This is a genomic window from Streptomyces sp. NPDC028907 (assembly GCF_055564995.1).
Genome location: NZ_JBVHVE010000020.1, coordinates 1 through 115,343, shown reverse-complemented (window position 1 = coordinate 115,343; position 115,343 = coordinate 1). Strand labels below are relative to the sequence as shown.

Genomic DNA, 115,343 nt, shown 5'->3' with positions numbered 1-115,343 from the left:
CGCGGCAGCGGGCTCGGTCTGGCCATCGCCGAGCAGCTGGTGGCCGGCCGGGGCGGGCGCGTCGAATTCGAGGCGGCCGAGCCGCACGGGCTGCGGGTGCGGGTGGTGCTCCCGCGCGCCGAGCACGGGGCGTCCGGTCCGAAAGGGTCTGCGGCATGACCGGGCCCGCCCGCCGCACCGCGCTGCGCGCCACCCTCGGCACGGCCTGCACGGCCCTGCTCGCCGGTGCGGGGACGGCCGACGCCCGGCACACGGACCGTGGCCCCGAGGGCCGGCTGCGGATCGCGACCGGCGAGTCCGACGGCTTCTACGCGGCCTTCGGTCAGCTGCTCGCCGACCAGGTGACGCGGGCCTACCCGAGGCTGTCCTGCGAGGTGCTCCGCAGCGAAGGCAGCGTGGCCAACGTACGGCTGGTGCGGGAGCGTCGAGCCGACGTGGCGCTGGCGCTGGCCGACATCGCGTGGGCGGCGTACGCCGGTTCCGCGCCGTTCGGCCGACGCGTCCCGCTGCGTGCGATCGGCCGGGTCTACGAGAACTACGTCCAGCTGGCCGTCCGCGCCGACGCACCGATCCGTACGGTCGCCGACCTCGCGGGACGCACCGTCTCGCTGGGTGCGCCCGCGTCCGGCGGCGCCGTGCTCGGCGACCGTCTGCTGCGGGCGGCGGGGTTGACGCCGGGCACCGACGTCCGCGTCCGGCATCTGCTGATGCCGCAGGCGGCGCGTGCGGTGGCGGACGGCTCCGTCGACGCCCTGTTGGTCGCGGGCGGCGTACCGCTGCCGGTGCTGTCCGGCCTCGACGTCCGGCCCGGCATCCGTCTGCTGCCGCTGGCCGGGCTGCTGCCCCGGCTGCGAGCCGGCACGGAGCGGTCGGGATCGGGACTCGAGGCGGTGACGGTGCCGGCCGGGGCGTACCGCGGCATGCCCGAGGTGACCACCATCGGCGTCGCCAACCTGCTCCTGTGCCGTCCCGACCTGCCGGCGCCCGTCGCCGCCGCCCTCACCCACGTCCTGGTGCGCCGGGCCGCGCGGCTCGTCCCCACCACGGCCCTCGGCACCCAGTTCCTCGACGCCCGTAGCCTGATCTCCACGGGGGTGGTGCCTCTGCATTCGGGGGCGGTCGCCGCCTACCGCGAGCTGCACGGTTAGCGTCAGCGGCGCGAGGGGCGGGGCGCGGGAACGCTGTCGATGATCCAGACCTCGCGCCCCCGATCGGCCATGGCGACCGCGACCGCGAGGAGCAGCGCACCGGCCGCGCCGGCAACCGCCACCAGGAGCGCGCCGTACGTCCCATGAGCCTCCGCGAGGGCGCCGGACACGCCCTGGCCGGCCGCCACCCCGAGGGGGCCGCCGCCGCACAGGACGGTCATGGCGACCGCGGCCCGCTCGGGTGGGGCGAGCCGTTCGGTCAGCGCGTAGAGGCTGATCATGTACGGCGCGACGGTGCAGCCGGCCACGGCGACGGCGGCGGGCAGGGAGACCAGCCGTGCACCGACGAACAGCACGAGCGTGCCCACGAAGAGCAGCACGGCGAACGTGACGTAGCGGGCGCGCAGCGAGAACCGCGCCGGCAGCCGGACACAGGCGGCCGCGGCCAGGGCGCTGCCGATCCCGAACTCGGCGTACACGAGCCCGGATGCGCCGGGCTGCCCGATGCGGTCGGCGTACACCGTGACGGCGGTCTGGACCGCGCCGAAGACCACGCCCATCGCTGCCATGGCCAGGAACATGACGGCCAGGGGGCGCCCGGGCAGATGCGGCCTGCGGTGGTCCTGCGAGGGCCGCCGTGGACCGTCGTGGTCGGCGCAGAGCAGGGCGAAGGGCAGGGTGGCGGCCGCGATCAGGAGCATCGTCAGCACGGCGGGTGCGACCGGGTCGGCCGCGGCCAGCAGTCCTACGACGGCCGGCCCGGCGACGAAGCTGACCTCGTCGGCGGACGCCTCGTAGGCCAGGGCCGCGGACAGCAGATGCCGTTCGCCCCGCGCGCGGACGAGCCGGGACCAGTGCACGCGCACGAGCGGGCCTACCTGGGGCTGGGTGAGCCCCACCGCGGTGGCCGTGAGCAGCATGGTCGGCCGGGTTCCGTGGCTCGCCGCCAACAGGGCGGCCCAGGCGGTGAAGTTGGCGACTGCGGCGACGACGCCGACGGTCCGGTGTCCGTGGCGGTCGGCCAGGGCCCCGACCACGGGTCCGCCCACCGCGATGGCGATGCTCTGCGCCGCACTGGCGAGGCCGGCGAAGGCGTAGCTGTGAGTCGATGCCTGAAGCAGGATCAGCGTGGAAAGGGCGGAGGACGCATAAGGGAGTCGGGCCAGGAATCCCAGGGGGAAGAAGGCGGCGCCTGCTACGCGTAGCAGGGAGCGGTAGGACACTCGGTCTCCATCGGGCATGTCGAGGAGACACGCTACCCAGCCACCAGCGCGCTGACGGACCCGATTCCGGCCGCAAGGTAATACACAGGGCGGAACGCTGTACAGAGGCTCTCGTTCTCGCCCCCCGCCCCCGGGTCCCACAGCCTGTCCTACTCCAGATAACCACCACCCTCGACCACATCCCGCGCGAAGACCTGGGACCTGGCGAGCGCCTCGTCGACGGACTGGCGGCCCGCGATGGCCGCGGAGATCTCGGCGGAGACGCGGTTGCCGAGCCCCGCGTACTCCGGGATGCCGACGTAGGACATGCCGACCCAGGGCTGTTCGTGGAGGCCGGGGTGGGTCGGGTTCACGGCGTCGAGTGCGTCGAGGGCCGGTCGGACGAACGGCCGGGTGGCCTTCCGGTACTGGGGCAACTCGTAGGTGGACAGTCGGCCGCCGGGTGGCACCCGGACCCAGCCGAGTCTCTTCCCGTACAGCTTCTGGTAGCGCTTGGACGTCGCCCAGGAGACGAACTCCCATGCCGCGTGCGGATTCCTCGCGGTGACCGGGATCGCCAGGGACCAGGCCCACAGCCACCCTGAGTGCGCCGTGCTCATCACCGGCGCGGGTGCGTAGCCGAGTTTGCCGGCGACCTTGCTGTGGCGGGGGTCCTCGAGACTGCCGGCGAGGGCTGTGCTGTCGTACCACATGGCCGCCCTGCCCTGGCGCATGGTCGCCAGGCACTCGGCGGGCCCGGATTCGGCGGCGCGGGGCTGGCCGTGGCGGCGGATCAGGTCGACGTAGAAACGCACCGCCGCCTTCGTCTCGGGGGAGGTGAGCCGGGGGTTCCAGTGCTCGTCGTACCAGCGGCCTCCGAAGGTGAGGATCACCGTGTTCAACGGCATCAGGAGGTTGCCCCAGCCGGGGCCGCCGCGCAGGCAGATCCCGGCGACGCCGTGCCCGGGGTCGTGCAGTTTCGCCGCCAGGGCGGCGACCTGCGGCCAGGTCGGTTTCGTCGGCATGGTCAGGTCGGCCTTCGCCAAGAGGTCCTTGCGGTACATGAGGAAGGACGACTCGCCGTAGTACGGCACGGCGTACTGGCCGCCGTTGTACGACAGCGACTTGCGCACCGTGGGGATGAAGTCCCCCATGTCGTAGTCGCCTTGGGCGGCGTATCCGTCGAGGCGGGTCAGCCATCCTCGCGACGCCCAGATCGGGGCCTCGTACGGGCCGATGGCGACGACGTCGTAGTGGCCGGCCTCGGAGGCGATGTCCTTGGGCACCCGTTCCCGCAGGGTGTTCTCGGGCAGGAACACGAAGTCGACGTGTGTGTCGGGGTGTTGTCGCTCGAAGTCGTCGACGAGCTTGTCGACGTCGCGCATGAAGTCGACCGCCGCCACCGTGATCGTCGTGCGTTCCCGGTCCGGGGACGTGTTCGCGCAGGCGGTCGGGGCCAGGCTGAGGAGGATGATCAGGGCCGCCGTCACTGCGGTACGGGTCAGGCGTGTACGGCGTTCGCCCGGCATCGGTGCTCCCGGTTTCCTCACTCGGGGAGTTGCTCCGAGCTGGCGAACGAGACGTAGTCGGACACGTTCAGGAGGCAGCCCGGGACGCGGTCGGCCGTGGAGGCGCCGAAGTAGGTGCCGACCTGCTTCTCGCCGTCGGCGGGGACTCCCATTCCCTTGGTGAGGGCGACCGTCCAGGGTTTGGGTGGGATCGAGTTGCTGTCCTGGAGGGGGAAGTCCAGGGCGACGATCAGGGACAGGAAGACGCCGATGAAGAGCGACAGGAGGCCGGTGATGGCCAGGTGGTCGATCATTCTGACGCCGACGAGCGCCCAGGTCGCCGCGATGGTCACGGTCGCGCCGAGGAACAGGACGACGTAGAGAACGGGCAACAACCCGATCTCCACCTCTCCCTGTCGTTCACGGCGAAGGTTGTTGTAGTCGTTGAACGCTTCCAGCATGACGGACTGGGCGTTGGATTCCTGGGCATTTCGCGGCTCGTAGAACATGAGCGATTCGAACACCGCGTCCAGCCTGCCCTGGTCCTCCTCGATCTCGCCCTGCCTCTGCTTCGGCCAGACGTCGTCGATCACGTTCTCGGCGTAATTGCGCATCTGCGACTGGAGCCTGCATCGGCGGCTGTTGGGAAAGGACTGTGCGGCGCGATAGACGGTGGTGAGCTGTGACGCCTCCTGGTTCACCAGCCGTTTCACCTCCACGTAGTGGTCGTACGCGCCGACCGCGACCAGTCCGACCAGCAGCGCGTAGAAGACCCCCACGACCTCGACCAGGAAGGTGACACGGTCATTGTGTTCGGAATCGTCTTCGAATCTCCGGCGAATCCAGGGGCGTGCGAGCAGTCCGCTCGCCCCGAATGCGAGAAATCCTCCGGCCAAAGCCACGGCCTGGGCCCAGGTCGGTACATGCAAGAATCCCGATGCCACGACTCAGAGATGCCCTGGCTTCGTCGCGGCTACGCCGGGAAGGTCCATGTCGACCCGAACGGTGACGCGTACTGCTCAGCGGCGCGCTCGGGCGAGCAGGGCCATGTGGGGCAGCGCCAGTCGGCCGCTTTGGTCGGCGAACTCCGCGCTGAGAAGGTCGAAGTGGCGCTTGATCTCCGCACGCGTCCGGGGTGTCTGGCTCTGCACGATCCGGCCTCCGCAGGCCACGCCCGCCGCGGGACCGGTCCACCACTCGGCGGCGTCGGTGTGGTGGTCCCAGCGCAGGGTCTCGCAGGCCGCCTCGCGCAGTCCTGCCGCCGTCATCAGGCCGGTCAGGCCGCTCTCGTCGCGGGAGAAGTCGTCCTCGGGGGCCAGTCCCGCGGGCAGTTGCGGTGGACGTACCGCGCCCGCCGCCCGGATCGCGCGGCCGAGCAGCGTCTGGCCCGGTGCCGGCGGAGCCGCCCAGATCGTCAGGGCGATCCGGCCGTTCGGTGCGATGACGCGGCGCAGTTCGGCGAGGGCGACCTTGGGCCGCCCCACGTGGTTCAGCACGAAGTTGGCCACCACGGCATCGAACTCACCGTCGCTGAAAGGGAGTTCGGGGAGCACCGCCAGGCGGACGTCGGCCGTCGGTACGGCCCGTGCGGCCAGCTCGACCATGGTCGGCTCCGCGTCCACGGCGGTGACCTTGGCGCCGCGGGCACTTGCGGCGGCCGCGACCGTACCCGGTCCCGTGCCCACGTCCAGCACCCGCACGTCAGGCCCGACGCGAGCGGCGTCGAGCAGCCACGGTACCGGATGGGCACAGAGCCGGGCATAGCTGCGGGCGTAGGCGGCTGCTCGGCCGGCCCAGATCAGCCGCTCGCTCGCGTCGAAGTCCGTCATCGTCAGCGGGGCTTGTGGGCCGCGGCGAAGGCGTCGGCGGCGGCGAGGTCGAAGTCCCCGTGATCGCTGCCCAGGCCCTGGGCCACCAGGGCCGCCGCGGCGGAGCCGAGGACCGCCGAGTCGTACGGGGTGCGGCCCAGGCCCGTGCCGCGGACGAACCCGGCCGAGAACGCGTCGCCGCAGCCGGTGGTGTCCACGACGTCGATCGCGAAGGCGGGGACCTTCTCGGTGCCCTCCGGGGTGACCAGCAGGGCGCCGTCGCCGCCGCGGGTGACCGCGACGAGGCCGGCCCCGGCGGCGAGGAGCTTCTGCGCGCCCTTGACGAGGTCGTCCTCGCCGGTGAAGCCGAGGACCTGGTCCTCGTTGGGCAGCATGTGGTCGACGAAGGGCAGGAGGGACTCGATCTGCTCGAAGCTGCCGAGCGCGCCGGGCGCGAGAAGGTCCACCGAGGTGATCACGCCGTGTTCCTTGGCGTACGACAGGATGCGCGTGGCGGTGTCGGCGCCGATCAGTTCGGGGCCGCCGAGGTGGAGGTGGTCCGCTTCGGCGAGCGCGTCCCAGGGCACGTCGTCGGGGCCGTAGGTGATGTTGGCGCCGAGCAGGTGGAGTGAGGGCCGGTCGCCGTTGGGGCGGATCGGGAGGACGCTCGCGGAGGTGGGGGTGTCCGTGCGGCGGACCAGGAAGCGGGTGTCGATGCCGGCCGCGCCCAGGAGTTGGACCAGCATGTCGCCGGTGGGGTCGGATCCGATGGCGCCGGCGCTGCTGACCAAGGCGCCGAGTTTGGCGAGGGTGAGGGCAGTGCCGCCGGCCGTCCCGGCGGCGGTCATCCTGATGTCCTCGACCAGGGTGGCGCCCTGCCCCTCGGGTATGGCCTCGACCGGCCGCACCAGCACGTCCAGCACATGCACTCCCAGCGTGACGACCTTCATCGGTTTCCCTCCTGCACGGGTGGTACGGGGTGGGTGGTGCCGTAGTTCCGGGCGAGCGCCGCCTCGATCACCGCGAGTTGCTGTTGCTCGTCCAGGACCCGGGGCTCTCCGAGGGCGGCCGCGTGCTGGTACACCCCGCACGCCCACTCCAGGAGCAGCGCGTGCTCGACCGCCTTGTCCAGCGTGGGGGCGTGGGTGAGGGCTCCGTGGCTGGCCATGAGTGCGGCGCCGCGGCCCTCCAGCGCGGTCAGTACGGACTCGGCGAGTTCCGGGGTGCCGAAGGTGGCGTACGGGGCCACGCGCACCGAGCCGCCCAGGGTCAGCAACTGGTAGTGGATGCAGGGCAGTTCGTCGAGGACGCAGGAGAGTGCGGTCGCCAGCGGCGCGTGGGTGTGGACGACCGCGCCCGCGCCGTAACGGCGGTAGACGCCCAGGTGCAGGTCGAGTTCCGAGGTGGGTGCGAGCGTCCCGGCCACGACGTCTCCGTCGAGGTCCACGACGGTCACCTGGTCGGCCGTCAGTTCGGCGAGCACCGCGCCGGTCGCCGTGATCGCGACCCGGTCGTGGACCCGCATGCTGACGTTGCCGGCCGTGCCGATGAGCAGCCCCTCGGCCCCCAGTCGACGGCTCGCTTCGGCCACAGCGGCGCGCTCCTGACCCAGCGCCGAGCTTGAGTCGGTCATGTACGCGACGGTAACGTAAACCTGAAACAAAGTCACGTTCAGGTTTGGGAGGCGGCACATGGGCGATCCCGTCACGCAGCCGGGCGAGGGCGCCTGGCAGGTCGCCCTGCGCCGCACTCCGCAGCAGGCGCGCAGCAGGGCACGGCTGGCCCGCGTCCTGGAGGCCGCGGAGCGGGTCCTGGTCAGCGAGGGGGTCCAGGCCCTGACGACGACCCGTATCGCGGCGGAGGCGGAGGTCTCGGTCGGTTCGCTGTACCAGTACCTGCCCGACCGGGACGCGATCGTGGACGCCCTGGCGGCCGGCTACTTCGCCCGGCTGGAGAGCGCGATGGACGACCTGGTCCGGGCAGCGGAGGCCGAGCGGTGGGACGACCCGGTCGGTGTGCTCATCGACGCCTTCGCCGCGGTCTACCGGACCGAGCACGGCTTCAGGGCCCTGTGGTTCGGCAGCGGCCTGACCGAGCGGACCCGCGCCGCGGACCGTGCGCACAAACGCCGCATGGCGGACGGCGTCCGGCGCGTCCTGCTCGCTCTCGGCCTCGCCCGGGACGACGAGGCCCTCGCCCGTGCCTGCCATGCCGCGGTCCTCGCCGCCGACGCGCTCGCGCAGGAGGCGTTCCGTCGTGACCCCGTGGGCGACCCGGGCCTCCTCGACGAGGCCAAGTCGATGCTGCGCGGGTATCTGACCGGGGTCGCCGCCCGCTATCGGGGACTGCCATCCTGACCTGATGCCGAATCCCGCTCCCGTCACCCCGGACGCCCCCTCCGCGATAGGCTCGCCCCTGCTCACCCAGCAGTGGCTCGACCTCGCCTTCGTCCACTGGGCCGTCGAACCGGAGGACGTGGCGGGGCTGTTGCCGAGGGGGACCGTCCCGGACACGCATGACGGGGTCACGTACGTCGGGCTCGTCGCGTTCCGGATGCATCGGGTCGGCTGGCTGCGGCTGCCCGGGGTGCCGTATCTCGGGACGTTTCCCGAGACCAACGTGCGCCTGTACTCCGTGGACGCGCACGGACGGCGCGGCGTGGTGTTCCGGTCGATGGACGCCTCGCGGCTGATCCCGGTCGTGATGGGGCGCGTGGGCTTCCGGCTGCCGTACCTGTGGTCCCGGATGGCCGTCCGCAGGGCCGGCGACACCGTCACGTACACCAGCTCGCGCCGCTGGCCCGGTCCGCGCGGCGCTTCCAGTCGCATCACCGTACGGACCGGTGAACGCATCGAGGAACCCACCGGGTTGGAACACTTCCTCACCGCCCGCTGGGGCATGCACAACGCCTTCTTCGGCGGGCCCGAGCCGCTGGCGTACCTGCCCAACCACCACCCTCGCTGGCCGCTGTACCGCGCCGAGCTGATCACCTGCGAGGAGAACCTCGTGACGGCGGCCGGCCTGCCCGCCCCGAGCGGCGCCCCGGCCAGCGTCCTCTACTCCCCCGGCGTCCCGGTCCGCCTCGGTCGTCCGGCCCGCCCGGCGGGCATCCCCACGCCGTGATCCGCCGATCCGGGAACCTGCCGAAATCACCCCCCGACGGCGGCCTCGGCTGACGCCCCGGAAACCGAGAGGACCCGGACTGGAACGACCAGTCCGGGCCCCCAGGGGCACGTTTGGAGATCAGGTGCCGTCGTGGCGTCCGCTCACCGTCAGCCGGCGCGCCGCCTCGTGCGCATCAGCAGCAGGAAGCCGGCCATGAGGAGCACGGCTCCGGCCGCGGCCGGCCACAGCGTGGTGCCCGTCTCGGCGAGGTCACCGACCGCCTGCGGCTCCGTACCCGAACCGCCGCTGGACTGCTCGCCGCCCGCGGCGGGCTGCGTCTGCGCCGGAGTGCTGCCCGCGTCGGCACCGGCGCCGTCGTCCTTCGAGCCGTCCTGTGCCTGCGCGTCGGCGTCCGCGGTGGCCGACGGGGTGCCGTAGGCCTTGGGCGCCACCGTGCTCGACACGGTGGGCTTGTCGTCCTTCGCCGGGTCGGTCGCGGGCGTCTCGGCCTCGGGCTCGTCGGTCCTGGGCGCCTCGGGCGCGGGCGTCTGCGTGGCGGGCTGCTCGGTCGCCGGGGCGTCGGTCGGCTTGTCGCCCCCGTCGCCGGGCTCGGCGTCGTCGTCGGCCGGCGGGGTGGTGGGCGCCTCGGTCGGCGGCTGGGTCGGCTCCTCCTGGCCCGGGTCGCCGCCGTCGTCGGCGCCGACGCCGCACTCACGGCCCTCGTTGATGCAGTCGACCATCTCGCGCATCAGGTCCTCGTCGAAGACGTTGATGAAGTCGCCGTGGTCGGTGACCGGCTTGTGCAGCTGCTCGGGGAAGGAGTCCACCGCGAACAGCGGGGTGGTCCGGCCACCGTCCTTCAGGCTCGGCGCGTCGATGTCGTACACGATCCGCTGCACCAGCTGCGGGATGGGCTCGAAGCCGCTCGGGCAGCCGCCGTCGGCCGCCGCGAACGCCACGTGGGTGCGGTGGTTGGCGCTGTCGATGTTCTGACCGTCCCAGCAGCTCTGGAACTTGAAGGTGCGCACCACGTCGCTGCCCTGCGGACACAGCGGGTACTTGTCCTTCAGCTGCCGGTCCTCGAAGCCGGTGCAGCTCCAGGAGGCGTTGGCGTTGGCGGTGCCGTTGACGAACGCCTTGGCGTCGCCGGTGATGATGCGCAGCAGCCGCGGCATCTCGGTGACCTTCCCGCGCGGGTTGCCGACGAAGGTCAGCGTCACTTCCTTGGGGGTGACGATCTCGCCGGCGTTGCCCTCGATACCGCCGCCGGGCGAGTTGGCGTCCTGTTCCTGGGTGCCGTTCTGAAGGCGGATCACAGGCCAGTAGTACGTGGACTTGTCGCCCTGGTCGACGCAGGTCGTCTCGGCGTTCGCCAGGTCCTCGTCGCTGGCGAAGGCGTTGTTGGACTGGTTGCCGATGTAGTCGTGGAAGTGGTGGGCGCCGTTGGAGACGCCGGGCGCGGCGATGATGTTGTCGGAGTTGAACAGGCCGTTCTCGTTCACGCCGCAGCTGGTGGCGAAGGTGCCTCGGGAGGCGCCCTTCTGGAGGGCCGGGGCGGCCACGTTCGGCTGTACGGTCTTGATGTCCGCGAAGTCCGCGGCGACCGGGCCGTTGCCCGCCTGCCCGCCGTTGCCGGGCTGCTGCCCGCCCTGGTCCGCGCCGTCGCCCTCCTGGTTGTCGCCGCCGTTCTGGTCGTCGCCGTTCTGGTCGTCACCGGTGCCGTTGTCGGCGGCACGCAGGGTGCACGAGGCGAGGGCCTCCAGGCCCTGGGGCCGGTCCCCCGTGCGGTCGACGGCGATGGCGATCCGCTCGATCGTCGCGGCGCGCTTGTCCTTCAGCGGATCCATGATCGCGTTGTCGGCGAAGCCGGCGTCCTGCTGGATGGCCTGGGCCGACTTCTGCAACCGCTGGTAGGCGTCGGCGATCTGCTGGTCCAGGAGGGCGAGTTCCTTGGCGACGTCCTCCTTCGCCGTGTCGGGCACCGCCGTCAGTTCGCTGCCCACGTCCGGGCAGTCGATCGTGCCGGCCGGTGAGGACAGCGTCTTGACGGGGTCCGTGCCGCCGTCCTCGGTCGCGGAGGCATAGACGTTGGCCGCAACCAGGCCGCCGCCGCCCAACATCAGCGCGACCGCTGCAAAGGTCGCGCGCCGTGCGCCCGTGGGGCGTCTTCGCGTGCTGCGTCCCAAGGAAGTACTCCTACGCCTCGTGGTCGGTCAGGGCATGAAAATCCCCCGGTCCTATACGGAGACGGGCCGCGTGGTGTTCAAACGCCTCACGGATTCACAGAGATTTCTCACAGCGAGGGTAAACACGCTGGTGGGGACGGGGCGTTGCGTCCCAGGTCAGTCCATCAGGCCGGCGGCGAGCGTGGCTCCCAGCTCCCAGCACGCCTCGGTGTCGGTCTTGGCGGGTCCGCCCGTGACGGTCACCGGTTTCGCCGTGCGGCGCCAGCCGAGGCCCGTCGTGATCGACTCGATCGCGCGTACCGCCCCGGTGACGTCGCTGCCGCCGTGCACGTAGTAGCCGAAGGGCCGGCCCTGTGTGGCGTCCAGGCACGGGTAGTAGACCTGGTCGAAGAAATGCTTGAGGGCACCGGAGATGTAGCCGAGGTTCGCCGGGGTGCCGAGGAGGTAGCCGTCGGCGGCGAGCACGTCGGAGGCGGTGGCCGAAAGCGCCGGCCGCCTCACGACGTCGACGTTCTCGATCTCCGGCGCGGTCGCACCGGAGATGACGGCTTCGAGCAGGGCCTGGCAGTTGGGTGACGGTGTGTGATGCACGATCAGCAAGGTGGGCACATCCGAACCCTGCCGGTGCGCCGCCGCGCGACGCAACCCCGCCGTGCGGGGTGTCGCCTCACTCCTCGGGAGCCAGGGAGCCGACCCTGGCGACCGCGGCCGACAGATGTTCCTGCACCTCGTCGGGCAGGGCGTCGCCCTTGACCGCGGTGACGAGGTCGCCGGCGAGGGAGTGCAGTTTGGTGTTGGTGTTCTGGGAGGCCGTGACCAGGACCGTCCAGGCCTCGTCGGAGCTGAGGCTGAAGGAGGCCATGAGGATGCCGCGGGCCAGGTCGATGGTCGGCCGGGTCTGCATGGCCCTTCGCAGTTGGGCGACCTCGATCCGCAGATCCTGATGGTCGTCCTCGAAGGCTTCCTCGTCCGGGTCCCCGTCCTGGGCGGTGTCCCGGAACCGCACGGTTGTCGCCGCTTCCCCGTCCGGGGCCCCGCCGCCGAACAGCGGGCGCGTACCGGTCAGGGTGAGCAGGCGGTCGACCGCCGCACTGGAGGAGTGGACGACGACCGTCTTGGACCGCTCCAGGGCTCGGTGGCGCAGGTGGAGCAGGACGTTGAGGGTGGAGCAGTCGCAGAAGGAGACGTCCTCGAGATCCAGGTCGATGCCGCGGACCGAGCGGCTCAGGGCTTCGCGCAGGACGGCTCGGAAGCGCTCGCTGGCGTCGAGGTCGAGTTCCCCGGAGACCTTCACCAGCAGTCGGTCACCGTCCGGGCGGGAGGTGGTGACCAGCGCGTACAGCGGGCTCACCGCTGGTGTGCCCACGGTCGCACGATCGGCAGCACCCCCGTCCGGGGGTTGTGCAGAGGACGCGAGCTCCGGCATGACCGCCTCTCCCTCAGGTGCTGCTTCCCCGTCGTCCGTACCAGAGTGAACCCGAACGGCCGAACACGTCAACCGATACATGAAATGCAGTGCGTGTTTTTGTATACGTGAACACTCAGTCGTAGGGTTGGTCCATGGACGGAGTCCCTGAGCCGCACACTGGATGGACGTTCCTCACCAACCATGCCCGGGTGCTGGCGGCCATCGCCGACAATCCGAACGTGCGTATCCGGCACATCGCCGCGCACTGCCGCCTCACCGAGCGTGCCGTTCAGAAGATCATTTCTGATCTGGAGCGGGAGGGGTACCTGTCGCACACCCGCGAGGGGCGCACCAACACCTATCGGATCGAACCCACCAAGGTGCTGCGGCATCCCGCCGAGGCAGGACTGAAGGTGGCCGAGTTGCTCTCGCTCCTCGTCCAGGCCGAGGCCGATCGCGGCAACGTCACCTCGCAGCAGTTTCAGGCGGCGCGGCCGCGGATGCCGATGGACGGCAGTTGAGCGGCCGGGGCATGGCACATGACCCGGCCGCCGTCGAACGACCTGCGGGCCGGGGTCAGGACAGGACGCGCAGTGCTCCCGGCAGGACCCTGACCGTGACCGGGAGGGTCGCCTCGACCTCGCCGTCCGCTCCGTAGGGCACCGCGCGGTCGGCCGCGATACGGATCTCCTTGCCGCGCAGGATCCGGACCTGGGGGCGGTGCACGTGAGCGCCCGTCTTGAGGTCGTTCATCAGGGAGAAGAACAGCCGGCGCGGCGCCTCGCGGATCAGCACGATGTCGAGCAGACCGTCGTCCACGCGGGCGTCGGGGGCGATGTGGCGGCCGGAACCGTAGTAGCCGGAGTTGGCGGCCACGACCGTGTAGCCGGTGTGCAGGTGTTCCTGGCCGTCGACGGTGACCCGGTAGCGGGCTGCGCGCCAGGTGGTGACGGCGCGCAGACCGCCCGCGTAGTAGGAGGCGGCGCCGCGCAGCAGGGTGGCGTTGTTGGCGTGGCGGTTGGCCAGTGCGTCGACGCCGGCGTACACGCTGCCGAGGACCACCGTGCGGTGGTGGACGGCCGATTCGACCTCGATGGTGTCGACCCGCCGGGGCTCGTGGTGGAGCAGCACCTGCGCGAGGGCTTCCGGGTCGGTGGGCAGGTCCAGCGCCCGTGCGAAGTCGTTGCCGCGGCCGGCCGGGACGAGGCCGAGCAGGGCGTCCGTGCCGCTGAGGGCGCCACCGATGCCGCCGGCGATGCCGTCGCCGCCGACGGCGAGCACCACCCGGCCCCGCTCCCCGGCGTCCCGGGCGAGCTCCCGGGCGTGTTCGAGGCTGCGGCTGTACTCGGTCTCCAGGTCGGCCCCGGCCTCCCGCAGCGGCCGGGCCACCTCCAGCAGCGCGGCAGCTGAGGCGGATCCCCCCGCCGTGGGGTTGACGATGGCGGTGAACTGTCGCATCGATGTGCCTTTCGGGCCGACGGGAGGGCGCTGCCGGAGGCGGGCGGGTGGGCGGGTGGCTGAGCCGGTGGGGTGGGGTTCAGTCGAGGGGCAGCAGGACGCCGGGGTTGAGTACGCCCGCCGGGTCGAGCCGTCGTTTCACGGCACGCAGCGCCTCGACGCCCAGGGGGCCCGCCTCGCGGAGGTACCAGTCGCGGTGGTCGGTGCCCACGCCGTGGTGGTGGGTGATCGTGCCGCCCGCGCCGAGGATCGCCTCGTTGGCGGCGTGCTTGGCCCGCTCCCAGTGCGCCACCGGGTCGTCGCCCTGCGCCGATACGACGGTGAAGTACAGCGAGGCGCCGTTCTCGTAGACGTGGGAGATGTGGCACATGATCAGCGGCGGCGTGCCGGCCTCGGTGAGCGTGGCGGTGAGGGCGTCACGGACGGACGCGTACAGCTCGGGAACGCGTGACCAGAACGTCGCCGTCTCCAGTGTCTCCGCGAACGCCCCCGCGTCCAACAGGGCGTCCCTGAGGTAGGGGGCCGAGTAGCGGCCGTGCGCCCAGCGCTGTCCCGGTTCCGCACCCAGCGGGGTGCCGCCGCAGTCGCGCAGAACGGCCGCGGCAAGCTCCCTGCGGTGGGCGGTGTCCTCGTGCGTGCCTTCGTAGCCGGTGATCGCCATGCATCCGGCCGCGGACTCCGGGCCGGCGCCGATCGCGTCGGGCTGGGCGAGGCCGACGAGGGTCTCGGTCTCGTCGGACAGCCGCAGCACCGTGGGGCGCGGGCCGTCCTGGGCGAGGCGGCGCAGCGCGGCGGCACCTTCCTCGAAGGAGGCGAAGCGCCAGCCCTCGTACACACGTGTCTCGGGCACGGGACGGATCCGGACCGTGACGGACGTGATGACGCCGAACGCCCCTTCCGAACCGAGCAGGAGCTGGCGCAGGTCGGGGCCGGCCGCCGAGCGCGGGGCCCGGCCCGCGTCGATGGTGCCCTCGGGGGTGGCGAGGGTCAGGCCGAGGACCATCTCGTCGAAGCGGCCGTAGCCGGCGGAGGCCTGGCCGCTGGAGCGGGTGGCGGCGAATCCGCCGATGGTGGCCCACTCGTAGGACTGGGGGAAGTGGCCGAGGGTGAAGCCGTGTTCGGTCAGCAGTGCCTCGGCCTCGGGAGCGCGCAGGCCGGGCGCCAGGGTGGCGGTGCGCGAGACCGGGTCGAGGGCGAACAGCTGGTTCATGCGGCGCAGGTCCAGGGCGACGAAGGGGCCGCGGCGGCCGGGGGCGAGACCGCCGACGACGGACGTGCCGCCGCCGAACGGGACCACCGGCAGGTCGTGTTCGGCGCAGACGCGCAGAACGGCGAGCACCTCGTCGTGGTCGGCGGGGAGGACGACGGCCTCGGGAAGGTCGTCGACCTCGCCGTCGCGGATCCGCAGCAGGTCGGGGGTGGACTTGCCGCGCGTGTGCCGGATGCGGCTCTCGGCGTCGGTGCGGACGTGCTCCTCACCGCCGACCGCGGTGAACAGGGCCTGGCGTGCGGCGGGTTCGAGTCGCGGCTCGGGTACGGCGATGTCCTCGAGGGCGATCGGCGCGGCGGTGCGCGGCTTGACGCCGAGCAGATCGCGCAGCAGCCCGGTCACGGTCTCGGGCAGCGGCGCCGCCTTGGCCGGGTCGCCCCAGCCGCTCCACAGCATGTCCATGGCTGTCGTCCTCACCGGTCGATTCGAGCGATGCCGTGTCCCGGACGGCCTCGCAGGCGTTACACTGTGACACATGACGCCTATTCGTCACAACCACTCGGACGGCGACGCGGTGCTCGACGCGGTGCGCGACTGCGTCCTGGCCGTCGGAGTCCGCCGTACGACGCTGACCGACGTGGCCCGCCGCGCCGGGGTCTCCCGGATGACGCTGTACCGCCGGTGGCCCGATGTGCGTTCCCTGGTGGGCGACCTGATGACGCGGGAGTGGGTCGCGGTCGCCACCGGGGCCATGCCCGAGCGGCGGCCCGGGGCGGACGCGCGGGGTCTGATCGTGGACGGGCTGGTGGCCGGGGTGGGGGCCTTCCGCGCCCATCCGCTCTTCCGGAAGATCGTCGACGTCGATCCGGAACTGCTCCTCCCCTACGTCCTCGACCGCCGTGGCGCGAGCCAGGAGGCGCTCATCGCGCTGCTGGCCGACGCCGTGCGCGAAGGCCACGCCGACGGCTCGGTGCGCGCCGGTCATGTCGAACGGCAGGCGCGGGCCCTGCTGCTGATCGTCCAGTCCTTCACGCTGTCCCTGCGGACCATGACCGACGAGGACGACGCCGACCTGAGCAGTGAGGCCTTCCTGGCGGAGCTGCGCAGCATCCTGGAAAGGACCCTCACGCCATGAGCCCCGCCACTCCCCCGGTCCCCGGCTCCACTCCCACTGCGGCTCCCGGGTCGTCGCTGTCCGCCGCCCGGCGCTCGCGCGAACTCGCCGAGACCGTCGGCGGTCCCGCCGTGGACGTCCTGGTCGTCGGGCTGGGTGCGACCGGCGCCGGGGCCGCGCTGGACGCCGCGGCCCGCGGGCTGACGGTGGCCGCCGTCGACGCCCACGACCTGGCCTTCGGCACCTCACGGTTCAGCAGCAAGCTCATCCACGGCGGGCTGCGCTATCTCGCCTCCGCCCAGCTCGACGTGGCCCACGAGAGCGCGGTCGAGCGGGGCGTGCTGATGGAGCGCACGGCACCGCATCTGGTCCGCGCCCAGCCCTTCGTGCTCCCGCTGACGCCGCTGGTCTCGCGCGGTCAGTCGGCGCTGGCCTGGGCCGGGTTCCGGGCCGGTGACACGCTGCGCCTCGCGGCCCGCACGGCCCGTGCCACCCTGCCCGCCCCGCGCCGGCTCTCCTCGGTGGAGACCCGGCACCTCGCCCCCGCCCTGCGCACCCAAGGCCTGCGCGGCGGCCTGCTGTCCTGGGACGGCCGGCTCACCGACGACGCCCGTCTGGTGACCGCGATCGCCCGCACCGCGGCCGCCCATGGCGCGCGGATCCTGACGCGGGTCAGGGCGCTGGAGCTGACCGGGTCCGGCGCCCGGGTACGGGACGAACTCACCGGCGAGGAGGGCGAGATCAGGGCCCGGGCCGTGATCAACGCGTCCGGCGTCTGGGCCGGCGATCTGGTGGATGGCATCCGGATCCGCCCCTCGCGCGGCACCCACCTCGTCCTGCGCTCCGACCGCCTCGGCCCCCTGCCCGCGGGGCTGCACGTGCCGGTCCCCGGCGAGACCAACCGCTTCGTCCTGGTGCTGCCGCAGGGCGACGGCCGGGTCTACGTCGGGCTCACCGACGAGCCCGTCGAGGGCGACATCCCCGAGGTTCCCGAAGTACCCGAGACGGACATCGGTTTCCTCCTCGACGTCCTCGGCTCCGTCCTGGACGTGCCGGTCCAACGCGACGACGTCGTCGGTGCGTTCGCCGGACTGCGCCCCCTGCTCGACACCACCCCGCAGGCGCGCTCCGGCGCCTCGCCGCGCACCTCCGACATCTCCCGTCGCCACGCGGTCCTCACCTCGCCTGACGGTGTGATCACCGTGGTCGGCGGCAAGCTCACCACCTACCGGCGCATGGCCGAGGACGCCGTCGACGCCGCCGTCACCACCCGCCGCCTCACCGCCGGCTCCTCGCCCACCGCCGGGCTCCCGCTCGTCGGCGCCGCGTCCCCCGGCACGCTCGGCTCCCTCCGGGCGCCGCGCCGTCTCGTCCAGCGTTACGGCACGGAAGCACCGGCCGTCCACGCCCTCGCCGCACGCGATGCCCGGCTGGGCGAACCCGTGCTGCCCGGGCATCCCGTCACCGGCGCCGAACTGCTGTGGGCCGTACGCCACGAAGGTGCCCTGGACGAGGGCGATCTGCTGGACCGGCGGACCCGGATCGGGCTGGTGCCGGCCGATCGCGCGGCAGCGCTGGACGCCGTGCGCGACGTGCTGGGCGAGCTGTCGGCGCAGGTGGGTGAGGCGTAGGCGGCAGCGGCGTGCGTCAGGCGGCGCCGCCGCGCCGCAAGCGCCATACGTGGTTGTCCCGGAAGCCTTCCACGCCCTCGGGCGACACGCTCGCGCTGCGCACCGTGTCCAGTGTCTCCACGGTCCAGTCGCTCTCCGGCAGGACGAGGTCGTCGAGGACGCCGCGCAGTGTCGGGAACTCGGCCTCGAAGGGCGGTTCGGTCTGCCACGACGGCCAGTTGGCGTGCATGACGAGGAGCAGGGTGCCGCCCGCGGTGACGGCCCCGGCGGCCTGACGCAGGATCAGCCGCTGGTCGAGGGCTACCGGCGACTGGAGGAACTGGGCGTTGACCAGGTCGAAGGAGCCCTCCGGGAACGTCTCTCCCAGCTCGTGGCGCTCCCACGCGGTACGGTCGCTCACACCGGCCTCGGCGGCGTGCCCGGCGGCGCGCTCCAGCGCGGTGTGCGAGATGTCGACGCCGGTGACCTGCCAGCCGCGCGAGGCGAGCCACACCGCGTCGGCGCCCTCGCCGCAGCCGAGGTCGAGTGCGGTGCCCGGCACAAGGTGGGAGGCCTCGCGGACGAGGAGCGCGTTGGGGCGGCCGCTCCAGAGCCGGCCGCCGTCGCGGTAGCGGGTCTCCCAGAACTCGGCGGCCTTCAGGGCAGGGGTCTCGGTCATGACGTCTCCCGGTGCGCAGGTGTGGTTGCGTTCACGCTGAAGAAGCCTGCGGGACGCTCCGGGCGACGACAAACAGCCTTGCCGGTTCGGCAAATCCGCCGGGAGGCCGGGGACGTCCAGGGCCGCAGGCCTACGACCTTGGTGCCGGTACTGCTGAGCCCGCGGCCCGATCCGCCGGGGCCGTCGCCCCGCCTAGCGTCGAGCCATGCGTATAGGACTACTCGGCACCGGCAACGTCGCACGGGCACTCGCGCAGGGCTGGCGAGCCGCAGGACACGACACCCTGCTCGGATCCCGCGCGCCGAAGGAACGAACGGATCTCGGCCTGCCCGTCGCGGACTTGAGCGAGACGACGGCCCACGCGGAGGTGCTCGTGAACGCGACCCCGGGCAACGTGTCCGTTCAGCTGCTGCGCTCCATCGGGGCGTCGGCCCTGGCCGGCAAGGTGCTCATCGACGTCGGGGTCGGCCTCACGGATGACTACACCGAGCTCTCGCACCCGAACAGCAGCCTGGCGGAACAGATCCAGCAGGCCTTCCCGTTGACGCCCGTCGTCAAGACGCTCTGCACGATGGACTCGACCGCGATGATCGCCCCGGACAGCCTCGAAGGGCCGAGCACCGTCTTCCTCTCGGGCGACGACGCCGCGGCCAAGCAGCTCACCGGCCGGCTGCTCACCGACCTGGGCTGGCCCCCGTCGTCCCAGCTGGACATCGGGGGCGTCACCACCGCACGCGGACAGGAGCACTTCGCGCTGCTCTTCATGGGGATCGCCGACGGCCTGGGCGCCCACACGTTCAACATCAAGGTGGTCCCCCGCCTCGCCGACTAGCCAGGTCAGCCCTCCGGCGCCTCCAGCCAGAATCCGGCGCGGGTGCGCCAGAGGTCGAGAAGCGCCGTGTCTCCCTTGGTCTCGACGGCGGTGGTGGGCCGCTTGTAGAAGTACAGGAGGAGGTCGGTCACGGGGCCCCGCGCGACAGCGGTGGCACGGTCCGCTCCGGGCCCCCAGGCGGGGCGCTCGCCGGTGAGGTCGACGAGCCACTCCCCGGCGTCGGTGGCGTCGAAGTGGAGCGTACGGGCCGGGCCGAGGAGGTCGGGCAGGTCCGGCCGGGGCTCGAACGCCTCGGGGAAGGTGGAGAACTCCAGCCATTCCTGCACCGCGTCGGTGGCGAGGTCGCTGTCCAGCGCGAACTGCGTCCCGGCCGTGAGGGCCGCGTCGGCGCGGTGCACAGCGGTCTCGTAGGTCATGCGGCGCGCCCAGAACGCCACCGGCGCCGACCGGTCGGCGGAGGGGTTCCACGCCACTGCGTCGGCCCCGGCGGCGCGGAGGGCGGAGCTCAGCAGTGCCGCGCCTTCCACGAGCCACGGGACGAGGGTCGACGCGTCCTCGTCGGCGTAGGCGATCAGGTCGTTCACCAGGTCGTCGGGGATCGGGCCGGCTGCGCGGGTCCGTACGATCTCCTCCGCCCACCGGTGGTCGCCGCCCACATGCCGCAGCAGCTGGCCCAGGTTCCAGCCGGGGCAGGAGGGAACCGGGGCGGTCAGGTCCGCGCCGCGCACCTGGGCGGTGAGCCGTTCGGTCTGGGAGACGATCTCGTCGCAGTAGCGCTCGAAGCTCAGCGAGGTCATCGGCTCATGATGCCCGAGGGACGGGATGCGCCCGGCGGGGATATGGGAGCCGCCTTGTCGGTGGTCTCGGATACTGTATGCCGCCTGAACAAGATCAGTGTGCGGTCCAGGGCGTACAGGGTGGGGAGAGAATTCGATGTTGGTGGGGGCAAGACAGATACGGCGTCGGCTGGCCCAGGTGGCCGTGCTGGCCGGGGTGCTGTCGGGGTGTGCGGGGGCGGCAGAGGACGACACGAGGGCGTCGGCGAGCGCTTCGGCCTCGGCCGGCGCCACGGCATCGGCGGAGGCGGCCGGTGACGGTGGCTCGGCGGTGAAGAGCGGGGGCACCATCGGCGCCGCCGGATCGGCCTGCGAACTTCCCGTCACCTTTGACATCGCCCAGTACTGGGAGGCGGAGGCCATCGACTCCGGCACGGAGAAGGACGAGTCGGCCAGCGACGGCGACGGCTCCGCCGATGCCGAGAAGGACGAGCTGGCCCAGAAGATCGCCGACGCGTTCCTTCACCAGGGGACGGTCACGGCGGCCTGCGAGGTCGACGCCAAGCCTGCCGGGAACATCGGCTTCCTGCGCATCTGGACGGGCAAGCCGGGCTCCGGCGACCCGCGCGGCGTGCTGAAGGCGTTCCTGGCGGACGAGACCGGTGTGAGCAAGGCGAAGTACAGCGCGTTCAAGGCGGGCGGCGTCGCCGGGGCCGAGGTGAAGTACCTCGTCACCAGCGAGCTCATGGAGGAGACCAAGGAGGAGACCGCGCTGGCGGTCACCACCGAGAAGGGCCCGGTCGTCATCCACCTCGGCGGGCTGGACTCCGAGGAGCACCGGGCGATGCTGCCGGCGTACGAACTGGCCAAGAAGACCCTGCGGGTGAGCTGAGCGGCGGCTGGGCGACGGGGGTGTCCGGCGCGGGCGGACAGTGCGCCGCGCCGGACGTCGATGCGGAGCCGGTCAAGAGGCTGCGCAGGAGCCGATGGCGGGGGCCGTGGCGGTGCCGTTCTTCATGACCGTGAAGCCGAAGCTCGTCGACGCTCCGGCGGGGAGGTCACGGTGACGGTCGCCGTCCAGGTGCTGATCGCCCGCGCTCGGCGAGGAACGGGGCGAGGGCGGCCGTCAGCTCCGCCGGCTTCTCCACCGGCAGTTCGTGGCCGGCGTCCAGGACGCGGATCACGGCGTCCGGGTAGGCCTTGGCCATGCGGAGCATCTGGGCGAGGGGCAGTTGGATGTCGTGGTAGCCGTGCACCATGAGGGTGGGCGCGTGGATGTCGCCGACTCTGTCCAGCACGTCGAAGGCCCGCATGGCGCCGTAGAGCGTCATGACGACCTCGCGCGGGGTGTCGGCGGAGGCGCGGACGTACTCGCGGATCTCCTCGCGCGGGTGTCCGGGGGCGAAGGCACGCTGGATGTTGGCGGCGACGAACAGTTTGAAGGGGGCCAGCGTCGAGGCGGCCATGAGCAGGGCGCGGCCCCTGCTGTAGGCCATCCTGCCGATGGAGTTGACCAGCACCATGCGCTCCACGCGCTCCGGATGGCCGAGGGCGATGGTCTGGGCGATCATCCCGCCCATGGAGTGGCCGATGATCGCGAACCGCTCGATCCCGAGGTGATCGAGGAGGGCGAGGACGTCCCGGGCCAGATCGTCGATGCTGCGCACCCCCGCGCCGCTGCTCTCGCCGTGCCCGCGCAGGTCGAGCCGGACGACCCGGCGCGCCTCGGCGAAGTGAGCGACCTGGTGGTCCCAGCGGTGCCGGTTCGCCGTCCAGCCGTGGACGAACACCAGGGGCACACCCTCGACGTCGCGGGGGCCCTCGTCGTCGTACGTCAGGGTCGCGCCGTCGACTTCGAGCTGCGGCATGGGTGGCCTCCTGGGGTGCGGGTCTCTGGTTACTGACCGGTACGGTAACCGGCCGTGCGGGCTGCCGTCACCGGCGTTCTTCCAGGAAGTCGAGGATGTGCCCGAACACGTCGAGGGCCGCTCCCCTGCCGAGGAACGTGTCCAGGTGGCCGTAGCCCGGGATCTCGGTGTACGTGACGTCGAGTTGGGGTTGGCGGTGGGCGAGGACGTCGCGGCAGAGCCGTTGGGAGTCGAGCCACAGGCCGTTCTCGCTGCCCGCGAGGAGGAGGACGGGGGTGTCGATGCGGGCCGCCGCGTCCAGGGCGTTCTGCGGGAGGGCCCGGTAGCGGTGGTCGGTGTCGTGCCAGCGGACGACGGTGCGGGCCAGTTCGATCCGGCGCAAGTGCGGCAGGATCCACAGCGGGGCGGGGCCGAGGAGGTCGGCGAGGCGGTTGTGGGTCGTGTCGGTCAGGTGCTCGTGGACGAAGAGCGAGGCGCCGGTTCCCCAGGCCGAGTTGTGCAGGATCTGGCAGGTCGGGTCCGGGCAGGTCGCCCTGCGGGAGGCCAGGGCGAACAGCGGGGTGTACTTGGAGCGGAGGCCGACCTTGCGGAAGTCGACGGGGATGTGGTCGATACGGGACTTCAGCAGCTCTCCGGCCAGGGTCATGCGCAGGGAGGTGCGGCCCGCGAGCTTCGGGGTGAGGAAGACACCCTGCGAGACCACGCCCGCGAGGCCGGGCACCAGGCCCGCCGTCATGCTCAGGGAGAGGGTCAGGGAGCCGATGCAGTGGGCGACGACGAAGAGGGGGCGGTCGCCGATGCGGGTGCGGATGTGGGCGACGGCCTCGGGGATGTCGTAGAGGGCGACGTCGTCGTAGGTGTAGCGGCGGCCTGTCTCGTTGTAGGGCAGGCGGCAGCTGCCTCGCCAGTCGAGCAGCCAGGGTTCGTGGCCCTCGTCGAGGAGGGCGTCGACCAGGTTGCGGGTCTCGGGCAGCAGGAACATGTCGGACGACGCGGTGTGTCCGTGCAGGAACAGGACGGCGGGGCGGTCGTGCGCGGCGGCGCGGTCGCCGGGGTCGATGCGGGTCAGGCCGAGGCGGACGCCGTCGCCGGCGTGGAACGGGATCTCCTCGACGCGCGCCGGGTCGAGCCGGTGCTGGAGGGGGCGCAGGGTCGTGGTGGACCTGACCTTGCGCAGGGCCGGCCCGGCCGTCCTGGGGTTAGTCGTCCGGAAGATCATCGGTGGTGCTCCGTGGGGGTCTGGGGGCGGCGCAGGTCGAGCAGGTCCGCGGCGGCCCGGGCGAAGGGGCCGAGCAGACCGCGGCCCATCTCAAGGCCGAACCAGGCGAGCCAGGTCAGCTTGGCGGCACGCTTCTCCTGGCTGGTCAGGCGCGGGTCGACCTTGATGCCGTCGATCTGGTCGCGCACATAGGAGTCGGCTGGGACGACGACCTCGCCGGCCAGGTGTGCCGGTCCGCCCTCGCGGCCGAGTCGCACGGTCAGGGCGCGGGTCTGCCGCCAGACGTCGCGGCGGGCGCGAGCGTACTTGTGCCCCTCCAGCCACCAGCTGCCGCCGTCGGCGTCGGTCAACTCCAGCCGGTACCGGAGCAGTTGGTGGCGCAGGCCGTGCCGGTGCGGGATGCCTTCCTCGGGGCGGATCCAGATGTCGCCGCGTGCCACGGTCAGCGGCTCGGGGTGCAGGGCGGGGCAGGTGACATCGCCCCGTACGTCGACGCGGCGGTCCGTGACCAGCTGGTGCATGCTGGCGATGGAGAGGGTGAGGGACATCGACATCGGGCACGGGATGCCGGGTGTGTCGCCGCCAGGAGACGCCCCGTCAGGAATCGCTCCGTCAGGAATCGCTCCGCCCGGACCGTCGGCGACAGGACTGACGCTGCCCTCGGTTTTCTCGGAGAACCACAGGTAGGGCTGGTCGTCCTGCTGCGGGAGGCGGGCCAGGCCGTCGCCCGCGAGCCGCTCGAACGTCTTCAGCTGGGCCCGGGCGCCGTAGCGGGCGGCGGGCGGCAGACCGAGGGCCTCGACGAGCGCGGTGGTGCGGTCGGCCGTGGCGGCGGGGCCCTTCAGGGTCGCCTCGCACAGTTTCAGGGCGGTGGGACTCTGCAACACGCGGCTGAGGAAGGTCAGTTCGGGGATCGGGTCGGCCTCCAGTCGGGCAAGGGCATCGACGCGCCACTCGTCCCAGTCGTGGACACGGACGTGCATGCCGCCGAACGCCATGTCCCCTACGACGTCGTCGAGGGTGTTGGGGACGCCGGTGAGGTTGTAGTCGAAGCCCCAGGCGTCCGGTTCGCAGACGACGGCGACCGCGACGCGGCTGACCCAGTCGACGGGGGCGGCGTTCAGGTAGCGGAAGGCGGGGACCGTGCGGAAGCGGCCGAAGGCCGAGACCAGCCCGCTGCTGAGGTCCTGGGGGTTGTACGCGCCGGTCTTGGTGTGCCCGCCGATGCCACCGGGGCGCAGGGCGGTGACGACGAGGCCGTGGTCGCGGGCGCGGCGCAGGGCGACCTCGGCGGCCCACTTGGTCTGGTCGTATCCTGCGACGAGCCGGTCGATGTGGGCGAGCGGGTCGTCCTCGCCCATGGAGGGGATGCCGACCTCGTTGAAGACGGCGATGGACGAGATGTGGTGCAGCGGCTTGGGACGTCCGGTCGCCGCCAGTTCGGCGAGGGTGAGGGCGCCGAGGACGTTGCTGGTGCGCAGGGACTGGTAGCCGCGCAGGAAGTCCACGGCCGCCGCGACTCCCACGATGCTGTCGAGTTCGTGGGCGAGGGTGTTCCAGAGGTCGTCGGACAGGCCCAGGCGGGGCCGGCGGATGTCGCCGGGGAGCACGGTGATACGGCGGCGGACCTCCGACGACCAGGGCAGCCCGTACTTCTTCAGCGCCTCACCGAGCCGGACCGTGGCCGCCTCCTCGTCGGCGGCGCGGACCAGGCAGTGGACGTGGGCGTCGCTGTGCCGCAGCAGGTCCAGCAGCATGTGGCTGCCGAGGAAGCCGGTGGCGCCGGTCAGCAGGGCGCGGCGGGGCGGGACCGGGTCGGGCGAGGCGGTGAAGGGGAGGCGGTCGGCGAGGGCCAGGTCGGCGAGGATCTGGGTGAGGTCCTCGGGGCGGGCGGTGGAGGCCGACGGGGTGTTGTGGGTGCGCGCGGCTGCGGCGGGTGATGGAACGGGCCGTGTGGCCACGGGGGTGGCCGTTTCCGACAGGGCGGTCGAGGCGGCGCTGTGCGGCGGACGCGCTTGCACGGCAGGGAGCGGAGTCGGCCGTGTCGCCAGGGGATCGGCCCTTTCCGGCACCGCAGCCGACGGGGCGCTGTCGGGGAGCGCGGCCACGGCAGGTGGCGGAGCCGGCCACGTCGCCTCGGGGCCGGCCGCTTCCGGCGCGGCAGCAGCAGTTCCCCTGACGTGCATGTGGCTCTTGGCCAGCGCGATCGGCCTCGCGTCGGCGAAGACCTCGTCCAGGTCGAGCGACACGCCCAGCTCCTCCTCCAGCGCCGAGACGAGTTCCACCGCGCCCACGGAGGTGCCCCCGGCGTCGAAGAAGTCGGCGTCGGGCGCCAGGTGTCCCGCGGGGACGTGGCGGCCCGCGACGGCCGCGATGGCGCTGGCGATCTCGTCGGCGTCATGTGCCGCCGGGGAGCTCTCGACGGACGCGGCCGAACCCGTGACCTTGGCCAGCAGGTCGGAGACGGTCATGCCGACGCCGCCGCGCTCGATCGCCTCCGCGGTCGCCCGCTGGTCGGCGCCTGCCGACACGTTCTCGTTCACCTCACGCATGGGAGCCCTTCACGGTGTCGCCCTGCCCTTTCCTCGTTGCTGTCCGCGTCTCTCGTACCGTCACGGGCGTCGCCAGGAGCGGAACGTCCGAAGGTGTTCCGGAGTGACCACGGTCTCCAGCCGGTCGTCGTCCTGGTCTCCGCCGCCCAGCGCCGACAGCAGGCGTCGGGCCGGGGTGTTGCGCGCGGTGCGTTCCGCCGTGAGGCGGACCTTCGCGCAGTCCAGCTCCTCGGCGCGGTCGGCCAGCCAGCCCAGCAGGCGTTCCTCGACGCCGCGGCCGAGTGCGCGGCAGCTCATCAGCCAGGCCAGGACGTCGAGCCGGTCGCCCTCGCGGTGTACGGCGAGGAGGCCTATCTGGCCGTAGTCGCCGAAGCGGTCCCGGGCGGTGGCCGTCCAGACCTCGCCGTGCTCGCGCCAGCGGGCGACGTCGCCGCCGTCAGCCGAGCGTGCGCGGAGCGTGAACTGGTTGGTGCGGCGCACGAGTTGCTCCGCCCGCTGCACGTCGGCCTCGGACAGCGCCCGGACGTCCACCTCCAGCTCCAGCTGTCCCAGGAACTCCTCGAAACCGGCCTCCGCGCGGACGGCGTCCCGCTCGCGTTCCTGCTCGTAGAACCGCGCTCGCAGCGCGTCCTCGGCGGTGGCGGCCGCGGGGACCAGCGGCCACAACCGGCCCAGGAACTCCGTCAGTTCGTCCGCCGGCGGGCAGGTCACCGACAGCACCTGCGGGAGCGCGGCGCGCATCTTGGCGATCTCGGCCGGGTTGTCGTCGAGGAACAGGAAGCTGTCCAGGCCGAGGTCGAGCGTGTCGGCGACATCGGCGAGGCGGGCCGGCTTCGGGTGCCAGGCCGCGGAGATCACGCTGAAGTGTTCCGCCTTCAGCGGGCTGTCCGGGCGGTCCAGTACGGCGCGGACGACGTCCTCGTCGTTGTTGCTGACCAGCACCAGCAGCGCGCCGGCCGCCCGCCAGTGCAGCAGCCTGCGGGCGAGCAGGGAGCGCGGACCGGTCAGGTCCACGGCCCCGGGGCCGATCTCCCCGGCGACGCCGCCCCACAGGGTCTCGTCGCCGTCGACCGCGATCACCTTGGGCGCCGGACGGCGTGCGGCGCGTACGGCCTCGGCGAGGCGGAGGGCCACGGCCGCCTGGAAGGGGGCGGTGAAGGGGAGGTGGGCCAGGTGTTCGGTGCGTTCGTCGAAGCGATCCGCGACGGGGTGGTGGCGGGTCCAGTCGTCGGGGCCGAGGACGGCGATACCGGGCACCTCGGCCAGCTCGGCGGCGACCTCCTGTTCCCAGCGGCGCAGGCGGTCCTCCTCCTGTGCGGTGGGCAGGAAGCCGACGATGAGCGGCTTGCGGGTGCGCTTCGCCACCGCACGCAGTGCCTGCGGGTAGGCGGTGCGCAGTTCGGCGAGCAGCGTGTCGTCGACCGGGCCGAAGCGTTGCAGGTCCGTGGCCCGCAGCAGGACGACGCCGGCCGTCGTGGCCGGGTCGGCGAACACCCCGGACGGGTCGCGCAGGCCCGCCAGGACGTGGTGGTACGGGGCCTCGGCGACGGTGGTCGGGCTGTCCGGTGCCGCCGCGGCGAGGGCCGTCTCGCACATCACGGGCAGATTGCCCAGCGCGAAGGTGGCGGCGAGGGCGAGCCTGTCGGCCTTGGCCCGGGCCGGAGCGGCGGCCGGAGCAGCAGCGGCCGGTGCGGGAATGCGCGCCGGGCCCGTCGGGTCGTCGGCCGTCTCCGCCAGCAGCCGCAGTAGCTCCTCCCCCAGCTCGGCGACCTCAGCCGCGTCCAGGATGTCGAGGTTGTGGTCGAGGCGGATACGGCCCGCGTCCGGGGTCATGGTGATCATCAGGTCGAGGTCGGAGTAGCCCGTCCCGGCCGGAAGCACCTCCAGGGCGGTCAGTCCGCGCGCGGCGCGTACGTAGTTGAAGTACACCTCCACCAGCGGCGCGTTCGCCCGGTACAGGCCCTGCCGGGCCAGCGCGGGCAGCACGTCGGAGAACATGGCGCCCTTGGTCAGCACCCGCTCCAGCCGCCCGTCGGTGCGGCGCAGCACATCCTCGACGCGCTCCGCCGGGTTCGCCTCGGCGGGGAAGGGCACCGGCACGCCGAAGAAGCCCACCGCGTCGTAGGCGTCGGCGTGGATGCGGGTGTCCACGGGCACGGCGAGGACGAAGCGGTCGCGCTCGCGCTTCCTGGCCAGGAGGACGGTGAGGGTGCCGAGGCAGAAGGCGGCGGGTGTCACGGCCAGGCGGCTCGCGGCGCTGGAGATCCGGTCCATGAGGCCGTCGGGGATCGGCAGGGTGACGCTGCCGGCCCGGTAGGAGCGGGTCTGCGGGCGCGGTCGGCTCAGGGTCAGGTCGAGGCGTGCGCTGCCCCGGAAGGCCTCGCGCCAGTCGTCCGCGTCGGCCGGCCCGTTGACCTGCCCGTCGGAGCCGCCGGTCTGGCCACCGGTCTGCTGGGCCTCGATCAGCAGATGGATGTCGCGGTTGGCGATGGTGTCGTCGAGCGCGTCACCGGAGAGCTCGGCGTCGATCTCGCCCGCCACCAGCAGCAGCGACTGGAGATCGCTGACCGCGTGGTGGGCGCCGTAGACCAGGATCTGGCCGCGCTCTGCGCCGTCCAGCAGCTCGAAACGCCACAGGGGCGCGGCGGTCAGATCGAACGGCGGTTCCAGAAGCCCGCGCAGCCGGTCGGCGGCGTCCAGAGCCGTGTCCGGCGCAACGACCGTCCACCGCAGCGGCGTTTCCGGCAGTTCGCGGTCCACCCTCAGCTGCCGTCCGCCCTCGTCGGCGGTGACGACGGCGGTGCGCAGGGCGGCGTGGCGTGCGGTGAGGCGGTCGAGGATGCCCGTGAGGGTCTCGCGGGTGGTCGGGGTGGTGAGGCGTACGGCGAGGCCGACGGCGTGGGCCGCGTCGGGCATGCCCGGCCCGGCGCTGCGCAGCAGGCGTACGACATCGCGGGTCGCGGGGTGCGGTTCGGTCGCCGGTACCTCGGCGGTGTACTGCGGCTCGTGCGGTGTCGTGGTGTCCCGTTCGGGCAGCGCGGTGCTCAGAGCCTGGGCGAGGCCGCGGATGTCGGCGGCCGAGAAGACGGTGGCGGCGGGGAGCTCGACGCCGAGCTCGCGGGCGAAGGCGTTGCGCAGCCGCACCAGCATGAGGGAGTCGAGGCCGAGTTCCTTCAGGGCCGTGGTCGCGGACACCTGGACCGCCCCGCCGGAGACCTCGCCGACCCGGGCGCGCACGTATGCCTCAAGGCGTACGGCGCGTTCGGTGTCGGTCGTCGCCGCGAACACGTTCTTGACGAGGTCGTCCGTGTCGGGCGTGCCGGTGGGGGCGGTGACCAGGTCGGCCAGGACCGGGCGGGTACGGGCGGCGTCGGGGTCGAGGGCCAGCAGGTCCCAGTCGAGGGCCATGGGGGCGAGCTGGCGGCGGGAGGTCGTCAGCACCCGCTCGAACAGCTCACCGCCGTCCTGCGCGGAGAAGGCGAGCAGTCCGGAACGGGCCGTCTCGGCCTCCCGTACGCCGGACGCGGACACCATGCCGACGCCGGCCCAGGCGCCCCAGTCGAGGCTCAGCGCGCGGCGGTCCCGCAGGGAGAGGTGATGCGCCCAGGCGTCGAGGAAGGCGTTGGCCGCGGCATAGGGGCTCTGTCCGGCCGAGCCGAGCAGGCCCGCCGCCGAGGCGAACAGGACGAAGTCCTCGGCGTCCGGGGTCAGTTCGGTGAGCAGGGCGGTACCCAGGACCTTGGGTCCGAGGACGCGCAGGACGCGCTCGTCGGTCAGGCCCGCGATCGTGGCGTCGTCGAGGACGCCGGCCGCGTGGACGACGCCGGTGATCGGGCCGAGTTCGTGGCGTACGGCGTCCAGCGCGGCCGCCAGTCCCGCGCGGTCGGCGACGTCGGCGCGGGCCAGGTGCACGGTGACGCCCCGCTCTTCGAGCCCCCGGATCCAGTCCAGGGCGTCCGCGTTCGGTGCGCTCCGGCTCATGAGGGCCAGCCGACGGGCTCCCCGGCGGGCCAGTCGCTCGGCGACGACCCGGCCGAGACCGCCCAGACCACCGGTGATGAGATACGCACCGTCCGGGGAGGTCGCGCCTTGCCCGGAGTCGTCCGGGCGGGTGCGGGTCAGCCGGGGTACGAGGCGTGCGTCGTCCCGCAGTGCGACGAGACGTTCGTCGTCGGCGTGCCACAGCTGGGTCCACAGGGCGTCGGCGCCGTCCGTGGGCGGGAGGTCGACGAGGGTGGTCCTCAGCTCGGGGTGTTCCTGTGCGAGGGCGAGACCGAAGCCCCAGGCGAGCGCCTGCTGAGGGTGCGTCACCTGGGCGCTGTCACCGGCGGCTTGGCTCCCCCGGGCGACGACGAAGAGGCGGGGCGCCTGTGCCCGGTCGGCGAGTGCTCGCACCAGGTGCATGGTGCTGAGGCAGCACAGCCGGGCCGCCTCCTCGGCCGTACGTCCGTCCTCGATCGCGGGGGCGTCGAGCGCGGAGAGCTGCACGACCCGCTGGGGAGTTTCGTGGGCGAAGGCCTCGTCGAGCAGGCGCGCCAGCTGGCCCGGGTCGGCCGTGTCGAGAACGTACCGGCCGGGGCCCTCGGCGGCGAACTCCTCGCCCCTGCGGGCGATCACGCAGGGCACGGAGGTGCCGAGTCGCTCGGCCAGATCGGCGGCCACGCCCGACTCGTCGGCCAGGACGAGCCAGCTGCCTGGTGCGGGCGGCTGGTCGGCGGGCGGGCGCGGCCGCCAGCGGGTCTCGAACAGCGCTCCGTCCAGCGGTGAGAGCGCGGCCAGTCGGAACTCCTCGGCCTCCAGCAGCAGTTGGTCCTCGTCGTCGTACAGGCGAAGGTCCAAGGTGGCGGTGTCGCCGGACACGGACCGCAGCTCGCAGGTCACCCAGGCGGGGGCGGTGCGCAGCCCTGTGTGGCGCAGGCGTCCGACCCCGGCGGGTACGAACGCCCGTCCCTGGGGTGCGTCAGCGGGCAGTGCGGCCGTGTGGAAGGCGGCGTCGAGGACGGCCGGGTGGAGCAGATGGCCGGCGGCGGGCCGGTCGGCCAGGCGGGCGACCGCGGCGGTGTGGGAGCGGCGGCCGGACTCCAGGCCGCGGAAGGCGGGTCCGTACTCGATGCCGAGGGCGGCGAGGGTGCCGTAGACGGTCGGGAGGTCGGCGGGCTCCGTGCACCGGGCGCGCAGTGTGGCCGGCTGCTCGGTCGGGTCGGCTGTGGTTTCGGCGGGAGTGACGGCGATACGGCCGTCTACGTGCCGTTCCCAGCGGGCGCGCTGTCCGTCGGTGTCCCGGGCCGAGGAGATCGTGAAGTCCCGGACGCCGTCGACGGCCGGCTTCAGGACGAGTTGCAGGCGTGTCGGCCGGGACTCGTCCAGGCGCAGCGGCTGGAGGAGGCCGACGTCGCGGAGCCGTACCTCGCCGCCGCCCTGCACGGTGGCGGCGGCCTCCAGCGCCATGCCCAGGAAGGCGGCGCCAGGCAGCCAGACCTCTCCGGTGACCCGGTGGTCCGCCAGATAGGCGAAGCGGCTGTCGCGCAGGTCCACCTCGGTCTGGAAGAGGTGCCGGTCGGCGTCGTCGCTGGCCTCGACATGCGTGGCCAGCAGCGGTGAGGCGCCGGTCGCGGTGGCCGGGGCGGGGGCTAGCCAGTGGCGTTCGCGGGCGAAGGCGTAGGTCGGCAGGTCGACGCGGCGGCCGGCCGGGAACAGCGCGGACCAGTCGGGCGTGTGCCCGGCCGTGTACAACTCGCCCAGCCTGCACAGCAGTACGTTCCGCCCGCCCCGCCGACGGCGCAGCGAGCCGATGCTCACCGCGTCGATTCCGGCCTCGGCCGCCACGGCCTCGATGGAAGACCCGAGCGTGGGGTGCGGGCTGAGCTCGACGAAGTAGCGGTATCCGTCGTCCAGCATGCGGCGGATGGTGTCCGCGAAGCGGACCGGTTCGCTGAGGTTGGCGTACCAGTAGGCGGGGTCCAGACGGTCTCCGGGCACGGGTTCCGCCAGCACGGTCGAGTACAGCGGCACCGCGGTCCGCGACCCTCGGATGCCGGGGAGGCGGTCGAGCAGGTCCTGGCGGAGCGGGGCCATGAGCGGGGTGTGGGAGGCGAACGGGGTCGACAGCGGCCGGGCCTCGATCCCCTGCTCGTCGAGGCCGCGGCGCAGCTCGTCCAGCGCGTCGGCCGCACCGGAGACGGCTGTGGAGTGGGGGCCGTTGACGGCCGCGACGAACAACCGGCCGGCGTAGGGCGTGAGGAGTTCCTCGACCCGTGGGCGCGGCAGGTCCAGGGACAGCATGCCGCCCTTGCCCGCGACCGGTACGACCGCCCGGGCGCGCCCGGTCACCACCTTCACGGCGTCGTCCAGGGTGAGCGCGCCCGCGCTGTACGCGGCGGCGACCTCACCCAGGCTGTGCCCGGTCACGGCGTCCGGGGTGACGCCGAGCGAGCGCCAGGCGGCCGTCAGTGCCGAGTTCACGGCGAACAGCGTCGGCTGGAGATATTCGGTGCGCTCCAGCGGGGAGAACTCCTCCGGCGCCCGCAGCGCGTTGAGCACCGACCAGCCGGCCTGCCGCTCCACCGCCTCGTCGATCCGGGTCAGCTCCTCGTGGAACGCCTGCGACTCGGCCATCAGGTCCAGGCCCATGCCGGGCCATTGGCCGCCGTGCCCGGCGTGGACGAAGGCGACCTTGCCCGTCTGCTCCTCCCGGGGTGACGGCAGCGGGAGCCGGCCCGCCGCCAACTCACCTAGGACGGAGCGCAGTTCGTCGCGGTTCTCGGCCAGGATCGCGGTGCGTCGCTCGAAGTGGCTGCGGTGGTGGGCCAGGGTGTGGGCGGTGTCCGACAGCGCGGTATCGGCGTCGGAATCGACGGCTGCCAGGTGGCGGGCCAGTGCGGCGGCCTGTCCGCGCAGGCCCGGCTCGCTGCGGCCGGACAGGACGAACAGCCGCTTGCCCGGGAGGACTTCGGCCGACCGCTCGGCGGTCTGCGGACCCGCCTCCTCGACGATCACATGCGCGTTGGTGCCGCTGATCCCGAAGGCGCTCACGCCCGCACGTCGGATCCGCCGCGCCGACGCGGGCCAGGCGGTCTCCTCGCGCAGCAGGTGCAGTCCGCTGTCCGCCCAGTCGACGTGGCGGCTCGGGGTGTCGGCGTGCAGGGTGCGTGGGAGGGTCTCGTGGCGCAGCGATTGCACGACCTTGATCAGGCCGAGCACACCCGAAGCCGCCTGCGCGTGCCCGATGTTGGACTTCAGTGAGCCCAGGTGGAGCGGGCGGCCCCCGGGGCGCGAGGCGCCGAAGACCTCCGCGAGGGCGTTCGCCTCGATGGGGTCGCCGAGGGTCGTGCCGGTGCCGTGCGCCTCGACGTGGTCGAGGTCGGCGGGCGTGAGTCCGGACCGCTCCAGTGCCCGTCGGATCACCTGCTCCTGAGCGGGGCCGTTGGGCGCGGACAGCCCCTGGCTGCGGCCGTCCTGGTTGACGGCGGTGCCGCGCAGGACGGCCAGCACCGGGTCGCCGTCGCGCCGGGCGTCGCTCAGTCGTTTCAGCACGACCATGCCGGCGCCCTCCGCCCAGATGGCGCCGTCGGCGCCGTCGGAGAAGGAGCGGCAGCGGCCCGTCGGCGACAGGCCGCGCAGCCGGCTGAACTCGACGAAGGTCTGCGGCGTGACCATCAGGGTGACACCGCCGGCGAGCGCCAGATCGCACTCCCCCGCGCGCAGCGCCTGGGCCGCGAGATGCACGGCCACCAGCGACGACGAGCACGCGGTGTCCACGGTGAGCGCGGGGCCGTTCAGTCCGAGGGTGTACGCGAGCCGGCCCGAGGCCACGCTCAGCGCGGAGCCCGTGCCGACGTAGCCGTCCAGCTGGTCGAGCCGGGTGCCGGACAGGTAGTCGCTGCCGAACATGCCGACGTAGACACCGGTGGTGCTGCCCGCCAGGTCGGCGGGCACGATCCCGGCGCGCTCCAGCGACTCCCAGGCCGTCTCCAGCAGCAGTCGCTGCTGCGGGTCCATGGCCGCCGCCTCCTTCGGGGTGATGCCGAAGAAGGCCGCGTCGAAGGAGTCGATGTCGTCCAGGAAACCGCCCTCGCGGGCGTACGACTTGCCGAGCGCGTCCGGGTCGGGGTCGTACAGCGAATCGACGTCCCACCGACCCGCCGGGAACGGCCCGACCGCGTCCCGTCCCTCCGCGACAAGTCGCCACAGCCCCTCCGGGTCGCTCACGCCGCCGGGCAGCCGGCAGGCCATGGCGACGAGGGCCACCGGCTCGTCCGACGACAGCGCGGGCGCGGGCTTGAGCTCATGGCTCGGGCTGCCTGTTGTCGCGAGGACGCCGGTGAGCAGGTACTCGGCGAGGCGCGTGGGTGTGGGGTGGTCGAAGAGGAGGGTGGCGGGGAGTTTGGTGCCGAGGCGGTTGCTGATGCGGTTGCGCAGGTCGACCGCTGCCACCGAGTCCATGCCGAGGTCGCGCAGCGGCTGGTCGGGGCGGACGGATTCCGCCGAGCGCAGACCGAGGGCGTGGGCGGCCTCCTCGCGTACCAGGGCGAGGACACGTGCGGGACGTTCGGTCTGCGGCAGCCGGGCCAGCCGGTCGGCCAGGGTGCGGCCGCCGGCCTGAGCGGGGCGCGCGGGGAGCAGCGAGCGCCACAGGGCGCCTTCGGGTGCTGCGGCCCGCAGGCGGGGCAGGTCCAGGGCCCAGGCGACCAGGTGGGCGGAGTCGCGGCGCAGGGCGAGCTCGGCCAGCTCGCGGCCCTGGTCGGGGGTGAGGGCGCGATGACCCAGGCGGGCCATCCGCTCCAGGTCGGCATGCTGTGCCGCGAGCCCTTCGCCCGCCCAGGCGCCGAAGGAGACCGAGACTCCGGCCAGGCCCAGGGCGCGTCGATGGTGGGCGAGTTGGTCGAGGAAGGCGTTGGCGGCGGCGTAGTTGGCCTGGCCCGCGTTGCCGACGACTCCCGCTGCCGAGGACACCAGGAGGAAGAGGTCGAGCGGCCGGTCGGCGGTGAGCCGGTGCAGGTGGGCGGCGCCGTCGACCTTTGGGCGCAGCACCTGTGCGAGGCGCTCGGGAGTCAGCTCGGCCACCACCCCGTCGGCGAGGACCCCGGCACAGTGGACGATGCCCCGCAGCGGCGACTCGTCCCCGATGCCGTCCAGCAGCCCGGCCACGGCGGCGCCGTCCGCGACGTCGCACGCGGCGATCTCCACCTCGGCGCCGAGTGCGGTCAGCTCGGCGACGACGTCCGCAGCACGGGAGTCCTCGGCTCCCTGACGGGACGTCAGCAGCAGGCGGGGAACGCCGTCCTCGGCGAGCAGGCGGGCGATGCCGCGGCCCACCGCGCCGAGGCCTCCGGTGATCAGGACCGTGCCGTCGGCGGGGATCCATGCCGAGCGGTCGGACGGCGCGGGACGGGCCCGTACGAGGCGCGGGACCAGCACCTCACCGTCGCGCAGGGCTAGTTCCGGCTCGTCGGCACATGCTGCGACGGTGAGCAGCGGGGGTTCGTCACCGTCGAGGTCGAGCAGGGTCAGGCCGAGTCCGGGGTGTTCGGCGCGGGCACCGCGGGCGAGGCCCCACAGCACCGACTGGGCGAACCCGGGAACCGTGTCCCCGTCGGCTGCCGCGACCGCGCCCCGCGTGACCCAGATGGTGCGCGCGGGCGCCCGGTCCGGTGGGAGGGCGATCAACGTCTGGAGTTCGGCCAGCGCGGTTTCCGCCAACTCCTGTGCCGTCCCGGTCGGTTCGGCATCGGGTGCGGTGCGGGGCCAGACGCGTACGACGGTGTCGGCGCCCTCGGCGGTGATCTGGACGCCCGCCGCTCGCAGGTCGCGCAGGGCCGTCGCGACAGCCGGGTCCGACCCGTCACCGTGGACGGCCCATGCGGTGCCGGGTGTGCCGGCCTGCGTCTGCGGCCCGGCTGTCCACGCCACCTCGTACAGGTGGCGGCCGTTCTCCGAGGCGCTGTGGAGGTCGGCCGGGTTCGCGGCCCGCAGGCGTACGCCCTCCAGCCGGCCTGCCGGGAAGCCGTCGGGGTCCCACAGGGTGACGTCCAGGGTGATGTCCGTACCGGAGGCGTCGGCCCGGCGCACGGACGCGATCAGGTCTGTCGCCGTGCCGGGCGGCAGGGCACAGCGCGCCATGGCGACGGGCAGCAGGACCCGCTGCTCGGAGCTGTCGAGGGCGGCGGCCGCATGGAGGGCGGCGTCGAGAAGTGCCGGGTGAACCGGGAAGGGGTCGGTGGTGTCGCGGGCCACGGGTGGGAGCGTGAGGCGGGCCAGCAGGGTTGCGTCGCCGGTGACGATGGCCTGTCGTACGCCTTGGAAGGCCGGGCCGTAACAGAGGCCGAGGCCGGTCAGCCGCTCGTAGGTGTCCTCGTGCCAGGCCGGTTCGGCCGTCTCGGGCCACGCCGGTGGCTCGTCGGCCGGCACCGCAGCGGGCTCGGCGGCGGACGCGGTGGCGTGCAGGGTCCAGTCCGTGGCCTCCTGGCCTCGGGGACGGCTGTGGATCGTGATCTCCGGGGCGGCGCCTGCGACGACCACCTCGACGGACACCTCGACCGTGCCGGTGGCGGGCAGGGTGAGAGGCGCGAGGAGGAGCAGGTCGCAGACGTCTGCGGGGGTGTCCGGGCGGGTCGCGGCGAGGGCGGCACGGCAGAGTTCGAGCAGGGTGGTGCCCGAGACCACGGTCCGGCCGAAGACGGTGTGGTCGGGCAGCCAGTCGGCGGTGGCCGGGGACCACTCGTCGCGGAAGGTCCAGCGGGTCCGGTCCGCCGACTGGAGCTGGATGCCGAGCAACGGGTGTGCGGCGCGGTCGAAGAGCCCGGGCGCGGTGGCGGCGGCAGCGGGCTCGATCCAGTGCCGCTGTGCGTCCCAGGCGTAGGTCGGCAGATCTGCCGGAGCGGTCGGCGGGACCGGGCGGCGCCAGTCGATGTGCCGTCCGTGGACGTGGAGTTCGGCGGTGGCGCGGTCCAGACAGGCGGGGCCGTCCTCGTCGCGGCGGAGGGATCCGACCGCGACGAGGTCCTCGTCGATGGTGCGCAGGGCGGTGAGGAGCGCGGGGTGGGGGCTGAGCTCGACGAAGCGGCGGTAGCCGTCGGCGGCCATGCGCTCGACGGTGGGCGCGAAGCGGACGGGTTCGCGCAGGTTGGTGTACCAGTAGTCGGCTTCGAGTTCCTCGGTGACCGGCTCGCCCGTGACCGTGGAGTACCAGGTCACGGGTGTGGGAATGGTGGTGACTCCGTCGAGTTCGTCGAGGATCGTGGTGCGGAGCGGCTCGACCTGGGCGCTGTGGGAGGCGTAGTCGACATCGAGGCGGCGGACGAAGACCTGCTGCCGGTCGAGGTCGGTGAGCAGGGCCTCCACGGCGTCCACGGCGCCTGCGACCACGGTCGAGCGGCCGCTGTTGACGGCGGCGACGCCGATCTCGCCGCCGTGGTCGGCCAGTCGGGCCTCGACGTCGGTGTGCGGCAGGGCGACGACGGCCATGGTGCCGGTGCCGGACACGGCGGTCAGCGCCTGGCTGCGCAGGGCGACCACGGCCGCGGCGTCGTTGAGACTCAGCGCACCGGCGACGCAGGCGGCGGCGACCTCTCCCTGGCTGTGTCCGACGACCGCGTCCGGCCGGATGCCGCGAGCGCGCCAGACGGCGGCCAGCGACACCATCACGGCGAACAGGACCGGCTGGACGACGTCGACACGCTCCAGGTTCGGGGCGCCGGTGTCACCGCGCACGACGGAGGTCACCGACCAGCCGGTGAACGGGCGCAGGGCGGCGTCGCAGCGGTCGAGTTCGTCGGCGAACACGGGGTCACGGTCGAGCAGGTCGCGGGCCATGCCGGCCCACTGGGAGCCCTGCCCGGGGAACACGAACGCCAACTTGCCGGGGGTGAGGGCGTGTTCGGGGCCGGTGATCAGCTCGGTGCCGGGGCGGTCCTCGGCGAGGTCCCGCAGGGCGGTGAGCAGTTCGTCGCGGTCGCCCGCCCGGACGACGGCCCGGTGCTCGAAGTGGGTGCGGTGGTGGGCCAGTGTGGCGGCGACGGCGGGGAGCGGCGCCTGCGGCTGCTGTTCGAGGCTCTCCAGAAGGCGGCCGGCCTGTGCGCGCAGGGCGGGGAGGGTGCGGGCGGAGAGCGGGAAGAGGGTCGTCCCGGGGAGGTCGGCGGCCGGTTCGGCCGGCTGTTCCTCGGGTGCTTCCTCCAGTACCACATGGGCGTTCGTGCCGCTGATCCCGAACGCGCTCACCCCGGCGCGCCGCACCCGCTCAGGGTGGCGTGGCCAGGGCCGCGGCTGGTCGATCAGACGCAGTCCGCCGTGCGCCCAGCCGATGTGCTCGGTCGGGTTCTCGGCGTGCAGGGACGCGGGTATGCGTTCGTGGCCGAGGGCGAGCACGGTCTTGATGACGCCGGCGATGCCCGCGGCGGCCTGGGTGTGGCCGATGTTGGACTTCAGGGAGCCGACGCCGAGGGGGTGCCCCGCGGGCCGGTCGGGTCCGAAGACGGCGGCCAGGGCCCCGGCCTCGATCGGGTCGCCCAGCGGGGTGCCGGTGCCGTGTGCCTCGACGTGGTCCAGGTCGTGCGGCTGGAGCCCGGCGGCGTCGAGCGCTGCCCGCAACACCCTTTCCTGGGCTGGTCCGTTGGGGGCGCTGAGGCCCTGGCTGCGGCCGTCCTGGTTGATCGCCGAGCCCTTGACGACGGCGAGGACCCGGTCGCCGTCGCGCCGCGCGTCCGCGAGCCGCTTGAGCAGCACCATGCCGCACCCCTCGGCCCACACCACGCCGTCCGCGTCGGCCGAGAACGGACTGCACCGCCCGGACGGCGACAGTCCGCGCAGCCTGCTGAACTCGACGTGCCCGCGCGGGGTCACCAGCAGTGTCGCCCCGCCCGCCAGCGCGAGGTCGCACTCGCCGCCGGCCAGGGCCCGCGCCGCCAGATGCAGGGCGACCAGGGAGGACGAGCAGGCGGTGTCGACGGTGACGGCGGGGCCCTGGAGGCCGAGGGTGTAGGCGATACGGCCGGACGCCACGCTGGAGGCCGAGCCGGTGCCGACGTGCCCGTCGAGCTGGTCCAGGGCGGCCGAGGCCAGATAGCCGCAGTCGTAGAGGCCGATGTAGACGCCCGTGGAGCTGCCGTTCAGCGTGTCCGGGACGATTCCGGCGCGTTCGATCGCCTCCCAGCTTGTCTCCAGGAGCAGCCGCTGCTGCGGGTCCATGGCGGCGGCCTCACGGGGCGAGATCCCGAAGAAGGACGCGTCGAAGCGGTCGATGCCGGACAGGTAGCCGCCGCGCAGGGAGTACGCCTTGCCGGTGGCGTCCGGGGCTGGGTCGTGCAGCCCCGCGGTGTCCCAACGGCCCGTCGGTACCTCGGTGATGGCGTCCTCGCCCGCGGCGAGCAGTCGCCACAGCGCCTCGGGGTTGTCGGCGCCCCCGGGGAGACGACAGGCCATGGAGACGATCGCGATGTCGTCGCCGGACCGCGCGGGCGTGTGCTCTGCGGGCGGGGCCGCCGCCGGGACACGCGTGGATGTCTCGTCGAACACCGCCTGGGCGAGGGCCGCGACGGTGGGGTGGTTGAAGATCAGGGACGGGTCCAGGGTCCGGCCGGTGGCCGTGGACAGGTCTGCGGCAAGTGTCACCAACTTCCGTGACCCCAGGCCGAGTTCGGCGAGAGGCCGCTCCGGGTCGACGGCCAGCGGGTCGAGCCCGGCCGCCTCGGCGACGGCCGACTCCAGCCAGGCCCGCACACCGTCCGGTGTGGTGAGCGACGGCTCGGAGAACTGCTTCGGGGCGTCGTGCGCAGGCATCTGGAGAGGTGTCCTCGTGGATTCGGGCAGGGGGGTGGTGGCCGTACGGCCCGAGGCCGCGCTCGGCGGAACGGCTGTACGGGGCCACGGCCGGACGGCGGGCGCGTCGGCGTCCCGACGCTCGACCGGGTGGTGTCAGCTCGGGTCGGGCGCGGCGACGGCGGCCAGGGTGCCGTTCAGGTAGGCCGCCCTGGTGGCGTGGCGCTGGATCTTGCCACTGGACGTCTTCGGGATGGTGCCCGGCTCGACCAGGACGACGTCCCGCACCGACAGGCCGTGGGCCTCGCCGATCTCGCCACGGATGACGTCGGTGATCTTCTCGGCCTCGGACGCCGCGTCCGGGGCGATCTCGGCGATGACGACGGCCTGTTCACCGCCGGCTCCGCTCGCTGCCCCCGCGCTCCCCGTGCTGTCCGTGTCCCCCTCGTCCAGCCCGTCGACGGAGAACGCGGCGGCGCAGCCGGGACGCAGGGCCGGGTGGGCCATCTCGGCGGTCAGTTCCAGGTCCTGCGGATAGTGGTTGCGGCCGTCGATGACGATGAGGTCCTTGAGGCGGCCGGTGACGAAGAGTTCGCCGTCGTGCAGGAATCCGAGGTCGCCGGTGCGCAGGAAGCGTCCCTCGTGTCCGGCGAGGGCGGCGCGGAAGGTCTCGCGGGTGGCGAGGGCGTTGCGCCAGTAGCCCTTGGCGACGCTGGCGCCGCGCACCCAGATCTCGCCGACCTCGCCGTCGGGCAGCGCTTCGTGCCGCTGGGGATCGGCGATGACGACGGTCACGTGCCGGCCGGGGCGGCCGCAGCTGACGGTGGCGGCGTCCATCTGGCCCGCGTGCGGGCCGGACTCGGCGGGCTGGAGGAGGGTGGGCGCGGTGTGGGCCGTGCTGCCGGTGACCATGAGGGTGGACTCGGCGAGGCCGTAGCAGGGGTGGAGGGCCTCGGGGCGGAAGCCGGCCGGGGCGAAGGTCTCGGTGAAGCGCCTCAGGGTGGCGGCGCGGACCGGTTCCGCGCCGTTGACGGCGACCTTCCAGCTGCTGAGGTCGAGGCCGTCCAGGAGTTCGGGGCCGGCGTGCCTCAGACAGAGTTCGTACGCGAAGTTGGGGCCGCCGCTGGTGTGCGGGCGGTAGTGGCTGATCGCGGTCAGCCAGCGCCCGGGCTGCTGGAGGAAGTGCAGGGGCGAGAAGAGGGTGGTGGTCACGCCGAGGTAGACCGTGTTGAGGACGGGGCCTATGAGGCCCATGTCGTGGTACACGGGCAGCCAGCTGACGAACATCTCGTGGCCGTACTCCTCGATCGTGTCCGGCGTGTGCCCCATGGACTCGGTGAGGATCCGCTCGTTGTCCAGCAGGTTTCCGTGGGTGACCATCACGCCGCGCGGGGCGGCGGTGGAGCCGGAGGTGTACTGGAGGAAGGCGACCGAGTCGGCGGTGAGGTCGGGCTCGCGCCAGTCGGTGGACGCCTCGTCGGGGATGTCCTCGGTGGCGAGGCAGGTGAGGTCGGCGAGCTCGGGCAGCTGCTCCGCCATGCCGGACAGGGCCGCGATCACCTCACGGCCGCCCAGGATCACCTTGGCGTCGGCGTCGGCGATCAGCCGCTTCATCCGGGTCAGGGCCCGGTGGTTGTGCACGCGGCCCTGCGGCGCCACGCCCGGTACGGCGACGACACCCGCGGCGAGGCAGCCCAGATAGCCGCTGATGAACTCCAGGCCGGGCGGGTAGAGCAGCATGGCGCGGGTACCGGCCAGGCCGCGCTCCTGGAGCCAGGCGGCGACGGCACGGGAGCGGGCGGCGAGACGGCCGTAGGAGATCTCCTGGATCTCGCCGTCGCAGTCGCCGGTGACGAGGTGGCGGTAGGCGGTTCGGTCGGGGTGGTGCGTGGCGTGCTGGGTCAGCAGATCGACCAGGGATCGAACCATGTGGCGAGTCTCACCTGTCTGGATCGGTGGGCGAGGAACTGGAGTTCGAGAGCCGGTTGGCGGATGGGTGCGACCACCTCGGCCGACTGTCCCCCGTCCGTCCCCGTCCAGCTTGCTACCGGCGAGTAGCACCATAGCAACCCTGTTCGGTCCGATCGGCCGAACAGAAGTAAACCCTACGTGTCCAAAAGGTAGTTGAGAGCGTAACCACTCCACACCGGCCCACCACGACTCCGGCACGAACGAGGGCCCGGACACCACGGCTTCCTCGGTGTCCGGGCCCTGCGGGCCGCACGGGCGACCGGGCGGTCAACCCCCGTTCAGTCGCCTGCGCAGGAGCGTCTTGCCCAGCTCGGCACCCTTGCGACTGTCGGCCTGCGCCTTGCGGAACAGGTCGGCCACCTCGGTGTCCTTGCCGCGTTCCGCGTCCTCGATGTAGCCCTCCAGCCGCAGGGCGTTGCTCAGGCACGCCTCCACGTACCAGATCAGGTTGTAGTCCTTGTCCGGTGTACCGGTCACGCCACCGGTCTCGGTGCCACTGGTCATTTGGGGCCTCCTCCGGCGTGGTCGTTCCTGGCCTCGCCGAGTACCCGCCGTCCGGGCGGGCACACCCCGCGCCGACCCGGGCAGACATCCGCGCCAACTCCCCCATGTTGTACGGCAATTCCGACAGTCCGCGCAGAAGCGAGCAGAGTCCCGGCAGTTTCGAAATGAAGTGTCGATCGACCGTGCGAGATCGGTCGATGACGGTGTGTACTGTGCTCCGAGCGCCTCGCCCCACGGCCGTGGAACCAGCCCTGCCCGACTGTCCCCGAACCGACTCCTGGGAATCCGACTCGATGATCGAACTACCGGACCTGGCGACCGGCGGTCTCGCCGTCGGCATGCTGTCCGCGCTCGCCCTGGGCGGCGGTCTGCTGCGCGCACAGCGGCAACAGGCGAAGCAGCGTGCCGAGATCGCCGCCCTGCGCCGCCAACTCAAGGATGTTCTGCGGGTGTTCACGGCCGAGGTCGAGCACCTGGCGGACCAGCGCCTGCCCGCCGCCGCGCGGCAGCTGGCGCACCCCCATGTCACCGTGCCGGGGCCGCTGCATCAGCAGACCGCGGGCTCCGCCCTGGACCTCGCCCTCGAACAGGTGCTGACCGGGCTGCGCACCGAACTGGCCACGCAGCGCACACGGATCGACGCCGCCGCGCAGGCGGGCATGCGAGGGGCGACTCGGGAGATCCAGGCGGCCCTGTACCGGCTGCAGGACGCCTTGCGGCAGCTTCAACAGAAGTACGACGAACCGGAGTTGGCGCAGACCCTGTTCCACCTGGACCACGAGAACGAGCAGTCGCTGCGGCGGGCGCAGGTCGCCGCCGTGGTGTGCGGGGCCTGGGTCGGGCTCGCCCGCGAGGAGTCGCACCTGGTGGAGGCGGTGACCGGCGGTCAGGCCCGGCTCGCGGGCTACCACCGGGTCCGGGTCCACAACCATCTGGCCGCGGGCACCGGGCTGGTGTCCCACGCGGTGGAGCCGGTCGCGATCATCGTCGCCGAACTCCTGGACAACGCCCTTCGGCACTCCGCGCCGGACACGGACGTCGTGGTCAACCTGGAGCACGTCCACCACGGCGTCTGCGTCACCGTCGACGACTCGGGCCTCGGCATGACCCAGGACGAACGCGCCCGAGCGCAGCGGCTGGTGGCGGGATCCGAGCCGATCCTGCTCACCGACCTCGGCGATCCGCCCCGCATGGGGCTCGCCGCGATCGGACAGCTGACCCGGCAGTTCGACCTGAGCGTGGATCTGTCCTCGCCGTCCCCGTACGGCGGAGTGCGGGCCGTGCTGCTGGTCGACAGCCACCTGCTCAGCGCCATCGACCCGGCCGAGCGACCGCCCGCCGCGAGCGCGCCGCGCTCCACCCGCAAGGCCTCCCGCGACGAGGCACCCGCCGAGCCCCGGACGGAGGCGTCCGGCACCACCTCGCACGGTTACGGCGCCGAGCAGGACGACGAAACCCCCGACGCCGTACCCGGGCATCACGCTCCACGCGAGGCCGGTGGTCTGCCCCGGCGCCGACGCCGTTCGCGCGTCGCCGCCGCGGCGCGGGACGTGCCCGAGGCGCGGCCCGCGGTACGCCGGCCGGAGCAGGCCGCCGCGGCACTCGGCGCACTCCAGGCGGGTACCGCCGCGGCCCGGGCCGAGGACGCCGAGCGCACCGAAGGTGCCTCCACCGCCGTACCGGAGACCGGGCGAGCGGCCGACGAGAACCGTCAGACCGAGCAGACCGAGCAGACCGACCTGAACGATCAGACCGACCGGAACGTCCATGAAGGGGGAACGGCTCGATGACCAGCCGCGATACGGGAGACACGGCATGGGTGCTCGAACCGATCCTGGAGGTGCCGCACGCGGTGGCCGCCGTACTGCTGACGCGGGACGGGCTGGTCACCGGGTACACGGACGCCCTCGCCCAGGCCTCCGCCGAGCGGGTGGCGGCGATCACCAGCACCGTGCAGGGGGCGTGCCGTACGGCGGCCGCCGCGTTCGCCGACCGGGACCGGGCCGAGGTACGGCAGGTCGTCATCGAGTCGGACCACGGGTATGTGCTGATCGTGCCGACGGACCACGGCACCTGTGTGGCCGCCTACGGGGACGCGGAGGTGCGCCTGGACCTGCTGGCGCACCGGGTGCACTCGCAGGTGGCGAGACTGGGCGAGAAGGCGATGGCCGCGGCGGCCCGGCATGCCGAGGGCGGCGCACCGGCATGACGGGCCGCCCTGGCGGCCGTCCCCTGGTTCCCGCGTATCTGTCGACCGGTGGCGTGGCCCGGCCCAGCCGGCCCCAGCTGGAGCGGCTTTCGGTGCTCACCGGAACCGGCACGTCGCCGCCCGCCGGTCTGCCCGCCGCCCAACTCGCGCTGCTGGAAGCCCTGGACGACGGTTCGCTGACGGTAGTGGAGGCCGCGGCGCTGCTGCGGCTGCCGGTGTCGGCGGTGCGGGTCCTGGCCGGCGAACTCGTCGACCGGGAGCTGGTGCTGGCCCGCGCGCCGATCCCGCCCGCCCGACGCTTCGACCCCGACCTGCTGGAGAGAGTGGCCGATGGCCTTCGCGCCCTCAAGCACAACTAGGCCCGCACCGGGCACGACGCAGGACATCCACCTGCCCGACACCGCCCGTGACCTGGTCAAGATCCTGGTCGCCGGCCCGTTCGGGGTGGGCAAGACGACCCTGATCGACTCCGTCTCGGAGATCCGGCCGCTGCACACCGAGGAGCCGCTCAGCGAGGCGTCCGCGCAGGTGGACGATCTGGCCGGGGTTCGGGACAAGTCGACGACCACCGTCGCCGTGGACTTCGGCCGGATCAGCCTGCCGGGCGGGGTCGTGCTGTATCTGTTCGGCACGCCCGGGCAGGAGCGGTTCCGGGCGCTGTGGGACGACATCGCCTACGGCGCGCTGGGCGCCCTCGTCCTGGTCGACAGCCGGCGGATCGACGCGTCCTTCGACGTGCTGGGGCTGGTGGAGGAGTCGGGGCTGCCGTACGCCGTCGCCTTCAACACCTTCCCGGACTCGCCCCGGCACCACACCCGGGAGCAGCTGCGCGCCGCCCTGGACCTGGAGGCGGGCACGCCGATGGTGACGTGCGACGCGCGGGACGCCGGCTCGTCGGTCGACGCACTGCTCGCACTGGTCCAGCACCTGATCGACCGCAACGTTCCGGAGGACGCCCGGTGACCACCCACACCCCCGACCGGCAGGCCTTCACCCGCTCGACGCCCGTGCGGCTGTGGGAGGACGGCTTCGCCCTGGACCCGTACCGCTACTACGCCGCCCTGCGCGCCCAGGGGCCGGTCGGCTGGGCGGAGTTGGCGCCGGGGGTGCCCGCGTACGTGGTCACCGACCGGCAGGCGGCGCTGGATCTGCTGCACGACACGGAGACGTTCTCGCACGATCCGCGGCCGTGGGAGTCCACGGTCGCCGACGACTCGCCGATCCTGGGCATGATGCGCTGGCGGCCCAACACGCTGTTCGCGGACGGCGCGGCCCATGTCCGGTACCGCACCTCGCTGATCGACACCTTCGACCTGGTCGAGCCGCACGACCTGCGGGCGCGGGTGCACCGGGCGGTGCGGGTGCTGGTGGGCCGGTTCGGGCCGAAGGGCGAGGCCGATCTGGTGGGCGACTTCGCACGACCGCTGATGGCGCTGGTGTTCAACAACCTCTTCGGGCTGCCGGACAGCCAGAGCGACCGGCTCGACGGCGCGCTGGGCAAGATGATGGAGGGCGGCGCCGAGGCGGCCGAGGGGGAGGCGGAGTACGGCGGTTACGTCCTGGAGCTGATCGCGGCCAAAACCCAGCGCCGGGGCGACGACCTGCCGAGCCGGCTGCTGGACCACCCGGCCGGGCTCACCCCCGAGGAGGTCACCTGGCAGGTGTTCCTCACCCTGGGCGCCGGGCACGAGCCGACGGCGAACCTGGTGTCCAACGCGCTGTCCCGCATCCTTGGCAACCCCCTGTACTACTCCACCCTGACCAGCGGGGCGCGCCCTGTGACGGACGCGGTCGTGGAGGTGCTCCACCACGAGACTCCGCTGGCCAACTACGGCATCCACTACGCCCGCAACTCGGTGTCCTTCCACGGCACCTGGATCAGGGCAGCTGTGCCGGTGGTCGTCTCCTACGGGGCGCTGGCCCACTTCGCCGAGCAGGAGGTCACCGAGGGGCGGCATCCCAAGGACGCCTCGCATCTGTCCTGGTCGGCGGGCCCGCACGCCTGCCCGGTCCGGCAGCACACGCTGCTCATCGCCACCGAGGCGATCGAACGGCTCACCCAGTGGCTGCCCGACCTGGAGCCGGTGCTGCCCCGGGCGCTGCTGACCTGGCGGCCCGGCCCCTTCCACCGTTCGCTGACCGCGCTGCCCGTCCGGTTCAGCCCTAGGGGGTGATGTGAAAGTCCCGCACAGCACCCCCTACTCCCCCGACCAGCCTGGAGTGCCCCCGTGACCGTGACCGACCGCATCGACCGCTTCGCCATCGACCCGTTCGGCGCCGACATCGCCGCCGAGAGCGCCCGGCTGCGCGCCCTCGGCCCGATCGTGCCCGTGGAGCTGCCCGGCGGCATCCCCGCCTGGGCGCCCACGGGCTACGACACCCTCAAGGAACTCATCCTCGACCCGCGGGTCAGCAAGGATCCCCGGCTGCACTGGCGGCTGTGGCCCGAGATCGGCGAACACCCCTCCTGGGGCTGGATCCTGGGCTGGGTCGGCGTGGTCAACATGCTCTCGACGTACGGCGCCGACCATGCGCGGCTGCGCAAGCTGGTCGCGCCGAGCTTCACCCAGCGGCGCACGGAGATGATGCGGCCCCGCGTGCAGGCCATCACCGCCGAGCTGCTCGACGCCCTGGACACCCTGGACGACGGCGGAGCGTCGGTGGATCTGAAGGCCGGGCTCGCGCACCCCCTGCCGATGCGGATGATCTGCGAACTGTTCGGCGTGCCCGAGGAGTTGCGGCAGGACACCCGCACCCTCATCGCCGCGATCATGGATACCACGGACCCGTCTCCGGAGCACGCCGCGTTCGTGCAGGAGCAGATCGGTACGGTGCTGGGGGCGCTGATCGCGCATCGCAGCGAGCACCCCGGTGACGATCTGACGACCGAGCTGATCCGGGTGCGCGACGAGGACGGCGACCGGCTCGGCGCCGAGGAGCTCGTCCACACCCTGCTGCTGGTGATCGGCGCCGGTTTCGAGACGACCGTCAACCTCATCGGCAACGCGGTCGTCGCCCTGCTGACCCACCCCGAGCAGCTGGCCGCCGTACGCGCCGGTGAGATCGGCTGGGACGCGGTGATCGACGAGACGCTGCGGGTGCACCCGTCGATCGCGTCGCTTCCGTTGCGGTTCGCCGTCTCCGACATCGAGGTCGGGGGCGTGATCGTGCCGGCCGGGGACGCCATCATCACGACGTTCGCCGCCGCGGGGCTGGATACCGCGCACTACGGGCCGGACGCGGACAGCTTCGACGCGTCACGCGGGGCGGACGACCATCTGGCGTTCGGGATCGGGGTGCACCGGTGCATCGGCGCCCCGCTGGCCCGCGTCGAGGCCCGCACGGCGCTGCCCGCGCTCTTCGACCGCTTCCCGGACCTGCGGCTGGCCGTCGACGACAAGGAGCTGCGTCAGGTGCCGTCGTTCATCGCGTTCGGCTGGCAGGAGATTCCGGTGCGGCTGCGGGCCTGAACGGGTACGCGCGCGGGGACGCGACCGGTCCCCCGTTCCGGTCGTGCCCCCGCGGGAAGTCGAACTTACGTCTGCGGCGGAGTGCTTGGGTATCGCGTCGATGCCCGATGCCGGCCCGCCGGGACTCACCTGTGCACAAGTGAGTCCGGAAGGCCCGGTTTCGTCGCCGGGAGTGCGGGCTGATCCAGATCGCCCACCGCGAGATGGGCCAGGACGATCTCGTACAGGTCACTGCCGCCGGCGAGGAGCTGCCGTTCCAGGACGGGTTCGGCGCTGCGGACGTGCTCGCGGACGGTCTGGGCGTGGACACCGAGGGTCTGCGCGGCGCGTTCGGCGTTGCCGCCCTCGGCGATCCAGGTGCGCAGGGTGCGGCGCAGGTCCCGGGTGTCCTGGTCCAGGCGGGCGAGGACGTCCTGCGCCCAGGTGTGCATGGCGGGTCCGCGGAGCAGGTCGCACAGGGAGGCCTGGCTCTCTTCCGGCGTACGGTCGTCGGCCGGGGCGTCGGCGAGGCTGACCTGGGTGTTGAGCGCCAGGTGGACCACGGCACGGGCGGTCAGGTCGGAGAAGTCCGTGCGCAGGAGGCCTTCCACGCGTTCCATGCGGGCACGGACGGTGTTGCGGCTGACGCCGAGGACCTTGGCGGCACTGACGGCGGTGAACTCCAGGCCCAGCCGGGTGGTGGCGAGCAGTTCGGCGCGGGTGTGGTGGGCCAGGGCATCGAGCGGACGCAGCAGCCGGGCGGCCCAGCCGCGCAGGGGCGCCGGGTCGATCAGGCGCTCGGGGTGGGTGCGTTCGGCGTAGACCGCGGCCTTGTCGGGGCGGAAGTGCGCGACGGCCAGGGCGCTGACGGCCTGCCCGTACGCGGTGGCGGTGCGGGCCAGGCTCTGCCGGGCGCTGCCGCCGATGAAGGTGCGGGGGCGCGGGCCGATCAGCGACCGCAGTTCCCCGGCCTCGTCCTCGCCGGGCGTCACGACGATGACGTGCTCGTCCACCGCGGGGCAGAGCACGACCAGTGCCCGCTCGCCGGTCGCGTCCAGGCATTCGTCGGCAACCCGGTCGCGCTCGTCGGCGGGGCTCTCGACGACGTGGACGCATGCCGTGTCGGTGTCGAGCAGACCGGGCCACAGTCCGGCGGCGACGCGACGGGCGGAGACGGTGTCCTCCACCATCAGCAACTGAAGGATGGCCAGGCGCAGATCGGAGGTCGCCCGGGCGAGCCGGCGTCCGGCGGCGGTCGTCTCGCCCGCCTTCAGCAGGAGTTCGATGACCTGGACGGTGTGCGTGACCATGTCGGAGGCGCGCCGGTCGAAGGGCGTCTCCCGCGCCACCGCCAGCACACCTGCCGACGCGGGGTTCGGGTACGCCACCCTGACCAGCCGCAGGTGGCGGCCCTGGCCCTCCCAGGCGGCGGAGGCGATGCGTCCGGCGGCGACGGCCGCGACGAGGCTGTCGTCCAGGTCCGGCCAAGTGCCTGTGAGCAGGGTGCCGGTGTCGTCCTGGAGTGAGGCGGTGCCCCGCACGGAGTCCGCGAGCCATGCGACGACCCGGCCGACGTCCCGGCCGTTCGGCCGCAGGTGCTCCAGCAACTCCTGCGCCCACACCGAGGTGTCGGCGCTGCCCGTCCCCGTCTGACGAACCCCGTCCTCTCTGCCAGCCACGTCGGCCTTCACCTCGTCCTGCATTTCACTCACGACATACCGCTCGGGACGTTACCTCACCCCTGCGCGGCGGCAAGTCGGCGCTCGCACCCGTGAACGGGTTTCCCGGGAACCCGGCGCGCAATCCCCCGGCCTGCCCGGGCCTGCACCGCCGCGGGGCGCCCAGGGCATAGGCTCGGCGAATGGCGAAGTACTTCGACGTGCACCCTGACAACCCTCAGTCGCGCACCATCTCCCAGGTTGCCGACAGCATCCGCTCCGGAGCGCTCATCGCGTATCCGACGGACTCCTGCTATGCGCTGGGCTGCCGGCTGGGCAGCCGTGACGGCATCGACCGGATCCGGGCCATTCGCCGCCTGGACGACCGGCACCATTTCACCCTGGTCTGCCAGGACTTCGCGCAGCTCGGCCAGTTCGTACGGGTCGACAACGACGTGTTCCGCGCGATCAAGGCATCGACGCCCGGCAGCTACACGTTCATCCTGCCCGCGACGAGGGAGGTGCCGCGCATGCTCCAGCATCCGAAGAAGAAGACGGTCGGTGTGCGCATCCCCGACCATGTCGTGACCCAGGCGCTGCTCGCCGAACTCGGGGAGCCGCTGCTGTCCAGCACGCTCCTGCTGCCCGACGAGGACGAGCCGATGACCCAGGGCTGGGAGATCAAGGACCGGCTGGACCATGTGCTGGACGCGGTGGTCGACTCCGGGGACTGCGGCACCGAGCCGACGACGGTGATCGACTTCTCGGGCGGCGAGGCCGAGATCGTGCGCGAGGGAGCGGGCGACACGTCCCGGTTCGAGTAAAGCGGTCCCCAAACGGGAGGGGGCGCCGCGAACGGTTGAATGCTGCATGAAACCATGTGCGCGGCCCGGTTCCACCGGGTCGGCGACCCGTTCGCCGTGAACCGCGCAGAGAGGCAGCCCCCATGACCTCCGTACAGGGCACCGCCGTCGACATCCCCACCGAGGACGGCACCGCCGACGCCTATCTGACCCACCCCGCCGACGGCGAGCCCCGCCCGGCGGTGCTGCTGTACATGGACGCCTTCGGTCTGCGGCCGCGGCTGCGGGCGATGGCGGACCGGCTCGCCGAGGCCGGGTACACGGTGCTGGTGCCGAACGTGTTCTACCGTCACGGGCGCGCTCCGGTGTTCGAGTTGCCCGAGTTCATCGATCCCGGGGCCCGGCCGGAGATCTTCCAGAGCATCATGCCGGTCATGCAGGCGCTGACGCCAAAAGCCGCGATGCGCGACGCGGACGCCTATCTGCGTTGGCTCGCCGACTGCCCCGTGGCGGCCGACGGGCCGGTCGCGCTGACCGGCTACTGCATGGGCGCCCGGCTTTCCCTGCTCACCGCCGGCACGTTTCCGGACCGGGTCGCGGCGGCGGCCGGGTTCCACGGCGGCCGGCTCGCCACCGAGGCGCCGGACAGCCCGCACCTGGTGGCCGAACACATCACCGCCGAGCTGTACTTCGGCCACGCCGACCAGGACCCGTCCCTGCCCGTCGAGCAGATCGAGCGACTGAAGACCGCGCTCACCGAGGCGGGGGTCCGGCATCACTGCGAGGTCTACCCCGGTGCGGGGCACGGGTTCACCCAGGCCGACACCGCCGCCTACCACCGCGAGGGCGACGAGCGGCACTGGGCGGCGCTGCTGGACCTGCTGAAGCGCACCTTCTGAGCGCCGGGGCCGGGAATTCCGCCGGCGCCCAGATGTGCCCGGTCATTTCCCCGGTCATTTCACGAAGCGGTACTTCAGGTGGGTGGCGAGAGGTGTGTCGACCACCCGGACCGGTTCGAGGTCCCGTCGCCGGGCGCCCAGGCCCTCGAAGAGTCGCAGGCCGTCGCCGAGGAGCGCGGGCACCACATGCAGTTGCAGCTCGTCGATGAGTCCCTCGCCGAGGTACTGCCGTACGGTGCTCGCCCCGCCCGCGATGTCGACGTTCCGGTCGCCGGCGGCGGCCTTCGCCTGGTCGAGGGCGCTGTGGATGCCGTCGGTGACGAAGGTGAAGGTGGTGCCGCCCTCCTTGACGAGGGTCGGCCGAGGGCGGTGGGTGAGGACGAAGACCGGGGTCCTGAAGGGCGGGTTGTCACCCCAGAACTCCTCACCCGTGTCGTACATCATCCGGCCCATGACCACCGCGCCGGTGGTGTCGAACCACTCGCGCATCAGCTCGGAGTCCCGGTTCTCCTCCCCTCCGGCCATGCCCTGGCGCTCCCGCCAGCTCGCCAGGTTGTGGATCCACTCGAAGAGCGGCTCGGCGCCGTTCCCTCCCGGGTTGTCGAGGGCGACATCGGTGCCGGCGATGTAGCCGTCGAGGGAGATGGCCATGTCCGCGGTGACGATCACGATGGGGGCTCCTGGTTCCTCGGGTGTGCTGCCTTCACCCTTGCGTCGATCGGAGGCCGTCGCTTTCGACAGGCACCGTGGCACGGACGATGGCGGAGTACGGGCCGTCGGCGACCGGGTGGGTCGGGGTGATCTCGGCGTCGGTGCATCCCGCGGCCTCCAAGCCCCGTCGGAGATGTCCAGGCGGCCCCCGGGCCTCAGCACGCGGCAGGTCCTCGACCGCCCGGGACTGGCGCCGGGACATGATCGTGTCGCACTCGCCGGGCAACGAGGGACGCGAGTTGGCCGTGGGCATCCACGACCGGGACGGATTCCGACGCGCCCCGGCGGATCGCCGAGCTCGACATCGCCGAGTGCCGTGCCCGTGGGCGACCTGCCCGGACGAGCTGCGTGCTCACGACATCGGCGCGGGCGACGACGGCGAACTGTGGCTCACCGGTCTGGGCCCGCCGACCCGCCCTTCCCGCGGCGGGCACTTCTGAGGCAGAGCCGACGCCCCGGTGGACGGGGCTTGGCCGTGTACGCCGCGACGGTCATGACGGCCGTCGCGGTCAGGACGATCCCGGCGCCGACGTAGAGCGGTGACGTGTAGCCGTAGCCCGCTGTGATGGCCAGACCGCCGAGCCAGGCGCCGAGGGCGTTGCCGATGTTGGACGCCGAGACGTTGGCGCCGGCGGCGAGGGCCGCGCCTCGGGCGTGGTCGGTGACTCGGGTGATCAGGCCGGGGACACCGGCGAACCCGGTCAGCCCCAGCAGGAACACGAGGATCACCGATGCGGGGACGCTCTGCGCGAGGAGGCCGAACGCGGCCAGGGTGACGGTGAGTCCGAGCAGGGAGAGCACCAGGGTGCGGTCCCGGTCCTGGTCGGCTGCCCGGCCGCCGACCAGGTTGCCGACGACCAGGCCGACGCCGTAGACCATCAACAGCCAGGCGACGTCCGCCGAGGAGAAGCCGCTGACCTCGGTGAAGGTGTACGCGATGTAGCTGAAGGCGCCGAACATCCCGCCGTAGCCGAGCGCGGTGGCCGTCAGGGTCAGCCAGACCTGCCAGGACCGGAAGGCCCGGAGCTGGGCCCGCAGGCCGGCGGGCGGCGCTGTCGGCGGCAGCGTCCGGGCAGAGCGGCCCGGGACGAGCGTGACGATCCCCGCCAGGGCCAGCACGCCGATCGCGGTGACCGCCCAGAAGGCCGCCCGCCAGCCCCAGCGCTCCCCGATCAGCGCACCGAACGGCACACCGAGGACGTTGGCGACGGTCAGTCCGGCGAACATGACGGCCACCGCCCGGGACTTCCTCTCCGGTGCCACCATGTCGCGTGCGACCAGCGAGCCGATCCCGAAGAACGAGCCGTGGCAGAGCGCGGCGACGATCCGCCCGAGCATCATCACCGGATAGCTGGGCGCGACCGCCGACAGCAGGTTGCCGACGACGAACAACACCAGCAGGCCCACCAGGACCTGCTTCCTGGGCAGCCGTGTCGTCGCCGCGGTCAGCGCCACGGCGCCGATCGCGACACTCAGCGCGTACCCGGAGATCAGCCGGCCGGCCGCCGCCTCGGACACCGCGAAGCTGTCCGCCACCTGCGGCAGCAGCCCGGCGATCAGGAACTCCGTCAGTCCGATGCCGAAGCCGCCCAGGGCCAGCGCGACGAGACCGCTCGGCAGGCGTGACCGTTCGCTCGCACGCCTTTGTAAGAGGAAGTCCGTGTCCCCGGCCCTGTATTCGCTCATGGTCCCACCCTCACGCGTGCCGGCGGATCCGCCCATGGACAAAGATCGACGGCCCTTGGACGGAAGTGACAGCGGCGGGCCCGCCCGGCGGATGTGCCCCGCCGGAAGGGAGAGCGCAAGCTGGAGGTGGACCCGGCTGGTCCGTGAGCGGCAAGCGGCAATGCCTCAGCAGCAGCACCCATGGGGAGGTCCTGGATGACTTCGACGCCGAACCTGCCGGAGGTCGTCTCGCGCGAGGAGTGGCTCGCCGCCCGCAGGGAGCTGCTGACCAGGGAGAAGGAGCTGACCCGGGCACGGGACCGGGTCAACGCCGAGCGGCGGCGGCTGCCGATGGTCCGCGTCGACAAGCCGTACACCTTCGAGGGCCCGGACGGGCGAGTCGGTCTGCTCGATCTGTTCGAGGGCCGGCCCCAGCTGGTCGTGCACCACTTCATGTGGACGTACGACCTCGACGCCGACGGCACCGAGCACCCCCGTGACACGGGGTGCAGCAGCTGCTCCTCCGCGGCCGACCAGATCCCCGCCCGGCTGCGGCAGCTGCACGTGCGCAACACGTCGCTGGTCGCGGTGAGCAGGGCGCCGTACGAGAAGCTCGCCGCCTACCGCGCGCGGATGGGCTGGACCTTCCCCTGGTATTCGTCGGCCGGCAGCGACTTCAACTACGACTTCCACGCCACCGTCGACGACCGGGTCGCACCGGTCCAGGTCTACCTCCGCTCGGAGGCCGAGCTCGCGGAGGCGGGCACGCCGTGGTCGGCGGGGATGCGCGGCGACTATCCGGGTATCAGCGCGTTCCTGCGGGTCGGGGACGAGGTCTTCCACACGTACGCCACCTTCGGCCGTGGCATCGAGGAGTTCCACAACTGCTATCCGTACCTCGACCTCACCGCCCTCGGCCGTCAGGAGGCGTGGGAGGAGCCGGAGGGCCGCGCGGAGCCGCTCGGGCTGGAGGTCGGCGGGCCCGGTCTGCGGCTGCCCGACGAGTACGACGCGTGAGCGCCGGTGGCGTGCCGGGCCGGGTCCGGGCGGTGCGCGGCGTTACGGTCGGCGGCATGGACGGTGATCGCCGAGCGTGGCGTGCGTGCGTGCTCGGCGGCGCGGTGTTCGCCGTGTGCATGGCCGGCACCACGCTGCCGACGCCGCTCTACGGTCACTACCAGGACAAGTTCGGCTTCTCCGAGCTGATGGTCACCGTGGTGTACGCCGTGTACGCCTTCGCGGTGATCGGCGTGCTGCTGCTCGTGGGCAACGCCTCGGACGCGGTGGGCAGGCGCCCGGTGATCCTGTGGGGCCTGGGCTTCGCGGCCGCGAGTGCCGTCTGCTTCCTGTGCGCCACGGGGCTGGGCTGGCTGTTCGTGGGGCGGCTGATGTCGGGGCTGTCGGCCGGTCTGCTCACCGGGGCCGCCACGGCGTACGTGATGGAGCTGGCACCGCCGGGCGGCGCCTCCCGGGCCACGCTGGTGGCGACCGCCGCCAACATGGGCGGACTGGGGTGCGGCCCGCTGCTGGCCGGAGTGCTGGCGCAGTACGCGCCCTGGCCGCTGTACCTGCCGTTCGTCGTCCACCTCGCCCTGGTGGCGTGCGCGGTCGCCGTCACGCTGTGGCTTCCGGAGACCGTGCGGGCACGCGGGTCGCTGCGTACCGTGCGGCCGCAACGGCCGAGTCTGCCGCCGCGGGTGCGGGCCGTGTTCGGGCCGGCGGCCATCGCCTCGTTCGTGGGTTTCGCCCTGTTCGGGGTGTTCACCTCGGTCAGCCCGGCGTTCCTCGCCGAGTCCCTGAACGAACGCAACCACGCCGTGAGCGGGCTGGTCGTGGCACTGGCGTTCTTCTCCTCGACCGCCGGGCAACTGGCCGTCGGCCGGGTCGGGGTCGGGCGGTCGCTGCCGCTGGGCTGCGCCGGTCTGCTCGCCGGTCTTGCGCTGCTCGCGGGCGCGCTGCGGTGGGATCTGCTGGCGCTGGTGGTGCTGAGCGCGATCGTCGGCGGCATCGGTCAGGGGCTGTCGTTCCGCGGGGCGCTGTCCGCCGTCGCCGCGGCGTCTCCGCCGGAGCAGCGCGCGGCCGTGATCTCGACGCTGTTCGTGGTGGCCTACACGGGCATCTCGGTCCCGGTGATCGGTGTGGGGGTGCTGGCCGATCCGATGGGTCTGGAGGGCGCGGGGCTGGTGTTCATCGCCTGTATGACCGTCCTGGTGTCGACCGCTGCGGCCTATCTGCTGCGGCGCCCGGTACCGGCGAGGACATGAAGGCTCTGCCGTGTGCCGACCGTGCCCGGGATCCCGCCAGCCGCGCCGATGAGTTTCGCGGCGTCCGGCGGTCTCACTGTCGAACCCCGTACCGAGGAGGACCGCTGATGCGCAAGGTGACCTATTCGATGAACGTCTCGCTGGACGGCTACATCGTGGGGCCGGACGGCAGTTTCGACTGGTCCGCGCCCGACGAGGACGTCTTCCGCTTCTGGATCGAAGACATCCGTGGGGTCGACGTCCACCTGCTGGGTCGGCGGCTGTACGAGACGATGCTGTACTGGGAGACCGCCGACCAGGATCCCTCGCTCGGCGACGATCAGCTCGAGTGGGCCGCGCTCTGGAAGCCGCTGCCCAAGGTGGTGTTCTCCAGCACGCTGTCGACGGTGGAGGGCACCGCCCGCCTCGCCTCCGGCAGTGTCGCGGAGGAGATCAAGCGATTGCGGGCCGAGCCGGGAGAGGGCGAGATCGCGATCGGCGGCGCGACGCTCGCCACCGAGGCGGCCGCGTCGGGGCTGATCGACGAGTACCGGGCCATCGTCTACCCGGTGCTGGTCGGCGGTGGCATCCCGTTCTTTCCCCGGGACGAGCGCCGGGTAGATCTCGAACTCCTCGAGACCCGCACCTTCAACTCGAAGTTCGTCGGCCTCAGCTACCGCGTGAAGCGCTAGGCCCGGTCCGGGTCGTCGCCCTTGCCGGGTCGTCGATCCGCGCGAGCCGACAGCCCTCGGCGCAGGCACTCGGCGAGATGGCCGGCGATCGTGCCGTCGGCGTCCAGGCGAGGGTTGAAGATCGTGACGTCCAGCCCGACCGCTCCCGGGTCGCCCAGTGCCGTGCGCAGCACCGTCTCCAGCTCCTCCCAGCTCAGACCGCCGGGGAGTCGGTAGTCGACGGCGGGCATGATCTCGTCGTCCAGGACGTCTACGTCCAGATGGACCCAGAACCCGGCGCCGGTTCCGGTTCCTGCGTTGAGCCGGTCGACCGCCCGCCGTGCCGCCGTGGCGGCACCCGACGCCCGTACGCCGTCAAGGTCGATGGCGTGCAGCCCGGGCGGAAGCGGCTGCATTCCGGCCTCATCCGATTCGTCGGCGTCGCGGAAACCGAAGGCCACGACATCCTCGTCACGCACCAAGGGGCCACGGCCCTCGAGATCGGTGAGCAGCCGAGGCCCGCGTCCCGTGGCGAGGGCGAGGTCCATCGAGGCCGCCTCACCGTACGGCTCCGCCGAGGGCTGGTAGAAGTCGGTGTGACCGTCCAGGAACAGCAGCCGGGGACGCTGTCCGCGGCGGCGCAGGGCGAGGAGGTTGCCGAGCAGGATGCTGCAGTCTCCGCCGAGGACGACCGGGAAGCGGCCCGAGTCCAGGACGTCGCCGACGGCGTCGGCCAGTCGGGCGGAGTAATCCGCGATGCCGTGGGGGTTGAGTACTCCGGTGTCGGTGTCGCGCGTCGGGTCGTAGGCCTGCGGTTCGACCCGGCCGACCCGTACCGCGTCGAGACCGGCCGACAGACCGGCGTCGAGCAGGGCCGTCGGCAGCTCCTGCACCCCTGAGGGGCGCAGGCCGAGCACGGACGGTGCCTCGATGATCGCGAGTTCCCGCATGTCCGGCCCTCTCCGCCGCTGCCGCCCTCTTCGGCGCCCACCTCACTCCATCTGTGCCACATCCTGGGCACGGGCACCACTTGTGGGCGCCAGGGGCCGGGGGGCGAATCACACCCCCCGCGGCATCCGTCTCGCCGCGGTTCGAAGCAGCTTTTAGCAGGAGTTCCCGGGGAAGGCGGCCAGCTGGCCAGAACTCGTCCCTGCGTGACCGGAGTTGACTCACGGTGATGCAGAGTTCAACTGCTACCGACGGTAAAGGCTTGCTTTACGCACCCTTGACACGTAGAACCTTGCTCCACGACTGGCACCACAACTGGCCAGAACTCTGGGGGGAGTTGGCTTATGCAAGGCACGGTTGACGGGTTCCGCTATGGTGCGGTGACCCCGGTGGCGGCCTATCTGATGGCCTGCCTGGGAGGGGCGTTAGGACTGCGGTGCATCGTCCGCTCCCTGCTCGACGGAGACTCCTGGCGGCCCGGTTGGCTGGCGCTCGGCGCCGCGTCGATCGGCTGCGGCATCTGGACGATGCACTTCATCGCCATGATCGGCTTCCAGGTCGAGGAGGCCCGGATCCGCTACGACACGGGCCTCACCGTGCTCAGCCTCGGCGTGGCGATCGCCGTGGTCGGCATCGGCGTGTTCATCGTGGGCTACCGGGGCGCGGGCAAGGGCGCGCTGACCGGCGCGGGCGTGATCACCGGGCTCGGTGTGGCGGCGATGCACTATCTGGGCATGGCGGCGCTGCGCCTGGACGGCAGCATCCGGTACGACGTGTTCACCGTGAGCCTCTCCGTCCTGATCGCGATCGTCGCCGCGACCGCCGCGCTGTGGGCGGCGGTCACCATCCGCGGCTTTCTGACCAGCCTCGGCGCCAGCCTGGTCATGGGCATCGCCGTGTCCGGAATGCACTACACCGGCATGGCCGCCGTGAGCGTGCATCTGCACCGCACGAGCGGCTCGTCGTGGGCGGGGGACTCGCCCTCCTCACTGCTGCTTCCCATGCTCCTGGGCCCGATCATCTTTCTCGTCCTGGCCGGAGTGGTCGTGATGTTCGACCCGCTGCTGGTCCTCGGCGAGGGCGAACGCGGCCGGTCCGGCACCGCTCGGCGCACGGGAACGACCGCCGGTGTCCTCGCGCAACAGCCCAGCCGTACCCAGGAGTTCAACACCCCGGCCGGCACACCGCAGCCGCACCGCAACCCATACGCCCGCAAGGGTTGACCCAGGCACTGGAGTGCGGCGACGCGCCCGGGTCCGCGCTCCCCTTCTCGGCGTTATCTAGATCATTGTTACGGTGCACAGGTGTCTGACTCCTCACGCGATACCGCCGAAGGCGCCGGCTGGGGCGCCGCCGAACTCGGCACGTACAAGCGGCTGATGCCGCACAAGGTCGAGAAGATCTCCTGGCTCGATCCGAGAATGCTGTGGGCCGCCCGCAACGGCGTACTGGCGTCCTGGTTCGGCGACCCGACGGGCCGTACCCGCAACCGCTGGGTGGCCCAGCGGGCGGCGGCGGGCGCGCCGGCCGACAAGGTGATCCGGCGTGACGATCCGGACCGGTTCTCCTTCCTCGTCATCGGGGACACGGGAGAGGGCGACGACCCCCAGTACGCCGTCGTGCCAGGGTTTTTGAGGACAGGTCAGGACACCAGGTTCGCGGTCCTCGCGAGCGACGTGATCTATCCGGTGGGCAGCGCCGACGACTACGGCGGCAAGTTCTTCCGGCCGTACCAGGAGTACCAGGCACCGATCTACGCGATACCGGGCAACCACGACTGGTACGAGGATCTCGGCGCGTTCATGCGCGTCTTCTGCGACGACGCCCCTCCGCTGGCGCCCGAGCCCGCGCCGCGTGCGCTCAGCCGGGCCGGGCTGAGGTCGCTGCTGTGGCACCGCCCGCGCAAGGGCGACGGCCAACGGCTCGCCGAGCAACGGAAGTTGAGGTCGGGGGCAGCCCAACAGGCCGTCCAGCCGGGGCCGTACTGGGCGATCGACGCCGGACCGATCCGGATCGTCGGCATCGACACCGGGCTGCTCGGGACGATCGACGCCGAGCAGGGCGCGTGGCTGCGGGAGGTGTCGAGGGATCCCCGCCCGAAGATCCTCGTCACGGGATCGCCGCTGTACGTGGACGGCGAGCACCACCCCTGCGCGATCGAGGGCGGCGGGACCGTGGACGAGATCGTCCGGGACCCGGCGCACCGCTATGTCGCGGCGATCGGCGGTGACATCCACAACTACCAGCGCTATCCGGTGCAGGTCGACGGCCGCACGATCCAGTACGTGGTCTCGGGCGGCGGCGGGGCGTTCATGCACGCCACGCACACCATCGCGCGCGTCGACGTCGCGAACGTCACCGAGAAGGAGTTCCGCTGCTATCCGCTGCGTGGTGACTCGCTGGCCTTCTACAGCAGGCTGTACGGCCGCCGGCTGCGTATGCGCCGCTTCTTCACGCTCAGCGAGGCCGAGGCCTCGGCCGTCGTCGCCGAGCGGCTCGGCATCCCGCTGACCCGGGCCCAGCAGCGGACGGCCCGCATCACCTGGCGCACCCGTCTGGTGGCCGCCCTGCTCGGCGCGGGCCGCCGCCCCGACCGCACCGCGCGCTTCCGCCTCCCGGTGCGCAAGATCTACACGTCGTTGTTCTCCCCGAGCTCGGCGACGTACAGCCCGCCGTTCTTCAAGCAGTTCCTCCGTCTGGACGTCACCCCGGAGACCGTCCGCCTGCGCTGCTACGCCGCGACGGGCAGCCTCGCCCAGGAGCTGGAACCGCCGGTCGAGGACGAGGTGACGATCCCGCTGAGCTGAGCGCGGGCGGCGGGAACAGGGCGGGGCGTGACCGAGTTGACAGAGACGCAGACCCATTGAAGTTTCAATGATGGAGGAGTCCATGCCGTCAACGTCCCGCCCGCTGCGCAAGCTGGGATTCCTGACCATCGGGCTCTTCGACGAGGCGGATCCACGCCGGGGCCACGAGTCCACGCTGGAGATCATCGAGCTCGGCGAACGGCTCGGCTTCGACAGCGCTTGGCTGCGCCACCGCCATCTCCAGTACGGCATCTCCTCCCCCGTCGCCGTCCTGGCCGCGGCCTCCCAGCGCACCACCCGTATCGAGCTCGGCACCGCGGTCATCCCGCTCGGCTGGGAGAACCCGCTGCGGCTGGCCGAGGACCTGGCGACGGTCGACCTCCTGTCGGGCGGCCGCCTCAACCCGGGCGTCAGCGTGGGCACGCCGATGCACTACGACCGCGTCAAGGAGGCCCTCTACCCCGACACGGCCGACGTCGAGGACTTCGGCTACGAGCGCGTACGACGGCTGCTGGACCTCGTGCGGGGCAAGCCGGCCACGGACTTCAGCGGGGTCGAGGGATTCGAATCGTTCTCGGACCGGGTGCAGCCCCAGTCCCCCGGTCTCGGCAGCCGTATGTGGTACGGCGGTGGCAGCCTGAGTTCGGCGCGGTGGGCCGGCGAGCAAGGGATGAACTTCCTGACGAGCAGCGTCGTCAAGGCGGAGGGCCCCGATGGGGCGGCGTCGGCGGCACCGGACTTCGCGGAGATCCAGCGCTCCCACATCCGCGCCTTCCGCTCCCGCCACCCCGACGGCGAGAAGGCCCGCGTCTCCCAGGGCCTCGTCGTCATCCCCACCGACTCGGCGACGGCCGAGCAGCGCGCGAAGTACGAGGAGTACGCCGCCAAGCGCACGCCGCGGACGACGTCACCGCAGGGCCCGGCTCGGCTGCTGTTCGCGCCGGACCTCGTGGGCACCTCGGCGGAGATCGCCGAACGCCTCCACGCCCACGCGGCGTTCCGCGAGGTGGACGAGGTGGCGTTCGCGCTGCCCTTCACCTTCGAGCACGAGGACTACGTACAGATCCTCACCGACATCGCTACCGGCCTCGGCCCGGCGCTGGGTCGGCGCCCGGCCGGATGACCCGGTCGAGCAGATGCAGCGGCGCGGGCCGCACCCCGGCGGCCTCCACCGCGTCCCAGTGGGCGAGGGCGCGCGGCAGGTCGACCAGGCCATGGGTCAGGGGCAGTTCGCTCGCGGGTCGACCGGAACTCCCGAGGTGGGCGTGGAGCAGCGACTCCAGCCGGCACGAGGCCAGGGTGCCCTCGATCCCGGGCGGCCGGACGGCGAAGCCCGCGCTCGCCACGGCCGGCAGGTCCTCGCTGAGCCGGGTCTTGGTCCGGTCGAGGGCCAGCAGGCCGCCTCCGACGACCAGCACGTCCTGCTCGCGGCTCATCCGGTCCAGTGCGCTCGCGGTGTCGAAGCAGTGCGGGAAGGAGTCGTCGACCACGATCGTGCCGGGCCGCAGCCTGTCGACGTCCAGGCGAGCCGTCGCGCCGCTGACGGCGGAGACGATCACGTCGGCCTCGTAGACCTCCGCGGGCAGCGTCCGCCCGGACTCCGCGACCCGGACCGGCAGTCCCGGATGCCCGGACGACAGGTCCGCCGCCAGCCGTTCGAGCCGCTCGGCGCTCCCGGGCAGATCGCACAGCAGCAGCCCGGCCGGTGGCCTGGGTGCCGTCGCCAGCAGCAGTCGTAGGGACGAGGTGCCGATCGAGCCGCAGCCCACGACCGCGAGCGACAGGTCGCCGAGGCTGCGTCCGGTCGCCTCCAGGGCGGAGTGGACCGTCTTGGCCACGGCGACGGTCGTCGAGGCGTGTCCGGTGGTGATCGCCGCGCTCGTCGTGGTCTCACGCAGCACGTCGTATCCGTAGCCGGTGAGCGACGGGATCATGCCCGCGAGCGAGACGCAGCGCGCGCCGAGCGAGGCAGCCTGCTCGACGGCGCGGGCGGTGCGGGCCGCCAGATCGTCGGCCGGGCTCAGTTCGTCGGCGAAGAGGGGGAGTGCGACGAAGCCGGAGTTCCCCAGCGGGGTGCTCGTCTCCTCCAGCAGACGGGCACGCCCGTCCGGGAACAGAAGGGCCCGGATCTCCTCGCGGCCGAGGCCGGGGCTGTCGTACGGCAGTCCGGCGAGGGCGGCGAGGTGGTGAGGAGCAGGAAGGTAGCCGACAAGGGCGGCGTCGAGGGGGAGGCGTCGGCCACGGCCCCTGGGGACGGAAGCGGTGCCGGCCGTCGCGTCGTGCAGTTGCCCGCGTATCCCTTCCGCCAATCCGGCGACCTGGTCCGCCGTGAGGGCCGCCGCCGAGGCGCGCACCGTCACCCGCAGCCCCTCCCCGTCAGCCACCGGCCGCACCGCCAGGAACACATCCGTGCCCAGCGGCGGCGGGGCGAGGGAGGTGTCGGTCTCGTCGGCGTGCAGGGTCAGACTCCCGTGGGTCTCAAAATCCAGGGAGGTGAAGTCGAGGAAGGTGAAGAAGAACTGGGCGTGGCACGGCAGTCCCGCCGCCGTGCGCAGGTCGCTGGGGCCTTCGGCCCGGGCCAGGTCCGCCTCGGCGGCCAACCGTCGCAAGTCGGCGTCGAACGCGGGTGGCCGGTGGTCGTCGCCGTGACCGAGGGGCAGGTCCCGGCGCTGAGCAGGGAGCGGATCCGGGCGCAGCGTCACCGCTTGCGCGAACGGGCCGAACACCCGGTGTGCGTCCGCCGTGGACTCCTCCCGTCCGGTGACGGCGAGCCCGATCATCAGGTCGCGCTGTCCGGTGAGTTCCGTGAGGGCGCGGTAGTAGGCGGTGAGCAGCGGCGCGTACAGGGTGCGGTGCGCTGCTCGGGCGAGCCGCCGCAGCCCGCTGGTCGTGGCGGCGTCCAGGGTGAATCCCGTGGTGTGGAACGCCGGTTGCGTATCGGCGCCCTTGGCGCGCTCCGCGGTCGGCCGCCGCAGTGCGGGGGGCGTGTAGGGCGCGTGGAGGTGGGCGCGGTAGGCCTCGGCCTCGGGACCGCCTGCGTGCGGGCGTACGGAGGACTGGGTCACGTGGTCGCGGAAAGTGCTCGCGAGCGGCGGCAGGCCGTGCGGGAGACCGCGGTCGAGGCGGTCGTACGCGGTGAGTAGTTCCCTGGCGAGGAGGGCGGCGCTGTAGCCGTCGCCGATGAGGTGGTGCGCGTGGACGAGGAGGACGTGCTCGCCTGGTGCCAGGGTGAACAGTCTCAGCCGCAGCAACGGCCAGGCCCAGGGCTCCAGTCGGCGCCCCGCCTCCTCGGCGATCCGCCGTTCCAGCAGGTCGGGGTGGGTGAGGGTCTCCGTCTCCACGGGCAGCCGCAACGAGTCGGGCAGTTCCTGCTGCACGGGCGGGCGGGCACCGGCCGGGAAGACGGTCCGCAGCATCGGGTGCCGGGCCACCAGGACGTCCACGGCACGCTGGAAGACGTCGGGACGCAGCGGGCCGGTGAGCCGGAACCGGGCGAGCCAGCCGGAGCCGGCCCCCGGGTCGATGGCCTCGGCGAGCAGGAAGCCGCGTTGGGAGGGGGTCAGGGGGTAGGGGGCCGTGGACTGCACCGGCGCGGGGTGGGGGTTCGGGTCCGGCGACGGCTCGTCGGCCGCGCGGTCGACGGCCGCCGCGAGGGACTTGAGCGTGCGGTGGGTGTAGACGGTGGTCGGACGTGGGACCGCGGGCAGCTCCTCGCGCAGGCGGGTGAAGAGTTCCAGCACCAGAATGGAGTCGCCGCCGAGCCCGAAGAAGTCGTCCTCGCGGGTGACGTCGGGTACGTCCAGCAGGGCCGCCCAGATACGGGCCAGGGTGCGTTCGGTCGGGGTCGCGGGCCGGGTTCCGGAGCTGGGCTGCGAGGGTTCGGGGCGGGACTCGGAGGCCAGCAGGGTGCGGTCGATCTTGCCCGTGCCGGTCAGCGGGATCGCCGCGATCGAGCGGATGCGTCCGGGCAGCATGTACGGCGGCAGCACACGCGAGAGGAAGGCGCGTATCGCGCGCGCGTCCGGCTCCGCCGAGCCGGAGCGGGGCTCGACGTACGCCACCAGGCGCCCCTCGACGAGCAGTACGGCGGCGCGGGCGACGTCCGGGTGCGTGAGCAGCGCGGCCTCCACCTCGCCGGGTTCCACTCGATGGCCGCGGACCTTGACCTGGCCGTCGAGGCGGCCGAGGAACTCCAGTACGCCGTCGGGCGATCGGCGGACCCGGTCACCGCTGCGGTACCAGCGCCGGCCGTCGCGCTCGACGAAGGCCCGCGAGGTGAGCTGCGGCTCGCCGAGGTAGCCGGGGGTCAGGCCGGTTCCGGCGATGAGCAGTTCACCGGCCTCGCCGGGCGCACAGGGACGCCCGTCGTCGGTGACGACGGCCAGTTCGGTGCCGGCCACCGGCCGGCCGATGGGCAGCCGTCGTACGTCGTCGGCCGGTCGGGCGTCGATGATGTGGCAGGTGGCGTTGATGGTGGACTCGGTGGGCCCGTAGAGGTTGGAGATCCGGTGCTCCGGTCCCCCGTGTCCGTCGAGGAGGTCGAACCAGCGCCGTACGTGCGCGGGCGGCAGTGCCTCGCCGCCGACGTGGACCCAGCGCAGTGCCGACAGGTCCGGGGGTGTCCCGTCCCGGCTCGCGCGGGTCTCGGCGGCGGTCAGTAGCCGCTCCCACAGGGTCGGCACCGAACTCCACACCGTGATCCGGTCGTCGACGATCCGGTCGAGGAGTGCTTCGGGGTCGCGCAGGAGGTCCCGGGTGAGGGTGTGGACGGTGGCGCCGGCGAGCAGCGGTGCCAGCAACTGGCGTACGGAGGCGTCGAAGCAGACGGACGCCGTCTGCACGAGGCGGTCGCCGGGGCGGTAGCCGAAGGTGGTCAGGGACCAGTCGAGGTAGTTGAGCATGGACCGCTGGGTGATCGGGACGGCCTTGGGGCGGCCCGTGGAACCCGAGGTGAAGATGACGTAGGCGATGGCGTCCGGATCGGCGGACGTGGTCACCTCGTTCGGGACCGGCCCGGCAGGCGTCCGGTCGTCGACCGCGACGGGCGTGATGGCGTCCAGCGCGGTGACGGCCTCGCGTGTCGCCGTGTGGCAGACGACCACGCCGACGCCGGTGCGGGTCACCTGGTCGCGCACCCGGGCCACGGGGTGCGCGGCGTCCAGAGGCACCCAGCCGGCGCCCGCCCGCAGGATCCCCACGACGCCGACGACGGTGTCCGCGCCCGGTTCGGTGAGCAGACCGACCAGGTCGCCGGGGCGTACGCCACCGGCTCGCAGTCGGGCCGCCAGCGTGCCGGAGGCGGCGTCGAGTTCGGCGTAGGTGAGCGTCGTACGGCCGGTGTCCACCGCGACAGCCTGCGGTGCGGCTCGGAACCGGGCGCGGAGGCGGTCGACGACGCCCTCGTCGGTGTCGTGCCGCTGGGAAGGGCCGATCGACTGACCGGCGGCTGCGCGCAGTTCCTCGACGTACTCCCCCGCGAGGCGTTCGACGGTCTCGCGTCGGAAGAGGTGCGCGGGGTGGTTCCAGGAGAAGTGCAGGGTCGCGTCCGCTTCCCAGCACAGCAGTCCGAGCCGGGTCGCGGCGGAGGCGGTGGCCGCGGCGGTCGGGGTCACGGTGACCGGCCAGTCCCGGCCGTGGCGCACGGGGAAGCGGGCGAAGCTGAACCCGGCCGGGGCGACCGTGCGTGGGGCGGGGCCGGTGGTGGGCAGCAGCGCGGCGATGTCGGGGCTGGCGAGCGTCGCGTGGGACTCCGCCTCGCGCCAGATCCGCCGCAACCGCCGGGCCAGCGCGGGCACCGGCTCGTCGGGGTCGGCGGTGGCGAACACCGGCAGAGTGTCGGCGAGCGGGCCCACGAGCCGGTCGATCCCGGGCAGGGGCACCTCACGGCGGGCACGGGCCACGTTCACGGCGACGGCGCGCTGTCGGCTCCAGCGGGCCAGGCAACGGCCGTAGACCGCGAGGAGCAGATGGAAGAGGGAGACCTCGTGGCGGGCGGCCACCGCGCGCAGCGCATCCGTGAGCGAGGCGTCGACGGTCGTGTGGTGGTGGGTGAGCGGGGGCGTCGGGAGTGCTTCCGGGTCGCCGTCGTACGGCAGTGTCCCGGCCGTGGCCGCGCCGGTGTGCCGCGCGAGGCGGTCACGCCAGTACCGCTGGTCCCGGGTGAAGGCAGGGGACTGCTGGTCTGCGGCGGCGAGGGCCGCGTAGTCGGCGAAATCGGCCCGGGGTGCGGGTAGTTGGGGTGGCCGACTGTCGGCGAGGTCGGTGTAGAGCTGCCAGAGGTCCTCGCACAGCACCTTGAGGCTGAAGCCGTCCGCGGCACTGTGGTGGACGACCAGCAGCAGGTGGGCGACAAGGCCGTCCGGCCGGTCGCGGACCAGGACGGCACGCACCGGGTCCTCACTGGTCAGGTCGAACGGCCGGTTGTACAGGCGCTGTTCGAGGTCCCGCAGGGACGGCGTGGCCGCGTCGGGCTCGTGGATCTCGTACCAGCGGGGAGCCCGGTCGGTGGGCTCTGCGGGCGCGGTGTACTGGCTCGGCGGTGTGCCGTCCTCGGTGATCCGCAGGCGCAGCATGGGGTGACGGGCGGCGAGGTGGGCGAGGGCGCGGCCGAGGAGGTCGGGGTCGAGGGGGCCGTGGACGGTCTGGCGCAGGTAGCCGTAGGCGGTGACGCCTTCGTACAGCGCCTCGGTGGTGAGGAAGGCCCGCTGGAGGCGGGTGAGGGGGCGCGGGGTGTGCGCCGGGCCGCGGTGCGTGGTGGCGGTGGGCGGATGGGGTGCTGCGGGGTTCTGTGCGCCGAGGCAGGCCGTCAGCTCGCCGATCGTGCGGTGCTCGAAGAGCAGGGTGGCGGGCAGCGGCAGTCCGAGTTCTGTCTCCAGGCGGCGTGCGAGGTCGACGGCGGTCAGTGAATCCAGCCCGAGGCTGAGGAACTGCTCGTCGTCACCGATGTCGTCGGGGGTCCGGTGCAGGGCCTCCGCGAGCAGGCGGCGGATCAGGTCGGCGGTGCGGGCCAGGTCGGTCACGGTGGCGGCCTCGGCCGGTGCGGAACGCGGCGTGGGCGGCGAGGCGGGAGCAGAACGGCCCGGAAGGGCGGCCGCCGCCACGGAACCGGCGCCCCGCTTCAAGGGCTTGGGCACGGACGTCACCAACACGTGCGCGGCGCCGGTGGCCACGGCGGCCCGCAGCCCCGTGATGGCGGCCCGCGTGGTCATGGGGCTCAGTCCGAGGGCACGCGGCCGGGTCCCGGCCGGTGACCCGGCGGCCAGCCCCGCGCCCGCCACCGGACCGAACCCGATCGACTGCCAGGGCCGGCCGGCCAGGCGCTCGGCGGCGGCGAAGGCGTCCAGGAAGGCGTTGGCCGCCGCGTAGTCGCCGAGCGCGCCGGCGAGGCCGGGCAGTACCGAGGAGACGGACGAGAAGGCGACGCGTACGGCCGGTTCCTGGCCGTGCCGGCGCAGTGCCCCGGCGAGCAGCACGGTGCCCCGTACCTTCGCGGCGAGCACCTGCTCGATCTCGGCGTCGGTCTTGGCGCGGAGGGTGCCGGGCCGGACCGTGCCCGCGGCGTGGAAGACGCCGTCCAGCGGCGGCAGGGTGGCGAACAGGGCGTCGACGGCGGCTTCGTCGGAGACGTCGGCCGCGTGGTACCGGGCACGGGCGCCCTGGGCACGGAGGTCGGCGAGCAACTCGTCGGGCACGGTCCCGGAACGACCCGTCAGGATCAGTTCGCATGCGCCGCGTCCGGCCAGGTCACGGGCGAGCGCGGAGCCGAGCCCGCCGGCTCCCCCGGTGATCAGGTAGGTGCCGTCCGGCGGCAGGTCCCCGGTCGGCTTGGGCGCGTCCTGCGCTGCGACCGGCGTACGGCGGAGCCTGCGCCCGGCGCGCCAGGCCACCGTGCCCTCGGCGCCCTCGGCGTCGGCCTCGTGTGCCGCGTACAGCTCCCGTTCCAGGGCGTCGACCCGAGCGTCCAGCGTGTCGCGGGAGGACAGGTCCACAGTGCGGGCGGCGAGCCCCGGGTGTTCGGCCGGGAGTGCGAGTGCGAAGCCGTGCAGGAGTGCCTGGGTGGGGCGCGGCTGTTCCGCCAAGGTGCCGGTGGCGTACGCGTCCTGGGTGACCAGCAGGAGTCGGGAGCAGTCGGTGGAGAGGAGGTCGAGTACATGGCGCAAGGAGGCTGTCGCGATGGCCGGGGCCTGCCGGCCTTCGGCTCTGGCGCCCTCGTCTCCTCCCAGCCATACCGAGGTGTCCGCCGGCACCGTCCTGCCCGGCCCGTGCGCGGTGTCGTTCCCCAGGACGGTCACCCCACGGCCGGTGAGCCGCTCGGCCAGGGCCCCGCCGAGGGCGTGGTCGGTGCCGCTCAGCCGGACCACGCGGGGCCCGTCGGCAGGCGTGAGCGGTGCGGTCACCCAGCCGAGTGGCCGCACGGCGGGCGCCGTTCCGGGCCTGCTCGGCCAGTGGCGGGTGCGCTGGAACGGGTACGTCGGGACCGGCACCCTCGCACGCACGGCCGAGCGGGCAGTCGGGTCCAGGGCGGCTCGGTTCAGGGGCGCCCCACGGGTCCACAGCCGGCCCGCCGTCTCCAGCAGCGCCCGCGACCCCGAGGACTCCGTGTCACTGCCCGGCGCCGAGGTGAGTCCTGCCGTCAACACCGCCACGTCCCTGGCGTCCTGCGCCCTCGCGACCGCGTGGACGGCCCCGCCGAGGGTGTTCCCCGGGCCGAGTTCGACGAACGTGTCGTAGCCCTCCTCCAGCAGCTTCGCGACAGCCGCGCCGAACCGCACGGGCCGTGCCGCGTGTGCCTGCCAGTAGGCGGGCGTGAGGCCGGGCCGCCAAGCGCCCGTGACCGTGCTCAGCATCGGTACCGCCGCCGGTTTGACGGTCAGGGCCTTCGCGGCGTCCCGCAGCGGGGCGAGGAGCGGCTCCAGCAGCGGTGAGTGGAAGGCATGGGACACGCGGAGCCTGCGCGCGGTCGCGCCACGCCTCGTCAACTCCGTGAGCGCACGGTCGACGGCGTCCTCGGCGCCGGAGATCACCACCTGCTCGGGCCCGTTGACGGCGGCGACGCTCAGCGCGCCGTCGGATGCGCAGACGAGCCCGGCGACGGTGTCCTCGTCGCCCCGGACGGCTGCCATGGCCCCGGGGACGGCCAGTTCGGCCACCAGCCGTCCGCGTTCCGCGGCGAACCCCACCGCCTCGTCCAGCGTCAACGAACCGGCGACGCACGCCGCCGCGATCTCCCCCACGCTGTGCCCGGCGACCGCGTCGACCGGCACCCCCCAGGCCGCCAGTTGCCGGGCCAGCCCCACACCGAAGGTGACGAGCAGCGGCTGAGCCACCTCGGTCCTCGCCAACTCCCCGGGATCCGTCCGGGGATCGAGGCACCACTCGGCGAGCGAGCGCCCGCGGACGGGCCCCGTCAGCGACGACGCCTCGTCCAGGACCTTCCGGAACACCGGCGCCGACCGGTACAGATCGCGGCCTTGGCCGGGTCGCTGCGCCCCCTGGCCCGGCAGGAGGAACACCGTGCGCGGGCGGGACCGGACGGGCGTGAGGTTCGCCGCGACCGTGCGGGCGGCGTCGAGGCGGCCGGCCAGGTCGCCGTCGGCGAGGACCGCGAGCCGGTAGGGGCCGTCGTCGCGCGCGGTGTTCACGGTGGCGCAGACGTCCTCCTCGTGCGTGTCCGGATGCGCGCGGACATGGGCGGCCAGGGCGGCGGCGGCCTCGCGCAGGGCGTCGGAGCTGCGGGCCGACAGTGTGAGCAGGTGAGCGCCCAGAGCGGCAGGACGTACGGAGGTTGTCCGTGCGGACGCCGCCTCCCGGCCGTCCGCCTCCCCCGCCTCCTCCAGGACGGCGTGCGCATTGGTGCCGCCGAAGCCGAAGGCGTTGACGCCGGCGATCAGAGGTCCGGATGCCTGCCAGTCCCGTTGTTCGGTGACGAGTTCGAAGCCGGGGGCCACGCGTTCCAGGTACGACGCGGGCGGGGTGGTGTCCGGGGAGGGCGGGAGTCGGCGGTGCTGGAGTGCGAGGACCGTCTTGACCAGGCCGGGCATGCCGGCCGCGTTGAGCAGGTGCCCGACGTTCGCCTTGACCGAGCCGAGCAGGCGGGGGGTCCCGTCGGCGCGGGGCGGGAAGGCGTGCCCGAGTGAGCGCGCCTCGACGGGGTCGCCGACCGGGGTGCCGGTTGCGTGCGCTTCGACGTACGAGACCGCGTCGGGGTCGATGCCGCACTCGGCGTAGGCGCGGGTGATGACCTCGCGCTGGGTGCGCGGGTTGGGGGCGAGCAGGCTCAGCGACCGTCCGTCGTTGTTGACGGCCGTCCCACGGACCAGGGCGAGCACCGGGTCGCCGTCGCGCGCCGCGTCGGCCGGGCGGGCGAGGACGAGGGCCGCTCCGCCCTCGCCCGGCACGATGCCGTCGGCGGCGGCGCCGAAGGGGCGGCTGCCGCCCGTCGGTGACAACGCGCCCGCGCCGTCGAGGAGTCGGTGGCCGGTCGGGGTGAGGGCGAGCTGGACGCCGCCGACCACGGCGACGTCGCACTCGCCGCTGAGGAGGCTGCGCCGCGCCAGGTGGAGGGCGACCAGCGCCGAGGAGCAGGCGGTGTCCACCGCGAGGGCGGGGCCGTCGAGGTCCAGTGCCTGGGAGAGCCGGGCGGCGATCAGGTTGGGCAGGTTGCCGGTGAGGGCGCCGGGGTGGGCGGCGAGGTCGCCGTCCGTGGCGTCGGCCAGGATCTCGCGGTATCCGCTGTCGCCGACGGCGGCGAACACGCCGATCCTGCGGCCGGTCCGGCGCGGCCCCGCGTACCCCGCGCGCTCCAGGGCCTCGTGGGCCAGTTCCAGGAAGATCCGGGCCTGGGGGTCGGTCGCGCGGGCCTCCTCGTCGTCCATGCCGAAGCAGTCGGCGTCGAAGTCCGCGGGGTCGGGGAGGAAGGAGCCGAAGAAGCCGGGGGTGTCGTCCCAACGGTCGTCCGGTACGGCCGTCAGGGTGTCCCGGCCGGACAGGAGGAGGTCCCAGAAGGCCTCGGGGGTCCGCGCGCCGGGGAAGCGGCAGGCCATGCCGAGTACGGCCACCGCACCCTGCCCCGCCCGCTCGCCGGTCGGTGTCGATGCCCGCGTCGCCTCGGACGCTTCGTCCCGGCCGTCCAGCAGGGGCAGCACATGAGCGGCCAGCGCGGCCACGGTGTCATGGTCGCGCAGGACGCGGGGCTCCACCGTGACGGAGAAGGTGTCCTCGATGCTCGCGAGCACCGCCATCGCCTTCAGCGAGGAACCTCCGAGGGCGAAGAAGGGCTCGTTCCGGTCGATGGCCGCCGGGGAGAGGTCCAGTTCCCTGGCCCAGATCTCCCGGATCGTCTCCTCTACATCACGCCGCGCACGCGGCGCGTCGCCCTGCGGACCGCGTGCCTCCCGCGGTGCGGTGGCCTGCTCGGCCCGCGCCACCGCCCATCGCTGCTCGACGGCCGCGTAGGCGCCCGCCTCGAACCGGTCGCGCATCAGCGCCCGCCGCAGCTTGCCGCTCGTCGTCCGCGGGAACGCCCCCGGCGGCAGCGGCACCACCCGTACGTCGTCGTGGCCCAGCGCCTCACGGACCCGGGCCGCCACCGCGTCCAGCACGGCGAGGGCCGTGGCCGGGGCGGGCCGCGCCCACTGCACGAACACGACGACCCGGTCGCCGCCGGTGTCCGGGTCGGTGGACCCGATCACCGCCACCGTCCCCTCCGGCACCCCCGCAGTGGCGGCCGCGGTCTCCTCCAGGTCGGCCGCGTGGAAGGTTCGCCCGCCGACGAACACGACGTCCTTGTGCCGGCCGGTGACACACAGCCGGCCCTCGCTGAGGAAGCCCAGGTCGCCGGTGCGCAGCCAGCCCTCGGCGAACGTGGCCGCGCTCGCCTCGGGCGCGCGGTGATATCCGCGCGCCAGTTGGGGACCGCGTACCTCGACATGTCCGATCCGCCGGTCGGTGAGGGGCTTGCCGAAGTCGTCGGTGACCCGGATCCCGCACTCCGGGACGGGGCGGCCCACGTCCATGAACTCGACGGTGTCCGGGCCGGGTTCGGCGGGCACGGCCCTGCCCCGGCTCAGCGCGGCGCGGTCCAGGCGCAGGGGCGCGGCGATCTCCCCGAGCGGGGGCACGGTCACGGCGAGCGTGGCCTCGGCCAGTCCGTACACGGGAAGCATGGCCGTGGCGTGCAGTCCGGCGGGCTCCGCCCTGGCGGTGAACTCCCGCCACACACGCGGGGCGATGGGCTCGGCGCCCACCAGCATCAGGCGCACGCGGCTCAGGTCCAGTCCGGCCCAGCTGCTCTCCGGTACCCGCCGTACCGCGAGGGCCAGCGCGAAGTTCGCCGCCGACAGCAGGGTGGCCCGGTGCCGTGCCGCCGACTCCAGCCACAGAGCGGGGCGCTTGGCGAAGGTCAGGGGTTCGAGCCGTATCTGCTTCAGACCGGCCGCCATGGGGACCAGGTGGGTGCCGATCAGGCCCATGTCGTGGAAGTACGGCATCCAGGTGGCCAGCACGTCGTCGGGTGTGATCTCCGTGGCGGCGCGGATCTGCCGGAGGTTCGCGAGGACGGCCTCGTGGGTGAGTTCCACGCCCTTGGGGTCGCCGGTGCTGCCGGAGGAGAACTGGAGAAACGCCAGGTCCTGCGGGGTTGGGCGGGGCTGCGGGCGCAACGGGCGGGCCTCTCGCAACGCGGCCGGCCGCAGCGCCCGCACTGGTCCCGGCAGTTCGGCGAGCAGTTCCTCGGTGGCGTCGTCCACCATGACGGCGGGCCGGCCGAGGAACTCCCACACGGGACCGACCCGACGCGCCTGCGGGGCGAGCGGCACGGGCACCAGCCCCGCCGCCAGCGCTCCCCAGAACATCGGCTGGAAGTCCTCACCGCCGGCCGCCACCAGCGGTACGGCGGTGCCGGGCCGGAGTCCGGCCGCGTGCAGTCCACCCGCCACGCGCAGTGCGTCGTCCCGGAGTTCGGCGAAGGTCACGGTGTGCTCACTGCCGTCTCCCCGGACATGGACGACGACCTGACCGGGGTTCTCCTCGGCGGCGTGCAGCAGTACGTCGAGGAGTGTTCCAGCGGTGCGGGGCCCGGGAGTCGGCATGTGCTTCCTTCCTCGTCGCACGCGGCGAGGGGCACGCGGGCGCGCCCCGCCGACGTGGGGTACCCCGGCGGGAGCGTTGTCGATCATTCACCTGTACGACGACGAGTCTCGTCGAACGGTTCACCGGTTGGACAAGCGACCGGTGGCTCGCAGGGCGGCGTCGAGGTCGTTCAGATACGTCGAGACCGGCCCCAGGGTGAGCAACCCGCTGCCCGCTCCGGCCAGTTCGTTCGCCGCGGGAGTGAGGGCGGCACGGGCGCGGGCCATGGTCCGCCCGTCGTCGAGGGTCAGTGCGGCGCGGGCGGTGAGGCACCACAGGGCCTCTTGGAGGAGGTCGCGGGGTGGTGCGGGCGTCGCGTGGAGGGCGGCCAGGGCTTCGGTGCGGTGGCCCTGGTCGAGGAGGAGCAAGGGGTGCGCCCACGGGGCGTAGGGGCCCCAGTCGGTGTCCGGGGCGAAGCTGAGCGGCAGGGCGTGCCGCAGGCGCAGGCACAGCAGCGCGAGGGGTGGCAGGCCTTGGCCCAGGCCCGGCATTCCCGAGCCGTCGAGCAGGGTGGCCGCGGCGCGGTAGGCCGCCTCCGCCTCGGCCGTGGAGGCCTGGCCGGTGGCGTCCCTTCGCAGGGCGGCGTACCAGCCGGTGAACACGCCCACGAGCGGCCGTTCGTGGCGTGCGGCCAGTGCGTCGGCGGCGGCCGCGTGGTGGTCGGCCGTGGTGAAGTCCCCGAGGGCGCTGCGGGCTTGGAGGCGGACGAGATGGCCGAGGATCTCATGCGTGGACAGCCCGTGGCGGGTGGCGAGCGCGATCAGCTCGGCTCCGATGGCGTCCCGGCGGGGCGCGAGCCCGGTGCGGTCGAAGCACTGCATGAAGGACGCGTTGAGGGTGAACGCCAGCAGCGTCGGGTCGTCCAGGCGGCGGGCGATCTCTTCGGCCAGGCGGGCGGCCTGCGGGCCGCGGGCGAGCGGGGTGCCGCGTGACTCCAGGGCGATGGTGGCGAGCAGCCGGGCCCTGGCCGCCTCATGGCCTTCCGGAGGCAGGGCGGTGAGCGTGCGCTCGGCGGCCGCGACGACCTGGGCGGCCTGTTCGGGGTCGTCGAGGCGGGTCCAGATCGCCGGGACGTCATAGGCGCCGATGACGCGGGCGGTCAGTTCGGCGTCGCCCAGTTCCTCGGCGGCCACGACGGCGGCGACCCGGTGCTCGCGGGCGGCCGGCAGTCCGCTGCCGCCGGTCAGGGCGAGGTTGCGGAGCAGTCCGGCGGTTGATTCCAGGCGGGCGCGGGCGTCGGGGGCGACGGTGCGGTCGTAGGCGGCGGCGACCTGCTCCCAGACCCGCCCGGCGGAGTTGCCGGGCCTGCGGCCGAGACGGCCGGACTGGCGGAGGATGTCCGTCTCCAGGGCGCGCAGGTCAGGGCCGGGGTCGATGCCCAGGTCTGCGGCGAGCAGCGCCCGCGCGCCGCGCAGGACGTCGAGGGCGTCGGCCTGCCGGCCCGTGCGGTACAGGGCCAGGGCGAGCAGGCGCCAGGCGTTCTCGCGCCAGGGATGTTCGGCGGCGTGCGCCCGCAGGTCCGCGGCCGCACGGTCTGCCAGGCCGAGGTCGAGCAGCGTCTCGGCACGCAGTTCCACGGCGTGCAGACGCAGCTCGGTCAGGCGGCGGCTCTCGGTGCGGGCCCACGGCTGGTCGGCGAACTCCGCGTAGGCGGGGCCGCGCCATCGGCCGAGCGCCTCGTCCAGTCGTCCGCTCGCCTCCTTGGCCGGCAGCGTCGCCGCGTCGCAGACCGCCTGCTCGAACCGCCAGGCGTCCACCGTGTCCGGCGCGGTGCGCAGGACGTAGCCGGGGCCCTCGGTGACGAGCAGCCGGGCCGGGGTGCGGGGCGGGCGGGCGGGTTCGAGGGCGCGGCGGAGCGCGGCGACGAAGGTGCGGACGGCGCCCACGGCGTCGGCGGGCGGGTCGGTCCAGAGGTCGTCGACCAGGCGGGAGACCGGCACGAGACGGCCTCGGGCGACGATCAGCCGGGCCAGCACCGAACGGTGTCGCGGGCCCTTCAGGTCGATCGCGCCGCCGTCCGCGTCCCAGGCCGTGACCGGCCCGAGCACCCCGAAGTCAGGGCCCACGTCGGTCACCGCCCTCCGCTCGAAGACCTGGACGGGGCGCGGTCAGACGGGCTGCCACGGCTCAAGCCGGTTGCCCTCGGACTCGAAAGCCCCGAACACCGTCGGCCCGGCTTCCTGACGCCACAGGCCGTGCTCATCGGCGTCCGGGCCCAGGCAGTGTCGGTGCCACGCGCTCAGGGCGGCCGGGTCGGCGGCCCGAACGAGGTATCCGCCGATTCCAAGCACACGTTCCATGACGCCATCCTGCCAGGGGTCTCACCCGGTGGGCCGCGGGGCGCGCAGGTGGGCGCGCTGCTCCAGCTCTTCCTTGGAGACGAGTTCGAGCATGGGCTTGCCCGGTGCGCACATCATGGTCACGACGAACCTGGTCCGCCCGTCGTCGAGCGCGTTGCCGTCCTGGTAGTGGATCACGTCACCGCCCGGCTCCCAGAACGTGCCGCCGACCTCCACCACCCGCTCGGGCTCACCCTCCAGCTCGAAGCGGACGGCGCCTTCCACGACGTAGCCGAAGGCGGGCCCGGAATGGCGGTGCGGCGGGGTTCCCGGGTCGCCGGGCTCCCACTCGACCTCGACGGTCATCGCCGACGCGCCCTCCGGGATCGTCAGGGGCGCGGCGTCCTGGAGCATCCGGGCCGCGTTCATCCAGCTCTCCGACGCCGTCGGCGTCGCGTGGTCGTGGGACATGATGTGACCCTCCATGAGTAGCCGTGTTCCGGGTGGGGATGCCGCGTGCCTCCGGCCCCCTTGCCTGTGTGACCGCCTACCGCGTGGATCTGTGACACGTCGGCGTCGGGCTGCTCCGGCCCCTGCTCTCCGACGGGCCCCGGGCCCGCTCTCGCCACACGCCCTACTCCGGTGCCGCCGTGGGTGGCCGGTCGGTGAGGGTGCCGCGCAGTTGTCTGCGGGAGGCGATGCCGAGTTTGACGAACACCTTGCGCAGGTGCCATTCGACGGTGTGCGGGCTGATGAACAGGTGCGCGCCGATCTCGGGGTTCGTCGTGCCGTCCCGCGCCAGATGCGCGATCTGTGCCTCCTGCGCGGTCAGCGTCACCGGTGCCGCGACCGCACGTCTGAGGACGGACTCGCCGGTTCCCTGCAACTCACGACGGGCCCGCTCGGCGAACCCGTCGGCGCCGAACCCGGAGAGGCCAGTTCGGCCCGCACACGGGTACGGCCGAGCCGCTCGACGGCCTCCCGGTGAAGCGCCTCGGCGGCGTCGCCTTCGCTGAGCAGGGCACGCGAGCGTGCCTGGACACCCAGGGCCCAGTCGATGCCCGCCGCATCGGTCACCTCGGTCAGCAGCTCCACCGCGGTGTGCGCCGCACCGCGCTCACCGCTGCGGGCCCCCGCCTCCACCCACTCGACCAGCGCCCAGTTACCCACGGCCAGGTCGGGCGCGTTCGTGGCCGCCTCACGTGCCGCGGCGAAGGCCTCGTCGTACTTGCCCAGGCCGTTGCAGAGCACCGCCCGGGCCCCCAGCGCGACGGTCATGCCGGAGCCCTCGCCGCGGGCCACGGCGTCATGAATGTGGACCTGGTCCGCCATGAGGCGTCGGGCGACGAATCCGAGGATCTGCGCCGAGACGTGGTCGAGCCACTGGGCGTCGTCGACGAGGCAGATCAGCGGCTTGTCCTGGGCCACGTCGGCGAGCAGGCTGAGCACCGCGAGCCCGACGAGAAAGCGGTCCGGCGGGGTTCCCTCGCTCATGCCGAAGGCGGTCTCGAACGCGGCTCGCTGGGGATCCGGGAGACGGTCGAGGTGATCGAGGAACGGGACGCACAGCTGGTGGAGGCCGCCGAACGCCAGCTCCATCTCGGACTCGACGCCGGCGGCGCGCACCTGCCGTCTGCGTCGGCCCCGCCCCGCTGCTCATTCGCCGCTCATCCGGCACCGGGAGGATCGAAGAGTCCCGGAGTTCTCCCGACGTCTCTCGACGAGCATCGCAAGGAGCACAGCCATGTCCAGGCCCGTCCCCAGGCCCACGCCCACGCCGTTGCCGCCTGTCATCCCCGGCTTCGACCAGCACCGCGTCCCCGTGTCCGACGGAGTGTCCCTGCACACGGCCGTCGGCGGCTCGGGACCGCCCGTCGTCCTGCTGCACGGCTTCCCGCAGACCCACCTGATGTGGCGGCATGTGGCCGCGGACCTCGCCGCGGACCACACCGTGATCTGCCCCGACCTGCGCGGCTACGGCGCCGGCGACAAGCCGGTGGAGACCGACGGCACCGTCTACGCCAAGCGGACCATGGCCGCGGACATCGTGGCGCTGGCCCGCGCCCTCGGGCACGAGCGCTTCGCCCTGGCCGGGCACGACCGTGGCGCCCTGGTGGCCTTCCGGGCCGCGCTCGACCACCCCGACAGGGTCACCCACCTGGCGTGTCTGGACGTCCTGCCGACCCTGGACATGTGGGAGGTGATGCACGGCGTGAGCGCGGCCGTCGGTTTCCATCTCTATCTGATGGCCCAGCCGCCCGGCCTGCCCGAGCGGCTGATCGGCGCCGCGCCGGACGCCTTCTTCGGCCACTTCCTCGACATCTGGACGACCGACCGGCGGGCGGTCCCGGACGAGGTCCGCGCCGCCTACCTGGCCGCCTGCCGCGATTCGGTGCCGTCGATCGTCGCCGACTTCCGGGCCTCGGCCGGCGTCGACGTCGAGCACGACCGGGCCGACCGGACGGCCGGGCACACGCTCCGGATGCCCGTCAGCGTGCTCCAGCAGGACTGGGGCGCCGCCCTCGGCTTCGACGCGGCGGCGCTGTGGCGGGCCTGGGCGCCCGATCTGGTGCACTCCACGGTGACCTGCGGTCACTTCATGGCGGAGGAGGCGCCGGACGTCGTGACGAAGGCGCTGCGCGAGCTCCTCGGCCGCTGAGCCGCCGAGCGGGGGTCCGGCCTCACCTACCAGCGTCCCGGCTCGGTCCCGACGATCGCCTCCGACGGTTTGCCGTCCACCCCCACCGGTACGTCCCCGGCGAGCATCACCCGGTGCATGGTCCGGGGGAAGTCGAGATGGGCGTTGTCGCTGGGGGCGAGGTGGATGGTGGCCCGGTTGTCCCAGAAGGCGACGCTGCCGGGCTCCCAGCGGAAGCGGACCGTGTACTCGGGGCGTACGGCCTGCTCCAGCAGCATCTCCAGGATCGCGGCGCTCTCGGCCCGCGAGAGGTCGGCGATCTGCTCGACGTAGTAGCCGTTGACGTGGAGGATCCTCTCCCCTGTCTCCGGGTGGACGCGCACCAGCGGATGCAGCGAGGCCACCTGGTGGTCCAGCAGATGGCGGACGTAGGCGTCGTCGCCGGGCCGGGGCTGGTAGCCGACGCCGAGGCGGTGCTCGGCCCGCAGGCCGTCCACGAACTCCCGCATCGGGCCGGAGAGTCCGGCGTAGGCGGCCGCCAGGTTGGACCAGGTCGTGTCGCCTCCGTACGGGGGCACGGTCTCGGCGCGCAGGATGGTCGCGGCGGGCGGGTCGATGCGGGCGCCGTGGTCGCAGTGCCAGCCGCGCAGCAGGGTGTGGCGGCGGCGCCGCAGCCACTCGTCGTGCTCCATGCCGAACTTCCCGCCCAGCTCCAGCCGGTCCGCGGTCGTCTCGATCTCGGGGAAGTCCGCCGGGGAGGCGCTCCCCCGCTTGCGCAGGACGACCGGTTCGCCGAACCGGCGCGCGAACGCCACATGCCCGGCGTGGTCCAGCCGCTGCCCCCGGAAGAAGACCACCTTCCAGCGCAGCACCGCCGCCCGGATCGCGGCGACCACGGTGCCGTCCAGTTCCCCGGCCAGGTCGACGCCCGTGATCTCCGCCCCGATGTGCCCGGCGACCGGTCGCACCTCGATCCCCGTGCCCTGCCGCGCCCCGCCCGCCGTGACCCTGTCCGTCGTCATGCCCGCTCCGTCGGTCGTCGTCCGTCCGCGCCGGCCCCGCTCCGAGCCGGTTCCAGGAAGATCGTGACAGTGTTCGGCGGGCATGGCGACAGGGCCTCGACCGGGCCGCGGCAGGACGTCAGACCGCGAACTCCCGTATCACCGTGTTCCGGAAGACCGCCGTGCCGCCGATCGTGAAGAGCGCCAGCCCGGTGTCGGACGGATCCGGGAAGACCTCGGTCGAGTGCGCGTAGCGGCCGTCGTCCACGAACATCTCGATGGACGTCCGGTCGATCAGAATGTGCAGCCGCACCGTGCCCGCGGACGCGTCGAAGGGGCTGCGGCTCTCCTGCCACCGGCCGGTGCTGTCGGGGCTCACGGTGTATCCGCGGTTGACGAAGGCGTAGTCGCCGTAGATCCCGGCGTCGATATGGCGGCCGCCGTCGGAGGAGCGCCGCAACTGGAGCCCCGCGCCGGTCAGTTGATCCCAGGAGATGTCGGCGGACAGCTCGTACGCGGTGCCCGTGTAGTCGAGCAGGAGGGTCCCGTCGACCTCCAGGTCACCGAGGTCGACCGTGCGGGAGACATGGGCGTCGAGACCGGCGACCGGCTGGGAGGCGAGATAGTACGTGCCGTCCGCCGCCCGCTTCAGCGTGACCTCGCGGACGATCGAGTCGGTGCCGTTGAAGCCGTCGCACTCGATGGTGGGCGTGGTGTTGGCGTAGTCCCAGTGGTTCATCCAGCCGATCGCGTACCTTGCCGCCGGGTCGGGCGTGCCGCCGGCGTCCCGCTTCTCGAAGGTGACGGCGGCATACCAGTCCCAGCCGTGGTCGAGCCACTGCGGATCGCTCAGATCGGGCGTGAACGTGGTGCCGTCGAAGGACCCCGTCCAGTAGGCGTACGTGCTCGGCAGTCCGGATCCCTTGCCGTTGGCGCTCACTCCCAGGACCCACTTCCAGGTGCCGTCCACCGCCCGGATGCGGAACAGGTCCGGGCACTCCAGCACACCGATGCCGCCCTTGATGAAGCCGCCGACGTACGTCCACGACTTGAGGTCGGCGGAGTGGTAGAAGCCCACTTTGTCGTTCTCGGCGAGGGTCATCACCCAGCGCCCGCGTTCCTCGTCGCGGATGACCTTGGGATCGCGGAAGTCCCGGACACCGGGGTTGGGCAGGACGGGGGCGGTGCCGTGGTTGGTGAACGTCCGGCCGCCGTCGGTGGAGTAGTACAGGTACTGCGCCTGCGTGACGTCGTCGGGCGCCATGGTGGCGAGGACGATCACCGCGCCCGCGCCGAAGCCCGCCGTGTTGTCGGTGTCGACCACCGCCGAGCCGGACCAGACGTCGCCGTTGGGTGTGGTGTCCTTCGGCACGGCGATCCCGCGGTCGGTGAAGGACACCAGGTCGGTGCTGGTCGCCAGGCGCCAGGCCGTGCCCGCGGTCGTCCCACCTGTCGAGTAGTCGGGGTTGTAGAGGTAGTAGTAGTGGTACTCACCGTCGATCCACACCGGCCGCTGCGGGTCGTTCATCCACTGGTCGGGGACGGTGAAGTGGTACTCGGCACGGTAGCTGCCGGCGCAGGCGGCCGCCGTCGTGGACGCCGCCGTCGCGGATCTCGAACCGGCGGGAAGTAAGACGCCGGCCGCGCCCACGGCCGAGGCGATGAACAGCGACCTTCTGGATATTCCGGGCATGCCGGATATGCCACGCACAGTGCGGCTCCTTTCCCTGACGGCGTCGTCAGGACTGCGGCTCATGGAGATCCGAACCAGATTCGAACCGGATGCGAACTGGCCCGCCGGAACCGGAGTCGTTCAATCCCGGACCGGTCGGCCTGGATCGGAACTGTGAGGCCTAACTCGTTAAAGGTCAAGCCGTTCACGACTCTTGACAGGGTCGCGATGGCCTTCACATCATCTGGGCATCAGATTCTGGCTAACACGAGTTAGGCCCGTTCAGATGACCGACTCGCACCTCAACCGCCGCACCCTGATGCGGTACGGCGCCTACGGCGCGGGAGCCGCCGCGCTGGCCGGTACCGCCGCCAGCTGGGACCGGCTCACCGGAGCCGACATACCCGGCCGCGACGACGGCTCCCTCGTCGTCGCCACGCTCGGCCCCGCCTACGGACCGGAGGCCGTCCGCACCCTCACCGAGGGCTTCAAGGAGGTCCACCCCGACATCAAGCTCCGCATCAACGCCGTGCAGGCCGTCGACTGGTCGGACTTCTTCGCGAAGATCCTCACCCAGATCGCGGCGGGCACCGCGCCCGACCTCGTGTACGTCGCCACCGAGGGCGTCCAGCTGTTCGCGCAGCGCCTCGGCGTCCCGCTGGACGACTGGGTGAAGCGGGACGCCGAGGAGCTGCGCGAGTACTTCGCCGATGTCCATCCGTCCCTGGTGGAGTCGATGATGTACGAGGGGAGCCTCTACCAGCTGCCGGTCGAGTTCAACGCGGCCGACATGTACCTCAACAACCAGGTGCTGCAGCGGGCGGGAGCCGACTTCCCGGCGGCCGACTGGACGCGCGACGACTTCACCTCGCTGCTGCGGGACATGAAGAAGTCCAGCGGTTCCCAGTTCACGCCGTACTTCTGGACGAACCGGCTGTGGGGCGGCGTGGTGCCGTGGCTGTTCGCCAACGACACCAACCTGCTCAGCGAATCCAAGGCGCCGGGCGGTGCCTGGCTGTGGGACTCCTTCTATCCGGCCGCCGCGCGGCAGGGGCGCGGGGGCGGTTTCCGGTGGACGACGCCGCAGGCGACCGACGCGCGCGTGGAGGAGGCCTACGACTATCTCGCCTCCCTGATCCAGGAAGGACTGTGCACCCGCCCCGAGGGCGGCAACGGCCAGAACCTGATCGGTGTGTTCTCCACCGGCCGGGTCGGCGTCACGCCCGCGGGCGGCTTCTGGGCGGGCGGCCTGCACCTGGCCGGCATGAAGGCGAACGGCTTCGACGTGCAGTACTTCCCGCGCTGGCGCACCCAGCGCATGCAGTACGGCGCCGCCGGCTACGCGCTGCTGCGCACCTCCAAGCGGCAGGACGAGGCCTGGGAGTTCATCAAGTACGCCGCGCGCAAGGACACCCTGACGCGGCTGTTCGAGACCAACCAGACCACCCCGGCGCGCCGCTCGATGCTGACCGCCGACCGGTACCGCGAGACCGGCCCGGACCACTGGCAGGTCTTCTACGACACCCTCGACAAGTTCCCCGACACCGGGCCGATCCCCGCCCCGCCGCAGGTCGCCGAGGTCGAGCAGGTACTGCTCAAGCACACCGGTACCGCGCTGGCCTCCCGGCGCTCGGTCGCCCCCACGCTGCGCCGGATGCAGAGCGATCTGGAGAAGGCCATGGAGCGTGACGTATGACGAACACCCAGATACCCGCCGTACGGTCCGAGCAGCCGGCCCTGACATCGGCGCCCGCGCCCCGGTCCGCCGCCCGCGACCGTGGCTCGCGGCTGCTGGCCACGCTGTTCCTGGCGCCCACGATCGTCGGCATCGTCGTCTTCACGGTCGTTCCGATCATCGGCTCGGTGGTGCTGAGCCTCTTCCACTGGAACGTGATCGACGAGCCGAGCTTCGCCGGGGCCGCCAACTACCGTGAGGTCTTCACCGATTCGACGGTTCTGGTGTCCTTCCGCAACACGCTGGTGTTCATGGTGTTCGCGGTCGCCCTGCAACTGCTCGTCGCCCTGGTGCTGGCCCTCGCGGTGAACGGGCGGATGCCGGTGTGGCTGCGCTCGGTGTTCCGGTCGGCGTTCTTCTTCCCGCTGGTGCTGTCCGCGGCGTCGATCTCGGTGGTGATGAAGTACCTGTTCAACCAGGACTTCGGGGTCGTCAACTGGATGCTCGGCCTGGTCGGCGTCGCTCCGGTGCCATGGCTGACTTCCGAGAACGCGGCGATGGCCACGGTGATCCTGGTCTACGTGTGGCAGCAGTTCGGGTTCTCCTTCCTGCTGTTCGTCGGAGGCCTGAACAACATCCCCAAGGAGATCCACGAGGCCGCCTCCCTCGACGGCGCGACCGGTCTGCGCAAGCACCTGAACGTCACGCTGCCGCTGCTGTCCCCCACGCTGCTTGTCGCGTCGGTGGTCGGCATCATCAACGCGCTCCAGGTCTTCGAGCAGCCGTACGTCCTCACCAACGGCGGTCCCGGTGACGCCACCCGGACCGTGGTGATGGTGATCTACGAGAGCGCGTTCGAACAACTGCGCTTCGGTGAGGCATCGGCGGTAGGTGTGCTGCTGTTCGTGCTGATCATGGCGGTCACCGCCCTCCAGTTCCGGCTCAGCCGGCGTTTCGTCCACTACCAGTGAGCCGGGTGAACTCCCCATGAGCCAAGCAACCCTGTCCCTGAGCCGCACCCGGCACACCCTGGCGCCGTGGGCCCGCATCGCCGCGCTGGCCGTGTGCGCGCTGCTGACGCTGGGCCCGGTCGTCTGGACCGTATCCACCTCGCTGCGCACCCCGGCCGAGGCCTTCGACCTGCCGCCGAAAATCATCCCGACGGATCCGTCCCTGGAGGCGTACAGCGGGGTCTTCGACCAGATCGACGTCTGGCTGCTCGCCCTGAACTCCACGCTGGTGACGGCCCTCATCGCGGTGGGCCAGATGATCACCGCCGGTCTCGCCGGGTACGCCTTCGCCCGTCTGGAATTCCGGTTCAAGAAGCCGCTGTTCGGGCTGGTCCTGGCCACCATGATGGTGCCGTTGCAGGTCACGATCGTGCCGGTGTTCCTGGTGCTGAAGTCGATGGGCCTGACCGACACCCTGCTCGGTCTGATCATCCCGGCCTTCCCCACCGCGTTCGGCACGTTCCTGATGCGCCAGTACTTCCTGGGCATGCCCAAGGACCTGGGCGAGGCTGCGATGCTCGACGGCTGCGGGCCCTGGCGGATCTTCCGGTCCGTGTACGCGCCGCTGGCCGCGCCCGGACTCGCGATCGTCGGTGTGCTGGCCTTCAACTACCACTGGAACGAGTTCTTCCGCCCACTGATCCTGGAAACCTCCGGCCAGAACTACACGCTGCCGCTGGGCCTGGTCTCCCTCCAGGGCAACCTGGGCACCGGCTCCATCTCGGTGGTCCTCGCCGGTGTCGTCCTCTCCATGATCCCCGCCGTCGCCGTGTTCGTCGTCGGTCAGCGCCCTCTCCGCGAGGGCATCACGTCCGCAGGAGTCAACCGTTGAGCCTCACCGCTCCGTCCTCGGACCCGGGCGCCCCGCGCTTCCGGGTCCGTCCCCCGGCCAACTGGATCAACGACCCCAACGGTCCCTTCCGTTGGCGTGGCCGCCACCACCTCTTCTACCAGCACAACCCCGACGCCCCGGTGCACGCGAACGTCCACTGGGGGCACGTCTCCAGCGCCGACCTCGTCGAGTGGGAGCACCATCCGGTCGCGCTCACCCCGACGCCGGGCGGCCCGGACGAGGCGGGCTGCTGGTCCGGGTGCGTGGTCGACGACGACGGTGTGCCGACCGCGGTCTACACGGGCGTCGACCGCCACCACACGGGCCTCGGCGCGATCTGCCTGGCCCGGGCGGTGGTCCCGGAGGACGAGACGCTCACCGACTGGAAGCCACTGCCGACTCCGGTGGTGAGCGGTCCGCCCGCCGACCTGGACGTGGTCATGTTCCGCGACCCGTTCGTGTTCCGCAGCGGCGGGCGCCGCTGGGCGCTGGTCGGCGCGGGACACGGCGACGGGACGCCGTCGGTGCTGCTGTACGACTGCGACGACCTGTCGGACTGGCGGTTCGCCGGGGTGTTCCTCGACGGCAACGACCCGGTCGCGGCGGACGCCTTCGGCGACAAGGCGGTGGGCTGGGAGTGCCCGCAGCTGTACTCGGCCGAGGGCGGGGACTGGGTGCTGGTGCTGTCGCTGTGGGACGGAGACCCGTGCAGCACGGGCTACCTGACGGGACGTCTGGAACCGTGCGTGGAGGGCGAGTTGCGCTTCGCACCGCGCACCGGCGGGCGGCTCGACCACGGGCGTGACTTCTACGCCCCGGCCGTGCTCCAGGAACCCGACCGGGCACTGATGTGGGGCTGGTCGTGGGAGGCCCGCGACCAGGACGAGGTCGACCGGGCCGGCTGGGCCGGGGTGCTGACCGCGCCGAGGGTGGTGGACGTACACCCGGACGGTGCCCTGCGGGTCGGACCCGCCCCGGAGCTCGAACTGCTGCACGCGGCCGAGCCGTTCGTCACCGCACCGGGACGGGTCACCCCGCTCCCGCAGGCCTACGACCTGACCGTCACCGCGTCCGACCGCACCACCGTGAGCCTGCTGCGGTCCGCCTACGGCGCGCGGCTGACGGTGGTACTGGACCCGGACGAGGGCACAGTCACGCTCGACCGCGGTGACTGGCCTCGCGCCAGGCCCGACGGTTCGGCACCGATCGTGGTCCGGGCCCCGGCCGGCAAGGTACGGATCCTCACCGACGGCTCCCTCTTCGAGCTGTTCGTCGGCGACCGTGCCACGATCACCGAGCGGGTCTACCGACGCCCTGACGACACGGCCGAACTCACCGTGTCCGGCGGCTCCGAGGTCACCGTCTCCGGCTGGGAGCTGGCCCCGCCGACGCACGGCTGATCACCGGGCGGGCCGGCGTCACGAACGGCGTCCGGCCCGCCCACGAGAGCCATCGTCACCGACCGGGACGCGGTCCCAGCGCCCCCGGCTCCTCACCGCACACGCCGGACACCGCACCGTCGCGGACGACGCCCGCCCCGCGAAAGCCATCGCCACCGGCGGGGCCCCCCGGCCCCCGGACGCGGGCCTCTCACCGGGAGCCGGACACCACACGTCGCGGACCACGCCCGGCCCACGGAAGCCACCTCCACCGGCGGGTGCCCTCCCATGGACCCACGGCTGAGACCACCCGGGCCGGGGCGTCCTACCCTTCGCTGCGGCGCCCGGCCGTGAGAGCCGTGCCTCCGGCACCCTCGCCGGCCGACGATGCCGGAGACACGAGGATGATCACCGTGCACGCCGGGCTCCGTACGTCGCCGACCGAGTCCAGCCCACGAAGGCACCGCCCCGGCATCCTCACCGGCCCGGGGCCGCCCCGACCGACGCCCGGGTGATCACCGGGCACGCCAGGCGTCGTACCGTCGCGGGCGGGGTGCGGCCGGTGTCGATGGCGTCCAGGAGCAGCCGCGCCGCCGCTTCGCCCATCGCTCGGTGGGGCAGTGCGACGCTGGTGAGGGGTGGGGTGAGGAACTCGGCCATGTGTTCCTGGTCGTCGTAGCCGACCACCGAGAGGTCGTCGGGGACGGTGATGCCGAGGCGGGTCGCGGCGTGCAGGGCGCCGGCCGCGACGCGGTCGTTGTAGCAGAAGATGCCGGTGGGGCGCCGGTCGGCGGGGGTGCCGTCGAGGACGCGCATGGCACCCTCGTAGCCGCCGGCGATCTCGCCGCCGGTGCGCACGACCCACTCCTTGGGGACGGTGATGCCCTCGGCGCGCAGTGCGTCCCGGAAGCCGCGCAGGCGGTCGACGGAGGCGAGGTCGTCCTGGCCTCCCACCATGGCGACCCGGTGGTGCCCCTCGTCCAGCAGCAGTCGGGCCGCCGTACGGCCGCCCGCCCGTTCGGCGGGGATGACGGCGGGCAGCGAGTCGTCCTCGGGCAGGCAGTTGGCGAGGACGGAGTGGGTGCGGTGCAGGCCTTCGGGGACGCGGACGCGGCGCAGCGACATGGCGGCGTAGATGATGCCGTCGACACGTCGGTCGAGGAGTTCGGCGACGGCCGCGTCCTCCTTGGCCGGGTCGCCGCCCGAGTCGATGGTCAGGACGAGGTGGTCGCTGTCCCAGGCGGTCTCCATGGCACCGCGCAGCAGCCGGCCGGCGAACGGCGAGGAGGCGATCTCGTCGGTGACCAGGCCGATCACGGCCGTACGGCGGCGGCGCAGGCCGCGGGCGACGGGGTCGGGCCGGTAGCCGAGCTGGGCGGCGGCCCGGCGGATGCGTTCCTGAGTGGCGGGCGAGAGATTGCCCTCGGCGCGGCCGTTGAAGACGAAGGAGACCGCGGTGTGCGACACGCCGGCGAGCCGGGCGACGTCGCGTGACGTGGGCCGTCCGGATCCCGTCGGCTGCTTCTCTTCGGTGCCGCCCATGCCGTCCGCTGCCCTCATCCCCACCCGTCCGGTTGATCGATCCTCACCTTATCCGTGACGCTGGGTGTACGGCACAGTCGAGGGAAGGTCCGACAGTGATCAGCATTCCGCCGCACACGCTCAACGACGGTACGACGATCCCCGCGGTCGGCCTGGGCACCTGGCCGATGGACGACACGCAGGCCGAGCAGGCGGTCGTCGATGCCCTGGAGCTGGGCTACCGGCTCGTCGACACGGCGACGAACTACCGCAACGAGACCGGCGTCGGCCGTGGCATCGCCCGCAGCGGCGTCCCGCGCGAGGAGGTGGTCGTGACGACGAAGCTCCCGGGCCGGCACCACGGCTACGAGGAGACCCTCGCCTCCTTCGAGGAGTCCCGCGCCCGGCTCGGCCTGGACTACGTGGACCTCTACCTCGTCCACTGGCCGCTCCCCCGCGTCGACAAGTACGTGGACTCCTGGAAGGCCATGCTGAAACTGCGGGAGGACGGTGTCGTCCGGTCGGTCGGCGTCTCCAACTTCACGGCCGAGCACATCGAGCGGCTGGGCAAGGAGACCGGCGTCCTGCCGTCCGTCAACCAGATCGAGCTGCACCCGTACTTCCCGCAGGCGGAGCTGCGGGCCTTCCACGCCGACAAGGGCATCGTCACCGAGAGCTGGAGCCCGCTGGGCCGGGGCACCGACCTGCTGGACGATCCGGTCGTCGGCGCGGTCGCCGAGGCGCACGGCGTGACGCCCGGGCAGGTCGTTCTGCGCTGGCACGTCCAGCTGGGCGCCGTCCCGATCCCGAAGTCGGGCGATCGGGGCCGGCAGCGCGCCAACCTCGACGTCTTCGGTTTCGAACTGACCGCTGCCCAGATGACGGCTGTCGCGGACCGCGCCCACCGGCGCGTCGGCGGGGACCCCGAGGTGCACGAGGAGTTCTGACCTGCGTCGCGGGCGCCGCCGCGGGTACTCGGGGCGCTCGGGAAGGAGACGCTCGTGGGTGAGAAGGACCGGTTGCGTGACTACCGGGGCAAGCGTGACTTCGGGCGGACCCGGGAGCCGCAGGGCCATGGATCCGCCTCCGGTGACCGGCCGCGGTTCGTGGTGCAGATCCATGACGCCAGCACCCTGCACTTCGACTTCCGGCTCCAGGTGGACGACGTACTGAAGTCCTGGTCGGTGCCGAAGGGGCCCTCCGACGACCCGCAGGACAAGCGGCTCGCCATGCCCACCGAGGACCATCCGCTGGAGTACGAGGAGTTCGAGGGCGTGATCCCGAAGGGCGAGTACGGCGGCGGCACGGTGATCGTCTGGGACAACGGGACGTACGAACCGCTCAGCCACGACCGCAGGGGGCGGCCCGTCGACTTCGAGGAGTCGCTGGAGCACGGTCATGCCACGTTCCGGCTGCGCGGGTCGAAGCTGCACGGCGAGTACGCGCTCACCCGGTTCCGCGGCGGGCAGGACGGCGACCGTGAGGCATGGCTGCTGGTGAAGGCCGGCAAGGGCGGGGCGCGCGGGCACGGCACTCCCGACCCGTACCGGGCCCGTTCGGTGCGGACCGGTCGCACTCTCGGCCAGGTCGCCGCCGACGGCGACGAGGGCTGAACTCCTCGGGGCGGGGGTGAATCCGGCGGATGTTCTCGTTCCGCCTTCAACTGCCGTTCTCTGCCTCTATGTTCACGGCGAAGACACCTCTCGCCTCTGGAGGCTCCCCGTATGCGCACCGCGCTCCGCACCGCCGTCACCGGCGCCGTGATCGCCGCCACCGCTCTCGTCGGCGGCCCAGCCCAGGCGACGCCCCCGGGCCCGGGCGTCACCGGCCGGACCATCAGTCTGACCACCGTCGGCGACACCGACTACGTCCTGCGCGAGGTCACGGTGCCGCCCGGTCAGGCCACGGGCTGGCACTACCACGACGGCCCCGTGTACGGATACGTGAAGCAGGGCACGCTCACCCACTACCACCTCGACTGCGCTGTCGACGGGGTCTATCCGCAGGGCACCGTCGTGCGCGAGCCGGGCGGGCCGAGCGATGTCCACCTCGGCCGCAACCTGGGCGACACCACGCTCGTCCTGGAGGTGTTCTACATACTCCCGCACGGCGCGCCGTTCTCCGCGGACGTGCCCAACCCGGGCTGCCCGTTCGAGTGATCACCCCGGCGGCAGCGGCTGTTCCGCCCAGATCGTCTTGCCGCTGCCGGTCTGCCGGCTGCCCCAGCGCTGGGTGAGCTGGGCGACGAGCAGCAGTCCGCGGCCGCCCTCGTCGTAGGCGTGGGCCCGGCGCAGATGCGGGGAGGTGGAACTGCCGTCGGAGACCTCGCAGATGAGGGTGCGGTCGCGGATCAGGCGGAGCTGGATGGGCGGGGCGCCGTACCGGATGGCGTTGGTGACGAGTTCGCTGACGACGAGTTCGGTGACGAACGACGCCTCGTCGAGGCCCCATGTCGTCAGTTGGTCCGTGGCGGCCTGCCGGGTGGCCGCCACGTGCTCGGGGTCGGGCAGGACGTCCCAGGTGGCGATGCGGTCCGCGCCCAGGGCCCGGGTGCGGGCCAGCAGCAGGGCCACGTCGTCGCTGGGGTCCTCCGGCAGGACGGCCTTGAGCACGGTGTCGCAGAGGGCGTCGAGGGACTCGGCGGGTGCGGTCAGCGCGCGGCACAGTTCGGCGGTGGCGTGGTCGATGTCACGGTCGCGGTCCTCGATGAGACCGTCCGTGTACAGGGCGACCAGCGAGCCCTCGGGCAGTTCCACCTCCATCGCCTCGAACGGCAGTCCGCCGACGCCGAGCGGGGGCCCCGCGCTCACCTCGACGACCTTGGACGTGCCGTCGGGCAGGACCAGGGCGGGTGGTGGATGGCCGGCGGCGGCGAGGCTGAGGCGGCGGGTGACGGGGTCGTAGACGGAGTAGAGGCAGGTGGCGCCGAGTTCGGCGACCTCGTCCGTGTCGTCGCCGGCGAGATGGGTGACCAGGTCGTCGAGGTGGGTGAGGAGTTCATCGGGCGGCAGGTCCACGTCGGCGAGGGTGCGTACGGCCGTGCACAGGCGGCCCATGGTGGCCGACGACGGGATGCCGTGTCCGACGACGTCCCCGACGACGAGGGCGACGCGGCCGCCGGAGAGCGGGATCACGTCGAACCAGTCGCCGCCGATGCCGGCCTGCGATCCGGACGGCCGATAGCGGTGGGCGACCTCGACGGCCGCCTGTCCGGGCAGACCGCGGGGCAGCAGGTTGTGCTGGAGGGCCAGCGCGGTGGTGCGTTCGCGGGCGAAGCGGCGGGCGTTGTCGACGCAGACGGCGGCCCGGCTGGCGAGTTCCTCGGCGAAGACGGCGTCGTCCTCGCCGTAGTCGTCGGACTGTCTGATGCGCACGGCCACCGCCACGCCGAGGGTGGTGCCCCGGGCGCGCAGCGGCACCGCCATCATCGAGTGGGCGCCCATCCGGTGCCGTCGGCCTTCGGGCGCTCGCGCGTTGCGTTCCGCGACCCACCGCATGAACGCCGGTTCGCCCGCCTGGCTCTGCATCACGCGGCCTTCCAGGATCGCCCGGGCCGGCGGCGAGAACGGCGGGTAGAAGTCCACCTCGCCGAGGTGCACGGCGGCTTCCGGGGTGCCCTCGGTGCCGGAGCCGTGGGCGACGCGGCGCAGGGCGATGTCGGTGCCGGCCAAGGCGGGCGGCTCATCCGCTCCGAGCACCCAGTCGAACAGGTCGACGCTGGCGAAGTCGGCGAACCGGGGCACCACGACCCCGACCAGTTCCTCGGCGGTGCGCACCACGTCAAGGGTGGTGCCGATGGAGGCGGCGGCCTCGTTCAGCAGGGCCAGCCGCTGTCGGGCCCAGTACTGCTCGGAGCTGTCGAAGGCGGCGAGGGCGGTGCCGATCAGCGCGCCTGAGGAGTCCCGCACCGGCCACATGTCGGTGGTCCAGGCGTGCTCCCGGTTCAGGGCCGGGGCGCCCGTGAAGCTCTCGTAGCGCAGTGGCAGGCCCGTCTCGGCGACCTGGCGCAGGTGCCACAGGAAGCCCCGGCTGTGTACCGCGTCCTCCACGGTCTCCAGGAAGTGGCGGCCGAGCAGCACGTCCTCCGGTACACCCATGACCTTGCTGGCCGCCGCGTTGACCCGCAGATAGCGCTGGTCACTGTCGAAGACCGACATGGACATGGACGCCTGCTGGAAGGCCCGCTCCGCCAGGGTGGGCTGGTGCTCCGCGGGCGGTGCGCCGGTGAGCACGTATCCGCCTGGTCCGCCGTCCTCGGCCAGCACGGGGCACGCCGTCACGTTCAGGACGACGGCCGAGCCGTCGCGATGGCGCAGCACGGCGGTGCCGGTCAGGGCCGACACGGCGTCGGGCGGTGGCTGCTCGGCGAGCAGGTCCCGGACCGGGCGCCCCACGGCCTCCTCGGCCGTCAGGCCCGTCAGCCGGCAGGCACCCTCGCTCCAGCCCGTGACGACACCCTGGACGTCGATGATCGCCGCAGCGGAGACGCGCTCCATGCCGTCCAGCATGAGTCCTCGGCCGCACCGCATCAACCGCGACGGCCCGGCGGGCCCGGGGCGGTCACTTGCGCAGTGCGGCCAGGGCCCGGTCGGCGTGGGTGTTCATCCGCAGTTCGCTGCGGACGATCTCCAGGACCGTGCGGTCCTGCGCGATCACGAAGGTGACGCGTTTGGTCGGGGCCAGTGAGAAGCCGCGTGCCACGCCGAACTGCTCGCGGACCGTGCCGTCGGCGTCGGCGAGCAGGGTCATGCCGAGCGTGTGGCGGTCGGCGAACTCCTGCTGGCGTTCGACCGCGTCCGCGCTGATGCCGACCGGCCGGGCCCCGACGGCGGCGAACTCGGCGGCGAGGTCCCGGAAGTGGCAGGCCTCGGCGGTGCAGCCGGGGGTGAGGGCGGCGGGGTAGAAGAAGAGGACCACCGGCCCCTCGGCGAGCAGCTCGGTGAGGCTGCGGGTGGTGCCGGTCTCGTCCGGCAGGGCGAAGTCCTCCACCTTGTCGCCGGTCTTCAGCTGTGCGCTCATGCCCGGCCCTCCGCGTTCTTCGCGACGCCCCGGGCCCACAGCACGAGGGGGATCTGGAGCGGCAGCCTGCCGAAGGCGGCGGCTTTCTGCGGGGTGGGGCGGTGCCGCCAGTCGGCGGCCATCTTCACGTTGGCGGGGAACACGCCGACGAAGAAGGCCGCGGTGGCCAGCGCGGCGGCCTTGCGGGTACGCGGCGACGCCAGGCCCGCCGCCAGCGCTAGTTCGGCGACGCCGCTGGCGTATGTCCAGGTCCGGGGCGTTCCCGGCAGTGAGCGCGGCACGGTCGCGTCGAACTGGCGGGGGGCGGCGAAGTGGGCGACCCCTGCGGTGGCCAGCAGGCCGGCGAGCAGCAGGGGTGAGCGTTGGGACCGGGGCACGGATCCTCCTTGGATGGCCTGCCGCCGGATGCTACCGGAGGGTAGGTCAGGGCCTGCCATCCGCCCCCGCCTGTTCACCGGCCCTGTGGCGAGCGGCGGTTGTGGCTTGCGGGGGTGTATCCGAAGGAGCGGCGGAAGACTTCGATGAAGGCGCTGGCGGAGGACCAGCCGCAGCGGTGGGCGACGGTGGTGACGGGTGTGTCCTCGGCGAGCAGGCGCAGCGCGTGGTAGAGCCGCGACTGGGTGCGCCACTGCGGGAAGGTCATGCCGAACTCGCTGCGGAAGAGCCGGCTGAGGGTGCGCTCGCCGACGCCGGTCGCGGCGCCGAGAGCGGCGAGGGTGCGCGGGTCGGCGGGGTCGGCGTGGACAAGCGCGCAGACCGCTGCCAGGCGTGGATCCGTCGGGGCGGGCAGGCGCAGGGGCTGCTGGGGCGAGGCGCGCAGCTGGTCGCGCAGGACGGCGAGCAGACGGCCGCGTTCGGGGCTGTCGTCGGCCGGGTCGCGGGTGTAGGCGAGGATCAGCTCGCGCAGGAGCCCGCTGACGGCGAGGACGGTGGGGGCGTCCAGGCCGAGCGGGTTGTCGTGGGCGGGCAGGCCGACCAGGTGCAGGTCAGTGTGCCCGTGGGCGCGATGCGCGTGCACGGTGCCGGCGGGGACCCAGATGGCGCGGTTGCCGGGGGCGAACCAGGTGCCGGCGTCGGTGGTGACGGCGAGGACTCCGGAGCCGGCGTAGACGATCTGGTGGTCGTCGTGCCGGTGCGCGTCGATGCGTTGCCCGGCGGCCAGTACCTGGGCGCGGGTCGGCGCGGTCGGGTCGTGGCGGATGTTCGACACAACAAGGCAGATTATCGAAAGCGGGCCATGAGCGCGCGCGGCGACGATCGCGGGGTGTCCACGAAACGCGTACGCAACCGAGCCATCACCCTGCTGTCCCTGGGCCACGCCTGTGTCGACGTGTACCAGGGCGCGGTCGCGGCCCTCGTCCCGTTCTTCGTCGCCGAACGCGCCTACAGCTACGCCGCCGCCTCGGGCGTCGTCCTCGCCGCGTCCTTGCTGTCGTCGGTGGTGCAGCCGCTGTTCGGGGCGCTGACCGACCGGTGGGCGATGCCCTGGCTGCTGCCGCTGAGCGCGCTGACGGGCGGTGCGGGGGTCGCGTTGAGCGGGGTCGTGGATTCTTACGCGCTCACGCTGACGGTGGTCGCCGTGTCGGGGATCGGGGTCGCCGCCTACCATCCGGAGGCCGCCCGCGCGGCTCGTGATGCCGCGCGTGGCAGTCATGCGGCGATGGGCTGGTTCTCCCTCGGTGGCAACGTCGGTTTCGCGCTGGCGCCGCTGCTGGTGGCGGCGGTGGTCGCCACCGGCGGCCTGGGCGCCTCTCCCCTGCTGATCGTGCCCGCGGTCGTGGGGGCGGCCCTGTGCGCGGCGGCGGTGCGTTCGGCCGCGGGCGGCGGCACGGCCGTCGACGCGGGCAGGGGCGCGGGCTGCGACGACTGGGGGTCGTTCCTGCGGTTGTCCGGCGCCATCGTGTGCCGGTCGATCGTGTTCGTGGGCCTGAGCGCCTTCGTCTCGCTGTACGTCCGTCAGCGCACCGGCGGCGGGATCGTGGCCGGTACGGCGGCGCTGTGTGTGCTCTACGTCGGCGGCGCGGTGGGCACGGTGGTCGGGGGTCGGCTCGCCAACCGGTACGGGCGGCTCACGGTCGTACGCCAGGCGTATGTGCTGACCGGGATCGCGGTGGCGGGGGTGGTGCTGGTTCCGGGGCCGTCGGTGTATCTGTTCGTCGCCCTGACGTCGGCCGGGCTGTATGTGCCGTTCTCGCTGCACATCACGCTCGGGCAGGACTGTCTGCCGCGGCGGGTGGGCACCGCGAGCGGGGTGACGCTGGGGCTGACCGTGAGCGTGGGCGGTCTCGCCGCCCCGGTCATCGGGGCGCTCGCCGACGCCACCTCGCTGCGGACCGCGCTCGTCCCGCTGATCGCCCTGCCCGCGCTGGGACGGCTGCTGCTGTGCGGGGTGCGGGAGCCCGCACCGCGCGAGCCGGCCGCCGCCGCGCCCGGCTCGTCCGGCTCATCCGGTCAGCGCCCTCGCGCGGCGTCGGCGTGACCGCGCCCGAGCCGCCGGTCAGGCGGTCCCGGCCGGTGCGGTCTGCTGCGGTTCGGGCTCCTCGTCGACGGCGTGGGCGAGGAAGTCGTCGACCATGCGGTGGAACAGGGTGGCCAGCTGCCGCAGTTCCTCGGGCGTCCAGTCGGCCAGCGCGAGCTGCATGCCGCGGGAGCCGGCGTCACGGACCCGGGCGATGGCCCGGCGCCCGGCCTCGGTGAGCTCGATGCGCTGGGCGCGGCGGTCCTGGGGGTCGGGGACACGGGTGACGTATCCGGACTTCTGGAGCTGTTGCACCGTCCGCGTGACGTGCGAGGCCTCCACACCGAGACGGTTGGCGAGCTCCCCGGGGCGCAGCGACTCCGAGTCGGCGACCTGCCGCAGCAGCGCCACTGCGGCCCGGTCCAGCGGGACTCGGGCCAGCGCCATGAGCCGCTCGTGCTGACGGGCGCGTGTGCTCAGGTAGGTGATCCGGGTGAGCGCGCGCTCGATCTCGATCACTTCCGGGGACGCGGGAGTGGCGGGGAGGTCGGGGAGCGGAGGTGTGGACATGAGACCGACTTTACCATCTCATTGCGTAACTCAACTAATTTACGGGCCCCGGGCCTGCGGCGCATCAGGCGGGCGCCCCGTCCGGCACCGACTCGGCACGCGCGCCGGACGGCACGGTCCCGTCCCAGTCCGCGCCCGTCATGATCGCCTGCCGCCACTGCCGGATCGCCTTTGGCGGCATCCCCACCGCCAGTGCGCCCGTCACCCGCTCACCGCGACGGTACGCGGCCACGAACCGGCCCTGCGCGAGGTCGCCCTCCACCACGGCGACCTCGTCGTGGCCGCGCAGCCAGCCGTACGCCTGGATCTTCATGTCGTACTGGTCGGACCAGAAGTACGGCACCGGAGCGAAGGGTCTGCGCGCGTGCGGGTGCAGCAGGTTGCGGGCCGCGGCCATGCCCTGCTCGGCGGCGTTGGTGCGGTGCTCGATCCGCATCGACTGGCCGAACAGCGGGTTGTACCAGCGGGCCACGTCACCGGCGGCGTACACCCCGCGCGCGGTCTCGCAGTACTCGTCGCACACCACGCCGTCGCCGACGGTGAGCCCGCTGCCGGCCAGCCACTCGGTGTTGGGCAGCGAGCCGATCGCGATCAACACCTCGTCGGCTTCGACCAGTTCACCGTCGGCGAGACGTACGCCGTCCTCGGTCACCTCCGTCGCGGTGACACCGCAGCGCAGGTCCACGCCCCGTTCCAGATGAGCCCGCGTCAGCAGCGCGCCGACCTCGGCGCCGACGGCGTGGGCCAGCGGCACGGGGGCCGGTTCGAGGAGCGTGACCTCGCAGCCGAGCCGCCAGGTCACGGAGGCCGCCTCGGCCCCGAGGAACCCGGCGCCGACCACGGCCAGTCGCCTGCCCGGCGTCAGCCGGTCCCGCAGCCTCAGGGCGTCGTCCAGGGTACGCAGCACATGCCCGCCCGCCCCGGACAGCCGACGCGGCCGCACCCCGGTGGCGAGGATCAGACCGTCGTACGGCACCGTCGAGCCGTCGGCCAACTCCAGCGCGCCGTCGGCGAGTCGCAGGCCCGTGGCGGCCACGCCGAGGCGCAGGTCGAGGTCGAGTCCGGCCAGGTCGTCGGGGGTGCGCAACGCAAGTCGCTCGGGCTCCCATTCGGCGGCCAGCAACTGCTTGGACAGCGGCGGGCGGTCGTACGGGGCGAGGGGTTCGTCGCCGACGAGGGTGAGGGTGCCGTCGTAGCCCTCGCGGCGGAGCGTCTCGGCCGCCGCGAGCCCGGCGGCCGAGGCACCCACCACCGCGATGCGCCTCACTGGTCGACCAGCCGGATCGCGGCGGCCGGACAGACCGCGACGGCTTCCGTGACGTCGTCGCGTCGGTCCTCGCCGACCTGCTCCTCCAGCAGGATCGCGATGCCGTCGTCGTCCTGGTCGAACACGTCCATCGCGGCGAGCACGCACTGTCCGGACGCGACGCACTTGTCGGCTTCCAGCTCCACCTTCATGGTCGTTTTCCCTTCTTCATGCATGGGGTTGTTCGTGTGCGCGGTGTGGGGAGCCGACGGTCACCAGGAGACGGACAGTTCGTGGACGCCGTAGATGAACGCGTCGTTCTTGAAGCGGACGTCCTCCATCGGGGCGGCCGGCTTCAGCGTCGGGATGCGCTTGTAGAGGGTGCCGTAGACGACCTGGAGCTCCATGCGGGCCAGCGGCTGGCCCAGGCACTGGTGGACGCCGAAGCCGAAGGCGACGTGGCGGCGGGCGTCGCGGGTGAGGTCGAGACGGTCGGGGTCGGCGAAGACCTCGGGGTCCCGGTTGCCGATCTCGTTGACCATGATGACGCCCTCACCGGCCTTGATCACCTGGCCTGCGATCTCGATGTCCTCCGTCACCGCGCGTCGTCGGCCCAGGTGGGTGATGTGCAGATAGCGCAGGAGCTCCTCGACGGCGCCCGCGACGAACTTCGGGTCGTCGCTCTCGCGCAGCAGCTTGAGCTGGTCGGGGTGCCGGAGCAGGGCCAGGGTGCCGAGCGCGATCATGTTCGCGGTGGTCTCGTGGCCCGCGATCAGCAGGAGCAGGGCCATCTCGGTGGCCTGCTGGTGGGTGAGTTCCCCGGCGGTGACGCGGCCCGCGATGCTCGACAGCAGGTCGTCCTTCGGCTCCGCGATCCGCTTGCCCAGGAGTCCGGCGAGGTATCCCGCGACCTCGCGGCTCGCCGCGCCCCGTTCCTCGGGCGTGGCGGTCGTACGGACCATGGTCTTGGTGTTCTCCTGGAAGAACTCGTGCTCCTCGTACGGCACGCCCAGCAGCTCGCAGATGACCAGCGACGGCACCGGCAGGGCGAACGCGTCCACCAGGTCCACGGGGGCGGGACCGGCCAGCATGTCGTCGATCAGGCGGTCCACGATGCGCTGTACTGCGGGCCGCAGCGCCTCGACCTTCCTGACCGCGAACGGGCCCGTCACCATCCGGCGCAGCCGGGCGTGTTCGGGGTCGTCCATCATGATGAAGCTGAGCTTGCCCTCGCCGGCCTCGGGGCTGGCCTTGGTCGGGTATCCGGGCCGGTCGGTGTCGGCGCTGACGCGCGGGTCGCCCAGCAGGGCCCGCTGCTCGGCGTAGCGGGTGACGAGCCAGGACTCGCTGCCGTCCCACAACCGCACCTTCGCCAGGGGCCCTTGGCCCTGGAGTTCCCTGAGCGCGGGCGGCGGGTCGAAGGGGCAGCGGGACTCCCTGGGCATCGGGAACTCCGGGACGGCGTCCGGGGCTTGGTGCGCGGGACCGGTCAGGGTGGCGGCCATGGTTCTCCTCGGGCGTGGGGGGCTCCGGGCGAGGCGGAGCGCCGGGACAAGGGGTCGAGGCCTCGATGAGCACATGCAAACAGAGGGGCCTGACGCGAGCCGGTCAGTTTCCTGACAGGAGACTGACGTGGCCCGGATCACAGCTCCGTGGGTGTCAGAAACCGATGTCGGGCCGGCCCAGCCAGTAGCCGAAGCCCCGGCGTGTGTGGATCAGCGCCGGGACGTCCCGGTCGTCCGGGGCGCACCGCCCCTTGTCGTTGCGGTCCACCTTGCGGCGCAGCCTGGACACGAGCTGCTCGATCGCGTTGTCGCCGCGGTGGTCGCCCCAGACGTAGCGGCCGATCTGCTCCTTCGACAGGACCCGGTGCGCGTTGACCAGGAGTTGGCGCAGCAGCCGGTACTCCGCGGGCGTGAGGTCGAGCGGCCGTGTCCCGCGCCGCGCCCGGCACACGGAGTCGTCCAGCACGAGGTCGGCGTACTGCAGGGGGTTGCCGCGGGGCGGGCCGGGGCGGGCGCCGCGCAGCAGCACCTGGATCCTGACGAGGACTTCGGCCACCCGGAACGGCTTGGTGACGTAGTCCCGCTCCCCCGGGCCGAGTTCGGGCACGAGCCGGTGCAGGGAGTCGCATCGGGTGAGGAGGAGGACGGGTGGGCGGTACGGGAGCGCGGGGCGGCGCTCCCGGCCGAAATGCGGCGTGTCCGGGACGTCGGTGTCGAAGACGACCAGGTCGAAGCGCCCCGCCGCGACCCGTGTCAGCGCGTCGACGCCGGTGTCGCTGAGGCTGATTCGGTAGCCGGCCAACTCCAGGGTGGTCGAGAGCAGCTCGGCGAGGTCGGGCTCGTCGGTGACGATCAGGACGTGCTGGCCGGCGCCGCGTGCGAGGGCGGGTCGGTCCTGGGTGGCGTCGCTCATGGGTGGGGCGGACTGCCTGAGGCTCATAACCGGCTCCGTGCGGCGCCGCGGCGCCCGGCTCGGCAGGGAGTCGCTGTCACAGTCGTACTCCTTGTGGCGTGCTGAGGGGTGTCGAGCTCTGGGGGGCGAGGGTCGATCTCGTCCTGCGGGGGAGGGCGTCAGCGGCCCGGCGTGGCCGGGGCCAGCCACATGCCGACGACCGCGTCGGCGAGGCCGGTGGCGGCGTCGTCCCAGTTGGACCGTGGGGTGGGGGTGTGCTCGGCGAGGGCGCGCTCGCGCTCGGCGGCCACATGGACGATGAGGTGGCGGACCATCTCACCGCGTTCGGCGCTCACCTCGGGCGGGAGGTCGGGCAGGCATCGCTTCAGGCCCTCGAGGATCGTCTGGAGGGACGGGGAGGTGAGGGCCTCCTCGATCATGATCCGGTGCAGTGCCGGATCGGAGACGACCTGGGCGCAGAACCGGGCGTACCAGGTGGGGCTGCCGAGGGCCGCGAGGTGTTCGAGAACCGGGCGGACCAGACAGTCCACCCAGCCGCGCACGTCGTCGGGGTCCGTCAGGTCGGCGAGCTGGCGGGCGCGGAGGTCCTCGATCCGTGTGGCGTGCTTGCGGACGATGGCGCGGACCAGGTCGGCCTTGGTGCCGAAGTGGTAGCCGACCGCGGTGTTGTTGCCCTGGCCGGCGGCCTCGCTGACCTGGCGGTTGGACACCGAGTGGACGCCGTGTTCGGCGAAGAGCCGCTCGGCCGCGATCAGGAGCAGCTCCCGGGTCGCGTTGACCTGTTCCTCGCGCAGCATCCTGCCTGCCATGATCACCACCGCCTCGGGACTTCGCAGCACCGCGGAGGCCAGTCCCTCGAGCCGTCCGCGGGTTCACAGACCTACAATCTAAGTCAATCGATTGAAAGACGCGTGAGCGGTGAGCGGTGAAGCGCGAGGCCACCATGGTGCAGCGGCCTACACCTGCGCCCCGGGTGCTCGCACCCCCGCGCCCGGCGCCCGGGGCACCTGGCGCGAAGAACATGCGGGCGACGATGCGGCAGGCCGGTCGGGCTCGTCGTCGACGGCGTCGGATGCGGGCTGCCGCGCAGGCGGGCCGTGGTCCTGCCGTGGATCGTCCGCTTGGCGGACCTGGCGGCCGGCTGGTCGACGTCGCTGCTCAGGCCGTCACAGCCCGGCAGCGGGCCGACGGTGCTGGTGAGCCCGCGGATTCCGCGGGGCCCCGCGCGGGTTGTCCTGCTCCGGGAGGACCTGCCCCGCGGCGGGTACTGCGATTCGAGTACCCGCGATGTCGGCAGGCGCACGACGACGTCGGGGGTCCGAGCAGGCATCCTGAGCGCCGTCCCATGTTTCGGAACCGGAAGAAACGCCATCCATGACCATCCGCGTACTGCTCGCCGACGACCAGGCCCTGCTGCGGGCCACCTTCCGGATCCTGATCGACTCGTGCCCGGACATGGAGGTGGTCGGCGAGGCCGCCGACGGTACCGAGGCCGTTGACCTCGCCCGGACGCACCGCCCCGACCTGGTGCTGATGGACATCCGTATGCCCGGCGCCGACGGACTGGCCGCTACGTCCGCGATCTGCGCCGACCCGGATCTCACGGCGGTGCGGGTGCTGATCCTCACGACGTTCGAGATCGACGAGTACGTGGCACAGGCGCTGCGGGCCGGGGCGAGCGGCTTTCTCGGCAAGGACGTCACGGCGGACGTGCTGCTGGACGGGATCCGGACCGTCGCGGCCGGCGACTCGCTCCTCTCCCCCGCCGCCACCCGCACGCTCATCACCCGGTTCCTGGCCTCCCCCGCCGAGAGCTCCCAGTCCACGGCGCCGGAGCACCTCGCCGCCCTCACCGCACGCGAGCGGGAGGTCATGGCCTGGGTGGCCGAGGGGCACTCCAACGAGGAGATCGCCGAGAAGCTCTTCGTCAGCCCGCTGACCGTGCGCACCCACGTCCACCGCGCCATGACGAAGCTGGGCGCCCGCGACCGTGCCCAACTCGTCGTGATGGCCTATCAGTCGGGACTGGTGCGGGCCGTACCGCCGCACGAGGGTCAGTGAGGTCCGGGCCGCCGTTCAGGGGAAATCGGCGGCCGGGGTGCGTGGCGGCGGGCCGGGCCGTCGACAACTGACCCGTGAGCCTGCCGCTGATCCCTCCCATGCTCGCCACGCCCGGCACGCTGCCGCCCGCAGCGCAGGACGCGCGCTGGGCGTACGAGACCAAGCAGGACGGCCAGCGGGCGGTGATCTACCTCGAAGGGGACGGCACCCTGCTGCTGCGCGCCCGTTCCGGCGAGGACATCACGGCCGCCTATCCCGAACTGCGGCCGCTCGGCGCCGCGCTCGGCACGACGCCGGCCGTCCTGGACGGCGAGATCCTGGCGCTGGACGAGGAGGGGCGCGCCGACTTCCAGTTGCTCCAGTCACGGATGGGTCTGGCGCACGCCCCCGCGCGGGCGGCCCGGATGGCCGCCCAGGCCCCCGTGCATCTGGTGCTCTTCGACGTACTGCACCTGGCCGGCCGCTCCCTCCTACGGACCCCCTATGCCCGGCGGCGCGGACGCCTGGAGGAACTGGGCCTGGGCGGGCCGTTCTGGTCGACGCCGACCGCGCTGGTCGGACACGGCGCCGAGGCGCTGCGGGCGACCCGCGAGCACGGGCTGGAGGGGCTGGTGTGCAAGCGGCTGGACTCGGTGTACGAGCCGGGGGTCCGTTCCCGCGCCTGGATCAAGATCCGGAACATGCTCAGTGAGGACGTGATCGTCGGCGGCTGGCTGCCCGGCAAGGGACGGCTCACCGGCCTGCCGGGCGCCCTGCTGGTCGGGCAGTACGCGGCCGGACGGCGGCTGCGCTACGTCGGCGGCGTGGGCACCGGCTGGAGCGCGGCCGAACGGACCGAGCTGGCCGAACTGTTGCGGGCCTGCGCGAGCGACGCGTGCCCCTTCGATCCCGTACCCCAGGTCGCGGGTGCGCGCTGGGTTCTGCCCCGGCTGGTCGGCGAGGTGCGCTACAGCGTCCGCACCCGGTCCGGCATGCTGCGCCAGCCTTCCTGGCTGCGTCTGAGGCCCGACCTGGCCCCACAGGACGCGGCGGCCGACCTTCCCGACGACAGCTGACCCGCGGATCCGGGCCCGCGCACAGGTCGAGCGGCAACTATTGCCCTGCCCTTCACCATTGGTACGCCCGAGGCTCTTGGCGCGTAAGTGAAAACCGGGGATCCTGAACTGCCTTTCCCCCCATAGCCGTTGGGCTGCGCCCGGACCCCGAGGAGACGCAGTGTCGTCACAGAAGTCCCGTACGCACCGCAGGAGATGGCTCACCGGCCTGACCGGTGCCGCCGCGCTCGTCATAGCCTTCCCCGGCGTCGCCTTCGCCGCCCCGCCCTCGGCGCTCCCCGCCAACGCCGAAGCCGCCGAGAAGACGTACCAGCCCGCCTTCGACTACGACACCGACGGCTGCTACTCCACCCCTGCCATCGGCCCGGACGGCACTGTCAACGGCGGCCTGAAGCCGACCGGTTCGCTCAGCGGCGACTGCCGGGACGCGTCGGACCTCGACAACACCAACAGCTACTCGCGCTACAAGTGCAACAACGGCTGGTGCGCCTATATGTACGGCCTGTACTTCGAGAAGGACCAGGCGGTCGCGGGCAGCAGCATCGGCGGGCACCGGCACGACTGGGAGCACGTCGTGGTGTGGGTGCGGAACAACGCGGTGCAGTACGTCTCGACGTCCAACCACGGCTCGTTCACGATCAGCCCGGCGTCCTCGGTGCGGTTCGACGGCACGCACGCGAAGATCGTCTACCACAAGGACGGCATCTCCACGCACTGCTTCCGCCTCGCCAATTCCAACGACGAGCCGCCCGAGAACCACAAGGGCACCTGGCAGTACCCGCCGCTGGTCGGCTGGAACGGCTACCCGGCCGGCGTACGCGACAAGCTGGTCGCCCACGACTTCGGCAGCGCCAACTTCGGCCTGAGGGACGGCACCTTCGCGAACCACCTGGCGTCGGCGAAGCCGTCCGGCATCGCGTTCGACCCGAACGCCTGACCGGGCACACCATCGGGCGCGGGTCCTAGGACCCGGGCACCCGCGGCTTCCGCCCCGCGCCCGATCCCGTCCCGCCACCGGGCGCATAGCGTCACGCCCATGGACACGAACGGCACGGACCACGCGCGCGATACGAGCGGACGGCTCGACGAGGCCCTGGAACGCCTGCACGTCTGCGGCCCGGAACGCGACGGCTGGCTCTCCAACCACGCCCCCATGGTCGTGGAGGCGCTCGCCGCGCACGGGCAGGCGGAGCGGGTGCACCACTGGCTGGACCTCTACCGGGACAAGCTGGAGGACTTCCCCGACCGCGTGGCTCCCGTCACCGAGGACAACTGGGCCTCGGCGCTGGGCGATCCGCGCCGCATAGCCGACTGGACCGACCATTTCTCCCGCGCCCTCGCCGAACGTCCCTGGCGGGACGTCCTCGCCGAGTGGTGGCCGCGTCTGCTGCCCGGCCTGGTCGGCGGCGCCACGCACACCGTCATCCGGGTCGGCCACGCGGTACGCGCGGTCGAAGCCGACGACAACAGCCCTCGGCTCACGGAACTCGCGCACGCGCTCGGCTACTGGGCGGCCCGGCACCAACCCGTGACCGGCGTCACCGCCCTGCCGGGCGCCGGCACGGCCGAGGAGTCCCTGGACGCCGTACCCGCGATCGAGCCGGGGCATCTGGGTTTCCGCAACCGCCTGGCCGCCGTGCGCCGACTGCCCGTATGGGCCGACGACGTCACCGATCCGGACACCGCGCGGGACCGCCTCATCGAACTCGTCCGTGCCGCGACCCACCGCTACGCCACCCACGGTCACGGCGAGCCGACCATGCTGGTGCACGCGGCCACCGCCCCCAACGCCGTGCTGCGGACGCTCGACGCGCTGCCGCGCGGGCTGTGGGCGCCGAGCCTGCGTGCGGCGTGGACGGCGTCGGCGGCCGTCACCGCGATGTACGCCCCGGTGGAGCCGGTCGCCTGGACGCCGCCCGCCCGGCTCGCGCCGGAAGAGGTCATGGAGCGTGCCCTCGTCCACGGCGACGAGCACGTCATCAAGCTCGCCGACACGGCCCTGGACGTCGGTGACGCACGCGCGCTCGCGGCCGCGCTGCGGGCGGTCGAGCTCAGCGAGCCGCTGGTGTGACGGCGGCCTCCCCGTCGACGAGGGTGTCACCGAGGGCCGTGCGCCCGTACAGCACGGAGTGGCCCTGCCGCCGGGACTCCAGCAGACCCGCCTCCCGCAGGACCGACAGATGGGCCGACACGGTCGACGGTGCCAGGCCGTGGCGTCGGGCGAGATCCGTGGTCGAGGCGGGGACGGCGAGTCCGGCGAGGACGGCCGCACGCTGCTGCCCGAGCAGCCGGGCGAGCGCCTGCGGCGGGCGCGGCACCGGGGCGGCGTGCAGGCGACCCATACCCCGGGCGGGGTAGATGACGGTCGGCTGCCAGGGCCGGGCGAAGCCGCTGACCACGTCCGGCCACACGAACACGCTCGGCATCAGCAACACGCCTCTGCCGTCAGGGCGTTGGGCCTCCGTCAGGTCGCGGTACTCGCGCAGGGTGAGGGTGTGCCCGGCCCAGTCGACGGCCGGGTGCAGGCCGGTGAGCAGCGCGTCGAGGCCGGCGGCGGCAGCCCGGCGGGAGCGGTGGGCGATGTCCGCCTCCAGGACGGCCCGGTGGCGGGGCCAGTCGGGGGCGAGCAGGGCGTGCCAGGCCAGTTCGGTGAGGTCGGCGAGGCGCCGGACGGTGGCGGCGGGGTCGTCGAGCGCGGCCCGCCCCTGGGTCGACTCGGCGAGCCCGGGAGTGCAGGCGAGCGAGCGGGTCATCTCCGCGTGGGCCAGGGCGGGGTCGGTGGCGCGCATCCGCGCCAACTCGTCCTCGATGGCGGGGTACGGCTCCGGCGGAGGCGCGCCGAGGAAGTCCGGGGTGTAGCCGCCGGGGGGCGGCACGAACAGCCACAGCAAGGACAGGTCGAGTCCGGCGACCGTGCGGCGCATGCGGCGCAGCCAGGCCTGGTGGTAGCCGTGCCTGGCCGGCCGGCGGAGCATGCGCAGCGCCTCGTGGGTCTGGCACAGCGGCGAGATCGCGAACCGGCAGCGCGTGAGGTCGTCGGTGCCCAGGTGCAGGGCGAGCGGCATGGCGACCCCCGAGGTGAGCGGCGATTCGTCCCGGACCGGGGACTCGCCCGGTCCGAAGATTCGTCCTGGACCGAAAGAGTAGAGCGGTCGGCCACGGCCGCGCACGCTTGCCCCGACTCCCCCTCTCGGAAAGGCGGTTGGATGGGCAGCGTACGTCCGGCACGTCCCGCGCCCTGGCAGCGTGCCGCCGTCGTCGCGGCGTTGATGCTGGCGGCGTTCACCTTCAACACGACCGAGAACCTGCCGGTCGGTCTGCTCCCGCTCATGGCGGACGACCTGCGGGTGTCGCTCACGGCCGTGGGTGCCCTGGTCACCGGGTACGGCCTGACCGTCGCCGTCGTCTCGCTGCCCCTCGCCCATGTCACCCGGTCCGTGCCGCGCCGGTATCTGCTCGCCGGGCTCCTGGGTCTGCTCGCCGTGGGCAGTTGGGTGTCGGCGCTGGGCGGGGTGTCGTACGGGGTGCTGCTGGCGGCGCGGGTGGTCACGGCGTTGGCGCAGGCGTCGTTCTGGGCGGTGATGGGACCGGTCGCGGTCGGCCTGTTCCCGCCGGAGCGACGGGGGCGGGTCATGGGGCTGCTGTCCGTCGGCGGTTCCCTGGCCACGGTGGCCGGCGTCCCGGCCGGGACCTGGCTGGGCGCCCACGCGGGCTGGCGGATGCCGTTCGCTCTGCTGGGCGCACTGGCCCTCGTCGCGCTCGTGACGATCGGCGCCCTGCTGCCCACGTCCCGCCCGGAGGACGGCCATGCGGCGTACGGCGCGTCCCCTGACCGGCGCGGGTTCGTCACCGTGTTGGCCGTCACCGCCCTGTCGGTGACCGGCGCCTTCGCCGGGTTCACGTACGTCGTCGCCTTCCTCGACGAGGTGAGCGGGTTTCACACGGACGCCGTGAGTGCCGTGCTGCTGGCGTTCGGCGGGGCCGCGCTGGCCGGGGTCACGGTGGCCGGACCGCTCCTGGACCGCTTTCCGCGCGCCACGCTGACCGTGCCGGTGGCCGCCCAGGCGGTGGCGCTGCTGGGCCTCTACGCGGTGGGGCACATCCCGGCGGCCACTGTCGTGCTGGTCATGCTGCTGGGCGCGTCGGTCTCGACCACCTTCATGGCGACGCAGACCCAGGTGCTCCGGGTGGCGCCGGGTCGTACGGAGACGGCGCTCGCGGCCAACTCGGCCGCGTACAACGTGGGCATCGCCGTCGGTGCGCTGCTCGGGGGCGTGTTGCTGCCCGCGGTCGGGGTGCGCGGGACGTTCCTGGTCGGGGGGCTGATCACGGCGGGGGCACTGGTGGTGCTGACGTGGCTGCCCGCGCGGGCGGGCTGCGAGGGCGGTTCGGGAATCGGGAGGTACCGTGCGGGCGCGGGGTTGTGACGGTCTATCGTGGCCGCATGTCCGTGCCTGAACTGATCCGTATCGTCTCCCGCGACTCGCCCATGGCGCTCGCCCAAGTGGAGCGTGTCCGCGCCGAGTTGGCGGCCCTGCATCCCGGTGTGCGTACCGAGGTGGTGCCGGTGAAGACGACCGGTGACAAGTGGATGGGCGATCTGTCCCAGGTGGAGGGCAAGGGAGCGTTCACCAAGGAGGTGGACGCAGCGCTGCTGGCCGGCGAGGCCGATCTCGCCGTGCACTGCGTCAAGGACATTCCCGCCGACCGTCCGCTGCCCGCGGGGACGACGTTCGCCGCGTTCCTCAAGCGCGACGACATCCGGGACGCCCTGATCCACCCGGGCGGCCTGACGCTCGACGAACTGCCGGCGGGTACCCGGATCGGTACCTCGTCGGTGCGCCGGGTCGCCCAGCTGGCGGCCACCCATCCGCACCTGGAGTGCGTGCCGTTCCGGGGCAACGCCAACCGGCGGCTGGAGAAGCTGGCGGCCGGTGAGGCGGACGCGCTGCTGCTGGCGGTGGCCGGCCTGGAGCGCATCGGCCGTCCGGACGTGATCAGCGAGGTCCTCTCCCCCGAGGTGATGATGCCGCCTATCGGCGCGGGCATCCTCGCCCTGCAGTGCCGCGAGGGCGACACCGAGCTCATCGACGCGATCAGCGGCCTCGGCGACCCGGACACCTACCGGGAGGCCACCGCCGAGCGCATGTTCCTGCACGTCCTCCAGGGGCACTGCAACAGCCCGATCGCCGGGTACGCGCGCGTGGACCGCAGTGGCGAGCTGTCGCTGCGGGCGTGTGTGTTCACCCCGGACGGCAAGACGCGGCTCAACGCCCATGAGTGGGCGGGCCGGCTGGACCCGGCGACGCTCGGTACGTCGGTGGCGGTCGCGCTGCTGCGTCAGGGCGCCCGGGAGATCATCGACGGTATCCCGCACTGAGACAGCGGCTGAGACACCGGGCCGAGACACTCGCCCGAGACACCGGGCCGGAGGGCGCTCGCCGTCAGGCGGTGCCCTCTTCGGCCTGGTCCCGCAGGAAGTTGCTCACCTGGAGCGCGAGGCCGTCCCGCAGGGTGGTGGCGTGGGTGCCGACAGAGGGTTCCTGGAGGCCGAGGCCGCCGGTCCACAGCCGGCGGTCGGTCCACTCCTCCTCGACGCGCAGCTGGATCTGGACGTCGACCTGGCTCAGGCTCGACTCGGGGCCGGCGGCGTACATGACGGCGGTGGCCCGGCGCAGCGGGTAGACGTCGAAGCCCTCGATGAACTGCGAGTTGCGCCAGTCGATGAACGCCGCCTCGCCGTCGCGGCCGATCCGTACGTCGATCTGGCCGTCCTCGAGATGGACGCCGAGGTGCCGCTCACCGCGGTTCTCGACGGTGACCCGGACCCGGAAGTACGTCAGCCCTTCGGCGGCCTCGTCCCGTCCGCGTGGGGGCTCGGCGGCTTCCAGGCGGTGGACGCGGACACGCAGACCGGCATGCTCGTCGTACTCACGCCAGTCCCCGACCACGTTCGGCTCGTACACAATCCACCTCTCGACCCAGAGAGCTGCTTCCTATCTTTGCGCTGAGCGCACTGTCAAATGAGCAGAATGCGCTGTGGCCAGCCCATTCGCCCCCTTGATCACCGATCAAGCCGTGGGCAGGAAGAATCCGCTTACTGGCGTGCGCACCGGATCCGCCTACGTGCCGCACATCACGTTCCGCACCAAGATCAGCGAGCCGGCCGGCCGCGCAGCGAGGAGGCCGCGCAGGGCGTCGACCTGGCAGCTGAGCGGATTGGCCTTGCTGAGCGCCTGGAGCCAGCCCGGCATCACGGACAGCGGGTAGAGGGCGTTGCAGCCGAAGACGCCTCCGGCCAGGCGGGAGTCTGACGGCAGGCCCCATGGGCCTGGCCGACGCGTGCGGCGCGTTCACGGCGGGGCACGTCGAAGACGCGGGCGAACAGGGCGGCGTTCTCCCGTCCGGTGAGGCTCGCGTCGGCCGACAGCTGCTGCGGGGCATAGCCGAGCAGCCGCCGTACGGCCATCCGGTCACCGGCGGCCACCGGCAGCAAGGTGGTCATGCAGCGGATGGCGGTGGTTTTCCCGCCGCGAGCAGCGTCTCCCGGTCCCTCTCGTCGAGGGTCGCTCCACGACCAGCCGCAACAGCTCCACCTCGGCGCCGCGCAGCTGTGGGACGGGCATGTCGCGGCGCAGCCGGCGCCGGATCAGTCGCTGGACCGCGACGAGCGCGTCGGCCACGGACGCCGAGTCACACCGCCGTCACACGTAGTCGCATTCACGAATTTTGTTTCGGATACCTCGTTCGGGGCAAATGAGTCATATGTGCTTCGGACAGGAGGCACGTCCGTGGGAGCCGACCGGCCGACCCGGAGGTGTCCTCCGTGTGGTCCGATCCGCGCCTCCCACGGTGTCTGTCCATTCGGCACCTGCTGAGGGAGGTGCGCACGAATGAGTGCCACCACCAGAACGAAGCACTCCCACGACGACGCCCCGGACACGGCCGAAGCCTTCGACCGGCTCGTGGGGCTCCCCGACGGGCCGGAACGCAAGGTCCTCAAGGACGAACTGATCCAGGCCTGGCTGCCCATGGCCGAGCGGATCGCCGTCCGGTTCAAGGGCCGTGGCGAGTCCCTCGAGGACCTGTACCAGGTCGCCGCCCTGGGCCTGGTGAAGGCCGTCGACCACTACGACCCGGCGCGCGGCCACGCCTTCGAGGCGTACGCGGTGCCGACCATCACCGGTGAGATCAAGCGGCACTTCCGCGACCACATGTGGACGCTGCACGTGCCGCGCCGCGTCCAGGACCTGCGCAACCGGGTGCGCAGCTCCGCGAAGGAACTGTCGCAGCTGACGCCGGGGCGCGCGCCCACCGTCGCCGAGATCGCCGAGCACGCGCATCTGAGCGAGGCGGAGGTCCGTACCGGGATGGAGGCCCTCGAGTGCTTCTCCGCCCTGTCGCTGGAGGCCGAGATGCCCGGCACCGACGGCTACGCGCTGGGGGACGCGATCGGCGGCCCGGACCCGGCCTACGACGTGGTCGTCGACCGCGTCACCGTCAAGCCGTGCCTGCAACGCCTCCCGGAGCGGGAGCGGACCATCCTCTACCTGCGCTTCTTCGGCGGGATGACCCAGAGCCGGATCGCACAGCAACTCGGCATCTCGCAGATGCACGTCTCCCGACTGCTGAGCGGGTGCTTCGCGCATCTGCGGGAGGAGATGCTCGCCGAGGTCCAGTGACTCACTCCTGGGCCGTTCCCGGGATCTGTGTCGGACCGTGACGTTCGAGGGCGTCCTCGAGTTCGACGCGGATCTCGGGCGGCATCTCCCCGTCCCGGCCCCAGGTGAGGATCAGTTGGGCCACTCGGCGGAGCTTGATGTTCGTATGCTGGGAGACGTCCTTCAGCACGGCCCACCCCTGGTCGGGTGACACCCGGCCGAGTGCCACGACCATCCCGATCGCCTGGTCCACGACGGCGTGCGCGACGACCGCCTCCTTGAGCTGCTCGACCTCCTCCTCGAGTTCGAGGATCCGGTCGCTCCCGTCGGCGGGTTCGTGGGGTACGTGTGCCACGCCTCCATAGTCGTCGCTCCGCCGACCATGTGCCAGTGAAGCGGGCGGGCCGGGCCACCACCGTTTCGGCGCCACGCCGGGGGTACTCGACAGGCCCCGGAGCGGTTCCGGCTGGACACTGGGAGCAGACCGGTGGCCGGCCGGTCGGGCGAGACCAGGACGCGACTGCCATGAACCACGATGCGAGAACCCCCCGGAGCACGGCCGAGGTCGTGTCCACACACTCCGTGTTCGGCGCACCCTGCTGGGTGAGCCTGACCAGCCGCGATCTCGAGGCCACCCAGGAGTTCTACACGGCGGTGCTGGGCTGGCGCTGGCGGCCGGCCAAGCTGGGCGACCGCTTCCGGATCGCGCTGGCGCAGAGCGTGCCGGTGGCCGGGATCGGGGCGGTCGCCTCGATGTGGCAGATGGCCGTGGCCTGGACCCCCTACTTCGCCGTGCCCAGCGCGGACGAGGCCGTGGCCCGGGTCCAGGAGCGCGGCGGTACGGCGGCCGTCGGGCCGCTCTCGCTGCCGCCCGGGCGGGCGGCGCTGTTGGCCGACCGGGACGGGGCCACCTTCGGGGTGTGGGAGGGCGAGCTCATCTCCAACTGGGAGACCTGGCGGCGGGCCGCGCCGACGTTCATCCGGCTGCACACGCGTGACGCCTTCGACGCGGCGATGTTCTACGGCGAGGTCCTCGACTGGGCCACCGAGCGGCCGGGGTGCTGCGAGGTGCGGTACGAGGGGGGTGAAGTCGTGTTGCGCAGTGGGGGTGATGTGGTGGCGCGCATCGAGTCCGGGGCGTTGGAGGCTGCGCCGGACCCGACGATTCGGCCGCACTGGCAGGTGCACTTCGCTGTCGCGGACGTGGCCGGGTGTGCTCGGGCGGCGGAGTTGCATGGGGGGAGCGTGTTGTCCAAGGGAAGCGATGAGGCTGTGCTGCGGGATCCTGATGGGGCGCAGTTCACTGTGACGTCGCATCGGGGGCGGTAGGGGGTGCGGCTACGGGGGCGCCGCGCTGGGTCGTCAGTCGTCTGCGGCTGCGTCGTGGCTGGTCGCGCCCCGCCGCGGAGCCGCAGATCGACACAGCCCCGCGCCCCTTTAAGGGCGTTGTCGTGAGGGTCTTGAGAGGAGGCGTAGGCTGCGGCGTTCCACCAGGACTGCGGTCGATGCCTTGTACTCCGACTCGTCGGGAGGGCCCTGGGGTTCGGCGGTGTTGATCAAGGGGGTCCAGCGTTCGCCGAACGTGGCGTCGGGGAGGCGGAACTCCGTCGGCTCCCAGTAGGCGTTGAGCAGGAGCAGGAAGGAGTCGTCGACCAGGGGCCGGCCGCAGGAGTCGGGTTCGGCGATGGCGTCGCCGTTGAGGAAGGCGGCTACGGAGTGGGCGTCCGGGTGTTGCCAGTCCTCGTCGGTCATCTCGCGGCCCTCGGGCAGGAGCCAGACCAGGTCGGGCAGGGGCTGGTCGGGGTGGGTCGGGGTCTCGCCCTGGAAGAAGCGGCGGCGGCGCAGGACGGGGTGAGCAGCGCGCAGCCCGATGACATAGCGGGTGAAGTCGGCGAGTGCGCGCTGCTCGTCTGTGAGTCTCCAGTCGATCCAGGAGACGTCGTTGTCCTGGCAGTAGGCGTTGTTGTTGCCGCGCTGGGTGCGGCCGAGTTCGTCGCCGTGGCCGAGCATGGGGATGCCCTGCGACAGCAGGAGTGTGGCCAGGAAGTTGCGCTGCTGACGGGCGCGCAGCGCGAGGACGGCCGGGTCGCGGGTGTCGCCCTCGGCGCCGCAGTTCCAGGACCGGTTGTGGCTCTCGCCGTCCCGGTTGTTCTCGCCGTTGGCCTCGTTGTGCTTGTCGTTGTACGAGACGAGGTCGCGCAGGGTGAACCCGTCGTGCGCGGTGACGAAGTTGACGCTGGCGCGCGGGCGGCGCCGGCTGTGTGCGTACAGGTCGGAGGAGCCGGTCAGCCGGGAGGCGAACTCGCCGAGCGAACCGGGCTCACCGCGCCAGAAGTCGCGTACGGCGTCCCGGTACTTGCCGTTCCACTCCGACCACAGCGGCGGGAAGTTGCCCACCTGGTAGCCGCCCTCGCCGACGTCCCACGGCTCGGCGATCAGCTTGACGCGGCTGATCACCGGGTCCTGCTGGATCAGGTCGAAGAACGCCGAGAGGCGGTCGACCTCGTGGAACTGGCGGGCGAGGGTGGCCGCGAGGTCGAAGCGGAAGCCGTCTACATGCATCTCGGTGACCCAGTAGCGCAGCGAGTCCATGATCAGCTGGAGGACGTAGGGGTGGCGCATCAGCAGGCTGTTGCCGGTGCCGGTGGTGTCGTAGTAGTGCGCCCAGTCGCCGTCGACCAGGCGGTAGTACGAGGCGTTGTCGATGCCGCGGAAGGAGAGGGTCGGGCCGCGTTCGTTGCCCTCGGCGGTGTGGTTGTAGACGACGTCGAGGATCACTTCGAGGCCGGCCGCGTGCAGTGCCTTCACCATCGACTTGAACTCGTTGACCTGCTGGCCGCGGGTGCCGTGGGCGGCGTACGCGTTGTGCGGTGCGAAGAACCCGATCGTGTTGTAGCCCCAGTAGTTGGACAGACCCCGGTCGAGCAGCACGCCGTCCTGGACGTACTGGTGCACCGGCATCAGCTCGACGGCCGTCACCCCGAGGGAGGTGAGGTGCTCGACGACCGCGGGGTGCGCGAGTCCGGCGTAGGTGCCGCGCAGTTCGGGCGGGACGTCGGGGTGGGTGCGGGTGAGGCCGCGGACGTGGGTCTCGTAGATGACGGTGTCGGCGTACGGCCGTCTGGGCGGTCGGTCGTCGCCCCAGTCGAAGTCCGGCTCGGTGACCACGCCGAGCATGGTGTGCCCGGCGCTGTCGGCCGGGGCCGGGGCGCCCGGGGTGCGCTCGAAGAGGGAGGCGTGGTTGTCCACCTGGCCGTCCACGGCCCGGCTGTACGGGTCGAGCAGCAGCTTCGCCGGATTGCACCGGTGGCCGAGGCCCGGGTCCCAGGGTCCGTGCACCCGGTAGCCGTAGCGCTGTCCCGGGCCGACGCCGGGCAGATAGCCGTGCCACACGAACCCGTCGACCTCGGTGAGCGGAACGGTGGTGTGCCGGCCCCTGTCGTCGACGAGGACCAGTTCGACGCGTTCGGCGACCTCGCTGAACAGGGCGAAGTTGGTGCCCTGTCCGTCGAAGGCGGCTCCCAACGGGTAGGGGTGCCCGCTCCAGGCGAGCACCCCTTTGTCGCGCTTTCGCGCCGTCACCGGGCCTCCTCCAGGACGTCGTCCCGGGTGCCCGCGGCGTCGGCGATGGCCGTGACGGGAACCTCGCGGGGCACCTGAAGGGCCTCGCGCAGGTTGGGCGAGGGCGCCGCTGGCACCAGCGGGGCGCGTTCGCCGGCGCGAGCGCGCTGCGAGAACCAGATGACCTTGCTGCCGGTCTCGGTGGCGCAGCAGCCCCAGCCGTCGCTCATCGCGGCGAGGCGCTGCAGACAGTCGCGCAGTTCGTGGTCCGGACGCAGGGCGCGGTCGTTGTCGCCGATGGCGGTGATGAGGTGGTGACGGTTCCACCACATCTCGATCGAGGTGTTCTTGTCCGTCGCGTGCTCGTCGATGGCCCGCAACAGCATCTCCGTGCTGTGGCAGACGGGCTCGACGAGCGTCTCCAGGTCCCAGTACCTGAGGTGAGCGGCCAGAATTCGGCTGACCTGCCCCACCCGTTCGGGGCTGACTTCCACGTCTAGGTGGTAGTAGCAGGGCACTGCGGTCTTCACCGTCGTTACCTCCTCACCGCGAAAGCTCCCGCTCTCCTCGCCCCTGCGGGACGGGCCCCGATACGGAGCGTGAGCGCTGATCGCTTCTGAGTCACTCCAGGGTGGGGGCGGTACGCCATTCGTGCAACAGGAGCGCACTCCTGAGGTAGTTGAAGATCCAACAGGACGCTGCGTCGCCGAGCATGCACCATGTGTGAAGACCACGATGCCCGTAACGGAACCCGTGCGTGTGCGCGCACGGGTTTCCGCCCGACGGTCGGGAGACGGTCATCGAGCCCGGAAGGTGAACGGCGCCATGCTGCTACCGGCAAAAGCCGAGGTCGCCCGGCATCTGCGGCGATACAGGGCCTGGGAGCGCGCCATGCTCGCGGCCCCGGCCGACCTCACGGTCCGCGCCACCTTCGAGGACGCCGGCTACACCCTCTGTGTGCTGATGGGAAAGCGCTGCGCGCGCGAGGCCGCCAACGCCGCCGAACGCTATCTGCGCATCACCCCGGCCGCCTATCTCCGGGAGCAGGACGAACGGCCCCGCGCGGCGAGCATCTCCGCGCGCCGGGGCCCGCCGGGGACGCGGCGGTGGAGTTTCCACGCGGGGAGGTAGGCGCCTTCCGGCACAGATCGGATCCCCGGCCGGGCCTCGTGCCCGGCCTCGAGCACGGTGGAGGTGAACCATGGGCAGGACCAAGAGCAGGGCCGGTGCCGGCACCGGGACCATCGGCCGCATCCCGGTACGGGACGTGCGGCCGGCCGTGGCGTGCGGCAGGCATCCGGCGAAGGCGGTCGCGGGAGAGACCTTCGAGGTCACCGCCACCGTGTTCCGTGAGGGCCATGACGCCGTGGCCGCCAATGTCGTGCTGACCGACCCGGACGGCCGTCCCGGCCCGTGGACGCCGATGCACGAACTCGCCCCGGGCAGCGACCGCTGGGGCGCCAAGGTGACCCCGTCTTCGGTGGGTCACTGGACGTTCCATGTGGAGGCCTGGAGCGACCCGGTGGCAACGTGGCGGCACCACGCCCGGATCAAGATCCCGGCCGGCATCGACGTCGGACTGGTCCTGGAGACGGGCGGCGAACTCTACGAGCGTGCGGCCGCCGGAGTGCCCGACAAGGCGCAGCGGGCGACCGTGCAGGCCGCGGCGGACGCGCTGCGGGACGACTCGCTCCCGCCCGAGTCACGCCTGGCGGCGGCGTTCGCGGCGAACGTCGACGCGGTGCTGGGCCGGTATCCGCTGCGGGACCTGGTGACGGCGTCGGATCCGCTGCCGCTGCTGGTGGAGCGGGAGCGGGCGTTGTACGGCTCCTGGTACGAGTTCTTCCCCCGCTCCGAGGGCACCCCGCAGCAGCCGCACGGCACGTTCCGCACCGCCGCGCGCCGGCTGCCCGCGATCGCGGCGATGGGCTTCGACGTGGTCTACCTGCCGCCGATCCACCCCATCGGCACCACCTTCCGCAAGGGCCCGGACAACACCCTCTCCGCCGGCCCGGACGACCCCGGCGTGCCCTGGGCGATCGGCTCCCCCGAGGGCGGCCACGACGCCGTCCACCCCGGCCTGGGCACCACCGAGGACTTCGACCACTTCGTGGCCAAGGCAGCCGAACTCGGCCTGGAGATCGCCCTCGACCTCGCCCTGCAGTGCTCCCCCGACCACCCCTGGG

The 115,343-nt window shown here is 72.6% G+C and carries 87 protein-coding genes and 5 pseudogenes (1 of these 92 running past the window's edge); 42 read left to right on the top strand and 50 right to left on the bottom strand.

Annotated features, from left to right (window positions below; genetic code table 11):
- Positions 1-159, top strand: the final stretch of a protein-coding gene (locus tag ACZ4UU_RS40375) for a sensor histidine kinase (protein WP_471908410.1). It extends 1,260 nt beyond the left edge of the window; 159 of the gene's 1,419 nt are visible here — the last part of the coding sequence; the start codon falls outside the window, past its left edge; it ends in the stop codon at positions 157-159.
- On the top strand, positions 156-1,148 hold the full coding sequence (locus ACZ4UU_RS40370; RefSeq protein WP_471908409.1) for a TAXI family TRAP transporter solute-binding subunit: 993 nt from the start codon (positions 156-158) through the stop codon (positions 1,146-1,148). Before ACZ4UU_RS40375 ends, ACZ4UU_RS40370 begins: the two co-directional genes overlap by 4 nt.
- Positions 1,149-1,150: 2 nt before the next feature.
- Here ACZ4UU_RS40370 and ACZ4UU_RS40365 read toward each other — a convergent pair whose 3' ends face one another.
- The 6 genes from ACZ4UU_RS40365 to ACZ4UU_RS40340 form a co-directional block, all read right to left on the bottom strand.
- Positions 1,151-2,371 (bottom strand): MFS transporter, encoded by a 1,221-nt coding sequence (locus tag ACZ4UU_RS40365; RefSeq protein ID WP_471908408.1) that lies wholly within the window; start codon positions 2,369-2,371, stop codon positions 1,151-1,153.
- Between the two features lie 149 nt (positions 2,372-2,520).
- A complete protein-coding gene (locus tag ACZ4UU_RS40360) occupies positions 2,521-3,879 on the bottom strand; it encodes an ABC transporter substrate-binding protein (RefSeq protein WP_471908407.1) in 1,359 nt (452 codons plus the stop codon).
- 17 nt (positions 3,880-3,896) lie between these two features.
- Complete coding sequence (locus ACZ4UU_RS40355) at positions 3,897-4,760, bottom strand: bestrophin-like domain (protein WP_471908453.1); 864 nt, start codon at positions 4,758-4,760, stop codon at positions 3,897-3,899.
- Positions 4,761-4,877: 117 nt separating this feature from the next.
- The gene (locus ACZ4UU_RS40350; RefSeq protein WP_471908406.1) at positions 4,878-5,687 is read right to left on the bottom strand and encodes a class I SAM-dependent methyltransferase; all 810 of its coding nucleotides are present in this window, start codon (positions 5,685-5,687) and stop codon (positions 4,878-4,880) included.
- Between the two features lie 2 nt (positions 5,688-5,689).
- The gene (locus tag ACZ4UU_RS40345; RefSeq protein WP_471908405.1) at positions 5,690-6,616 is read right to left on the bottom strand and encodes a carbohydrate kinase family protein; all 927 of its coding nucleotides are present in this window, start codon (positions 6,614-6,616) and stop codon (positions 5,690-5,692) included.
- Positions 6,613-7,299 (bottom strand): class II aldolase/adducin family protein, encoded by a 687-nt coding sequence (locus tag ACZ4UU_RS40340; RefSeq protein ID WP_471908404.1) that lies wholly within the window; start codon positions 7,297-7,299, stop codon positions 6,613-6,615. Before ACZ4UU_RS40340 ends, ACZ4UU_RS40345 begins: the two co-directional genes overlap by 4 nt.
- Positions 7,300-7,357: 58 nt before the next feature.
- On the opposite strand from ACZ4UU_RS40340, the gene ACZ4UU_RS40335 reads away from it, so the two are divergent.
- Together ACZ4UU_RS40335 and ACZ4UU_RS40330 are read left to right on the top strand one after the other, a co-directional pair.
- Entirely contained in the window at positions 7,358-8,023 is a 666-nt protein-coding gene (locus tag ACZ4UU_RS40335) for a TetR/AcrR family transcriptional regulator (RefSeq protein ID WP_471908403.1), read from the top strand.
- 4 nt (positions 8,024-8,027) lie between these two features.
- Complete coding sequence (locus ACZ4UU_RS40330; protein ID WP_471908402.1) at positions 8,028-8,789, top strand: YqjF family protein; 762 nt, start codon at positions 8,028-8,030, stop codon at positions 8,787-8,789.
- A gap of 149 nt (positions 8,790-8,938) precedes the next feature.
- Here ACZ4UU_RS40330 and ACZ4UU_RS40325 read toward each other — a convergent pair whose 3' ends face one another.
- From ACZ4UU_RS40325 to ACZ4UU_RS40315, 3 genes are all read right to left on the bottom strand, one after another.
- Positions 8,939-10,891 (bottom strand): DUF1996 domain-containing protein, encoded by a 1,953-nt coding sequence (locus tag ACZ4UU_RS40325; RefSeq protein ID WP_471908452.1) that lies wholly within the window; start codon positions 10,889-10,891, stop codon positions 8,939-8,941.
- A gap of 222 nt (positions 10,892-11,113) precedes the next feature.
- The gene (locus ACZ4UU_RS40320) at positions 11,114-11,566 is read right to left on the bottom strand and encodes a flavodoxin family protein (RefSeq protein WP_471908401.1); all 453 of its coding nucleotides are present in this window, start codon (positions 11,564-11,566) and stop codon (positions 11,114-11,116) included.
- Positions 11,567-11,624: 58 nt separating this feature from the next.
- Positions 11,625-12,323 (bottom strand): anti-sigma factor antagonist, encoded by a 699-nt coding sequence (locus ACZ4UU_RS40315; protein ID WP_471908400.1) that lies wholly within the window; start codon positions 12,321-12,323, stop codon positions 11,625-11,627.
- A gap of 194 nt (positions 12,324-12,517) precedes the next feature.
- On the opposite strand from ACZ4UU_RS40315, the gene ACZ4UU_RS40310 reads away from it, so the two are divergent.
- Positions 12,518-12,886, top strand: a complete 369-nt coding sequence (locus ACZ4UU_RS40310; RefSeq protein WP_471908399.1) for a helix-turn-helix transcriptional regulator — start codon at positions 12,518-12,520, stop codon at positions 12,884-12,886.
- A gap of 55 nt (positions 12,887-12,941) precedes the next feature.
- On the opposite strand, the gene ACZ4UU_RS40305 is transcribed toward ACZ4UU_RS40310, so the two are convergent.
- On the bottom strand, positions 12,942-13,823 hold the full coding sequence (locus ACZ4UU_RS40305) for a YegS/Rv2252/BmrU family lipid kinase (protein ID WP_471908398.1): 882 nt from the start codon (positions 13,821-13,823) through the stop codon (positions 12,942-12,944).
- Between the two features lie 79 nt (positions 13,824-13,902).
- On the bottom strand, positions 13,903-15,495 hold the full coding sequence (locus tag ACZ4UU_RS40300; RefSeq protein ID WP_471908451.1) for an FAD-binding oxidoreductase: 1,593 nt from the start codon (positions 15,493-15,495) through the stop codon (positions 13,903-13,905).
- A 73-nt stretch (positions 15,496-15,568) separates the two neighbouring features.
- Here ACZ4UU_RS40300 and ACZ4UU_RS40295 point away from each other — a divergent pair, with 73 nt between their 5' ends.
- On the top strand, positions 15,569-16,168 hold the full coding sequence (locus tag ACZ4UU_RS40295; protein WP_471908397.1) for a TetR/AcrR family transcriptional regulator: 600 nt from the start codon (positions 15,569-15,571) through the stop codon (positions 16,166-16,168).
- Positions 16,165-17,778, top strand: coding sequence for a glycerol-3-phosphate dehydrogenase/oxidase (locus tag ACZ4UU_RS40290; RefSeq protein WP_471908396.1), 1,614 nt, complete (start codon positions 16,165-16,167; stop codon positions 17,776-17,778). Before ACZ4UU_RS40295 ends, ACZ4UU_RS40290 begins: the two co-directional genes overlap by 4 nt.
- A gap of 16 nt (positions 17,779-17,794) precedes the next feature.
- Here the strand turns inward: ACZ4UU_RS40290 and ACZ4UU_RS40285 are convergent, their stop codons facing one another.
- A complete protein-coding gene (locus ACZ4UU_RS40285) occupies positions 17,795-18,436 on the bottom strand; it encodes a class I SAM-dependent methyltransferase (protein WP_471908395.1) in 642 nt (213 codons plus the stop codon).
- A 205-nt stretch (positions 18,437-18,641) separates the two neighbouring features.
- Between ACZ4UU_RS40285 and ACZ4UU_RS40280 the strand changes: the two genes are divergently transcribed.
- Positions 18,642-19,268, top strand: coding sequence for an NADPH-dependent F420 reductase (locus ACZ4UU_RS40280; protein WP_471908394.1), 627 nt, complete (start codon positions 18,642-18,644; stop codon positions 19,266-19,268).
- 5 nt (positions 19,269-19,273) lie between these two features.
- Here the strand turns inward: ACZ4UU_RS40280 and ACZ4UU_RS40275 are convergent, their stop codons facing one another.
- Positions 19,274-20,065 carry a maleylpyruvate isomerase family mycothiol-dependent enzyme gene (locus ACZ4UU_RS40275; RefSeq protein ID WP_471908393.1) on the bottom strand — a complete coding sequence of 264 codons (792 nt, stop codon included), beginning with the start codon at positions 20,063-20,065 and terminating at the stop codon, positions 19,274-19,276.
- A gap of 136 nt (positions 20,066-20,201) precedes the next feature.
- On the opposite strand from ACZ4UU_RS40275, the gene ACZ4UU_RS40270 reads away from it, so the two are divergent.
- A complete protein-coding gene (locus ACZ4UU_RS40270) occupies positions 20,202-20,936 on the top strand; it encodes a lipoprotein (RefSeq protein ID WP_471908392.1) in 735 nt (244 codons plus the stop codon).
- Between the two features lie 166 nt (positions 20,937-21,102).
- Here ACZ4UU_RS40270 and ACZ4UU_RS40265 read toward each other — a convergent pair whose 3' ends face one another.
- The 6 genes from ACZ4UU_RS40265 to ACZ4UU_RS40240 form a co-directional block, all read right to left on the bottom strand.
- Positions 21,103-21,912: an alpha/beta fold hydrolase gene (locus ACZ4UU_RS40265; RefSeq protein ID WP_471908391.1), complete on the bottom strand. Its 810-nt coding sequence runs from the start codon at positions 21,910-21,912 to the stop codon at positions 21,103-21,105.
- Between the two features lie 67 nt (positions 21,913-21,979).
- Positions 21,980-23,131, bottom strand: a complete 1,152-nt coding sequence (locus tag ACZ4UU_RS40260) for an alpha/beta hydrolase (protein ID WP_471908390.1) — start codon at positions 23,129-23,131, stop codon at positions 21,980-21,982.
- The gene (locus ACZ4UU_RS40255) at positions 23,128-25,683 is read right to left on the bottom strand and encodes a thioester reductase domain-containing protein (protein WP_471908389.1); all 2,556 of its coding nucleotides are present in this window, start codon (positions 25,681-25,683) and stop codon (positions 23,128-23,130) included. The genes ACZ4UU_RS40260 and ACZ4UU_RS40255 overlap by 4 nt, the downstream gene beginning before the upstream one ends.
- A 60-nt stretch (positions 25,684-25,743) precedes the next feature.
- Complete coding sequence (locus ACZ4UU_RS40250) at positions 25,744-39,456, bottom strand: SDR family NAD(P)-dependent oxidoreductase (RefSeq protein WP_471908388.1); 13,713 nt, start codon at positions 39,454-39,456, stop codon at positions 25,744-25,746.
- Between the two features lie 135 nt (positions 39,457-39,591).
- Complete coding sequence (locus tag ACZ4UU_RS40245) at positions 39,592-41,364, bottom strand: fatty acyl-AMP ligase (RefSeq protein WP_471908387.1); 1,773 nt, start codon at positions 41,362-41,364, stop codon at positions 39,592-39,594.
- 309 nt (positions 41,365-41,673) lie between these two features.
- Entirely contained in the window at positions 41,674-41,910 is a 237-nt protein-coding gene (locus tag ACZ4UU_RS40240; protein WP_471908386.1) for a hypothetical protein, read from the bottom strand.
- Between the two features lie 293 nt (positions 41,911-42,203).
- On the opposite strand from ACZ4UU_RS40240, the gene ACZ4UU_RS40235 reads away from it, so the two are divergent.
- From ACZ4UU_RS40235 to ACZ4UU_RS40210, 6 genes are read left to right on the top strand one after another with little or no spacing between them, the layout of a single operon-like run.
- The gene (locus ACZ4UU_RS40235) at positions 42,204-43,700 is read left to right on the top strand and encodes an ATP-binding protein (protein WP_471908385.1); all 1,497 of its coding nucleotides are present in this window, start codon (positions 42,204-42,206) and stop codon (positions 43,698-43,700) included.
- A complete protein-coding gene (locus ACZ4UU_RS40230) occupies positions 43,697-44,119 on the top strand; it encodes a roadblock/LC7 domain-containing protein (RefSeq protein WP_471908384.1) in 423 nt (140 codons plus the stop codon). Before ACZ4UU_RS40235 ends, ACZ4UU_RS40230 begins: the two co-directional genes overlap by 4 nt.
- Positions 44,116-44,478, top strand: a complete 363-nt coding sequence (locus ACZ4UU_RS40225) for a DUF742 domain-containing protein (protein WP_471908383.1) — start codon at positions 44,116-44,118, stop codon at positions 44,476-44,478. The genes ACZ4UU_RS40230 and ACZ4UU_RS40225 overlap by 4 nt, the downstream gene beginning before the upstream one ends.
- Complete coding sequence (locus tag ACZ4UU_RS40220) at positions 44,450-45,082, top strand: GTP-binding protein (RefSeq protein WP_471908382.1); 633 nt, start codon at positions 44,450-44,452, stop codon at positions 45,080-45,082. The genes ACZ4UU_RS40225 and ACZ4UU_RS40220 overlap by 29 nt, the downstream gene beginning before the upstream one ends.
- Positions 45,079-46,293 carry a cytochrome P450 family protein gene (locus ACZ4UU_RS40215; protein WP_471908381.1) on the top strand — a complete coding sequence of 405 codons (1,215 nt, stop codon included), beginning with the start codon at positions 45,079-45,081 and terminating at the stop codon, positions 46,291-46,293. The genes ACZ4UU_RS40220 and ACZ4UU_RS40215 overlap by 4 nt, the downstream gene beginning before the upstream one ends.
- Before the next feature lie 54 nt (positions 46,294-46,347).
- Entirely contained in the window at positions 46,348-47,589 is a 1,242-nt protein-coding gene (locus ACZ4UU_RS40210) for a cytochrome P450 family protein (RefSeq protein WP_471908380.1), read from the top strand.
- 125 nt (positions 47,590-47,714) lie between these two features.
- Here the strand turns inward: ACZ4UU_RS40210 and ACZ4UU_RS40205 are convergent, their stop codons facing one another.
- The gene (locus ACZ4UU_RS40205) at positions 47,715-49,247 is read right to left on the bottom strand and encodes a helix-turn-helix domain-containing protein (protein ID WP_471908379.1); all 1,533 of its coding nucleotides are present in this window, start codon (positions 49,245-49,247) and stop codon (positions 47,715-47,717) included.
- Between the two features lie 182 nt (positions 49,248-49,429).
- Here ACZ4UU_RS40205 and ACZ4UU_RS40200 point away from each other — a divergent pair, with 182 nt between their 5' ends.
- Together ACZ4UU_RS40200 and ACZ4UU_RS40195 are read left to right on the top strand one after the other, a co-directional pair.
- Positions 49,430-50,050, top strand: coding sequence for an L-threonylcarbamoyladenylate synthase (locus ACZ4UU_RS40200; protein WP_471908378.1), 621 nt, complete (start codon positions 49,430-49,432; stop codon positions 50,048-50,050).
- A gap of 122 nt (positions 50,051-50,172) precedes the next feature.
- Positions 50,173-50,928, top strand: a complete 756-nt coding sequence (locus ACZ4UU_RS40195; RefSeq protein ID WP_471908377.1) for a dienelactone hydrolase family protein — start codon at positions 50,173-50,175, stop codon at positions 50,926-50,928.
- A gap of 54 nt (positions 50,929-50,982) precedes the next feature.
- On the opposite strand, the gene ACZ4UU_RS40190 is transcribed toward ACZ4UU_RS40195, so the two are convergent.
- The gene (locus tag ACZ4UU_RS40190) at positions 50,983-51,597 is read right to left on the bottom strand and encodes a dihydrofolate reductase family protein (protein WP_471908376.1); all 615 of its coding nucleotides are present in this window, start codon (positions 51,595-51,597) and stop codon (positions 50,983-50,985) included.
- A gap of 432 nt (positions 51,598-52,029) precedes the next feature.
- The gene (locus ACZ4UU_RS40185) at positions 52,030-53,259 is read right to left on the bottom strand and encodes an MFS transporter (RefSeq protein WP_471908450.1); all 1,230 of its coding nucleotides are present in this window, start codon (positions 53,257-53,259) and stop codon (positions 52,030-52,032) included.
- A 261-nt stretch (positions 53,260-53,520) separates the two neighbouring features.
- Between ACZ4UU_RS40185 and ACZ4UU_RS40180 the strand changes: the two genes are divergently transcribed.
- From ACZ4UU_RS40180 to ACZ4UU_RS40170, 3 genes are all read left to right on the top strand, one after another.
- Positions 53,521-54,321 carry a DUF899 domain-containing protein gene (locus ACZ4UU_RS40180; protein WP_471908375.1) on the top strand — a complete coding sequence of 267 codons (801 nt, stop codon included), beginning with the start codon at positions 53,521-53,523 and terminating at the stop codon, positions 54,319-54,321.
- Positions 54,322-54,377: 56 nt separating this feature from the next.
- Positions 54,378-55,568: an MFS transporter gene (locus tag ACZ4UU_RS40175; protein WP_471908374.1), complete on the top strand. Its 1,191-nt coding sequence runs from the start codon at positions 54,378-54,380 to the stop codon at positions 55,566-55,568.
- Positions 55,569-55,675: 107 nt separating this feature from the next.
- Positions 55,676-56,239 carry a dihydrofolate reductase family protein gene (locus tag ACZ4UU_RS40170; RefSeq protein WP_471908373.1) on the top strand — a complete coding sequence of 188 codons (564 nt, stop codon included), beginning with the start codon at positions 55,676-55,678 and terminating at the stop codon, positions 56,237-56,239.
- Here the strand turns inward: ACZ4UU_RS40170 and ACZ4UU_RS40165 are convergent.
- On the bottom strand, positions 56,236-57,168 hold the full coding sequence (locus ACZ4UU_RS40165) for an arginase family protein (RefSeq protein WP_471908372.1): 933 nt from the start codon (positions 57,166-57,168) through the stop codon (positions 56,236-56,238). The genes ACZ4UU_RS40170 and ACZ4UU_RS40165 overlap by 4 nt on opposite strands.
- 342 nt (positions 57,169-57,510) lie before the next feature.
- On the opposite strand from ACZ4UU_RS40165, the gene ACZ4UU_RS40160 reads away from it, so the two are divergent.
- The 3 genes from ACZ4UU_RS40160 to ACZ4UU_RS40150 all read left to right on the top strand — a co-directional run bounded on the left by ACZ4UU_RS40160 (position 57,511) and on the right by ACZ4UU_RS40150 (position 61,096).
- A complete protein-coding gene (locus ACZ4UU_RS40160) occupies positions 57,511-58,389 on the top strand; it encodes an MHYT domain-containing protein (RefSeq protein ID WP_471908371.1) in 879 nt (292 codons plus the stop codon).
- A gap of 81 nt (positions 58,390-58,470) precedes the next feature.
- The gene (locus ACZ4UU_RS40155) at positions 58,471-59,973 is read left to right on the top strand and encodes a metallophosphoesterase family protein (protein WP_471908370.1); all 1,503 of its coding nucleotides are present in this window, start codon (positions 58,471-58,473) and stop codon (positions 59,971-59,973) included.
- Positions 59,974-60,055: 82 nt separating this feature from the next.
- The gene (locus tag ACZ4UU_RS40150) at positions 60,056-61,096 is read left to right on the top strand and encodes an LLM class flavin-dependent oxidoreductase (RefSeq protein WP_471908369.1); all 1,041 of its coding nucleotides are present in this window, start codon (positions 60,056-60,058) and stop codon (positions 61,094-61,096) included.
- Here the strand turns inward: ACZ4UU_RS40150 and ACZ4UU_RS40145 are convergent.
- The 6 genes and pseudogenes from ACZ4UU_RS40145 to ACZ4UU_RS40120 form a co-directional block, all read right to left on the bottom strand.
- Entirely contained in the window at positions 61,053-73,061 is a 12,009-nt protein-coding gene (locus ACZ4UU_RS40145; protein WP_471908368.1) for an amino acid adenylation domain-containing protein, read from the bottom strand. The two genes, ACZ4UU_RS40150 and ACZ4UU_RS40145, sit on opposite strands and share 44 nt — an antisense overlap.
- A 120-nt stretch (positions 73,062-73,181) precedes the next feature.
- The gene (locus tag ACZ4UU_RS40140) at positions 73,182-75,167 is read right to left on the bottom strand and encodes an AfsR/SARP family transcriptional regulator (RefSeq protein ID WP_471908449.1); all 1,986 of its coding nucleotides are present in this window, start codon (positions 75,165-75,167) and stop codon (positions 73,182-73,184) included.
- 78 nt (positions 75,168-75,245) lie between these two features.
- A pseudogene (locus ACZ4UU_RS40135) lies at positions 75,246-75,401 on the bottom strand (VOC family protein); the annotation flags it as partial.
- Positions 75,402-75,422: 21 nt separating this feature from the next.
- Entirely contained in the window at positions 75,423-75,851 is a 429-nt protein-coding gene (locus ACZ4UU_RS40130; protein ID WP_471908367.1) for a cupin domain-containing protein, read from the bottom strand.
- 163 nt (positions 75,852-76,014) lie between these two features.
- The gene (locus ACZ4UU_RS40125; RefSeq protein WP_471908366.1) at positions 76,015-76,218 is read right to left on the bottom strand and encodes a helix-turn-helix domain-containing protein; all 204 of its coding nucleotides are present in this window, start codon (positions 76,216-76,218) and stop codon (positions 76,015-76,017) included.
- 484 nt (positions 76,219-76,702) lie between these two features.
- Positions 76,703-77,012, bottom strand: a pseudogene (locus tag ACZ4UU_RS40120) (LuxR family transcriptional regulator); the annotation flags it as partial.
- 148 nt (positions 77,013-77,160) lie between these two features.
- Between ACZ4UU_RS40120 and ACZ4UU_RS40115 the strand changes: the two are divergent.
- On the top strand, positions 77,161-78,039 hold the full coding sequence (locus ACZ4UU_RS40115) for an alpha/beta fold hydrolase (protein ID WP_471908448.1): 879 nt from the start codon (positions 77,161-77,163) through the stop codon (positions 78,037-78,039).
- Positions 78,040-78,065: 26 nt separating this feature from the next.
- On the opposite strand, the gene ACZ4UU_RS40110 is transcribed toward ACZ4UU_RS40115, so the two are convergent.
- Together ACZ4UU_RS40110 and ACZ4UU_RS40105 are read right to left on the bottom strand one after the other, a co-directional pair.
- Positions 78,066-79,040 (bottom strand): TauD/TfdA dioxygenase family protein, encoded by a 975-nt coding sequence (locus tag ACZ4UU_RS40110; protein WP_471908365.1) that lies wholly within the window; start codon positions 79,038-79,040, stop codon positions 78,066-78,068.
- Positions 79,041-79,158: 118 nt separating this feature from the next.
- Positions 79,159-80,712, bottom strand: coding sequence for a glycoside hydrolase family 32 protein (locus tag ACZ4UU_RS40105; RefSeq protein WP_471908447.1), 1,554 nt, complete (start codon positions 80,710-80,712; stop codon positions 79,159-79,161).
- Positions 80,713-80,977: 265 nt separating this feature from the next.
- On the opposite strand from ACZ4UU_RS40105, the gene ACZ4UU_RS40100 reads away from it, so the two are divergent.
- Genes ACZ4UU_RS40100 through ACZ4UU_RS40085 form a run of 4 tightly spaced genes read left to right on the top strand, consistent with a single transcriptional unit; the run spans position 80,978 to position 85,608 of the window.
- A complete protein-coding gene (locus tag ACZ4UU_RS40100; protein ID WP_471908364.1) occupies positions 80,978-82,387 on the top strand; it encodes an extracellular solute-binding protein in 1,410 nt (469 codons plus the stop codon).
- Positions 82,384-83,337, top strand: coding sequence for a carbohydrate ABC transporter permease (locus ACZ4UU_RS40095; RefSeq protein WP_471908363.1), 954 nt, complete (start codon positions 82,384-82,386; stop codon positions 83,335-83,337). The genes ACZ4UU_RS40100 and ACZ4UU_RS40095 overlap by 4 nt, the downstream gene beginning before the upstream one ends.
- Positions 83,338-83,353: 16 nt before the next feature.
- Positions 83,354-84,208 carry a carbohydrate ABC transporter permease gene (locus tag ACZ4UU_RS40090; RefSeq protein ID WP_471908362.1) on the top strand — a complete coding sequence of 285 codons (855 nt, stop codon included), beginning with the start codon at positions 83,354-83,356 and terminating at the stop codon, positions 84,206-84,208.
- Positions 84,205-85,608: a glycoside hydrolase family 32 protein gene (locus ACZ4UU_RS40085; RefSeq protein ID WP_471908361.1), complete on the top strand. Its 1,404-nt coding sequence runs from the start codon at positions 84,205-84,207 to the stop codon at positions 85,606-85,608. Before ACZ4UU_RS40090 ends, ACZ4UU_RS40085 begins: the two co-directional genes overlap by 4 nt.
- A 456-nt stretch (positions 85,609-86,064) precedes the next feature.
- Here the strand turns inward: ACZ4UU_RS40085 and ACZ4UU_RS40080 are convergent, their stop codons facing one another.
- Complete coding sequence (locus tag ACZ4UU_RS40080) at positions 86,065-87,129, bottom strand: LacI family DNA-binding transcriptional regulator (protein WP_471908446.1); 1,065 nt, start codon at positions 87,127-87,129, stop codon at positions 86,065-86,067.
- 95 nt (positions 87,130-87,224) lie between these two features.
- On the opposite strand from ACZ4UU_RS40080, the gene ACZ4UU_RS40075 reads away from it, so the two are divergent.
- The 3 genes from ACZ4UU_RS40075 (at position 87,225) to ACZ4UU_RS40065 (ending at position 89,267) form a co-directional block, all read left to right on the top strand.
- Positions 87,225-88,055, top strand: coding sequence for an aldo/keto reductase (locus ACZ4UU_RS40075; protein ID WP_471908360.1), 831 nt, complete (start codon positions 87,225-87,227; stop codon positions 88,053-88,055).
- A 54-nt stretch (positions 88,056-88,109) separates the two neighbouring features.
- The gene (locus tag ACZ4UU_RS40070; protein WP_471908359.1) at positions 88,110-88,721 is read left to right on the top strand and encodes a DNA polymerase ligase N-terminal domain-containing protein; all 612 of its coding nucleotides are present in this window, start codon (positions 88,110-88,112) and stop codon (positions 88,719-88,721) included.
- 111 nt (positions 88,722-88,832) lie between these two features.
- Complete coding sequence (locus tag ACZ4UU_RS40065; protein WP_471908358.1) at positions 88,833-89,267, top strand: cupin domain-containing protein; 435 nt, start codon at positions 88,833-88,835, stop codon at positions 89,265-89,267.
- Here the strand turns inward: ACZ4UU_RS40065 and ACZ4UU_RS40060 are convergent, their stop codons facing one another.
- The 4 genes from ACZ4UU_RS40060 to ACZ4UU_RS40045 form a co-directional block, all read right to left on the bottom strand.
- Positions 89,268-91,604: a SpoIIE family protein phosphatase gene (locus ACZ4UU_RS40060; RefSeq protein ID WP_471908357.1), complete on the bottom strand. Its 2,337-nt coding sequence runs from the start codon at positions 91,602-91,604 to the stop codon at positions 89,268-89,270.
- Positions 91,605-91,668: 64 nt separating this feature from the next.
- Positions 91,669-92,127, bottom strand: a complete 459-nt coding sequence (locus ACZ4UU_RS40055) for a peroxiredoxin (RefSeq protein ID WP_471908356.1) — start codon at positions 92,125-92,127, stop codon at positions 91,669-91,671.
- On the bottom strand, positions 92,124-92,504 hold the full coding sequence (locus tag ACZ4UU_RS40050) for a DoxX family protein (protein WP_471908355.1): 381 nt from the start codon (positions 92,502-92,504) through the stop codon (positions 92,124-92,126). Before ACZ4UU_RS40050 ends, ACZ4UU_RS40055 begins: the two co-directional genes overlap by 4 nt.
- 74 nt (positions 92,505-92,578) lie before the next feature.
- Positions 92,579-93,337 carry an AraC family transcriptional regulator gene (locus tag ACZ4UU_RS40045; RefSeq protein WP_471908354.1) on the bottom strand — a complete coding sequence of 253 codons (759 nt, stop codon included), beginning with the start codon at positions 93,335-93,337 and terminating at the stop codon, positions 92,579-92,581.
- A 54-nt stretch (positions 93,338-93,391) separates the two neighbouring features.
- Here ACZ4UU_RS40045 and ACZ4UU_RS40040 point away from each other — a divergent pair, with 54 nt between their 5' ends.
- The gene (locus tag ACZ4UU_RS40040) at positions 93,392-94,606 is read left to right on the top strand and encodes an MFS transporter (RefSeq protein ID WP_471908353.1); all 1,215 of its coding nucleotides are present in this window, start codon (positions 93,392-93,394) and stop codon (positions 94,604-94,606) included.
- An 18-nt stretch (positions 94,607-94,624) separates the two neighbouring features.
- On the opposite strand, the gene ACZ4UU_RS40035 is transcribed toward ACZ4UU_RS40040, so the two are convergent.
- The 6 genes from ACZ4UU_RS40035 to ACZ4UU_RS40010 form a co-directional block, all read right to left on the bottom strand.
- Entirely contained in the window at positions 94,625-95,155 is a 531-nt protein-coding gene (locus ACZ4UU_RS40035; protein ID WP_471908352.1) for a MarR family winged helix-turn-helix transcriptional regulator, read from the bottom strand.
- 64 nt (positions 95,156-95,219) lie between these two features.
- Positions 95,220-96,422 (bottom strand): NAD(P)/FAD-dependent oxidoreductase, encoded by a 1,203-nt coding sequence (locus ACZ4UU_RS40030; RefSeq protein WP_471908351.1) that lies wholly within the window; start codon positions 96,420-96,422, stop codon positions 95,220-95,222.
- A complete protein-coding gene (locus ACZ4UU_RS40025; protein ID WP_471908350.1) occupies positions 96,419-96,613 on the bottom strand; it encodes a ferredoxin in 195 nt (64 codons plus the stop codon). The genes ACZ4UU_RS40030 and ACZ4UU_RS40025 overlap by 4 nt, the downstream gene beginning before the upstream one ends.
- A 60-nt stretch (positions 96,614-96,673) precedes the next feature.
- Complete coding sequence (locus ACZ4UU_RS40020) at positions 96,674-97,906, bottom strand: cytochrome P450 (RefSeq protein WP_471908349.1); 1,233 nt, start codon at positions 97,904-97,906, stop codon at positions 96,674-96,676.
- Between the two features lie 154 nt (positions 97,907-98,060).
- Positions 98,061-98,819 carry a response regulator transcription factor gene (locus tag ACZ4UU_RS40015; RefSeq protein WP_471908445.1) on the bottom strand — a complete coding sequence of 253 codons (759 nt, stop codon included), beginning with the start codon at positions 98,817-98,819 and terminating at the stop codon, positions 98,061-98,063.
- Between the two features lie 158 nt (positions 98,820-98,977).
- Positions 98,978-99,628 (bottom strand): TetR/AcrR family transcriptional regulator, encoded by a 651-nt coding sequence (locus tag ACZ4UU_RS40010; RefSeq protein ID WP_471908348.1) that lies wholly within the window; start codon positions 99,626-99,628, stop codon positions 98,978-98,980.
- Positions 99,629-100,193: 565 nt separating this feature from the next.
- On the opposite strand from ACZ4UU_RS40010, the gene ACZ4UU_RS40005 reads away from it, so the two are divergent.
- The 4 genes from ACZ4UU_RS40005 (at position 100,194) to ACZ4UU_RS39990 (ending at position 104,006) form a co-directional block, all read left to right on the top strand.
- On the top strand, positions 100,194-100,880 hold the full coding sequence (locus ACZ4UU_RS40005) for a response regulator transcription factor (protein WP_471908347.1): 687 nt from the start codon (positions 100,194-100,196) through the stop codon (positions 100,878-100,880).
- 74 nt (positions 100,881-100,954) lie between these two features.
- Positions 100,955-101,935: an ATP-dependent DNA ligase gene (locus tag ACZ4UU_RS40000; RefSeq protein ID WP_471908346.1), complete on the top strand. Its 981-nt coding sequence runs from the start codon at positions 100,955-100,957 to the stop codon at positions 101,933-101,935.
- Positions 101,936-102,095: 160 nt separating this feature from the next.
- Positions 102,096-102,872 (top strand): NPP1 family protein, encoded by a 777-nt coding sequence (locus ACZ4UU_RS39995; RefSeq protein ID WP_471908345.1) that lies wholly within the window; start codon positions 102,096-102,098, stop codon positions 102,870-102,872.
- Between the two features lie 99 nt (positions 102,873-102,971).
- The gene (locus ACZ4UU_RS39990; RefSeq protein WP_471908344.1) at positions 102,972-104,006 is read left to right on the top strand and encodes a questin oxidase family protein; all 1,035 of its coding nucleotides are present in this window, start codon (positions 102,972-102,974) and stop codon (positions 104,004-104,006) included.
- Here the strand turns inward: ACZ4UU_RS39990 and ACZ4UU_RS39985 are convergent.
- Positions 103,987-105,000: an ArsR/SmtB family transcription factor gene (locus ACZ4UU_RS39985; RefSeq protein ID WP_471908343.1), complete on the bottom strand. Its 1,014-nt coding sequence runs from the start codon at positions 104,998-105,000 to the stop codon at positions 103,987-103,989. The genes ACZ4UU_RS39990 and ACZ4UU_RS39985 overlap by 20 nt on opposite strands.
- A 141-nt stretch (positions 105,001-105,141) precedes the next feature.
- Here ACZ4UU_RS39985 and ACZ4UU_RS39980 point away from each other — a divergent pair, with 141 nt between their 5' ends.
- Positions 105,142-106,362, top strand: a complete 1,221-nt coding sequence (locus ACZ4UU_RS39980; RefSeq protein ID WP_471908342.1) for an MFS transporter — start codon at positions 105,142-105,144, stop codon at positions 106,360-106,362.
- Positions 106,363-106,379: 17 nt separating this feature from the next.
- A complete protein-coding gene (gene hemC, locus ACZ4UU_RS39975; protein ID WP_471908341.1) occupies positions 106,380-107,315 on the top strand; it encodes a hydroxymethylbilane synthase in 936 nt (311 codons plus the stop codon).
- A 64-nt stretch (positions 107,316-107,379) separates the two neighbouring features.
- Here hemC and ACZ4UU_RS39970 read toward each other — a convergent pair whose 3' ends face one another.
- From ACZ4UU_RS39970 to ACZ4UU_RS39955, 4 genes and pseudogenes are all read right to left on the bottom strand, one after another.
- Positions 107,380-107,901 (bottom strand): hypothetical protein, encoded by a 522-nt coding sequence (locus tag ACZ4UU_RS39970; protein ID WP_471908340.1) that lies wholly within the window; start codon positions 107,899-107,901, stop codon positions 107,380-107,382.
- A gap of 198 nt (positions 107,902-108,099) precedes the next feature.
- Positions 108,100-108,222: pseudogene (locus ACZ4UU_RS39965) on the bottom strand (ABC transporter permease); the annotation flags it as partial.
- Positions 108,223-108,236: 14 nt separating this feature from the next.
- Positions 108,237-108,488: pseudogene (locus tag ACZ4UU_RS39960) on the bottom strand (ABC transporter ATP-binding protein); the annotation flags it as partial.
- A 10-nt stretch (positions 108,489-108,498) separates the two neighbouring features.
- Positions 108,499-108,618, bottom strand: a pseudogene (locus ACZ4UU_RS39955) (MarR family transcriptional regulator); the annotation flags it as partial.
- A gap of 210 nt (positions 108,619-108,828) precedes the next feature.
- Between ACZ4UU_RS39955 and ACZ4UU_RS39950 the strand changes: the two are divergent.
- Positions 108,829-109,617 (top strand): RNA polymerase sigma factor SigF, encoded by a 789-nt coding sequence (locus ACZ4UU_RS39950; protein ID WP_471908339.1) that lies wholly within the window; start codon positions 108,829-108,831, stop codon positions 109,615-109,617.
- A gap of 1 nt (position 109,618) precedes the next feature.
- Here ACZ4UU_RS39950 and ACZ4UU_RS39945 read toward each other — a convergent pair whose 3' ends face one another.
- Entirely contained in the window at positions 109,619-109,951 is a 333-nt protein-coding gene (locus tag ACZ4UU_RS39945; protein WP_471908338.1) for an ANTAR domain-containing protein, read from the bottom strand.
- 170 nt (positions 109,952-110,121) lie between these two features.
- Here ACZ4UU_RS39945 and ACZ4UU_RS39940 point away from each other — a divergent pair, with 170 nt between their 5' ends.
- A complete protein-coding gene (locus tag ACZ4UU_RS39940) occupies positions 110,122-110,925 on the top strand; it encodes a VOC family protein (protein ID WP_471908337.1) in 804 nt (267 codons plus the stop codon).
- A gap of 108 nt (positions 110,926-111,033) precedes the next feature.
- On the opposite strand, the gene glgX is transcribed toward ACZ4UU_RS39940, so the two are convergent.
- The gene (gene glgX / locus ACZ4UU_RS39935; protein ID WP_471908336.1) at positions 111,034-113,178 is read right to left on the bottom strand and encodes a glycogen debranching protein GlgX; all 2,145 of its coding nucleotides are present in this window, start codon (positions 113,176-113,178) and stop codon (positions 111,034-111,036) included.
- Positions 113,175-113,687 (bottom strand): pep a2, encoded by a 513-nt coding sequence (locus tag ACZ4UU_RS39930; RefSeq protein WP_471908335.1) that lies wholly within the window; start codon positions 113,685-113,687, stop codon positions 113,175-113,177. Before ACZ4UU_RS39930 ends, glgX begins: the two co-directional genes overlap by 4 nt.
- A 295-nt stretch (positions 113,688-113,982) precedes the next feature.
- Here ACZ4UU_RS39930 and ACZ4UU_RS39925 point away from each other — a divergent pair, with 295 nt between their 5' ends.
- Together ACZ4UU_RS39925 and ACZ4UU_RS39920 are read left to right on the top strand one after the other, a co-directional pair.
- Complete coding sequence (locus ACZ4UU_RS39925; RefSeq protein ID WP_471908334.1) at positions 113,983-114,288, top strand: DUF5133 domain-containing protein; 306 nt, start codon at positions 113,983-113,985, stop codon at positions 114,286-114,288.
- 70 nt (positions 114,289-114,358) lie between these two features.
- Positions 114,359-115,343: maltotransferase domain-containing protein (locus ACZ4UU_RS39920; RefSeq protein ID WP_471908333.1), on the top strand; the 985-nt coding region annotated here is incomplete at its 3' end.

What these genes read in the sequence shown, in the direction of transcription:
- ACZ4UU_RS40160 (WP_471908371.1), top strand. Translation starts at nt 57,511, where the DNA reads ATGCAAGGCACGGTTGACGGGTTCCGCTATGGTGCGGTGACCCCGGTG.
- ACZ4UU_RS40305 (WP_471908398.1), bottom strand. Translation starts at nt 13,823, where the DNA reads ATGCGACAGTTCACCGCCATCGTCAACCCCACGGCGGGGGGATCCGCC.
- ACZ4UU_RS40035 (WP_471908352.1), bottom strand. Translation starts at nt 95,155, where the DNA reads ATGTCCACACCTCCGCTCCCCGACCTCCCCGCCACTCCCGCGTCCCCG.
- ACZ4UU_RS40335 (WP_471908403.1), top strand. Translation starts at nt 7,358, where the DNA reads ATGGGCGATCCCGTCACGCAGCCGGGCGAGGGCGCCTGGCAGGTCGCC.
- ACZ4UU_RS40105 (WP_471908447.1), bottom strand. Translation starts at nt 80,712, where the DNA reads ATGCCCGGAATATCCAGAAGGTCGCTGTTCATCGCCTCGGCCGTGGGC.
- ACZ4UU_RS40280 (WP_471908394.1), top strand. Translation starts at nt 18,642, where the DNA reads ATGCGTATAGGACTACTCGGCACCGGCAACGTCGCACGGGCACTCGCG.
- ACZ4UU_RS39990 (WP_471908344.1), top strand. Translation starts at nt 102,972, where the DNA reads ATGGACACGAACGGCACGGACCACGCGCGCGATACGAGCGGACGGCTC.
- ACZ4UU_RS40245 (WP_471908387.1), bottom strand. Translation starts at nt 41,364, where the DNA reads ATGGTTCGATCCCTGGTCGATCTGCTGACCCAGCACGCCACGCACCAC.
- ACZ4UU_RS40095 (WP_471908363.1), top strand. Translation starts at nt 82,384, where the DNA reads ATGACGAACACCCAGATACCCGCCGTACGGTCCGAGCAGCCGGCCCTG.
- ACZ4UU_RS40270 (WP_471908392.1), top strand. Translation starts at nt 20,202, where the DNA reads ATGTTGGTGGGGGCAAGACAGATACGGCGTCGGCTGGCCCAGGTGGCC.
- ACZ4UU_RS40255 (WP_471908389.1), bottom strand. Translation starts at nt 25,683, where the DNA reads ATGCGTGAGGTGAACGAGAACGTGTCGGCAGGCGCCGACCAGCGGGCG.
- ACZ4UU_RS40325 (WP_471908452.1), bottom strand. Translation starts at nt 10,891, where the DNA reads ATGTTGGGCGGCGGCGGCCTGGTTGCGGCCAACGTCTATGCCTCCGCG.
- ACZ4UU_RS40250 (WP_471908388.1), bottom strand. Translation starts at nt 39,456, where the DNA reads ATGCCTGCGCACGACGCCCCGAAGCAGTTCTCCGAGCCGTCGCTCACC.
- ACZ4UU_RS40100 (WP_471908364.1), top strand. Translation starts at nt 80,978, where the DNA reads ATGACCGACTCGCACCTCAACCGCCGCACCCTGATGCGGTACGGCGCC.
- ACZ4UU_RS40345 (WP_471908405.1), bottom strand. Translation starts at nt 6,616, where the DNA reads ATGAAGGTCGTCACGCTGGGAGTGCATGTGCTGGACGTGCTGGTGCGG.
- ACZ4UU_RS40295 (WP_471908397.1), top strand. Translation starts at nt 15,569, where the DNA reads ATGACGCCTATTCGTCACAACCACTCGGACGGCGACGCGGTGCTCGAC.
- ACZ4UU_RS40150 (WP_471908369.1), top strand. Translation starts at nt 60,056, where the DNA reads ATGCCGTCAACGTCCCGCCCGCTGCGCAAGCTGGGATTCCTGACCATC.
- ACZ4UU_RS40145 (WP_471908368.1), bottom strand. Translation starts at nt 73,061, where the DNA reads ATGCCGACTCCCGGGCCCCGCACCGCTGGAACACTCCTCGACGTACTG.
- ACZ4UU_RS40340 (WP_471908404.1), bottom strand. Translation starts at nt 7,299, where the DNA reads ATGACCGACTCAAGCTCGGCGCTGGGTCAGGAGCGCGCCGCTGTGGCC.
- ACZ4UU_RS40080 (WP_471908446.1), bottom strand. Translation starts at nt 87,129, where the DNA reads ATGGGCGGCACCGAAGAGAAGCAGCCGACGGGATCCGGACGGCCCACG.
- ACZ4UU_RS40275 (WP_471908393.1), bottom strand. Translation starts at nt 20,065, where the DNA reads ATGACCTCGCTGAGCTTCGAGCGCTACTGCGACGAGATCGTCTCCCAG.
- ACZ4UU_RS40360 (WP_471908407.1), bottom strand. Translation starts at nt 3,879, where the DNA reads ATGCCGGGCGAACGCCGTACACGCCTGACCCGTACCGCAGTGACGGCG.
- ACZ4UU_RS40010 (WP_471908348.1), bottom strand. Translation starts at nt 99,628, where the DNA reads ATGGCAGGCAGGATGCTGCGCGAGGAACAGGTCAACGCGACCCGGGAG.
- ACZ4UU_RS40310 (WP_471908399.1), top strand. Translation starts at nt 12,518, where the DNA reads ATGGACGGAGTCCCTGAGCCGCACACTGGATGGACGTTCCTCACCAAC.
- ACZ4UU_RS40195 (WP_471908377.1), top strand. Translation starts at nt 50,173, where the DNA reads ATGACCTCCGTACAGGGCACCGCCGTCGACATCCCCACCGAGGACGGC.
- ACZ4UU_RS40235 (WP_471908385.1), top strand. Translation starts at nt 42,204, where the DNA reads ATGATCGAACTACCGGACCTGGCGACCGGCGGTCTCGCCGTCGGCATG.
- ACZ4UU_RS40015 (WP_471908445.1), bottom strand. Translation starts at nt 98,819, where the DNA reads ATGAGCGACGCCACCCAGGACCGACCCGCCCTCGCACGCGGCGCCGGC.
- ACZ4UU_RS40065 (WP_471908358.1), top strand. Translation starts at nt 88,833, where the DNA reads ATGCGCACCGCGCTCCGCACCGCCGTCACCGGCGCCGTGATCGCCGCC.
- ACZ4UU_RS39985 (WP_471908343.1), bottom strand. Translation starts at nt 105,000, where the DNA reads ATGCCGCTCGCCCTGCACCTGGGCACCGACGACCTCACGCGCTGCCGG.
- ACZ4UU_RS40240 (WP_471908386.1), bottom strand. Translation starts at nt 41,910, where the DNA reads ATGACCAGTGGCACCGAGACCGGTGGCGTGACCGGTACACCGGACAAG.
- ACZ4UU_RS40165 (WP_471908372.1), bottom strand. Translation starts at nt 57,168, where the DNA reads ATGCGGGAACTCGCGATCATCGAGGCACCGTCCGTGCTCGGCCTGCGC.
- ACZ4UU_RS40290 (WP_471908396.1), top strand. Translation starts at nt 16,165, where the DNA reads ATGAGCCCCGCCACTCCCCCGGTCCCCGGCTCCACTCCCACTGCGGCT.
- ACZ4UU_RS40055 (WP_471908356.1), bottom strand. Translation starts at nt 92,127, where the DNA reads ATGAGCGCACAGCTGAAGACCGGCGACAAGGTGGAGGACTTCGCCCTG.
- ACZ4UU_RS39950 (WP_471908339.1), top strand. Translation starts at nt 108,829, where the DNA reads ATGAGTGCCACCACCAGAACGAAGCACTCCCACGACGACGCCCCGGAC.
- ACZ4UU_RS40350 (WP_471908406.1), bottom strand. Translation starts at nt 5,687, where the DNA reads ATGACGGACTTCGACGCGAGCGAGCGGCTGATCTGGGCCGGCCGAGCA.
- ACZ4UU_RS40265 (WP_471908391.1), bottom strand. Translation starts at nt 21,912, where the DNA reads ATGCCGCAGCTCGAAGTCGACGGCGCGACCCTGACGTACGACGACGAG.
- ACZ4UU_RS40370 (WP_471908409.1), top strand. Translation starts at nt 156, where the DNA reads ATGACCGGGCCCGCCCGCCGCACCGCGCTGCGCGCCACCCTCGGCACG.
- ACZ4UU_RS39980 (WP_471908342.1), top strand. Translation starts at nt 105,142, where the DNA reads ATGGGCAGCGTACGTCCGGCACGTCCCGCGCCCTGGCAGCGTGCCGCC.
- ACZ4UU_RS39940 (WP_471908337.1), top strand. Translation starts at nt 110,122, where the DNA reads ATGAACCACGATGCGAGAACCCCCCGGAGCACGGCCGAGGTCGTGTCC.
- ACZ4UU_RS40260 (WP_471908390.1), bottom strand. Translation starts at nt 23,131, where the DNA reads ATGATCTTCCGGACGACTAACCCCAGGACGGCCGGGCCGGCCCTGCGC.
- ACZ4UU_RS40005 (WP_471908347.1), top strand. Translation starts at nt 100,194, where the DNA reads ATGACCATCCGCGTACTGCTCGCCGACGACCAGGCCCTGCTGCGGGCC.
- ACZ4UU_RS40230 (WP_471908384.1), top strand. Translation starts at nt 43,697, where the DNA reads ATGACCAGCCGCGATACGGGAGACACGGCATGGGTGCTCGAACCGATC.
- ACZ4UU_RS39925 (WP_471908334.1), top strand. Translation starts at nt 113,983, where the DNA reads ATGCTGCTACCGGCAAAAGCCGAGGTCGCCCGGCATCTGCGGCGATAC.
- ACZ4UU_RS40090 (WP_471908362.1), top strand. Translation starts at nt 83,354, where the DNA reads ATGAGCCAAGCAACCCTGTCCCTGAGCCGCACCCGGCACACCCTGGCG.
- ACZ4UU_RS40225 (WP_471908383.1), top strand. Translation starts at nt 44,116, where the DNA reads ATGACGGGCCGCCCTGGCGGCCGTCCCCTGGTTCCCGCGTATCTGTCG.
- ACZ4UU_RS40330 (WP_471908402.1), top strand. Translation starts at nt 8,028, where the DNA reads ATGCCGAATCCCGCTCCCGTCACCCCGGACGCCCCCTCCGCGATAGGC.
- ACZ4UU_RS40300 (WP_471908451.1), bottom strand. Translation starts at nt 15,495, where the DNA reads ATGGACATGCTGTGGAGCGGCTGGGGCGACCCGGCCAAGGCGGCGCCG.
- ACZ4UU_RS40060 (WP_471908357.1), bottom strand. Translation starts at nt 91,604, where the DNA reads ATGGAGCGCGTCTCCGCTGCGGCGATCATCGACGTCCAGGGTGTCGTC.
- ACZ4UU_RS40110 (WP_471908365.1), bottom strand. Translation starts at nt 79,040, where the DNA reads ATGACGACGGACAGGGTCACGGCGGGCGGGGCGCGGCAGGGCACGGGG.
- ACZ4UU_RS40020 (WP_471908349.1), bottom strand. Translation starts at nt 97,906, where the DNA reads ATGGCCGCCACCCTGACCGGTCCCGCGCACCAAGCCCCGGACGCCGTC.
- ACZ4UU_RS40200 (WP_471908378.1), top strand. Translation starts at nt 49,430, where the DNA reads ATGGCGAAGTACTTCGACGTGCACCCTGACAACCCTCAGTCGCGCACC.
- hemC (WP_471908341.1), top strand. Translation starts at nt 106,380, where the DNA reads ATGTCCGTGCCTGAACTGATCCGTATCGTCTCCCGCGACTCGCCCATG.
- ACZ4UU_RS40025 (WP_471908350.1), bottom strand. Translation starts at nt 96,613, where the DNA reads ATGAAGGTGGAGCTGGAAGCCGACAAGTGCGTCGCGTCCGGACAGTGC.
- ACZ4UU_RS40285 (WP_471908395.1), bottom strand. Translation starts at nt 18,436, where the DNA reads ATGACCGAGACCCCTGCCCTGAAGGCCGCCGAGTTCTGGGAGACCCGC.
- ACZ4UU_RS40220 (WP_471908382.1), top strand. Translation starts at nt 44,450, where the DNA reads ATGGCCTTCGCGCCCTCAAGCACAACTAGGCCCGCACCGGGCACGACG.
- ACZ4UU_RS40180 (WP_471908375.1), top strand. Translation starts at nt 53,521, where the DNA reads ATGACTTCGACGCCGAACCTGCCGGAGGTCGTCTCGCGCGAGGAGTGG.
- ACZ4UU_RS40170 (WP_471908373.1), top strand. Translation starts at nt 55,676, where the DNA reads ATGCGCAAGGTGACCTATTCGATGAACGTCTCGCTGGACGGCTACATC.
- ACZ4UU_RS40175 (WP_471908374.1), top strand. Translation starts at nt 54,378, where the DNA reads ATGGACGGTGATCGCCGAGCGTGGCGTGCGTGCGTGCTCGGCGGCGCG.
- ACZ4UU_RS40130 (WP_471908367.1), bottom strand. Translation starts at nt 75,851, where the DNA reads ATGTCCCACGACCACGCGACGCCGACGGCGTCGGAGAGCTGGATGAAC.